The organism is Neobacillus drentensis (assembly GCF_036965245.1).
GTDB classification, from domain to species: domain Bacteria; phylum Bacillota; class Bacilli; order Bacillales; family Cytobacillaceae; genus Neobacillus; species Neobacillus drentensis_G.
Map to the genome: position 1 here is coordinate 1 of NZ_JBALPG010000044.1, position 102,725 is coordinate 102,725.

A 102,725-nucleotide genomic window follows, 5' to 3' on the forward strand; every position below is an offset into this window, starting at 1 on the left:
GTATTACAACTAGCTAAAGATAAGCTGCTGTATAATAAAAGTTGTTAGTGATTTTCTTGAATATAAAGCCTACAAATAAAAGCTTAACTTTTTTTGATCCTCAACAATTATTGTTTAAAAATGTTACAAATTGAGAATCCCAATTATACAAGTTCCTATTCGAACTTGTATAATTGGGGTTTTCTTCATGTAAATATTATACATCCGTAGGGTTCTTGCACAATCGTAAAACTCATAGTGAATTAATTATCAATTTCCACAACTTTAGATTTATTTTTACCTTTCAAGCACTTATAAGTCCAAAATTTGTTAACTTGCTAATGAATTGTTGCTCAATTGGAGTTAAAATTTTTATAATTCCATCTTTGTCTAACAGGAAAAAGACTGGTAAAAAGTCAACTTCTAATTCTCTTATGAAGTTATCTTTATAAAATAATATTTGAAAATCTTGTTGAATTAAAGAAAGATATTCTTTTGCTTCATGATCATCTTCGTGTAAAAATACATAATAGTCTTTAGGTGAAATTAATTGTGAACTAATATTTAAAAAATTTTCAAAATGTGGCATACAAGCTGGACATGAACTACTAATAATAATTCCTAATAAGTTACTGCTCGTGATAGTTTTAATATCCAAATTGCCTTCTCCATTATATACTTCTACCGAATTAACTTTTTTACTAATAGTACTGGTTTGAATACTCTCCTTTTTTTTCTTTAAAAATGCTTTGTCAATATTGTTTATATCTTTAATTACTAACAATAGAAATAATAAAACTATTAGAATAAGAATTAAATTTATATCAGTTATCATCTTTTTCCCCTTTTTCCAGAAAACTTAGAAATGTTCTCACGTAACGATTGTGCATATGGACGATTTTTATTTTCCTTCGGACCAAATTATCCATGCACCACCAACACAAAAACCCGTAGGTGCAGATTGTGATTGGAAACGGGTATTAAATCAGGTGGTTGATCCAATTAGTCAAGATCAAAAGGGGTATTATCAACGTTACGATTGGGAAACCGATCAGCTGGCAGAATGGCACACAGTTCCATTAGAAGGCATTGTCATTGTTGAAGGTGTGTATTCTACACGGAACGAATTATCAAACCTTTACGATTTTACTATTTGGGTCGATTGCCCGAGAGAGACAAGGCTAATAAGAGGCATTGAAAGAGACGGAGAAGAAGCATGTACATGAAAAAACACAGACCCCACAAACGTTCAGACCTCGTAGTTGGATAATGGACGTTTAAAAAAATTTCCCTTTTAAACGTCCATACAAAGCAATGAGCTTGCGTTTATTTCAACGTTTCCTTGAAAGTAACTTTAATGACCTTTTCAGTTTTATTGTTAAATTCAATATTTACGAAAACACCGAATTCTCTACTGTTATCTTTTAACCAAAGTTTGAATTTTTCAGTTGTGGAATGTGGGCCGCTTATTCTCCCGATATGCAGATAATCAATAATTTTAGCATTCGGATACTTTTCATGTGTTTTCTCCATTGCAAGGGTTCCCCACTTCGCATACGGAGGAATCGGTTTCTGTTGTGCAATAGCTGTATTCAAGAATTTCAGCGGAATTACACACGCAGAGAAAAAAACAATTGTTGCAAGCAAACCAGTCAGCAGTTTTCTCACGTCATTACCTTCTTTGCTTTTATTTTTATCATGTCATTTTTGGACTTAATATATGAAACCTAAATTTAAAAAGGTCTGTAAAGCTTAACTTGAGGAGGTTTTATTAATGGGGTCCAATGAGAACGGATTACCCTTTCGTAAACTACAGTGGTTCGGGAAGGAAGCTCCTTATATCAATCAAATAAAAATAGATTTATGTGATCAAATGATTATTGGGAGATATGGAGGGAATCGACAAGCAGGGGCTTATAAAAATGAAGATGGAGCAATGGTGGTAAAGGGGGCGGATTGGGAATTTGCCATGGTTCTAGATGGACATAACAGTGCTGAAAGTGTCGATTTGGTGCTTAAAACCTTAGAAAATGAGTGGAAAAAACTAGCCGCTTTTTTAGAAGAACCTGTAGAAAGCGCCTTTCAATTATTTGAGAACCATATCCTCTCTGTTTTTCAATCCCCGGCTTTTCTGGAAGCCTGTAAACAAATTCAAGGTGAAACAGCCTGCCTTCTATGTGTAAGAAAAGAAAATTACTTATGGTGGCTGTCAGTGGGTGATTGCGTGCTCTATCTCCTTCATGAAGACTTACATAAATTAGGACAATACGCCCTAAACCAGCGTCAATTTTTTGAATGGATTGGACAAATCAACACATTTTCATTACCAGTTCCTTGTTATTCATTTGGCATCCGTGAACTAAGAACCGGCCTAAATCGAATTGTCTTGATAACAGATGGAGTTTTAGAATGTGCTGGTCGATATTATGAAACTCCTTCGCGATTTTACACAGATTGTTATGAAGGAGAAGTCCAAACAAATGTAGAGCATATTTTGCAACATGTTCATGAAAACTCTGGCCAGGATAGTGCGACAATTATCTGCTGGGATTATCACAATCCGCTTCCCGCAACTTATCCTAGTAATCAACCAATGAGGTGAATAGAATGTATAAAATTTTAGAAAATCAAGTGGTAAGAAATGAGTATTCGACCATCCCCTATACGTGGATTCGAAGTGACCAACCGAATCAAGCAATCTGTATCATGCTGCCTGGTCTTGGATATAGTACTCAGCGGCCGCTGTTTCATTATGCGACAGGTATGTGTTTGAACCATAATATCGATGTTCTTCATATTAATTATCAATTTGCAAAAAATGAACAGTTTAAAAAGCTTAGCAAAACAGATCAAGACCACTGGATGTATGAAGATGCGAAGGCAGTGATTGAAAGGGTTCTAAAAGAGAACGTATATGAACAGTGTATCCTGATGAGTAAATCGATTGGAACAATTCCGATGGCAATGGAATGGACTGAAAAAAATTTCATCAAGAATACGATTGGTGTTTGGTTAACACCACTAATGAAAGATGACAATGTGTACCAGGCACTTTTAAATACCGATTTGCCTTCACTTTGTGTGATTGGGGATCATGATCATCATTTTATCAAAGAGAGAATTTCTTCCTTGAAAAATAATGAGTTTGTTAGCACCGTTGTGATTCCGAATGCAGACCATAGTTTAGAGATAAAAGGTGATATATTAGCATCGATTGAAGCCATTAAAGGAATTATCGAACGAGTCCAAGAATTTATGATTAAATTTAGTAAAGGATGATGACCGCGAAACCTTTTTTTGAATACTTCGTCTCTTCTTTTAAAAGGAGTGAATGACCATGTTCAAAAGGACGTTCTTCTTCGTTTTTATTACAGTACTATTTGCTCTTATCACGGGCTGCCAATTAGATAAAGCCAATTCAGATGACCACACTAAAAGCGAAGAAATTGAAAAACCTACTAAAAACGAAGTGATAGAAAGTCATGGAGGGCTAGAAAACCTAGAACGATTAGATCTTTTTGTGAAAAATACACAAAGTGGAAACAAGGATAAGGTTCGACTAACTCGATATACGATTGAGGGGGATCCTATTTTTCAAGATTTAGAATATGATGGATCCCAATTAGCGATTAAAATAGATACTACGAAAGATAAATTTGGCCAGGGGGAAATAAGAACCTACGTCTGTAAAGGGATTCAAAAACAGGAATCCAATACTGAAACAAAATATATAATTGAAGAATGTCCAGATCTAAGTGATTTATTAACCATTTCCCACGATGTCGATCAACAAGATTATTTTGCTTTTAAGTTAAAGTATGGTGTAGGTTTGAAAAACAAAATCGATACCAAAAACCAAGAAATAATAAAGGATTTGAAAAACGGAAATACCACTGTCATAGGGGATTTTCAGTTTTCAAAAGAGGAAATGAACAAAATCTACAAACTGATGATTCTATCCAATTACCTTGGTGAAAAGAATCTTTCAAAAAAATGTAATAAGCAGACATATGAAAGCTATGAATTGAACGTATGGATTAATGGAGGCGAACGCCACTTTGAGTGGTCGGAATGTGATAAGAGTGCGGACGGCAAGGAAATGACTCAGTTAGTCCATGACATACTTGAAATCTTAAAGAATAACTCGACCTATCAAACACTCGAAAAGTAGTTTTTAATACGTAAAAAACAAGGGGGATTTTTGTGTCAAAACAAAAAATAAAAGAATTAACTACTGTATCATCCTTACTAATAGGCGGTGGTCTTCTGCTGATGTTTTTAAGCTATTACTGGGGTACTTCTTTTGGCGAAATATGGCTTGAAAGTAATTTATCATCGGAAATAAATGATTATAATTTATTAGTTACCACTTTCGTGCGAAATTTTGTCATTATCGGCTCCATCCTATTTGGCTCAGGCGTATTAATGGGGGTTCTATCCTACCTTCACTTCGTGTATTCTATGGAAAAAGTGCATCCGACAAACATGGAAGCAGGTGCAATTGAAGTGAAGCAATAGGATAGGAGGCGTGTTTTACAATGATTGCACCAAAAAATATTCTGACTACATGGAAGAAATTTGATGATTTTCCGATGGAAACATTAACGAAAGCATGGTTTCATAAGAAAAGTAAAAATAAGAAACAAAGGGATGTTTCTCTAATGAAGGAGCATTGGGAGCAGTTTGGCATTACTGGTAATTGCTTTGATCTAGCGATATGGCTGCTGGATGAATTTCAAAAAGACGGGATTACCGCCTATCCCATCGGTCATCACCTAAACACCAGCCGGGCACATGTGGCAGTTGTTGCATTAGATGAAGCTGGCAATCGGTTTTTATGTGATTTGGGTGACCAATGGTTAACGCCAATTCTAATCGATGAAGATAACGAAGATTTTACTGAAAAGAGACTTTCTGGCTTTTTTCCGGGATCACAGGTTCAAGTGAAGCCTTTAAAGAAAACGGTAGAGGTTTTTTATCATAGACCCAATGGTAAACAGTCCAAACAGATTTATGATACTCACCCAATAGAAATGGGTGACTTTTTACAAGCAGCTGAGTATTCTCAGAATATCATTTATCCAAAACCATTATTGGAGCGTCGAATCCCCTATAAATCTGAAATCGCTCATTGGGAATTTTATAACTGGGAGAGTTTTTTTAGTACCAGTGAAGGTTTATTTCGTGAACATAAGCTTACTAGTATAGAAGATTGGGCATATAGAATTAATGAAAGAACAGGTTATGACATGCAATTTTTAATGGAAACTTTAGAGTTATATAAAGGTAAGGATTCGGAGGTTTTGGGATGAAGATTAGAAAAGCAGTGTTAGCTGATGCTAAAGGAATTGCAAAAGTCCATGTCGATAGTTGGAAAACTACATATGACAATATTGTTCCGGTCGAATACTTAAACAAGCTTTCCTATGAAAGCAGAGAGCAATTGTGGAAAAATAGTATCCCGAATGGCGGAGTTTATGTTGCGGAAACCTCAGAAGGGGAAGTTGTCGGCTTTGCATCGGGCGGGAAAGAAAGAACGGGGAAATACACTGGTTATGCTGGTGAGCTTTATGCAATATATATTCTTAAAGAATACCAAGGAAATGGACTTGGAAGTTTACTAGTGAAGCCATTGATAGATGAACTGCAACTTCAAAATATTTCGACTATGTTGGTTTTAGTGCTTGAGGATAATAGTTCCCGCCTTTTTTACGAGGCACTTGGAGCTGAAAAAATAGATACCATAGAAGTCGAGTTTTCGGGGCAAAGAGTGCAGGAACTTGTGTATGGGTGGAGTGATATAAGAAATATATTTAAAAAGTAGGATGTTGCTTATTAAACTGGCAGGCTTCTATGAAAAAAAGACAGAACATATTGTTTTAAGGGGTAAATTTAATGATTATTAGAGAAATAAAAGTTTCCGATGCGGAAAGCTTAGTACGCCTTATTCGGCAGGTAGAAGAAGAGTCAGAGTTCATGCTGATGGAAGCAGGTGAACGGCAGTTTACAACTGAACAGCAGAGAACAAGAATTGAGAATATGAAAAAAAGTGGCAGCTCAACAATATTCGTTGCAGAGAAAGATAATAATCTAACTGGATATTTGTTTGCTATTGGCGGCACTGCAAGAAGAACAAAGCATTCTGTCTATATTGTGATTGGAATTTTAAAGGACTATCGAGGGCAAGGGATTGGAACAAAATTATTTGCAAGACTTGAAGAGTGGGCAAGGGAGCAGAGGTTTCGCCGACTAGAGTTAACAACAGTAACTAGGAACGAGCCCGGAGTGGCATTGTATAAGAAAATGGGATTTGAAATTGAAGGAACAAAAAAGGATTCTCTGTTCATCGATGGTGAATTTATGGATGAATACTATATGTCGAAACTTTTATAAGTAGTCTTAAAATCTAGATTCGTTATCAGGAGTTTTACATTTAGTATCCAATAGGGTGTATTGAAACCCGTTCCGCCGAAAAAAGAGAGAGAAAGGTATCCAATAGAATGATTTGGAGCCCGCTCAACCGAAAAAAGCGAGAGGAGAGCTAAATGGTTTAGTGTATAATATTGTTATTACTTCACAATTATGGGGGTGTTGATTTGATGGACAGTATGGGAATGTTTGGCTTTTTTGCCATAATACCTATTTTGTTTTATTTGTTAATTCTCGGATTTGGTATTTATTTTATTATTAGAATAATAAGATTTATGAATGAAAAAACAAAATTAGATCAAGAAAGAAATGAGAAGCTGGATCTTCTGATAAAAGTCAGTCGTCATGGTAAGGATTCTATTGATTAATTACTGAAAACCAAGATGATCTCTTGGATTTTCCAGTATTCATAGTAATAAGGGAGAAATTGATAGAACAAAGGGGAGCATGATTATGGAAATTAGATTGCTAAATCCATCAGACGCTGAAAGTTATTGGGCATTACGATTAGAAGCACTGGAGCAAAATCCAGAGGCTTTTTTATCAAGCTATGAAGAATCCGTAAAAAGGGAAAACCCTGTTGAACAGGTTGCCCGTACCTTTACCGCAGAAGGAAACTACACCTTTGGAGCGTTTGACAATGAAGAACTAATTGGAGTTGTCACACTGCTTCAGGAGGATCGAGTGAAAATCCGGCACCGGGCAAACATTTTTGCAATGTATGTCACGCCAAAGAAGCAAGGATTAGGCGTTGGGAAAGCATTGCTGACAGAAGCAATCAACAAAGCCAAAGATATCGATACTATTGAAAAAATTAATTTAGGCGTAACTGCAAGTAATCAAAAAGCGAAACAGCTTTATCATAAACTAGGCTTTAAAACGTACGGAATAGAAGAAAAGGCACTAATTGTAGATGGTGTTTATTATGACGATGAATACATGGTTCTGCATTTAAAAAGGGAAAGGAAGATTACATGATTAAAGGAACAAACATTTATATAAGACCAGTTTTAACAAAAGATGCTGAATCCCTGCTTGATTTATTTATGGAGAATCGCGATTTCTTTGAAAAGTTTTCGATGGAGCGGAATGAGACTTTTTATACGATTGAATTCCAGCTTGAGAAAATCAAGCAATATGAAGAAGACAGTCGAACCGATCAAGCATATAATTTTGGAATTTTTAAACATGATGGAACATTGATTGGTACTATTAATCTATTTCAAGTCCTAAGAGGCGCGCTTCAAGGTGCGTTCATTGGATATTTTTTAGATAAGAAGCATAACGGAAAAGGCTATACAACAGAAGCAGTTAAGCTTTTGGTGGGATATGCGTTTAATGAACTGAAATTGCATAGAATTGAAGCTGGCGTCATGCCTCACAATATCGGATCGATTCGAGTGTTGGAGAAATCAGGTTTTCATAAAGAAGGAATCGCATTGAAAAATGTGAAGATTAATGGGAAATGGGAAGACCATCAGATGTTGGCGATAATTAATCCGGAAGATGAAAGTTAATAATCTTTTAATTTTCTAAATGGCACCACCCAATATTTTGGGTGGTGCGATTTGCATTTTGTGTTATTTAGGTTCCGCTTTTACAACCTGGATCGTCTTTATTTTGTAGATGAAATAATAGTATTTATACAAAACGATTAAGAGCAGCATGATCCTTAAAATGATATTGTCGAGGAAGAAGAAGGCGATGGCAATCATTGCGTCAGCAAATAACAAGATGGTAAGTTTCTGTTGTAAGGTCATAGCCCTCTCATTAACGAAGTTCTCCAAATAACGTTTGTAGAGTGCTGTTTCTTTGAACCAGTGCTCAAACCGTTCTGATCCCTTTACAAAGCAGAAGGACGCTAAAAGTAATAGCGGAGTGGTTGGTAATAAGGGTAAAATTATCCCCAAAATGCCGAGACCCAGAGATAAAAATCCTATTAATATAAAGATGAATTTAACGAAACTATTTATGGTAGCAAGCCCCCTTTCATGTGTATGGCTACTCCTGTCTTTCTTACATTATATCATTATAAATATTAGAAATTAATGGCTGGAACTCTTTAAAACTATGTAAGACTGCAAGAGATTACATTGAAGTCACATTGTTTATGGTAAAATGGGAGCATGTAAATAATGGAGGTTGGCACCAGTGATTACTTTCTACAAGGTTGTTGTATTCATTCATATTTTTTCAGCTATTTTGGGTATGGGGCCAGGCTTTATTTTAACGACAGTTGTTAAATCTGGGAATACAATGATCGAGTTAAGACATTCCTATAAAATTAGGCATAAATTACATATTTTTGTGATGATTGGCGGCGCCCTGTTACTGATTTCAGGTCTGACTATGGGATTATTAAATCCAAGCTTGTTTCGAATGGGGTGGTATGTAACAAGTCTTGTACTCTTTTTGGCAGCACTCGCCATTGGTCCGCTCGTCTTATCACCGAGGTCCAAACCTATTAAAGCTTTATTAGAATCTCATAAAGGCGATGAGATTCCTGAAGAGTATTGGCGATTATCAAAAATTCTGTTTCAATATGAACACCTTGAAAATGTGATTTTTTTAATCATCATCGCCCTCATGATCTTAAAACCATTTTAAAAATAGGGTGTCAGGCACCATGTGAAAAAATCACATGGTGCCTGACACCCTTTTGATTTTATTACTCTGTTATTTCTTGGTGAATAAGGATTGGTGCTTCTACTTTAGAGGCTGAGGTCTTGATATTTTGATAAAGTTTTTCTTTTACTTCTTCGATATTTTCAAAGTTGCTGTAAATCGTTACTAATGATTCGCCTTTTTTCACTTGGTCACCGATTTTCTTTCTTAATACAAGGCCAACAGCAAGGTCAATAACTGATTCTTTCGTTGCTCTTCCGGCTCCTAATTGCATCGCTGCAGTTCCAACCTCATCAGCAACAATTTCAGCTACATAGCCATCTTCCTTTGCTTCAAGCTCGAAGGTGTATTTTGCTTGCGGCATTTTGGAAGGTTCATCGACAATGGAAGCATCCCCGCCTTGTGAACTTAAAAATACTTTTAATTTTTCAAGTGCAGAACCATCTTTAATGACGTTTTCAAGCAAGGTACGTGCTTCTGATAATGAGCTCGCCTTTTCAGCTAAATAAACCATGTGGCTTCCGAGCGTTAAACAAAGCTCTGTTAAATCCTCAGGGCCTTCACCTTTTAGAGTATCAATCGCTTCCTTCACTTCAAGAGCATTTCCGATAGCGTATCCTAGTGGCTGGCTCATATCAGAAATGACAGCCATTGTTCTTCTGCCAACATTGTTCCCTATCCGAACCATTGCCTTAGCTAATTCACGTGAGTCATCTAGTGTCTTCATAAAGGCACCAGCACCTGTTTTAACATCAAGAACAATTGCATCCGCACCTGCAGCAATCTTTTTACTCATAATAGAGCTTGCAATAAGCGGAATGCTATCAACGGTAGCCGTTACATCTCTTAGTGCATAAAGCTTTTTGTCAGCAGGTGTTAAGTTACCGCTTTGCCCAATTACTGCAATTTTATTTTTATTAACTAGGTCAATAAACTCATTATTTTCAATTTCCACGTGGAAGCCTTTAACAGCCTCTAATTTATCAATTGTTCCGCCCGTATGACCTAAACCACGACCGGACATTTTGGCAACCGGGACACCTAATGCAGCAACAAGAGGTCCGAGAACGAGGGTGGTGGTGTCTCCCACTCCACCTGTTGAATGTTTATCAACTTTAATCCCTTCGATTTGCGATAAATCAATTTGGTCCCCAGATTCAACCATTGCCATCGTTAAATCTGCTCTTTCCTTTTCGGTCATTCCCTTAAAATAAATGGCCATTGTTAAGGCACTTACTTGATAATCTGGTATCGATCCGTCTGTGTAACCATTTATAATAAATTTGATTTCTTCTGTTGATAATGCCTGCCCATCTCGTTTTTTCTCAATTAGGTCAACCATTCTCATTTTTATCACCACTTCCTTTAATTAATTGCCAAATTATTTTGCAATATTTTTTACAATTTCTTTTACATAAGAAAGGAAATCAGCTTTTACTTTTTCAGTCGTTTCGATTACCTCATCATGGGTTAACGGCTGATCAAGGATTCCGGCTGCCATATTAGAGATACAGGAAATACCCAGTACCTTCATTCCACTGTGGCTGGCAACAATTACCTCAGGTACAGTGGACATACCAACCGCATCACCGCCCAGAACACGTACCATTCGAATTTCTGCCGGGGTCTCATATACTGGTCCTGAATTTCCGAAATAGACACCTTCTTTAACATTGATGTTTAAGCGGTCTGCAATTTCTTTTGCCATGGCTCGCAGTTCTTTAGAATATGCCTCAGACATATCTGGAAAGCGAGCACCTAGCTTGGAATCATTCGGTCCGATTAACGGATTTGTCCCCATATTATTAATATGATCTGTAATAATCATTAAATCTCCAGCGGAGAAACTTTCATTTACACCGCCAGCTGCATTTGTGACGATTAACATTTCAACCCCTAGTTCTTTCATAACACGAACTGGGAATGTCACTTTATCCATGCTGTATCCTTCATAGAAATGAAAACGACCTTGCATGGCGACAACTTCTACGCTATTTAGCAGCCCAAATACGAGTTGTCCGGCATGACCTTCTACTGTAGAAACAGGAAAATCAGGGATTTCATTATAAGGTATTTTGACCGGATTCGTAATTTCATCCGCTAATACTCCTAAGCCAGAACCTAATATTAGACCTATTTTTGGCGTATTTGGATATTTTTCTTTTAAAAAGCAAGCAGCATTTTGAATATTTTCAAAGTTCATTTTTATTCCCCTTCCTTATTTCAATTCATTTAAAAAGCTTTTACCATACTGCGGCATTTTCACCTTAAAGTTTTCAGCAACGGTTGCTCCGAGGTCAGCAAATGTTTCCCGTAAAGGTAGTTCCTTTCCTTCGGCAATTCTCTTTGAGTAAACAAGTAATGGTACATATTCACGTGTATGGTCTGTACCTGGAGCAACAGGATCATTTCCGTGGTCTGCTGTTATCATTAACAGATCATCTTCATTCATTTTTGCAAATACTTCCGGCAGGCGGGCATCATATTCCTCAAGTGCCTTTCCGTAGCCTTCAGGGTCCCGGCGGTGTCCATATAATGCATCAAAATCTACCAAATTTACAAAGCTGATTCCTTTGAAATCCATATCAAAAGTTTCGACAAGTTTATCCATACCATCCATATTCGAAACCGTTCTAAGTGATTGAGTAACGCCTTCTCCATCATAAATATCAGAAATTTTCCCGATTGCAATCACATCAAAGCCAGCATCTTTTAATTCACTCATTACTGTGCGGTCAAATGGCTTTAGAGCATAATCGTGACGGTTCGGTGTCCGTTTAAAGTTCCCTGGTTCACCTAAGAATGGACGAGCAATGACGCGTCCCACCATGTACTTTTCATCAAGCGTTAATTCACGAGCAATTTTACAAATGTTATAAAGCTCTTCAAGCGGGACTATTTCTTCATGAGCAGCAATTTGAAGTACTGAATCTGCCGAAGTATAAACGATTAATGCCCCCGTTTTCATATGCTCTTCCCCTAGTTCATCTAGAATGGCTGTTCCGCTTGCAGGCTTATTGCCAATCACTTTTCGGCCAGTACGTTTTTCTAATTCAGAAACAAGTTCATCTGGAAAACCTTCCGGAAATACTTGAAATGGCGTTTGGATATTCAACCCCATGATTTCCCAGTGTCCTGTCATCGTGTCTTTTCCGTTTGAAGCTTCCTGCATTTTTGTATAAAATGCTAACGGCTTCTCCGCTTTTTCAATCCCTTTAATTTCACGAATATTACTTAATCCTAATTTCCCCATATGCGGCATGTTAAGGCCATTCATTCTTTCGGCAATATGACCATAAGTATCTGCACCCTTGTCACCAAATTTCTCCGCATCAGGCGCTTCTCCAATACCGACTGAATCCATTACGATAATAAAAATACGTTTATATGTAGTTGACTCCATATGACTCTTCCTCCTTTTTACCTAGAAAACGTTTGCAAATAATATGTTACCCTTAGTAAATTAGGATTATGAAATCCAAATTCAAACCCATTTGTCAGAAGTCTGACATCTATATTGTACTAAATGTTTACGAAAATACAAGAAAAAACCGCCAAAATTTTATGGCAGTTCTTTGACATTTTTCTGAAACTATCATTCTATCAAGCACGCGGATGAAATTTACTATATACATCCTTTAGTCTTGTTTTCGTAACATTTGTATATATTTGTGTAGTTGAAATATCTGCATGCCCTAACATCTCTTGGACCGCCCTTAAGTCTGCACCATTTTCCAATAAATGGGTAGCGAAAGAATGGCGAAGGGTATGGGGGGTAAGCTCTTTATCTATACCAGCTTCTTTAGCTAATTTTTTTAATATTTTCCAAAACCCTTGTCTTGTTAACCGATGACCTTGATGGTTTAAAAACAAGGCGTCATCACGATGTTTCCCTGTAGTAAAATGGGGTCTGCCATAATCTAAATAATGCTTGATTGCTTCCGATGCAGTCTTCCCAATTGGAATAATTCGCTCTTTATTTCCACTTCCATTACAACGAACGAACCCCATAGTTAGATGAATATTTTCAATATCTAGTCCAATTAGCTCACTAACACGGATACCCGTAGCGTAGAGGAGCTCCAGCATGGCCTTGTCCCTTTTACCAAAGTGGTCAGAAAGGTTTGGTGAATCTAACAAAATCTCTACTTCCTGTAAACTTAATACCTTAGGCATCGCTCTTTCCAGCTTGGGTGTTTCAATAAGAACAGATGGGTCTTGGTCTGTTTCCTTTTTCCGTAATAAAAATTGATGAAATGCTCTTACTGAAGCAATATGTCTTGCCAATGTTTTTGCTGACTTCCCTTGATCCTTTAAAAAACTTAAAAAATGGATGATATGAACACGCTGAACATCATTTAAAGATTGGATGGATTCTACATTTTTTAAATAATGAAGATAGCTTTTTAAATCACGCTCATATGAAACAATTGTATTCTTAGCCAGCCCTTTTTCAATTATCAAGTAATCCATAAAATCTTTTATTTGATCTTCCATCACTTTTACTCCCCATTTAAATAGAACAACATCAGCCGATCTAACCAGGAAGAACTTTCTTCATTCACTGCGTTCGAAACCTTAAGCGCAGCTCCTTCCGGTTCATCATAGCGATGATAATTTTGGTATTCTTCAGATACCCACATGATACCATAATAAAAGAGAATAGTGCACCCTGTGAATAAGATAAAAACCTTTAAGGTTTGCAATGCTATTTTAATAATAGAAATCATCTTACTTCCCCCATTTTACGATTATCTAGTAAAAGGTATGCCATAATATACAAGTTTTATACCTAGTAATCGGATATAGAAGGAATATATTAATAATAAGCACCCACGTCAATCATGGGATAGAAATGAAAAAAGCCCTTTTGGTTAAAAGGACCTTATGTTTTTTATTCAGCTTTTTCTTATTCTTTTCCTTTATCCTGGCAGCGGTAACAGATTCCATGAAATGTAAGGCGATGGTCTTTTATTTTAAAATTCCATCTGCGCTCTACAACTGCTTCCACATCTTCAAGTAAATCTTCTTGAATTTCATCAACGGCACCACATTCAATACAAACAAGATGATGGTGAAAATGGGCAGCACCTTCTTGGCGAAGATCGTAACGGGAAACACCATCACCAAAATTAATTTTATCAACGATTTTTAATTCCGTTAACAATTCTAACGTTCGATAAACAGTTGCTAATCCAATCTCAGGCGATTTTTCTTTTACGAGGAGGTACACATCTTCTGCACTTAAATGATCCTCTTCATTTTCCAGCAAAACTCGAACGGTTGCTTCACGCTGAGGTGTTAATTTATAGCTTGCTGAATGCAACTGTTTCTTAATTCTTTCAATTCTTGTTTCCATTCTGAAGGCCCTCCCTCGCCACTGTTAATTCTCATTATAACAGATGACAAAAGAGATTCAAAATAAAATTATTATAAACAAGAATTTATATTATTTATTATTTAATAATTATCTTAAACTAGTAGAACTAATGATAGTTTTCATCAACCATGGTGATAAATAGGCCTCAATACCTGATGCTGCGGAAATAAAAATCACCGCTGCTAGTATGGCAAAAATATATCTTTTGAAAAAAGGCATAATGGGTTGTGCATATTTTTTAATAAACTGCCTTTTTATCATTCGGATTGAGAAGATCACTGATATTGCGGCCATCATAATAAACACAGGAATGATAATCAAGTTTTGCGGCAGTATCGAAACAAAGGCTAACATAAAACCTTTCCAGCCCATTTGACTGACAAGAAAGCCGACTGTAAACCCAACAACCATTCCCTTAATAAATAATAGAATGAGAATGACAGGCAGACCGATAATCGATATTCCCAGGATCCACATGAGGCCTATAAACTTACTATTGTGGAAAAAACTTTGTAAAAATAAATCGTTGTCTTCTGCCACTTTACCGTCAGAGACTTGGCCAAAAAATTGTGATAAATAGTAGAATAAATCTTCCTTCTGCGTAATGCTCATGCTATTAACCACTATCGCTCCAAAGATTACCCCCATTAAAAATAAAACGATAATAAATAAAAAAATCGAGGAATGTTCACGGAAATAACTAGCGGCATCTGACTGGTACAATCGTTTTTTCATCTACTTTTTCCTCCTATTTTTCTCCATTCAGTTATTACATTCTATGCCAGACTAGTTTTTCTATGACTAAATTATAGTAGATTTCAGATTAAGAAATAATAGAAGATTTACAAAAAATGGATTCATAAAGTAAAATACCCGACAGCCTGGGCTATCGGGTAAGATTTATAAGTTATTGATCAGCGATTTTTCCGTATTTTCCGCCCCCACCGGCTGCAAGGTTAACTTTACCTTCTCTCGCTTTCAAAATAAGGTCAGCAATTTTCTCTGGAACGACTTCCTTTAATGCCTCAAATGGCACTTCGTGGAGAATCGCCATTTCACTGCCAAAATGATTGACAAGTTTCTCTAGTAATTTTGGCCCTAAACCGGGGATGAACTCAAGCGGCACTTGATGAACATAGGGCGGTCTTCCTTCTGGACTTGTCTCTGCCGTCTTCAGTTCAATAATTCGGTCAGCTACCCCTTTAATGATTTTTTTATGACCGCAAAGAGTACATATTTGGTCATCATCGGTTGCAGGATTTAAACATTCTGCACAAACCGTTTTGTGATATTTACCCAGCAGGGGATCAAGTCCATAGTTGGCAATGATTTTTCGGCCATCTATCCCTTTTAAAGCTTTATGCAATTCTAGAAACGTCGGTTCCTTCATTGCTATCACCTGATATTCACGGGCAATTTTTGCAAGCGAGTGAGCATCCGAATTTGTTACAAACGTATAGTTGTGTAACTCTCCTAATTGATCCGCCATATTTGTATCTGAGCTTAATCCCAGTTCAATCGCATCAATCAAATCGGGGTCTAACACCTCTGTTAGGGACTTATTAACTCCTTTGCCATATAAACTTTTAAACGGCGTGAACACGTGGGCGGGGATAAAAATACCACCTAAATCCTTTACCTTTTTTTGCAAATCAAGACCAGTACTGTAAATCCTTTGTGAACTTAATTGAATATTCTTCAAATGACCCGACAGCCACGAGGAGAACTCTCGCATCACGAAAAGATTCGGAAAGTAACAAAGCAGGTGGATCGGGCCGTTACATTGTTCATCGTAAATCTCCAATTCCGACCCAGGGATAACGGTCAAATCACCAAAAATCAACCCTCCGTCTGGATGTTCAACGATTTCTCCACTTTCGATCAGGCTTTCTATTTCGAGAATCACTTCAGGAGAATGGCTGTCAATGATTCCAACCATATTGAGCCCTTTTTCATGCCGGGCATGTTCAATGATATTCGTAAACGTCAGTGACTTGGCTCCAGTGATTTTTACTGGCTTTCCTGTCCATGTTCGTCCGATGTGAATATGTAAATCTACATAGTAGTGATTCATTTATTTTTCAACGCCTCTTGTAATTGTAAATATTGAACGGCAAAAATGGTTTTCGCGTCATAAATCTTTTGTTCCTTTACATATTGCTCAACCTCTTCAAGGGTTAATTCCTCAAGATTAACAAACTCGTCTTCGTCAAGGGCAGCAGCATTTTCTTTTTTCGTCAATCCTTTTGCTAAAAATACATGAATGATTTCATCAGCAAATCCAGGGGAGGTGTAAAAGGATGTGAGCAATTCAAGGTGTTCACATTCATAGCCTGTCTCTTCCTCTAGTTCTCTGCGTGCACAAACAGCTGGCTCTTCCCCTTTTTCCAGCTTACCCGCAGGGATCTCAACAATCGTTCTTTCCAGTGCTTTGCGGTATTGTTCGACCATTACCACTTTGTTGTCATTGGTAATGGCCAAAATAGCGACAGCCCCTGGATGTTTAATAATTTCTCGTTTCGCTTGTTTACCGTTTGGCAGCTCAACATCCTGTAAATGAAGACTGATTACTTTTCCTGAAAAAATTTCTTCGCTTTGGAGCGTTTTTTCCTCAAGTTTAGTCATAACTGTCTCTCCTGTTCTTTCCAATTATATTTCGTCATACATTTTACCATACTTTAATTGGAGGGATATGGGATGAAGGTAGTAGTGCATGAAAAGGGCATCATCCTTGTGGGTAAAGGATGGGAAATACTGCAAAAACTGAAGGAGTATAACAAGGAATATGTTTCTGTGTCTGATTGGGTTCAAAATGTGACACAAAAATAAGACCTCTTGTTTGAAAGTCTGCCCCTAACTTTAATAAAATTGTAGAAAAAGGACGGGGTGATTTTTTGAGAAAAAGAAGACTGGGTAATTCAGATTTATACGTAACCGAGTTAGGACTTGGCTGTATGTCTGTTGGTACTGAAGAGAAGGCTGCACGAAGAATCATTGAAGCAGCCCTTGAAGAGGGCATCAATTATTTTGATACGGCCGATCTATATGATTTTGGTGAAAATGAAAAAATTGTCGGGCAGGCGTTAAAGGATGTCCGGGAACAGGTCATTATTGCAACAAAGGTCGGCAACCGCTGTCATTCCGATCATTCCAGCTGGACATGGGACCCATCGAAGGCATATATAAAGGAAGAAGTGAAGAATAGCTTAAAACGGCTTGGGACTGACTATATTGACCTTTATCAATTACATGGCGGTACGATTGAAGATCCGATTGATGACACAATTGAAGCGTTTGAAGAATTGAAGGCAGAAGGTTTTATTCGCTATTATGGTATTTCGTCGATTCGACCGAATATGATTAGGAAATATGTAGAGAAATCTAATATCGTGTCCGTGATGATGCAATATAGCATCCTAGACCGACGCCCTGAGGAAAAAGCATTACCATTTCTTCATGAACATGGTATTAGCGTTGTTGCCCGTGGTCCCCTTGCCAAGGGTCTATTAAGTGATAAGCTGTTAGAAAAGGTTTCTGAAAAGGGCTACCTGGATTACAATTATGATGAGTTACGTGCGATTTTACCCTTGTTAAAAGAAAAAGTGGCTGCATCCCGTTCGTTTACGGAAGTTGCTCTTCAGTATAATCTTGCAAACCCTGCTGTGGCATCCGTTGTTGCCGGCGCTAGCAGCCCGGAACAGATTAGGAGTAATGCCAATGCTCTTAGAAGCCAGCCGCTGTCCAGTGAAGAGGTTGCCGTAATTAAAGAGATAACGAAGGCAAGTATTTATAAAGAACATCGTTAAAAAAGGGGAGCCTTAGCTCTCCTTTTCTATTTAAACATTATTTAAATTCTTTCCAATTCATCCCGCTCTCGTTTAATAGTTCTTCAAACGATTTGTTTTTTTCCTTTAATCTGCGTTCCTCTCTCTTTCGCGCTTCTTCCGCTTCTTTTCTTCTCTCTTCCTCAGCTTTAAGCTGATCCTGCTGCTCTTTTAATTGTTTCATTAAGTTTGGATCAATCAAATCTTTAAGCGTTACCGCTGTATCTTCCTTTTTTAGTTTAGATTGATTATTTTGTCTCTTTTGTTTTTTCATTCTAAACTCCTCCATTATTAAAATCCACATTACTATTATACCATTTCAATTAATCGTCATTACATTAAAAAGGCAGACTGTCCTTGTTCAGTCTGCCTTCACTATTAAAAAGCTTCTAATTTAACGTTCTCATCCACATACAATGCTGCTTCTGTTGAATTTACGACGTCCTCAACTGTATATCCACTAGCTACTTCAACAAGCCTTAATCCGGAATCAGTAACATCCATGACCGCGCGCTCAGTGATAATCCGATTAACTACCCCTTTTCCTGTCAAGGGCAAAGTACATTGTTTTAATATTTTTGATTCGCCTTTTTTATTTACATGCTCCATAATGACAATGATTTTCTGGGCTCCATGGACAAGATCCATCGCTCCGCCCATACCTTTTATCATCTTTCCCGGAATCATCCAATTCGCCAGGTCCCCGGTTTCGGATACTTCCATCCCACCTAGAATCGCCAAATTGACATGTCCGCCACGAATCATCGCAAACGATTCAGCACTGTCGAAATAGGCTGCACCGCTTATTGCAGTCACCGTTTCCTTCCCGGCATTAATTAAATCAGGATCGACCTCATCTTCGTGAGGATACGGACCGATACCGAGGAGTCCATTTTCCGATTGCAGGACAACTTGCTTATTTTCAGTTATATAGTTGGCAACGAGGGTTGGAATACCGATCCCTAGATTTACATAAAAGCTGTTCTCTATTTCTTTTTCTGCTCTAATTGCAATTCTTTCTCTAACAGAGGCCTTATCATTTGCCATAGATTTTTCTCCTTCCCCCACTCTAATTTTTTACGGTTAATCTCTCAATTCGTTTTTCCTGCGTTCCTTTTATAATTGCCTGAACATAAATGCTCGGGGTATGAATAAAATTAGCATCCAAGTCGCCGATTTCATAAAGTGTTTCCACTTCGGCAATCGTCACTTTTCCCGCGGCAGCAATCATCGGATTGAAATTTCGAGCTGTTTTGTGATAAACGAGATTTCCCATTTTGTCGCCTTTCCATGCCCTTACCAAACTAAAATCAGCCGTCAGGGCTTCTTCTAAAAGATATTCTCGTCCGTTAAAAATTTTCGTTTCTTTTCCTTCGGCAATCGGGGTTCCTACCCCTGCAGGCGTATAAAATGCCGGAATACCCGCTCCACCTGCCCGAATTTTTTCAGCTAATGTGCCTTGCGGCGTTAATTCTACTTCAAGTTCTCCTGTTAAAACCTGTCTCTCAAACTCTTTATTTTCACCCACATACGAGCCAATCATTTTTTTGATTTGTTTATTATTTAATAAGAGCCCTAATCCCCACTCATCAATTCCGCAGTTATTGGAAATTACCGTTAAATCCTTCACACCTTTTTCCGCTAATGCTAAAATCAAGTTTTCTGGAATCCCGCACAAACCAAATCCTCCGACCATTAATGTTGCCCCATCTTGAATATCGGCAACTGCATCCTGGAAGGATGTACAAATTTTTTTCATTTTGCTCTCTCCCTCAAATTAAAGGTTTTATGCTAGCTCAACAATCGTGGCGACCCCTTGACCTCCGCCAATACAAAGAGTAGCCAATCCTGTGTGTGCATTTCTTCGCTTCATTTCATGAATTAAGGTTACTAGAATTCTTGCACCGCTTGCCCCGATCGGATGGCCTAGCGCGATGGCGCCGCCATTTACGTTTAGGATTTTTTTATTAAAATGAAGCTCACGGTCTACCGCCAGCGATTGTGCAGCGAAAGCCTCATTAGCTTCAATTAAGTTAATGTCTTCCATTGAAACAGATGCCTTTTCCAGTACCTTTCTCACCGCCGGAACCGGCCCAATCCCCATGATGCTAGGGTCTACACCGGCACTGGCATTTGCTTTAATTGTGACTAATGGCTTTAGCCCTAACTCATCTGCTTTTTTCTTGCTCATCACCACGACAGCTGCAGCACCGTCGTTAACTCCTGACGCATTTCCTGCCGTTACAGTACCATCCTTTTTAAAGGCAGGACGCAATCCAGCTAACTTTTCTCCTGTAGTACCTTTTTTCGGATATTCGTCCGTATCAAAGATGATCGGCTCTCCTTTACGCTGCGGAATCACAACCGGAACTATTTCATCATTAAATTTACCCGCTTCAATTGCCTTGACTGCCTTCTCCTGACTCCATGCCGAAAATTCATCCTGTTCTTCTCTAGAAATTGAATATTTATTTGCAAGATTTTCAGCGGTAATCCCCATATGATAGTCGTTAAAAACACATGTTAGTCCGTCTGAAGTTAACGTGTCGACTAATTTTTGGTCACCCATTTTAAAGCCGTCACGGGCATTTTTCAACAGATATGGTGCCTGGCTCATATTTTCCATCCCGCCAGCCACGACGACCTCGGCATCTCCTGCTAAAATGGCTTGTGTAGCAAGGTGCACAGCCTTTAAGCCGGAACCACAAACTTTATTAATCGTCATTGAGGAAACGCTTTCAGGAATCCCCGCTTTAATAGCTGCCTGTCTTGCAGGGTTTTGTCCAATCCCTGCTTGGAGAACATTTCCCATAATCACTTCATCGACTTGATCCGGCATTACCCCGGCCTGATCAAGAGCTCCTTTGATCACTGCCCCACCTAATTCAGGTGCAGATACATTTTTTAAGCTGCCGTTAAAATTTCCAAGAGCAGTTCGAACGGCACTGACAATAACTACCTCTATTTGACTCATTTCGTCTCTCCCCTTCTACCATTTTTAGCTGATAAGAAAGTATAACTTTCTTATCAGGTATTAGGGCGACTCCCCCTCTGTCTTCGCCCTTCCGGACTCGCCAATCGGCGAGTCTTCTTTACCTCTACTACTTCTAGTAAAAATTAAAAATTCCTCTAATTTTGTCAAAATTTCATTATTTCTTGATTTTTTGAATTTAATCCCACTACAATGAAACTATGAACATTGGAGGGAGAAAATGATGTTTAATTTACCTAAAAAAGTGACGATTATCGAGGTTGGTCCTCGTGATGGGCTGCAAAATGAGAAGTTATTTGTTCCGACTGAGATAAAAAAACAATTTATCGCTGGTTTAAGAACCGCCGGGCTGCAGGAAATGGAGCTGACTTCGTTCGTTTCACCAAAATGGGTGCCGCAAATGGGGGATGCTGCAGAAATTGTGGCTGACTGCCTTGATAAGGATACAAGAGACATTGTCTTAGCCCCAAACCGTAAAGGGATTGACAGGGTCTATTCCACTAATTGTAAAGCCATTGCCGTGTTTGTTGGAGTTAGTAACAGCTTTAATCTAAAAAATATTAACAAGACAACACAGGACAGTATGGCGGAACTGAAGCCGATTATCCACGAACTTAAAGAAAAAAAATATTTTGTCCGTGCCTGCATTTCAACTGCGTTTTATTGCCCCTATGAGGGGAAAATCGATGAAAGTGATACATTAGCGCTTTGCCGCGAATTTGTCGAAGCGGGTGTTGATGAATTAAGCGTGGCCGATACGATCGGAATGGCGGCACCAAATGAAGCCTATTCTTTGTTTTCCACATTAAACAAGGAATTTACTGGGACGCTTTTAACAGCCCATTTTCATGATACACGCAAGCTTGCCCTTGCAAATATTTTGGCCTCTCTTCAGGCTGGAATCGACCGGTTTGATACGTCTGCCGGTGGGCTTGGCGGCTGTCCATTTGCGCCCGGTGCCAGCGGAAATGCCGCTACCGAGGATGTTGTTTACATGCTTGAACGGATGGGTATTGATACCGGCGTGGATCTTAAATTGCTAATGGAGGCCATCGAAATCGTCCGCCCCCATCTTTCACGGCAGATCGAAACCGGCTATTTTCGACTTCATGTCCAAACAGTTTAAATTAAGTTTTCATGAATAATCAGTCTTTTAGTAATCCATCTTATTAAGTGAGATCACCAAGAAGGGAGACTAAGACTATGAGCCAGAAACGTGAAAAAGGAAACAGTCAAAGTGGGAAAAACTATGCCGACACAGCAGGTGGAGGCAAGCGAATAATTGCAGCTGAGGAACTCGAAAAGGCACTCCATCCAACGAAACGACAAAACGCAGAGCAATAATTACTAATCAAAGCCGCCCATTGGTTTCCGCGGCTTTTTTTGTGTTAAAATAAAAATTATTACCACGGGCGTAAAGGACTTGTTTTTCATATTTTTATATTAGTCGATGTAGATGGTTCTACGTTGGGATTTCCCCAAAAATATTTAGCAAACATCGATGTAGACGACTTCTACGTTGGATTTTCTACAAAAATATTTAGCAAACATCGATGTAGACGACTTCTACGTTGGATTTTCTACAAAAGTATTTAGCAAACATCGATGTAGACGACTTCTACGTTGGATTTTCTACAAAAATTTTTGGTAAACATCGCTGTAGACGGTCTCTACGTTGGGATTGCCTCAAAATATTTACCAAACATCAATGTAGACGACTTCTACGTAGGGGTTTTCTTCGAAATATTTGGCAAACATTAATGTAGAGGCTGGTCCATAAGACTTCCTCTTAAAATAAAGGCAAAAATTACTCTTGGAGGTGCCATTTTTTGAAAAAGGCATTTCGTGCTCTGTTTATGATATTATTTTTCTGGCTATTACTTGCTTTGTACTTTACAAACCGTCTCATGTATATGAAAAAGAAGGATGAAGAATTGATTTTAAAGCGGGAAAAGAACGCTGGCAGGTACAATCCCGATGAATTTGAGTCACTGCCACAGCGCGATGTTAATATTCCTTCACCATTTGGTTATATGATAAAAGCCGTTCTTGTGGAGCCGCATAAGACCAACCGCTATATCATTATTTCTCATGGGGTGACGGAAACGAAAATTAATTCGATTAAATATGCGAATCTTTTCTTAGAGCGCGGGTTTAATGCCTTGATTTATGACCATCGCCGCCACGGGGAATCTGGCGGAAAAACGACCAGCTTCGGTCACTATGAAAAATTCGATTTAAAAACGGTCGTTGACTGGCTCAAAAAAGAACAAGGCCCTGAACTGAAACTGGGAATACACGGTGAATCGATGGGGGCAGCTACAATGCTGTTATATGCAGGTCTCCTTGAGGACGGGGCAGATTTTTATATTGCCGATTGTCCATTCTCTGATTTTAAGGAACAGCTTGCTTATCTGATAAAAAAAGACTTCAAGCTCATTCCTGGGCTGTTACTTCCGGTTGGAGATGCCCTTTTACGCCTGCGGGACAAATATTCGATTCGAAATGTCTCACCGATTTCGGTCATTGAAAATATCAAACATCCAGTCCTTTTTATCCATAGTCGGAAAGATGATTTTATTTTGCCTTCGATGTCGAAGGATTTATTTGAACAAAAAAAGGGTCCAAAAATGCTTTATATTGCCGAAAATGGCCGGCATGCCCAGTCATTTAACGAAAATCGTGCCGATTATGAACGGGTTATTGATGAATTTTTACAGAAATATGTTGATCATGCTTTACCGAGCTAAAAACAGACTGTCCATTAGGATAACGGGTTCACTTCAGGGGTGCAAACAGTTAAATCACAAAGGGAAACACACTCGATTTCACATATGATTTCGTAGTGTGTTTTTTTATTGCAATATAAAGGATTATCCGTGTTTTCTCCATTTTTTTACATATGAATTTACAAGGGTATTCTCAAGGGTGGAAATAATTATTGGAGTGAGTGTGAATTATGGTGTGAATTCAAGTGTGAAATTCAATATATTGGTGTTATCTGAAAAGGTGATATGTTAAAATAAATATGAAGATTGTGAAATCTTTCACTTAACCAACGGGGCAGTTTACTTCAATTTGAAACTTCATCTATTGGGGAGGTTAAAGAAAAGTAAAACTTAAATAATGTTGAGATTGTTAATTTATAAATTTGAAGGGGGAAAAGAGCAATATGTTACAACTATCAGTAGGTATGGGAGTGGCTATTGGTGCAGGTGTTGGAATTATCATTGGATTGATATTTAATTTAAATATTGTATTTACAATAAGTATTGGAGCAGGATTAGGTCTCATAGGAGGTTCTGTGATAAAAATGTTATTTCGTTAAATTTATTGATTCCAAGACGGATTCGAGAAGTTTTTACTTGGGGATGGATAGCGTTATTTTAGATTTAGCTATTAAACATTTCTCGATAGTTCCATTTTGAGGAAAATTTCTTTAGTAATTAGTAATGTGAACTTTTTCACTTAAACAAACTGGGTGCTTTAGTTGAACAATAAATACTTAAAATAGCTCGGAAAATTTCCAAGCCATTTTTTTGTGTGAATTATATTATGAATTGATTAGTGAATTTATTGTGATTTGATGTGTGTTTTACGTTTTTGCACCTCACAAGTGAACCCGTTACCATTAGGATCAGTCTGTTTTTTCTTTGATGATGAGGCTCATGTGTCCATTTAACATTTGCTGCGGACTTTTTAATTGAAAACAATTTGTTACTTCGGAAAAATCGATCTTCATTTGCTCATCAAAGAAAATGATTTTTGATTTTTCTAGATAAACTGTTCTGTCATTTGTTTCAATGGCGATATCGGTATTATCCAGCTCAGGAACAAACCACAAGGCCACTACCCCGTTTACGGCGCAGCCACAGCCATCGGTATCGTATTTTAGTTTTAGATAGCCTTCTCGGCCACCGGTTCTCGCATTTATTTTTTTAGCTGCCGCTTCTGTAATAATTATTTCCATGTTTAAAGCCCCCCTCATTCAGCATATGATGATTCTATCACATTTTTTTTGGGCCGCTTATTTTTATGCTTATAGCCTTTTGTTTGCATTTTCCTCTTATACCAGTTAATCTCAAAGTTAATACCAACATTTTAAAAGGGGTGCTCTTTATGTCAAAAGTTCAAATTAAAGTAAATGATAATGGTTCACTTCGAATTACCGGTGATGTTGAATTGCTCGATGGTGAAGGCAATGTATACACAACTAAACCATCCTTTTCTCTTTGCCGCTGCGGTTTGTCAAAAAATAAACCGTTTTGTGATGGCTCGCATAAAGGGAATTTTGAATCCCAAGTTCGCGTTCTAAAAGAGGATTAAATTCAGTAGAGCGGCTTTCCGATTGGGAGCCGCTCTTTTTTTAAAGATAAGACAGTATAAATTTCGACTTTGAGAAATGTCCAGCTCCATAAGAATAAGCTTCGGAAGCGATACCTCGCACGAAGGAAAAGCGTTAGCTTTTTCGAGGAGTGCCCAGCGGCTAGTAGACTTCGCTCTTCTCCCTACGATAAGTCAACATCTGATCGCTTGCGCTTTTTTTATAAATTAGTCATCCTAATGTCAGTAATTGCATCAATCGGAATCCGGTGCACCTCTTCAAAGCGGTCTACAACATGAAGCTTTTGCGCTAGTTCATCCCAGTAATGAATTTTACCAATCACGATTTCATAGTTTCGATTCCGATAATGGGTAATCGTGACGAACTGATCGAACTCAATTGCCTCAGATAAGGTCTCGTTCATGAGTTCCAGCTGCTGCTCATCCATTTCTCTTTTGTGTTCGTATCCATCTTCTTTTACCCAATCCCTGAGCAGTTTCACATGCTCAGGAAGCATCATTGACGTCCACTTGATTCTCCCGCGATCACGAATCATATGTTCTTACCTCCCTACCTTTTATGCCCGCCAACAAGTGTTGCCCGGTGCTTAGCGGTTCCTGCAGCTGTATAAGAAACAGCGCGCAGCAGGGAACCTGAGCCGAAGCGCTTACGGACAGAGTCCACTACATAACCAAGCTCCCGCCTCTTATAAGCACCCATATCAAAAAGATCGAGCTGAAGCTCGCGGTCGTCGACAATATTACTGATTGCAATCGAAATCTGCCGCACCGTCTTTCCAGTGTAATGCTCATGAAATAATTCAAGGCAGACGCGGTAAAGTTCCATCGTCACATTGGTTGGATGCTGGATCGTTCTGGAACGGTGAAAGCCGCCACCAAATTCATCTTGACTATAGCCGACTCCAAGACTAATCGTTCTTCCCGCCTTACGATGCGTCCGTGCTCTTCGGGCGACTTCTTCACACATTTCTAAAATAACAGCCTTAATTTCTGTTTCCTCTTTATAGTCCCTTAAAAGAATTTGGCTTTTTCCAAAGCTAATCTGCCCTTGAATGATTGGTGCCCCTAAATCAGAAAGATCAACTCCCCAAGCATGATAATAAAGCTGGTTTCCCATAATGCCGAATTTCTTTTCCAGCTTTTCTAAATCATAACGAGCCAGCTGACCGACCGTGAAAATGCCCATGCTATTTAATGTTTTTTCGACACGTCTGCCAATTCCCCACATTTCCCGAAGTGGTGACACATTCCAAAGCTTTGTTTGAACATCTTCATACGTCCACTCGACCACTCCTTTTTTCTTGGCATCAAGATCGAGGCAAAGCTTCGAAAGTAACATATTGGGGCCAATTCCAACTGAACATGGAAGCTGAAACTCCCGTTCAATGTCATCCCTTATTTTTTGGGCAATGGTATGAGCATCGCCCCACAAATGAAAGGCCCCATCCACTTTAATAAAACTCTCATCGACACTGTATGTGTGAATCGCTTCCTTCGGCACATAGCGGTTAAAAACACGGGAAATTTCTGTAGAAATACGCAAATATGTCGCCATTTTCGGCTCCTCTATTTGAATACGCGGATCTTCGGGAATCTCAAACAATCGGGAGCCCGTTTTGATGCCAAATTCTTTTTTTAGCCGCGGTGAAGCGGCAAGAACAACACTTCCCTGCCGCTCCTTGTTACCAGCCACTGCTAAATAGCAATTCAAAGGGTCAATTCCGAGTATGACAGCGGCACAGCTTGCATAGAAGCTCTTCATGTCCACGCATAAAATTTTATTTTTCGGTAATGCGCTGTAATCGACCATGACTTTTCCCCCATAGTTAAATTATCGAACGTTAGTTCTTTATTATCATATTCACATTTTATGCGAATATACGTTCGTATTCAATAGGAATTTTTTTACAGTGTTATAATGTGGTGATTGACTGAAAAAACGGTATAATAGTTTTTGAGGTGCATCCCTATGGAGAAAAAGCTGGTTAACAAAATGATCATAAACTGTTTTAAACAGTATTATGAGGCTGATTCCACGCCTCTTGGCGATAAGGATTTGGAGGATCTGACAAATCGAATTTTTCGAATAAAAGAAGAAGAACCGACTGCCGATTTATTTGAGTTAGTAAATGATGCGGTCTATGAGTTTTTAACAAATTAAATCTTTAAAACCCAGAAAAGTGTCCCTATGAAGGGACCATGATAACAATTCTAGAGGTTCCCGAGAATTCCATTATAAAAAACTCATGAGGACAAAACGGTAATAAAACCAAAAATTCTGTCCTCATGAGTAATTTTATTTTTAAGATAATATTTCTCGAATATCCTCTTCAGTTAAAGCAGAGGTCCCCCTCTCCTCAGAATAAATGATCTCTTCAATCAAATGTCTCTTTTTATCCTGCAATTCGCTGATTTTCTCTTCAATGGTACCGCGGGAAATAAGCTTGATAACTTGGACGACGTTTTTCTGGCCGATACGGTGCGCCCGGTCAGCGGCCTGCTCCTCAACCGCAGGATTCCACCATATGTCGTACAAGATAACCGTATCCGCTCCCGTCAAATTAAGACCTGTTCCTCCAGCCTTCAACGAGATTAAGAAGAAGTCACGTTCCCCCTCATTAAAGCGCTGGCAGAGTTCCAATCGTTTTTCAGACGGGGTCCCGCCATTCAAGTAGAAATAAGGAAGTCCCTTCAACGCTAAATTTCTCCCAATCAGCTCAAGCATTTTCGTAAACTGCGAGAAAATCAGCACTTTTCGTCCAGAAAGCCTTGATTCCTCTACGATTCTCAGCAACATTTCAAATTTTGCTGAACTGCCTTGATACCCTTCCACAAATAATGACGGATGACAACAAATCTGCCGCAATCGCGTTAAACCAGCAAGAATTTTTATCCGGTTCTTCCGAATCGTCTCCTTATCAAGACGCTTCAGCGTATCTTCCCGGAGCTTCGCTAAATATGCAGCATACAGTTTCTTTTGTTCCGGAAGCATCTCTGTTGATTCGATGAACTCCAATTTTTCCGGAAGCTCGGAAGCCACATCCTCCTTCATTCTGCGGAGCAAAAAAGGACGGACTCTTCGTGCGATTTTCTTTCTTGTTAGATTGCTGTATTCTTTTAATCCCTTAAATAATTCAGGAAACACTACGTGAAAAATGGACCATAGTTCTTCCGGCGAATTCTCCACCGGTGTACCCGTAAGCGCAAAACGATAATCAGCCTTAAGTCTCTTTACCGCCCGTGCAGTTTGGGTCACCGGGTTCTTAAAGGCTTGGGCCTCATCAAAAAAGACCGAATGAAAAGTTTGTTTCTCATACCATTTGATATCCCGCCGCAGTAATGGATAGGAGGTAATAATCACATCCATTTCCATGACCTCCTTTTGGACACGATATCGTTCTGCCCGATTACCATCCACAACAACAGCCTGAATTTCCGGGGAAAATTTCATCAGTTCGCTTAGCCAGTTATACGATAAAGAGGCAGGACAGACAATCAGAGCCGGCTGCTTCTTTTCGCGAATATCGGATAGCTCAGATAAAATAAAGGTAATGCTTTGCAGTGTTTTACCAAGCCCCATATCATCGGCAAGAATGCCTCCAAACCCGTAATGGGCCAGTGACTTCATCCATTGGTAACCGCGTTTTTGATAGTCACGCAGTACTGGCTCCAGACTTACTGGCACCTTGAACATCAAATTCTCTGGATTACGAAGAGTTTCAAGGAATTGACGAAATGAGTCCTCCACTATGAACACCTGGCTGTCATCAACAGAATCTAGGAGTGGTAGCCCCTGCATGATTGATACGGCGAACCCGTTTTCTAGATTTTTATTCTCCACCGAAATCCCATTTAGGAAACGTTGAATTTCTTCAAACTCCCTTGTCTCCAATGAGAGGAACGATCCGTTCCGCAGACGATAATATTTTCGTTTTTCTTCAAGAGCTATTAAAACCTCTTTGATTTGCTGCTCCGGGATTCCAGCCAATTCAAACTTAAATTCCAGCCAATTCGTCCGTTCTTTTTTCAGCCTCACTCTCAATGCCGGAGGGGTATTTCCTCGAAAAATTCGATTACGTACCGCAGTCGTTGCATAAATTTGCACCAGCTTTTGAAGCTTAGGAACAACATGGTAAAGAAATTCATATTCTAATTCCTCATTATGCAAAAAATAACCGCCATCCGTTTTGGTAAACGAACTTTCCTCGATCAACTGTAGAATTTCCTTCTCCTTCTCTTCATCCCTGATCAACCTAGAGCCTGCGAAATTACTCCGGTCCTCTAAAGGATTGACAACAATATTTTCATAATGAAACTCCAGCCCGGCAAGCAGCCGATTTTTCACCCGATCTAAGTAAAGTTTAGCAATCAGCGGTGTTTTCATAAATTCTCTTGCAAGGGCACCAGATAATTGGACATGACCCAATTTTTTTAAACCCGGAATTACTTTTTCGAAAAAGTGCTGGATTTGCCCTTGAGGAATGAGAATTTGGTTCGTTCCTGAGGTATCCAGCATTTGTTTAAGATCAGCCAAGCGCTGACAATCCTCATTTTTCATTCTGATTATTTTTCCTGCTGATAAAACAGAACCATATAAATCTAAAATAACCATACGAGATAACCCTTTTACCTTTAAACAATAGCTTTTGCCGTCAGCTTCAATAAAATCAAACTGTAAAGGGGGCAGCTCGTCCGTTATGGTTAAACCATCAAATTTATGACCATTAAACTCTAGTTTCACCGATGGTGCCTTGGTTAGCAGAGCTTGCAGCTGTTTCCAAGAAGATGGCGGAATCAGCAGCAATTCCATACTGGTATAATCCGATATATCTGATAGAGTGCTCTGATCATCTTGAACTACCTGAATGAGATGTTGAATCACAGGATCAGTCTCTTTTTGGAAGCAGTGAAGGCTTGGATTGTACAGCAATGAGCTTGAATGACCATGTTTCACGGCCTCTAGAAAACGCCTGATATTTTCTACTTTCATTTGTCCTATGAACAGCTCAATTCCGATCATGCAGGATCCTGTTCCGATCATGACAGGTTTACAGATAAACTCCACATCAAGTACTTTCCTGTTTTCAAAATGAAGCTGATGCCCGCTTGACCGTTTTGACTGATTATTAAAGATGTTCAGCAAACCTACGGCCAGGTTCGACTCGTCGGTTATAGTGTCTGTGTAGAAACCCAGCGGCGTAGTCCCCTTGCGTTGATAGTCGTCAATTGCTAACAAAACCGCAGCAATATGCTGACAATCTTTTTGAAATGAAGCAAGCTGAGGACAACTGCACTTGGATCGAAAGCCATCATGACCTTTCCTTTCAATGACCACATGGAAATCCTCTGCACCCGATACTATTGCTTCACATAGGTCGGAATCATAATGCTCGAATGTCACTTTATTCGTACGGTAAAAAGCCTCCCCTCTTTTGAAGGAGACAGTCCCGCACAATTCTTTAATCATTTTTTGATTTAATCTGATATTCAAATAACTGACTCCTTTCCGAGGACACAATCTACCGTGAAGAATAAATTTTACCCAGGGCGGACGTTATAATCCTTCTCACCCATTCATGCCACTTATTTTGGATTAACCCATTATACCATTTTCAATAGAATAATCTGGCATTCCCATACAAAAAGCTGCCTTGACCAGGCAGCTTTTCCATCTACTTAGAATTAAGTACTCGTTTGCCAATCCGTTCAAATAGCCGTGGAAAAAGAACGTAAACAACGCTCCCCATGCTCATCCAGCGCGGCAGATTAATCTCCCTAGTTTTAGTCAGCATGCTATCTACGACCTTACGGGCAACAAATTCAGGCTGAAGTATGAACCGCTGTACATTTTTTACATATGTGCCTTGTTCATCAGCAATGTTAAAAAAGTTGGTGGCAATTGGCCCAGGGTTCACTGATGTCACTTGCACATTATAATCAGCAAGTTCCATCCTTAGTGAATTCGTGTAACCAAGAACGGCATGCTTCGTAGCAGAATAAACACTTGATTTTGGCGTCGCAATTTTCCCCGCCTGTGAAGCAATATTAATAATATGACCAAAACGCCGGGCACGCATTTTTGGCAAGACCATGCTAGTACAAGCCATCAGTCCTACCACATTCACTTCAAACATCCCTTTAATTTCGTCGATCGAAGCTTCATGGGCCTCACGAAATACCCCAAAACCGGCATTATTCACTAGGATATCAATATCCCCAATTGTTTCAAATATCTGCCGAAAAACTGCCTGCACCTGATCTGTGTTTGACACATCGAGCTTGAAAACATCCACTTTCACCTTATGCTTTTGCTGCAGTTCGGATTGCAGCTGTTCGAGCTTATCGAGACTTCGGGCCAGCAGAATAAGATTCGCACCACTTGCCGCACAAAGCTTGGCGATTTCCGCGCCAATTCCACCGGATGCCCCAGTAATTACAATATTTTTGGCTATTAATTGTTCCCTAATCATTTTAACACCTCATCAGAGTTAAACCCGTTCAACTTAAAGCTTTGCTTGATAGAGAACAGGCTGACTATTACTACTTCTAATTTCCCCGATTGAGGCTAAATAGTCAAGCTGGGCAACTGTTTCTGAGATTGTCAACATCGGCTCACGCTTATAGACAGATGGAAAAAGGCGTTGGCAAATTTCAAACACAGTAAGCTGCTCATCTTTAAGCCAGTTATTGACCATCATTGCCCGTTCATGCTGGCGCGAAAGTCTTCTTTCAATCAGTTCCTCCAACTGATAAACCTCCTCGCCATGCCCCGTGTAAACACATTGAATCGGATAAGCCAACAACTTCCTCATCGAGTCGTTATGCTGCAACTGAGGCTTCGGTCTTTCTTTTTCACCAGGTGCAGGGGGCTCAAGCAATGGATTTGGTGAAATATGAGCGAGAATGAGGTCGCCGCCAATTAAGATTCCGTCCTTTTCCCGGAAAAGCACAATATGACTTTGGGCATGACCTGGTGTTTCAATTACTTGCCAGTCACTCAACCCAGGAGGTCTCATCCCCTCAACGAGTTGTCCAGTCAAGGAGCGATTACACGATGACTTCAGTGTTTTTATTAACTTAGAGATTAATGGGATATATTCCGCAGGCAGTCCGAACTCCCGAAAATTCACTTTAAAAAATTCTTCTTGTTCTTGGAAAAATTCTTTTGTTGGATGAATCCATCGTTCGTTTAGCGGATGACCATATACCTCTACCGAGTCTGGAAAAAAGTCGAGCATCCCCACGTGGTCGGGATGATGATGAGTAAGAACCACCTGTTCAATATCGTTAGGAGTTAAATGTAATTCAGCCATCTGCTCAGTGAGTGAATTCCAGCATTCTTCCGTTTTCACTCCTGCATCAACAAGCGTTAACCGCTCCCCTTTAATCAAATAAGTGTTTACATTACCAACATCAAAAGGCGTTGGCAAAGTAATCTTGGCAATTCCATCTTTCCATTCTGTCATATCAAAAACTCCTTATTATAGCTATATATTAAATCCAAGTAAACATTGACTTATAAATTAAAGTGTAGCGATTTTTCCCTTAATTGTCATTATTTTCGCATAATTTTTTAGAAGTAATAAAAAAACATAATATTTACCTCTTGACAGACAAGCTGTTTTTCAAGGATAATCACTATTAAAATTTAATTCGTTAAAAGCAATGAGTAAGGCTAGTAAATGAGAAATGGCGAAAGAGAGTGAAGTTCGACGGCTGAAAGACTTCACCGCCCTCTTGATCATTGAACCTACCTTATGAGCACTTAGGAAAACCTAACGTAATCCCACGTTATCGGGAGTCGAGTGAACCCTTGTTGCAAGCATTCAGCTAGGGTAAATGAAGGTGGTACCGCGGAAGCTAGACCTTTCGTCCTTTATGGATGAAGGGTCTTTTTGTATTTTTTCGAAAAAAAGGAGGAATATCAATGAGAAAAATCGCAATTATTGGTGCTGGTTCGATGGCTGAAGCGTTTATTTCAGGTATTCTTGAAAATGGTTTAATTGATAGACAAAATGTTTGGGTGACAAATAATTCAAATGAAAAAAGGCTAGAGTGTCTTAAAGAGCGTTATGGCATTCGCAATACCTATGATTTAAATACGCTTTTTGAAGGTACAGATATTGTCATGTTAGCAATGAAACCAAAGGATGCGGACTTAGCAATCGATACTATTCGCGAACACCTGAGCGAGCAGATGCTTGTGGTTTCAGTTTTAGCAGGTGTTTCGATGAATACCATCGAAACATTAGCAAGAAAATCGCTTTCAATTGCAAGGGCGATGCCTAATACCTCTGCTGCGGTCGGAAAATCGGCGACTGCCATTGCAGTAAATGGCCGCGTCTCCGATGATCAACTGGAAACAACAAAGAAACTATTTAGAACCGTGGGTTTAGCCAGGTTTGTCGAGGAAGAACAGCTTGACGCCGTAACAGGACTGTCTGGAAGCGGCCCCGCCTATATTTATTATCTTATCGAGGCAATGGAAAATAGTGCAGTCGAGATTGGCCTCGAAAAGGAAATGGCTAAGGAACTTATTGTGCAAACACTTATCGGTGCAGCAGAAATGGTAAGAAACTCCTCCAAATCATCTGAGCAATTACGTCGGGATGTAACAAGCCCTGGCGGGACAACTGAGGCTGGGATTCGTATTCTGGAGGAAAATGGGGTCCAGCAAGCATTCATTTCTTGTATTCAAGCAGCCACAGCCCAATCGAAAAAGATGGGAAACACCTTATGCTCGCAGCTTACGGTTGGGAAGCCCTCTTAAAGTGAAACTTCCATCAGCGAGGGTTTTGCCTCTACTCCGCTGAAGGCTGGTTAAGCTAATCGGGTTTTTACGGGCAGTTGCTCCCCCCACTTATCCTATCTGTCCCTAGGTCTTGAAGTGGGGATTCTACTGCCATTAATGCGGGATAAAAGTGGTATGTTTGTCCCCCTTTACCTTAAACTAAACATAAGTGGTTAATTTCGATAAAAAGGGCTGGGGAAATGGAAAGCATTCTATTCGTTTTATTCACATTGGGTATTCTTGTTTGGCTTGTTTTTCTTTTAGATGCACTGATTGGTTTACGGAATTTAGACTCCCTTGAAAAAGAACCAGAACTCAATACTGGGCCATTACTGTCTGTAATCGTGGCAGCGCGTAATGAAGAAAAACAAATCAAAACAAGTATCCTAAGTCAGTTAAAGCAAACCTATAAACATGTCGAATGGATCCTCGTCAATGACCGTTCCACAGATGGCACCGGCATAATCATGAACGAATTACTAAAGGAAGACCCAAGAATACAGGTTATTCACATAAATGAATTACCTAAAGGCTGGCTTGGTAAGAATCACGCCCTGTATAAGGGAGCACTTCAAGCTTCAGGGAAATGGATATTGTTTACAGATGCCGATGTAAAATATAAGAAAGAGGCATTCGCTAAAGCTCTGTATTACTTTGAAAAACATCAACTCGACCATTTAACGGCAGCACCCAATTTACACGCAAAACGTTTTTGGCTGAAGTCATTCGTTGCCTTTTTCCTTTTTGGATTTTCCTATTTTAAACGTCCATGGATGGCAAACAATCCAAAATCCAAGATTGGAACCGGAATTGGGGCGTTCAATCTTGTTTCCCAGGAGGCTTATAAAGCTTTTGGCACGCATGAAAAAATTAAAATGAGACCCGATGACGACTTACAGCTGGGGATGAAAATGAAAAGGGCAGGCTTCCGTCAAAGAATTGTCACTGCACTCCACCTAATCGAAGTTGAATGGTATGGAAGCCTGAAAGAGGCGTTTATCGGGCTTGAAAAAAATACATTTGCTGGGTTAAATTATCGTATCAGTATGGTATTCTTTTCAATTTTCGGTGTATTTGTCACGAATGTCCTTCCATTCCTGACCATTTTTTCCGCAAACAAAACGATTGTCCTTCTTAGCTTAGGGAATATTGTGATCAGCGGAATTCTTTACATCGTCATCATTAGGAAAATGACAGTTTTCCCACCGGCCATGTTTCTTGTTTTACCGATTACAGCTTTACTATTTATCTATTCCATTATCCGGGCAAGCTTTCTGACCTTTAAACGCGGAGGGATTGTCTGGCGAGGAACAACCTATCGGTTAAGTGAGCTCCGAGAGAAAGACTAAAAAGCAGAATTTTACATTATTTTTTGGTCATTTGCTATACTAAAAGTGGTTTATTAACGTACAGGAGGGATAGCAAAATGGCAGCAAAATTATTCTCACCCCTTACAATTAAGGGGGTTACGCTAAAAAACAGAATTGTGATGTCACCAATGTGCATGTATTCCAGCCACAACAAAGATGGGCACGTACAGAACTGGCATCGCACTCATTACACAGCAAGAGCAGTTGGTCAGGTCGGTCTTATTATTGTGGAAGCAACTGCGGTAACACCTCTAGGGCGGATCTTACCACAGGATTTAGGAATCTGGAGTGATGAGCATGTTAAAGGCTTTCAGGAGCTTGTTAGTCTAATGAAAGAGCATGGAGCGAAAACGGGGATTCAACTTGCCCATGCCGGCAGGAAAGCCGTTTTAGAAGGCGAAATTGTCGCTCCATCTGCAATCGCCTTTAATGAAAAATCAAAAACACCTAAGGAAATGACAAAATCAGATATTGAAGAAACAGTCGAAGCCTTTAAAAAGGGGGCAGAACGAGCCGCAAAAGCAGGCTTCGATGTCATTGAGCTTCACGGTGCACACGGATATTTGCTTAACGAATTCCTCTCACCCCTTTCTAATAAGAGAAGCGATGAATACGGTGGTTCCGTTGAAAACCGTTATCGGATCCTGCGTGAGGTAATAGATGCCGTTAAAACTGTTTGGAACGGTCCATTATTTGTCAGAATATCTGCCCATGATTACCATGAAGCAGGCTTAACCGCAGAAGATTACATAACATTCGCTGAGTGGATGAAAGAGCAAGGCGTCGATTTAATTGATGTAAGCTCAGGAGCTGTTGTCCCTGCAAATATTAACGTCTATCCAGGCTATCAGGTAAAATATTCGGAAACGATAAAGAATGGCGTTGATATTTTAACAGGTACTGTAGGTTTAATCACTTCTCCGATACAGGCTGAGGAAATTTTACAAAATGATCGAGCGGACTTAGTCTTTTTAGCCCGCGAATTACTGCGCAATCCCTATTGGCCAAGAACAGCTGCCAAAGAACTCGGTGTAAGCATTGAAGCACCAAAACAATACGAGCGCGGCTGGGTATAAAATGACAAAAACGAAAGCACTTGCCATGTTTGTGGTAAGTGCTTTTTATATTACTTGAGTGGGATATTTATTTCTTTAAAATCCTCCGCGATTTCCGTATTCAGAAAAATTTCCTTCGCCTCATCTACTAATTCACACCAAGTATTTCGGTCATAACGAGAACTAATATGGGTCAGACACAACTGCTTACACTCAGCCTGTAAAGCAATATCTGCAGCCTGATGGGTTGTTGAATGGAAATAATCGAACGCAAGCTTTTCTTCCCCTTTTGAGAAGGTTGCTTCATGGATCAAAAGATCGGCATTTTTTGCTAACAACAGTGCGTTTTTACAATATCTGGTATCACCAAGAATTGTGACTATCCGACCTTTTTGGGAAGGCCCGAGAAACTCACCTGGCTCAATTACCCGGCCATCATCAAGATTGACGGTTTCACCATTTTTGATTTTCCGAAAAATGGGCCCTGGCTGTACTCCTGCCTCCTTCAGCTTATCGGCAAGCAATGTACCTGGCCGGTCCTTTTCTATAATTCGATAGCCGTAAGAAGGAATCCCGTGTTCAAGTATGCGTGCTTCGACTGTAAACTGTTCATCTTCAAAAATAATGCCCTCAGTAATTTCGATCACCGTTAACGGATATTTTAAATAAGTCTGGCTTAGGGAAAGACTTACTTGAATATATTCTTTAATCCCTTTGGGCCCGTACACTGTTACCTCTGATTCCCCGCCTTGAAAAGAACGGCTCGATAACAAACCAGGCAGACCATAAATATGATCACCGTGAAGGTGGGTTATGAAAATTTTTTCAATCCTACGCGGTTTGATTGATGTATGTAAAATTTGATGCTGGGTAGCCTCACCGGCATCAAATAACCAAACAGCCCCCCGCTCTTCCAGTAATTTAAGTGCAATCGATGTCACATTGCGAAGCTTGGCTGGCATTCCTGCTCCTGTGCCTAAGAAAAAAACATCCACAATCAAAGCTCCTCTCTTTTCCGTACCATTATTCAATAGTGATAATATATCACAAACTCCCTAAAAATGCTCTTCGATCTAAATCTAGAAAAAAGAATCACCTATAAATGTTTACATGCAAAACAATATATTTGCGAAACCTAAACGAAACAGCTAAATTTAATAATTGATAAAACTATTACATAAGCATCAGGCTTTTAGAAGAGAGGGTTCAAAACGTGGAGCAAAACATGACTTCATTAATTATGATTTTTGGAGCAACAGGTGATTTAGCAAAACGGAAGTTATTTCCTTCCCTTTACCGATTATTTTCGCGAAATAAATTAGATAAGTTTGCGGTAATTGGTGTTGCAAGAAGAACTTTAACGAATGAAGAGTTCCAACAATCAGTAAAAGAATCGGTCGAATCCGCTTTAGGGAAGAAGGATAATCTTGATGAATTTATCTCCCATTTTTACTATCAATCACATGATGTGGCGGATTCAAACTCATATGTACAATTAAGAACATTTGCCGATCAGATTGATGAAAATTATCACCTTGAGGGGAACCGCATCTTTTATCTCGCAATGGCACCGGAATTTTTCGGCCCGATCGCCTTACATCTAAAATCTGATGGGTTAACAGATGTGAAAGGCTATAAGAGGCTTGTGATTGAAAAACCATTCGGACACGACCTAGAATCTGCCAAAGAATTAAACAAGCAAATTAGAAGTGCTTTTTCCGAAAAAGAGATCTACAGGATTGATCACTATTTAGGAAAAGAAATGGTTCGAAACATTGAAGTCATCCGTTTTGCCAATGCTATTTTTGAACCGCTTTGGAACAACCGGTATATCTCTAATATCCAAATTACCTCGAGTGAAACCCTAGGTGTTGAAGAACGAGGACGATATTACGAAACAAGCGGGGCACTAAGGGATATGCTGCAAAACCATATGCTGCAAATGGTAGCATTGCTGGCAATGGAGCCGCCAATTAACCTAACAACGGATGAAATCCGTTCCGAGAAGGTAAGAGTATTTAGAGCGCTTCGAACTATCGAAGGTGATAAAGTGAATGACTATTTTGTCCGGGGACAGTATGCTGAGGGCACAATTGAGGATAAGCAGGTTCCAAAATACCGTGATGAAGCAATGGTGGACAACGAGTCGAATACCGAAACCTTTGTTGCCGGCAAAATCATGATTGATAATTTCCGCTGGGCCGGTGTTCCTTTTTATATTCGTACTGGCAAAAGAATGTCCGCGAAATCAACGAAAATTGTGATTCAGTTTAAGGATATTCCAATGAATTTATATTATCAGCCTGAAAAGATGCTGAATCCAAACCTACTCGTGATCCATATCCAACCCGAGGAAGGGATTACCCTCCATCTTAATGCTAAGAAAGCAGGCGGGCACTTGGATGCTCAAGAGGTGAAACTTAGCTTCGCCAATACGGGGGTTCATGCCATGAATACTCCCGAAGGCTATGAGAAACTTCTTTACGATTGCATGCGCGGTGATGCCACCAATTTCACTCATTGGGATGAAGTGGCCTATTCCTGGGCTTTTGTTGATAAAATCTCGGCTGTTTGGGAAAAAACAAAAGCAGAATTTCCTAATTACGAGTCCGGATCAATGGGTCCTAAGGAAGCGGATGAACTCTTAGAAAAAGACGGCCGCTTTTGGTGGCCTGTATCAGATTTAGAAGTAGATATTTGTAAGTAAGCAGCAAAAGCTCCACTTTGTTAAGCTGGCAAAGTGGAGCTTTTTAGTCCTTATCTTTCTTTTTATCAGGGTAAGAGCGCAAAAAATCTTTATTAAAGCTCGTCCCGGTTCCTATTTTATGAGCGGGATCTACATTATGTGATCCTGCATTTTCAATAATATTTTTTCCATACTTATCACGTAGACTGGAAAGGGTTTTAAACAGCGGTTCTTTTTTGGCATCCTTTTCATAAGAAAACAAATCTAACTGTTTGTAAGCATGATCATGGTCAACTAATTCATTCCCGGTAATCCCCAACAACCGAACGGAATCCCCATTCCAGGATTTAAGAAAAAGCTGTTTAGCAAACTCCGAAATGTCCTCTTTTTGATGAATAGGATTCGAAAGTTTCTTGCTTCTAGTAATTGTCCTCCGATCTTTATATCGAATTGTTATAGACAATGCAGATGCAAGGACATTTTTTCGCTTCAATCTGACAGAAACGGTTTCCGCCAAGGACTCCAGTACATGAAAAAGCTCTTGTTGATTACTAATGTCTCTAGGCAAGGTTGTGGAATTGCCAATACTTTTAAACTCTTCAATTGATTCCGGGTCAACTGGACGGTGATCGATGCCATTTGCCCTCTCTTTTATCCGAAGCCCATTAATACCAAGAAGTGATTTAAGTTGAATTTCATTACCTTTTGCTAAATCGCCTATCGTGTAAATGCCAATCGTTGTCAGCTTTTCAGCTGTCTTTTTTCCAACCCCATGCATTTCATTCGTATTCAATGGCCAAAGAACCTTAGGTATTTCGCGCTTACGAAGGATCGTAATCCCCATTGGCTTCTTCATATCAGAAGCCATTTTTGCTAAAAATTTATTTGGGGCAATGCCAATGCTGCAAGGTAAGTCGAGCTGTTCAAATACTCGTTTTTGAATACTTTCAGCGATTTCGATAGGGCTGCCAAATTCAAAACTTTCCGTAATATCCATATAGCCCTCATCAATCGAAACAGGTTCAACGAGAGTAGTATATTGCCTAAGAATATCGAACATTCCCATCGATGCGGCCCGGTAACGGTCAAAATTTGGTGTCCTAATAATTAGTTGTGGACAAAGCCTTTTCGCTTCCCACAGCGGCATTGTTGTTTTGACGCCAAACTTCCTTGCTTCATAGCTGCAAGTAACAATAATCCCTCTCCGCTCCTCAACGTTCCCGGCAATCGCCAGCGGTTTGCCCTTAAGTGTCGGATCATAGGCCATTTCAACCGAGGCATAAAAGCTATTCATATCCACATGTAAAATGACCCGTCCGTTCTTAGGATACATTTCCTTCACACCGAACACACCCTTAAAACATTTATTCCCCTTAAGTATAAAGAATACTTGCCGATTGGCAAGCCGTTAGGCGCAGACAGAGGCATAGTTGCACTTATACCTGAAAGGAAAGTTATACTTTCCTTTCGGTAAAGAAAACTCGCCGATTGGCGAGCCCCTAAGGGCGAAGACAGAGGCGTAGTTGCACTTATACTTTCTTATTAGCCTAGCAAAAAGGAGAACCAATGGCTCTCCTTCGCTTTGATACAATTATTAATTTGTCACTTCGTCGATAATCGCAATCGTCATTTCTGCGAGTTTATATAATTCTTCAATCGGCATACGCTCGTTAGTGGTATGGATTTCTTCATAGCCAACTGCAAGGTTTACAGTTGGTATGTTAAAACCATTAAATACGTTGGCGTCACTGCCGCCGCCGCTATGCTGCAGTTCACAGCTGCGTCCAATTTTAGCAGCTGCTTTGCGGGCAATTTCAACTACCTGGTCGCCCTCGCCAAATTTAAAGCCTGGATACATAATTTCTATATCAACTTCTGCACTGCCACCCATTTCTGAAGCAACTGTTTCAAATGCTTCTTTCATTTTGCTTACCTGTGCTTCCATTTTTTCAGGAATAAGCGAACGCGCTTCTGCTAAAATATCAACGCGGTCGCAAACGATATTCGTTGCTTGCCCACCTTCAAAACGACCAATATTTGCAGTCGTTTCATGGTCAATTCTTCCGAGCGGCATCCTTGCAATCGATTTTGCTGCAATCGTAATCGCAGACACTCCTTTTTCTGGAGCGACACCAGCATGAGCAGTTTTGCCGTAAATAACAGCTTTTACTTTTGCTTGCGTTGGGGCTGCGACAACCACGTTCCCAACTAATCCATCACTGTCAAGGGCATAACCATATTTCGCTTTAAGCAATGATGGATCTATCGCTTTCGCACCATGTAGACCGGATTCTTCGCCGACTGAAATCACAAATTGAATTAAGCCATGCGGCAGATTTTGTTCTTTCAAGATACGGATCGTTTCAAGCATAACGGAAATACCTGTTTTATCATCGGCACCTAAGATGGTGGTGCCATCGGTAACGACGTAACCATCTTTAATTGATGGCTTTACACCTTTCGCCGGTGTCACGGTATCCATGTGGCAGGAAAAATAAATTGGGTCGACGCCCTCTTTTGTTGCTGCAAGCGTGCAAAATAGGTTTCCTGCACCATGTCCTGTTACAGCGGTTGTATCATCTTCAAAAACATCAAGACCTAAATCAGTAAATTTTTGTTTTAATACCTTGGCAATCTCAGTCTCATATTTCGTTTCTGAGTCAATTTGCACAAGTTCTAAAAATTCATTCAAAAGACGTTCTTGATTCACCATTATTATTGATCCTCCAATTTATGTACTCACTTTTGTCCAGCTCCAGCACCCAGCGGCGTGAGATCGGCCCTCTCCTCATTCCGATAAGTCAACAACGACTAGCTTACTTTCATCTTGTTTACTTTATCTCATATGGAGCGGTCCAATCCATATGTCGCTAAACAGTTGCTTACACTTTTCTTATATCAGTATACCTCTTTCATATTCATATCATCAAATGAAAGAAATAGTGAATCAAATTAAAGTGGAATATTACCATGTTTTTTATATGGTCTCGATTCTTTTTTATTCCGCAGCATTTCCAACGCTTGAATAATTTTTATTCTTGTTTCCCGAGGATCGATGACATCATCGACCATCCCTCTGCTTGCTGCTACATACGGATTAGCAAACTTTTGCCGGTATTCATCAATTTTTTGTTGTCTTATCATTTCAGGATTTTCGCTATTAGTAATCTCTTTGGCAAAAATTATATTGGCAGCCCCTTGCGGCCCCATGACGGCAATTTCCGCATTTGGCCAGGCAAATACCAAATCAGCACCAATGGACTTACTATTTAACGCCACATAGGCACCTCCATAAGCCTTTCTTAAAATCACCGTCAGCTTCGGTACTGTTGCTTCTGAATAAGCAAATAAAATCTTCGCCCCATGGCGGATGATTCCCCCATGCTCCTGCTTAACCCCCGGGAAGAAACCGGTTACATCTTCAAACGTAATGATTGGGATATTAAAAGAATCGCAGGTGCGGATAAATCGAGCCGCTTTATCTGATGAATCAATATCCAAGCCTCCAGCCATCACCTTCGGCTGATTGCAGACTAATCCAACTGTTTCACCTTTAATTCTCGCAAATCCGACAACAATATTTTTAGCAAAATTCTTTTGAATTTCCATAAAGGAGTCGGCATCTGTAACTTGTTCAATCACTTTACGGACATCATAAGGCCTTACAGCATCAAAAGGGATCACATCCGTTAAATCAGGACGATAATCGTAATCGTCCTCCACCTCAACTGTAGGTGGCTTTTCTTCATTATTTTGCGGAAGATAGCTTAAAAGCCTGCGGACATTTTCTAGAACCTCAGCTTCAGATTCAGCTTGAAAATGGGCATTTCCACTGATGGAGTTATGAACATTCGCACCGCCAAGGTCTTCTGCAGAAATTTTTTCCCCGGTTACCGTTTCAATAACTTTCGGGCCGGTAATAAACATTTGGCTCGTTTTTTCAACCATGAATACAAAATCGGTAATTGCCGGTGAATAGACGGCGCCGCCGGCACAGGGCCCCATAATGACAGAGATTTGTGGAATTACACCAGAATAAATGGCGTTCCGATAAAAAATATGCCCATAGCCATCAAGCGAAACAACCCCTTCTTGAATCCGTGCTCCGCCGGAGTCATTTAGACCAACAAATGGCGTACCATTTTTAGCTGCTAAATCCATGACATTCGCTATTTTTTTCGCATGCATTTCCCCTAGTGCACCACCAAAAACAGTAAAGTCTTGTGAGAATAGATAAATGGGCCTTCCATTTACTTTTCCGAATCCTGTCACAACCCCGTCGCCAGGTCCTTTTTGTCCATCAAGACCAAAATCATTCGTGCGGTGTTCAATGAACGGATTCAATTCGACAAACGTGCCCTTATCTACTAACATTTCAATTCTTTCTCTTGCTGTCAATTTTCCTTTATCATGCTGTTTCTCGATTCGCTCGTCACCGCCACCAAGCTCGACTTCTCTGCGCTTATCATATAATTCATTTATTTTTTCATAGATATCTAGCATGTTACCCCTTCATCCCTTTCTTTTCACAAAGCTCGAATAATACCCCTGATGCTGATTTTGGATGCATGAAGGCAATATTTGCTCCTCCTGCACCGGGTCTAGGCGCCTCATCAATCATGCGAATCCCTTTTTCTTTTATTTCGGTAATCCTTTCTTTAATTGATGTAACACCAAGTGCCACATGATGGATCCCCTCACCACGCTTTTCGATAAAAGTAGCAATTGAACTTTCCACTGATGTCGGCTCAAGCAGCTCAAGTTTCGTTTCACCTGCTTGCAAAAATGCGACCTTGACCTTTTGACTTTCAACCTCTTCAATGCCTAACAAAGACAACTTCAACACCTCAGTATAAAAAGGTAATGTTTCATCAAGAGACTTCACAGCAATTCCGATATGATCGACCTTTTTAATCATGTTTACCCCTCTGTTTCACTATTAAAATTAATTCGACAATTATTGTATTCGGTAAAAAATTCATAAATCCTTCCCAAATTGCTAAGTAGTTCCGTTGTCCATTTGGACTTTTCCCTGTACAATATAAATAAAACCTAAATGTTTGGGAGGTTCTATATTTGAAAAATAAGAAAACAAGAAAATTTATTGTTTATTTAATGCTTTTCGCCATGCTTGCCTCAACTCTCCTAATTGGAATTGGTTCATTTCTTTCCTAAACATATATGAAGGGACTGTTCGTATCGAACAGCCCCTTTCCTTTTTTTTAGAATTTATTTTACTGGACTTTGAGAAATTTGCATCAAACAAATAAAGACTATTCCTCGAGTTAATGAAAAAAGATGATCATCAAGACCATCTTTTAGAAATTTTATAGCATTTTTTGTAAGAAATCCTGGGCACGCTGGCTCTTTGGATTAGCAAAGAATTCTTTTGGTGATGCATCTTCAACGAGCACCCCTCCATCAAGGAACAAAACCCTGTCAGCTACTTCTCTTGCAAAACCCATTTCATGTGTCACGATTGCCATCGTCATCCCTGTATGGGCCAGTGATTTCATTACCTCTAAAACCTCTTTTACCATTTCCGGATCAAGAGCGGACGTTGGTTCATCGAAAAGCATAACCTCCGGCTCCATCGCTAATGCTCGGGCAATAGCCACCCGCTGTTTTTGTCCACCAGACAATCTTGTTGGGTATTCATTCGCTTTTTCAGATAGCCCTACTTTTTCTAATAATTCGTAGGCAATCTTTTCAGCTTGATCCTTTGACAACCCTTTTACCTTCATAGGTGCATAAGTAAGGTTTTGCAAAACGGTTTTATGCGGAAACAAATGAAAGTGTTGAAAAACCATGCCGACATTTTGCCGTACCTTCATGATATTTGTTGTTTTATCAGTTACATCTTGATTGCCAATCCAAATTTTCCCGTTTGATGGTTCTTCGAGTAGGTTCATACAGCGGAGGAAAGTAGATTTCCCTGAGCCTGAAGGGCCAATTATTGCTACGACTTCACCCGTATTGATAGAGGTTGATATTCCCTTTAAAACTTCAAGTTTTCCATAGCTTTTATACAAATTCTCGATCTTAATCACTGCGTCTCATCCTCCCCTCAAGCGCTTTTCCTAAGAAGGTCAAGGTAATCACCATTAAATAATAGATTAAGCCGGCAATTAATAATGGTTCAAAAAACGAGTAATTTTCCGCTCCCACTTGATATGACCGGCGCATAATGTCCATAACCCCAATCGTTGTAACAATTGCTGATTCTTTTGTTAAGGAAATGAATTCATTCATCAAGGCTGGGAGAATATTTTTAAGTGCCTGCGGCAGGATGATATCCCACATCATTTTTCCATAGGGCACCCCTAACGCCATTGCTGCTTCTTGCTGTCCTTTATCAACGGCAAGAATTCCTGCACGAATAATTTCGGAAATATAGGCCCCAGAATTAAGTGCAAACGATAATATGGCTGCTGTATATGGTTCAATTTGATAGCCAATAACCTGCGGCGATCCATAATAAATTAACATTAATTGCAAAACTAACGGTGTCCCGCGAAAAATCGAGGTATACACATTTGCAACCCAGTTAAGAATTTTTATTGAGCTAATTTTAAATAATGATAAAATAATTCCAAGTACAAACCCCAATACCCCGGCTAAAAGCACAATTTGAAGGGTTACTAAAATCCCTTTTAAAATATATGGCATGGAGGGAATGAATGGAGTAAAATCTAAGTTCATTCATCATCCGTCCTCTCTTAATAAAAATGGTAAAGACGTTCAGAATCGAACGTCTTTAATGAATCAAGGATTATTGTTCCCCGCCGAACCACTTTACAACCAATTTTTGCAGTTCGCCGTTTTCTTTCATTTTCTTTAATTCTTTGTTAAACTTCGCTGTTAAATCACTATTTTTCGGAAACGCAATCGCAGAACCAGCTTCTTTTGGATCATCACTAATAGTAAAGCCCGCAAAATCTTTTTCTTTTTCAAGATAGCCCTTTGCAACAGTGTCCTCAATGATAGCAGCATCCAAACGGCCTGATTTAATTTCTTGGATTAGATCCGGAATACGGTTACGGTTTTCAATTTTAATTGGAACTTGTTTATTGATTTCCTCTGCTTTTCCTTCTTGAATTGAACCAAGCTGTACTCCAACTGTTTTACCTTTTAAATCCTCAATTGTTTCAATACCACTGTCTTTTTTAGAAATAACCAAGTGCTGGGCTGTATAATAAATGTCACTGAAATCAACGTTTTTCTTTCTTTTTTCTGTTGGTGTCATTCCCGCTAAGACAATATCTGCTTGTCCTGATTTAAGCGATTGAACTAAACCGCTAAAGTCCATATCTTTGACTTTTACTTCATAACCAAGATTTTTCGCAATTGCTTTTGCCAGGTCAACATCAAAACCAACGATTTCATCACTTTTTCCAGTTTCAACATATTCAAATGGAGGATAGTCGGCAGACGTTGCCATCACTAATTCCTTCTTATCTCCGCTTTTCTTACTTGCTTTCTCACTTGTTCCACAAGCTGCAAGTAAACCTACTGACATCATCATGGTTAATAATAAAATAATTGCCTTTTTCATATGTTTTCCCCCTATAATTTATCTGAAAATTAAAACATTATTATTTACCTTAGATATTATAATTTTCAAGATTAATAGTTTGTTTTATTAATAATTATTCAATGTAATGTATTTTAACACAAAGTAATAATTATGCAAATATATTTTTAAAAATTCGTTTATGCTTTTTACAGTAACTTTTTTCCATTAAAAAAAGGACCAATCTCCATTTAGGAAATTGGTCCTTTCGATGTCATGTTAAAATTCTTCACAGTATTCATCAAATTCTTTTTGTAATCTTGAAACGACTGTTGCAGGATCGAAGCCTTCGATTTGATGTCTTTCGACCATTGAGCAGATCTTTCCGTCCTTCAATAGTGCAAAAGACGGAGAGGATGGCGGATAGCCGGTGAAATAGCTCCGTGCTGTTTCAGTTGCTTCTTTATCCTGCCCGGCAAAAACGGTAACCAAGTGATCAGGACGTTTATCATAATGAACTGCATGTGCTGCTGCAGGTCTTGCCACACCACCAGCGCATCCACAAACGGAATTGATCATGACTAAAGTTGTTCCCTTTTGTGATAACGCCTCTTCAACATCCTTAGTTGTTTTAAGTTCTTTATACCCAGCTGCCACGATTTCTTGACGTGCCTGGTTAACCACATCATTCATGAAAAGGTTAAAATCCATGCTCATAAAAAAATCACTCCTTTACATTATGTCCATAACTACATCATAACAGTTAAAATGTGTTTTTTCCAAATGAAAATAATTATTTACGAAGGGAATAAGAAAACAGCCCTAAACGTCAGCTCATTCTTTTATTGCTAAAAAGGTATTGAATAAAGTTTCAACAGCAGAAGCAACAGTTGTTTCCCCTGCAATCACTTTATTTTCTAATTTTGGCAGCTCACTTTTTACACCCTTGTGATGATAAAAATGGAATTGAAGCTGGTCGGTTATCATCGAAAAGAGCCATTCCCGTGCTTGGTTTTTTCTTCTATTATCAAATACTCCGGACGTTTTCCCTATTTGTTCAAATGATTGGATGACGTTCCAGATTTCACTGATCCCCTCATGGGTTAAAGATGAACATGTATAAGCCTTTGTTGTCCAGCCTTTTGTTGCAGGCTGCAGGAAGTGGAGGATTCGATTATACTCATTTCTTGTTTGCTCTGCTTTCGGTTTATTCGCTCCGTCTGCTTTATGAACGAGAATCGCATCAGCCAGTTCCATAATCCCTTTTTTCATCCCCTGAAGCTCGTCGCCTGCACCCGTCAGCACGAGCAGCATGAAAAAATCGACCATATCCCGAATAATGACCTCACTTTGGCCCACTCCAACCGTTTCGATTAAGATGACATCAAAACCGGCAGCCTCACATAGTAACATCGCTTCCCTCGTTTTTCGATGAACCCCGCCAAGCTTTCCCACCGTTGGTGAAGGGCGAATAAAGGCTCTTGGATTTCTTGACAATTGTTCCATTCTTGTTTTATCCCCAAGAATGCTGCCTCCGCTAATACTTGAGCTTGGATCAATGGCTAACACGGCTACTTGATGTCCTAAGCTGCAAAGGTAGGTGCCAAACGACTCGATAAAAGTGCTTTTACCAGCACCAGGAACTCCGGTGATGCCAATCCGAATCGATTTCCCGCTTTTATGCAGCAGTTTTTGCAGCAGCTGCTGTGCCTTTTTAAAATGCTGCTCGGCATTGCTCTCCACAAGCGTGATCGCCCTTGCGAGAATACTTCTATCACCTTTAATGACCCCTTCATAGAGCTCCTCAACCGTAGGCTCAGAAGAAATGAGTTTTTGAAAGCGGATATTTTTTTTAATGATAGCAGCTTGACTCTCAAGCTCCTCTCCCTTTCTGACAATGCTTGAACAGCTTTCAGGGTTATTTGGGTCGCTCCATTCCGGTTTATGATCCGTACCCATTTATTGTGCCACTTCCTCATAACCGAGTTGTCTATATATCTCCTTGATTACCTTTTGCGCCGCAACAGGGATAATGGTTCCCGGACCAAAGATGGCCGATGCACCGTGCTCAAATAAAAATTGATAATCCTGCGCTGGGATGACACCCCCAATGACGATTAAAATATCTTCCCTTCTTACATTTTTTAATTCTTCGACAAGCTGCGGTAATAATGTTTTATGTCCTGCAGCAAGCGAACTGATCCCTATTACATGGACATCGTTTTCAACAGCCTGCATTGCTGTTTCTTCTGGTGTCTGGAACAATGGGCCAATATCTACATCAAACCCAAGGTCAGCGAAGGCGGTGGCAATCACCTTTGCCCCGCGGTCATGTCCGTCCTGTCCCATTTTTGCAATTAGAATCCTCGGCCTTCTTCCTTCATTCTCAAGAAATTCATCGGTCATTTTTTTCACTTCTAAAATCTCTTCTTCATTACTAAATGCGGTACTATAAACACCACTAATCGAACGGATTACAGCTTTATGTCTACTGGCAACACGCTCAATCGCATCGGAAATTTCTCCTAGTGTTGCTCTCACTCTTGCCGCTTGAACCGCAAGCTCTAATAAATTTTGCTCTCCTGTTTCCGCTGCTTTTATTAATGCGCTAAGCGCCTCTTCAACCTTTTGGTCATCACGGCCTGCCTTTAATGCATGTAATTTTTCGATTTGCTTTAACCGGACAGCAGTATTATCAATATCTAAAATATCAATTGCTTCTTCTTTTTCAAGGCGATAACGATTAACACCGATAATTGTTTCAGTCCCGGAATCGATTTGGGCTTGTCTTCTCGCTGCTGCCTCTTCGATTCTCATCTTAGGAAGGCCTGTTTCAATTGCTTTCGCCATACCCCCAAGACCTTCAATTTCTTCAATATGTGTCCAAGCTCTATTAACTAATTCATCGGTCAGCTTTTCTACATAATAAGATCCTGCCCAAGGGTCGATTACGTTTGTAATTCCAGTTTCTTCTTGTAAAAACAACTGAGTGTTACGGGCAATTCGGGCTGAGAAATCTGTTGGTAAAGCTATTGCTTCATCCAAGGCATTCGTATGCAGTGATTGTGTATGACCCATTGCTGCCGCATGTGCCTCGATTAATGTTCTTGTAACATTGTTAAAAGGATCCTGCTCAGTCAAGCTCCAGCCAGATGTTTGCGTGTGGGTACGAAGTGCTAATGATTTCTCATTTTTAGGGTGGAAGGATTTCATCATTTTTGCCCAAATCAATCGTGCCGCCTTCATTTTGGCGACTTCCATGAAATAATTCATTCCGATTGCCCAGAAAAACGACAGCCTTGGGGCAAATAAATCGATTTCAATCCCAGCTTTTAGACCAGTCCTAACATATTCCAGTCCATCAGCTAATGTATAAGCCAATTCCAAGTCCGCTGGTGCACCTGCTTCTTGCATGTGGTAGCCTGAAATACTGATACTATTAAACTTCGGCATGTATTTGGACGTATATTCAAAGATATCCGCAATGATTTTCATTGACATTTCTGGCGGGTAAATATACGTGTTACGAACCATATATTCTTTTAAAATGTCATTTTGGATCGTTCCCGAAAGTTTTTCTTGACTTACACCTTGTTCTTCAGCTGTCACGATGAAGAATGCTAGGATTGGCAAAACGGCTCCGTTCATGGTCATCGAAACGGACATTTGATCTAACGGTATCCCTTCAAAGAGTGTCTTCATATCAAGTATAGAATCTATCGCTACACCCGCTTTACCAACATCTCCCACTACACGTGGATGATCAGAATCATAGCCCCGGTGGGTAGCTAAATCAAAGGCGACCGACAATCCCTTTTGTCCCATTGCAAGATTGCGGCGGTAAAAGGCATTGCTTTCCTCAGCAGTTGAAAACCCTGCATACTGTCTGACCGTCCATGGACGGTTCACATACATCGTCGGATAAGGCCCTCTAGTATATGGCGGCAGTCCTGGAAGATCATCAATATGTTCTAACCCTTCCCGATCCTCTTTTGTATAAAGCGATTTAATGGCAATTTGCTCATTTGTTTCAAATAGTAAATCGTCAATGGAAGTTTCAATTTCCTGTTTTATTTTTTCATGCCATTCCTCTTTTGTTATGAGTTTCTGCTTATCAAACAAAGATATATTTTGAAAATCAGGCTTTTGTTTCTTCAATTGTCTTCACCTCCATATCATTAAGGATTACCGATAGGGTTTCGTAACAGTTGCTTTTTGTGTGAATAAATTGGGTTATTCCATCATCCATCCACCGGGATTGGTTTTCTCTTTCAGGAAGTCCCGCTAAATAAAATTTTCGCTCAGGGAATTCAGATATTAATAAGGTTAGAATTTCGTGCCCTATCATTTCATACTGATCATTTGTGCCACAAAGGCAAAAGCAGTTAACAGATTGTTCTGAAATAAACTGTCTGGCATTCTCAATTGATAAAATAGGTTTACTCTCTACTGCTTTTATACCACCAGCTGCAAGAAATCCCTTCATGAAATCAAGCCTGGCTTTATGCTGTTTTAATTCACCAAGACAAAGCATGCCAACAGATGGGGTAGTACCTATTTTTTCTTTAAGACTCTTTGCCTTACTTCGTAATTCTTCAAATGGTTCGGCTAATCTCCTTCCGTAAATAGCCTCAATTTTTATTAACGAATGATCTCCGCCTGCAAAATGGGAATTTTCCTTTAAAAGTGGTTTTTTAGCTACATTTTCATCTAAATTAGCATAGACATTTGTTCCGACAATACTTTGCTTTCTTGTTTGAGTATCCATATTCATTTTTTCATAAACAGCAGCAATTTCCTGCTGCAGCCAATTGGATTTTAAAACTTCAAATATACCCCCGTGAGCTTCGATTTGCTGGAAAAATTGCCACGCTTTTTCAGCCAGCTGATTTGTTAATTCCTCCACATACCAAGAACCCCCAGCAGGATCAATCACTTTTTTCAGATGTGCTTCATCTTTTAAGAGAAGTTGGATATTTCTAGCTATTCTCTCGGAAAACGGAGTTGCTCCAGTATATTCATCGTAAGGACTTACATGTAAATATTGTACGCCCCCAATTACAGCTGCAAAGGCTTGATTCCCAGCCCGAAGTAGGTTTACATGCGGGTCATGAATGGTTTTAGTAAAAGAAGAAGTTTCAGCTGCAATGATCATTCCACGGACGTCATCTTTCGCACCATAAAGTTCAGTAATTCGATTCCACAGTACTCTTGCTGCCCGTAGTTTGGCAATCTCCATGAAATAGTTACTGCTAATAGAGAATTGGAAAATCATTTTCGTTAGAATTTCTTCCAGATCCATTCCGGTTTCCTGCAGCTTTTCGAGATAATATACCCCTTCTGCAAGAGCAATCCCAAGTTCTTGAACGGCATTTCCCCCTCCATTATGATAGGGAACAGTATCAATTAAAATCGTGCGTAAGTTAGGGAATTTTCTCATTGAGATCTGAATGTCCTTTACCCATTCAGTGAAAAATTTTTCAGAAATAAGACCTTCTTCAACAAATAACGCAATTGGATCGGAACCGATATATCCGTTAATTTGATCGAGCTTATCCAATCTAGCTGCCACGGCAAGAAATGAAGTTTGTAAATCTCTAGCGTTAATAGCAAATGGGTAGTGTTGATAAGATTCCACTATAATGTTTACCAGGCTTTCTTCCGACTCAAACAATACCTTTTTTACTTCAAAAGAAATAGCAGATTGCCCTTTTTCAAATGATTTATGAAGTTTCTCCTGCAATTCTCCCAGTGTTTGATAGGAAATACGCTGTGCTGCCTTCCATTCATTTGTTATATATCCAAGTGGGTAAATTCCTCTTCTGAAATCTGAACCACCTGGAAACTCTCCAACGGGCTGCTCATCCTGTTTGGTGTAAAGCGGTTTCAAAATTATATTTTCATATGTAGTTGTTTGTAAGGATTCAACCGTTTTTCCCTTTAGAGATGCCTCCGCTTTTTCTTTCCATTCATACTTTGTCTTTAGAGCAAAAGACTGACTTTTTATTTTCTCCAAAATTCTCTCCTCCTTCCGCTTAGCTAATTAAATTAAAATTCAATTAATTCTACTAAATACTATTTTATGGTACAAACACAATTCAGGCAATGAAAACCGTCATTAGTTAAGAGTTACAAACATTTAAAAGTAGTGACTGGGTTCAGTGATTGTTCTCTATTTTGGTAGACAATAACTCCAATTGGGTACATTTCACCCGCTATTTCCTCCGATTTGGCCTCCAAATTACCTGATTGGATACAGCACTTCTTTAATTTTCACCATTATGGGCGACTATAAAAAAATCACCGCTGCATCTGTTGCAGCGGTGATTTTTTAGTAAATCGAAGTTGTTGATTTTGAAGTATTTTCCAGAATTTCCTTTACACGTTGTAAGAATCGGCCGCAAACAAGTCCATCTAATACTCTGTGATCAAGAGACATACATAGGTTCACCATATCACGGGCTGCAATCATGCCATTATTCATAATCACCGGACGCTTGACAATGGACTCCACCTGCAGAATCGCAGCCTGTGGGTAATTAATAATCCCCATTGATTGAACAGAGCCAAAAGAACCTGTATTGTTCACTGTGAATGTTCCACCCTGCATATCGTCAGACTTCAATTTCCCCGTTCTAACCTTTACAGCAAGCTCTGAAATTTCACGGGCAATTCCTTTAATTGTTTTCTCATCTGCATTCTTAATAACAGGTACAAATAAAGCATCATCTGTAGCAACCGCAATTGAAATATTAATATCCTTCTTTTGGATGATTTTTTCTCCGGCCCACATCGAATTAATCTGCGGGAATTCTTTTAAGGCTTGCGCAACTGCCTTCACAAAGAAAGCGAAGAAAGTTAAATTAAAGCCTTCTTTTTTCTTGAACTCGTCCTTGAGAGAGTTTCGATATTCAACCAAATTCGTTGCATCGACTTCAACCATTGTCCAAGCATGCGGTGCTTCATGCTTGCTGCGCAGCATATTTGCAGCAATTGCTTTTCGAACCCCTGTAACTGGAATTTCAATGTCCCCAGCGGCAACTGGAATATTCACTGCAGGTGCAGCTGGCGTTGAAGCCGGCTGAATGGAAGCAGACTTTGTCACTTCTAGTTTGGAAGCCGAGACAGCTACTGGCTCTTTCTGCTGTTCTATCTTTTGTCCGGCTGATGGAATATTTCCTGACTCAATTAATTTCAGCAGGTCTTTTCTTGTAATGCGTCCACCTGCACCGGTACCTGACACTTGTGTTAAATCCATGCCATGTTCTTGAGAAATTTTAAGCACTGCTGGTGAATAACGGGCCTTGTTACCTTGCTCTTCTTGAGCCAGCACTACAGCATCGTCAGTCGATTCCTTTTGTTCGATGCTCGCTGCTGGAGTCTCCTCAATGTTGCCGCCATCCACTTCAATCGTACAAATAATTTCTCCCACCGCTAAGGTATCGCCTTCACCTGCAATTAGTTCTTTAATCACACCTGTAAAGGAGGATGGGACTTCTGCGTTCACTTTATCTGTCATTACCTCTGCAAGGGGGTCGTATTTATTGACTTTGTCGCCGACAGATACTAACCACTTACTGATTGTACCTTCGGTTACACTTTCCCCTAATTGAGGCATTTTGATTTGTTCTATTGCCACTTTTTCCAAACCTCCTTAGTACTCAGCAAGCTCGCGCATTGCTTTTTCCACTTTATCAGGATTTACCATAAAGAATTTTTCCATTGTTGGTGCATATGGCATTGCCGGTACTTCCGGTCCAGCAAGACGCATAATTGGAGCATCTAACTCAAATAAGCAATTTTCAGCAATAATCGCAGACACTTCACTCATAATGCTGCCTTCTTTTGTATCCTCGGTAACAAGGAGAACTTTACCTGTTTTTGATGCCGCTTCAATAATCGCTTCCTTATCAAGTGGATAGACGGTACGCAAATCTAGAATATGTGCAGAGATTCCATCCTTTGCTAGTTTCTCTGCGGCTTGGAGAGCAAAATGAACACATAGTCCATACGTAATAATGGTGATGTCTTCTCCCTCACGCTTGACATCGGCTTTTCCGATTGGCAGCGTATAATCTTCTGTCGGTACCTCACCTTTAATTAAACGATAGGCACGTTTATGCTCGAAAAATAACACTGGATCATTATCACGAATTGCTGCTTTCAATAGCCCTTTTACATCATAAGGTGTGGAAGGCATAACAATTTTCAATCCAGGCTGGTTGGCAAATACTGCTTCAACTGATTGGGAATGATAAAGTGCTCCATGAACTCCGCCACCGTATGGTGCCCGTATGACCATTGGACAATTCCAATCATTATTCGAGCGGTAGCGGATTTTTGCTGCTTCCGAAATAATTTGATTGACTGCTGGCATGATAAAATCAGCAAATTGCATTTCAGCAATCGGACGCATGCCATACATAGCCGCACCGATTCCTACCCCCGCAATTGCGGATTCGGCGAGTGGTGTATCAATCACTCTTTCTTCGCCAAATTGCTCATACAAACCTTGAGTAGCTTTAAAAACGCCACCTTTTACTCCAACATCTTCACCAAGGACAAAAACCTTTGGATCTCGTTCCATTTCTTCACGAATAGCCATTGTTACTGCATCAATATAAGAAATTACTGCCATGTTCCGTCCCCCTTACATATCCCCATAAACATATTTCAATGCATCCTCAGGTGCAGCATACGGAGCATTTTCAGCATAATCAGTGGCCTCATTTACCAATTTCATGACGCGATCATTGATTTCTTTTTCTGACTCATCATTCATGACACCGGCTTCTTTTAAATATGCACCAAATGTGATGATTGGATCTTGTGTTTTTGCTTTGGCAACTTCATCAGGAGCCCGGTATGAACGGTCATCATCATCAGAAGAGTGCGGTGTCAAACGATAGGAAACTGTTTCAATTAAAGTAGGACCTTCGCCGCGGCGTCCACGGTCTGCAGCTTCTTTCACAGCTTTATATACCTCGAGTGGATCGTTCCCATCAACTGTAAACCCTGGCATTCCATAACCAATTGCCCGATCAGATACCTTTTCACAACCTAATTGTTTTTCAATTGGAACGGAAATCGCGTATTTATTATTTTCACACATGAAAATGACCGGAAGTTTATGCACACCGGCAAAATTCGCACCCTCATGGAAATCGCCTTGGTTAGAAGAACCTTCACCAAAGGTAACAAAGGTAACAAGGTCTTTTCTTTCCATTTTACCGGCAAGTGCAACCCCTACTGCATGCGGAACTTGAGTGGTAACCGGAGATGAACCTGTGACAATCCGATTTTTCTTTTGACCAAAGTGTCCTGGCATTTGCCGCCCGCCTGAGTTTGGATCTTCTGCCTTGGCAAACCCTGAAAGCATTAGTTCCTTCGGAGTCATCCCAAAAGTTAACACAACACCCATATCACGATAATATGGAAGGACATAATCTTTTTCCTTATCTAACGCAAAAGCTGCTCCTACTTGAGCTGCTTCCTGACCTTGACATGAAATAACGAATGGTATTTTCCCAGCACGGTTCAATAACCACATCCGCTCATCAATTCGGCGGGCCAAAAGCATCGTTTCATATATTTCCAACACTTTTTCGTCGCTTAAACCTAAAGCTTCATGACGCTTTTCTATCATATAATTCTTACCTCCCATTTGTTCAGAAAACATTATTTAGGAATGAATCGCTTTCCCATCGACGGCCAGTGCAGCTTCACCAATTGCTTCTGACAAAGTTGGGTGTGGATGGATCGTATGAGCGATTTCCCATGGTGTTGCATCTAATACCATAGCGAGACCAGCTTCAGTTATCATATCAGTAACATGTGGACCAATCATATGCACCCCTAGAATATCATTGGTTTCCTCATCTGCAACAATTTTAACAAATCCATCTGATTCTCCAAAAACTAGTGCCTTTCCAATAGCCCTGAAAGAGAACTTACCAACCTTCACCTTATGGCCTTTTTCTTTTGCCTGATCCTCTGTTATTCCTACACTTGACACCTCTGGATTACTATAAATACATCTAGAAACTAAATTATAATCAAATGGAATCGGGTCCTTTCCAGCAATATGCTCGACAGCTACAACCCCCTCATGTGAGGCCACATGTGCCAACTGCAATCCACCTATTACATCGCCAATCGCATAAATATGTGATTCCTTTGTTTGGAAAAATTCATTTGTGGCAATAAAGCCTTTTTCTACTTGAATTTCTGTATTTTCAAGTCCAATTCCTTCTATATTTGCCTGACGACCAACAGAAACTAGGAGTTTTTCAGCTTTAAATTCTTTCACTCCACCTTTTACCTCTGCAGAAATGACAACCCCGTTATCCTTAACAAGCGTTTCAGGGAGAACCTTAGCACTTGTTACGAGTTTAATCCCTTTTTTCTTCATCAATCGTTGCATTTCCTTTGAAATTTCCTTATCTTCTGTAGGAATAATGCGATCGGCATACTCTATAACCGTGACCTCCACTCCAAAATCAGATAGCATGGATGCCCATTCAATGCCAATTACACCGCCGCCAACAATGATAATTGAACTTGGAAGTGCTTCTAGCTGCAATGCTTCGTCAGAAGACATCACATAATCTCCGTCGATTTCAAGTCCTGGAAGCGTCCTTGGCCTTGAACCAGTAGCAACAATTACATTATTAGGTATCAGCATTTCGTTTTCATCGCCATTGTTCATTTCAACCGAAATTGTTCCCGGCATTGGTGAAAAAATCGATGGGCCAAGAATCCGGCCAAGTCCTTCATACACATCAATCTTCCCTTGCTTCATTAAATGTTGGACACCTTTATGTAGTTGGTCGATAATTTTATTTTTTCTTTCTTGTACTTTACCAAAATCCAAAGATACTTCGCTAGTAATAACCCCAAAGTCGTCACTATGTTTCGACGTAGCAAAAACCTCTGCACTTCGTAGAAGTGCCTTACTTGGGATACAGCCTTTATGAAGACATGTGCCTCCTAGTTTTCCTTTTTCAACAATAGCAGTTTTTAAGCCAAGTTGTGAGGCGCGAATGGCAGCTACATAACCGCCTGTTCCACCGCCAAGAATGACCAAATCGTATTCTTGTGCCACTTATGTTACCTCCCCTATTTCCTCAAATTTTTGCAGTTTTAAAATTTCTTGGATATACTTTTACTTCTTCTTCACCACGCAAGACACGAAGTGCTCCTTCAGCTAATGCTTGGAGTTCATTTTCACCCGGATGAACAATAACATCCGCAATCCAATTAATTCGATCGGTGATCGATTTCACAAAGCCTTTTCCATATGCAAGACCGCCTGTTAAGACAATAGCATCCACTTTGCCTGAAAGGACAGCACTTGCCGCCCCAATTTCCTTGGCAACCTGATATGCCATAGCATCATAAACATGCTTTGCTTCTTGATCTCCAGCTTCAATTCTCTGTTCCACTTTTACTGCATCATTTGTGCCTAGGTAGCCAACAAGCCCCCCTTGGCCAACTAGTCTTTTCATGATTTCTTCCCGATAATGTTCACCTGAAAAACAGAGCGCTACTAAATCACCTGCAGGAACAGTTCCAGCGCGCTCAGGGCTAAAAGGCCCGTCACCATGTAAACCATTGTTGACATCCACAACTTTACCCTTTTTATGAACACCAACGGTAATTCCGCCACCCATATGGGTCATTATCAAATTTAATTCGTTGTATTTTTTTCCTAATTCCTTTGCGACTCTCCTTGCGACAGCTTTTTGGTTTAACGCATGGAAGATACTCTTCCGTTCAATTAAGGAGAAGCCCGATATCCTTGCAATCGGGTCAAGTTCATCTACAACAACCGGATCGACAATAAAGGACGGAATATTAAGGGCTGAGGCAATTTCGTAGGCTATTATACCTCCGAGATTCGATGCATGCTGACCGGAAAAACCAGAACGTAAATCATTTAACATCGAATCATTAACTGCATATGTTCCTCCCTCAATCGGACGCAGCAATCCACCGCGTCCACAAACAGCCGATAATTTAGAAATATTAATTCCTTCATTATCCAGTGTTTCCAAAATGGTATTTTTTCTAAATTCATATTGATCAATTATATTTGCATAGGAATTTATTTTTTCAGACTCATGGCGGATGGTTTTTTCAAAAATGGAAATTTCATTATCGAAGACTCCGATCTTGGTAGATGTTGAGCCTGGGTTGATGATGAGAATCCGATACTCTTTATCTGGCAACGTAGTGACCTCCATTTAACAAAAACATCTAATTTAAAGGCAAACGCGCTGAATCTCTATTCAGCGCTCTGCCATTTTTTTTATGCTTATCTTGAGATTCTATGACTTAGAATGTGATGGCCATTTTGCAGGAATTGGCTTCTAGAATTACGGATTCTTTCAATCCTTTCTTCCGCCATCCGGTCAGCGGCAGCGTATGTTGGAATACCATCACGTTTTGAAATTTCGATAACTTTTTCTATCGTTGCATAAAGCTGTTCCACTTTTTTCATTGCCCGTTCTTGGTTGTAGCCATAAAGCTCATCGGCAACATTGATGACACCACCGGCATTAATTACGTAATCCGGAGCATATACAATACCCATTTCATGGATAATATCGCCGTGACGAGTATCTTTTAATTGATTGTTAGCCGAGCCTGCAATTACTTTTGCTTTTAATTGAGGGATTGTTTCATCATTTATTGTTGCCCCTAAAGCACATGGAGCGTAAATATCACATTCAACACCATAAATTTCATCCGGATCTACAGCACGTGCACCAAATGCTTCTACCGCTCGATTAACAGCCTCTTTATTAATGTCCGTTACAATCAACTGTGCGCCTTCTTCATGTAAATATTGGCAAAGAGTATAAGCTACATTCCCAACACCTTGAACTGCAACTATTTTTCCTTCAAGTGAATCAGATCCGAAGGCTTCTTTCGCTGCAGCTTTCATTCCACGGTAAACACCGAATGCTGTTACTGGGGAAGGGTTGCCTGATGATCCAAATGCCGGAGATATTCCCGTAACATAATCTGTTTCTTCGTGTATTAAATCCATATCAGCAACAGTTGTACCCACATCTTCTGCTGTAATGTATCTACCATTTAGCCCTTGGATGTAACGGCCAAATGCGCGAAACATCTCTTCATTTTTATCTTTGCGAGGGTCGCCAATGATAACTGTTTTACCACCGCCAAGATTTAAACCTGCTGCTGCATTTTTATACGTCATTCCTTTCGCAAGGCGAAGGGCATCTTCAATGGCTGCTTCTTCTGATGCATATGTCCACATACGGGTACCGCCTAATGCAGGACCGAGTGTTGTATCATGAATTGCGATAATTGCTTTTAATCCTGATTGCTTATCTTGACAGAATACCACTTGTTCATAATCATATTTTTCTAAGTACTTGAAGATTTCCATGAATATTTCCTCCTCGAATGTTGAATATCTATTTTTTTATACAGCATAACGCTAACGCAAGAGAATAGAGCTTACTTTCAGCAGAATCAGCTCTAGATGTTAACACAATCGGTGCTTTAGCTCCAGCAATCACGGCACCCACCTTTGCCTTGGCAAAATAAATTAATGATTTATATAATACATTGCCAACCTCAATAGTAGGTACCAATAAAATATCAGCTTTTCCGGCGACTTCACTCGATATCCCTTTGTGTTCAGCTGCCAGTGCTGAAACTGCATTGTCAAGGCCAAGAGGGCCATCCACTATGCAGCCTGGTATTTGCCCTCGTTTATTCATCATTGTTAATGCAGCCGCATCCACAGTTGCCTGCATTGCAGGATTTACTACCTCAACAGCAGCGATAGGCGCCACTTTTGGAGTATCGATTCCAACGGACTTGGCTAATGAAACAGCATTTTTAATTATTTGTGCTTTTTGTTCTAAGTCAGGGGCAATATTCATAGCAGCGTCCGTTACAATGGTAAAATGATTGTAACCAGGAATTTCAAAAAAAGCAGCATGCGATAAAACATTTCCTGTTCTAAGTCCATATTCCTTATTCAGGACAGCTTTTAAAAGGATATTAGTTGGAATGTTGCCTTTCATTAAAACATTTGCCTCTTTGTTAGAAACAGCCTTAACAGCTAATTCAGCGGCAGCGGCAATAGAACCGGCTTCAACAATTTTTATAGTATTACTGTTAATTAGTTTGTGCTTTTTCATTTCGATGAGGGAAATAATTTTTTCTTTATCACCGAACAGGATAAAATGAGCAAGATTTCGGTCTAATGCATCGAGCACAGCTTCGATGACTTCAGTATCTTCAGCCGCGGCCACTGCAACCGTATTTATGCCCTCCTGGGTTGCTTTCTCTATAAGTGAATCCAACAACAAGTTGTCATCAACCCTTTCTCCTCTTACTACAACTCCGATATATTAATATGCAAGAACTGTGCCAAAACTTTTTTATGAAAACGTTTTATTTCACTTGATGATACATTGAAAAAAATTTCATACCATGAAATTTATTGCGTGCTATTTTTTTCAAGATTATATTTTTCGAGTTTATAATACAAATTTCTCACAGACAAGCCAAGTGTTTTGGCTGTTAAAGTTTTATTACCGTTTAAACGTAAAAGTGTTTGCTGAATAATTTTTGCTTCGTACTCATCCAGCATTTCTGATAATGATTGGTCTAATCCGAAGGAATCACTTGAATTTGTTATGGAAGGTTCACTACCAATTTTTTTATTTTTTATCTCTGGTAAATGATGGACATCGATGAATGTCTCATAATAATTCATAAAAATTATTGCCCTGCCTAGAATATTTTCTAATTCTCGTACGTTTCCCGGCCAGTCATACCCAAATAATTGAAGTAATGCGGCTTGCGTAATCCCTTCAACATTCCGGCCATAATCTCGATTTATTTTTTGAATAAGCCTATCACATAAAACAGGAATCTCTTCTTTTCGTTTTCTAAGCGGTGGAATTTGAATAGGCATGCGATTTAAACGATAATATAAGTCTTCCCTAAAGGAACCTTTGGCAATACCCTTTTCTAAATTAACATTGGTTGCTGCAATGACCCTGACATTAATTGTGACAGGCTTTGTGCCACCGACACGGGTGATTTCATTTTCCTGCAGGACCCTTAGCAGCTTTGCCTGAGTATTCGCAGAAAGTTCCCCGATTTCATCTAGAAAGATACTGCCATTATTCGCTTCTTCAAAAAGACCCCGTTTGCCTCCACGGATGGCCCCCGAAAAGGCTCCTTCCTCATAACCAAATAATTCACTTTCTAATAATGTTTCTGAAATAGCAGCACAATTGACGCGAATAAATTTGTTGTATTTCCGATCACTTGCATTATGTATCGCATGGGCAAATAACTCTTTACCTGTTCCCGATTCTCCTCGGAGAAGGACGGTTGCAGGTGTTTTTGCTCCTAGCTTTGCCTGCTCAATCGCAAGCATCATTTCCTCAGATTGACCGATTATATCCTCAAAGGTGTATTTAGCCTCAAGAGTACGGATAATTTGCCTGGCTCGGTTTAATTCTCTGCTTAATGATTTCATCTCTGACATATCATGAATGACACCAACACTGCCCTTTAATTTCCCTTTGACGATGATCGGTGCGACATTTACAATTACCTCCTTTTTATTTAACCCTACTCTCATCGGCACGCCACGTACAGCTCTCCTGGTTTGCAGCACCTTCATATGCATACTTTCACCCTCAGAGATATCTGCTGTTGCATGTTGCCCAATTACTTGTTCTTGAGAAAGACCTGTAATACGGGTATATGCAGGATTAATAAGGATTCCCCTCCCATTCTCATCGACAACGGAAATGGCATCATCACTTGAATGGATGATCGCTTGCAGCATGGTTTGGATTTCCTTTAAATCGGTGATTTCTTCTGCTAAATTCACAACTTCTGTAATATCCTTAAAGACTGCGAAAGCCCCCATTAATGTTCCATTTTCTTCAATAATTGGAATCCGGGTTGTAATGATTTTTCGATCATTACTCAATACCATTTCTTGGTTTGCTTCAACTCTCCTTGTTTCAAGAATAATTGGAAGCCTGCTTGTTGGAATGACTTCTAAGACAGCTTTTCCAATTGCCTGCTCTTTTTTTACCCCCATAATTTCTTCTGCTCGTTTGTTAAACAAAATCACCTTTCCATGATTATCAATCACCAACATTCCATCATTGGTGGCATTGAAAATCAGTTCCTGCTGATAAGATTCATTTTTGTGCTTAGCGACGAGTTCTTCTTTTTCCTCCATTAATTTTGAAACAAGGAAGGCAACACTACCTGGAATTAAAATTGTCTTCTTATTTTTAGCATCTCGCAATTCTTGAAAAACGGTGTCATTCCCAGTTACCTCGATAATAATATCAATGTCTTCAGTAAGAAAGGGTCTCCAGTTTGTTCCTGTTTTAATTCCTTCTTCTTGAGCCAATAAAACACCTGGCGCATCCAGGTTCCGGTCAATGACTACATCGACCTTTAGAACTTCTGATTCTTTCAAAATTTTTAAGATTGCCGTTCCACCTTTTCCGGCGCCAACAATCATAATGTTTTGCATCTTTTCTACCCCTTTTTTAAGTCGAGAAATTTTTTTCATCCCATCTTAGATAAAACATGCAATTTTCTTCATAACTATTTTATATCTAAAAACAAACCTTGACAATTTTCATCTATGTAATAATATTTTCATGAGTTATAATTGAAATATGCTGCTATATGAAAACTGATATCGGAAGGATTTATTTATGATACGTATTATTGCCCTCATAATATTAGTGATTCCAGGTGCATTAGCTGCTTTTGGAATAAAATTAATGCGCGATATGACTTTTGGAATTCTTCAAGCACCCTTTCCAAATCTCTGGCTGCAATTCCTGGTCGGTTTACTCTTATTTATTGGCGGTCTTGGGTTTGTAGCAGGATTTATTTTTCGCCGGGACCGTAAAAGAAATAAGGTTCAAGAAAGGTTTAAAAAGTAAAGAAAACTCGCCGTTTGGCGAGCCCTAAGGGCGAAGACAGAGGCGTAGTTGCACTTATGCCTGAAAGGAAAGTTTACTTTCCTTTCGGCGAAAAAAGAGGCCGTTATGGTCTCTTTTCATATTGTTTTCTTATTCGAAGTGCCTTAACTGGATCGTCTGTTATAATTGCTGTGCAATTAATATTAAAGAGCCGGTGCATATCGAAATCTTTATTAACGGTATAGGGACGAACAGCAATCCCATTTTCCATTGTATTAATAAAAATATTATCTGAGATTGCCGAATGCTTTGGATGAATCCCCTTCGCTCTTATTGACTGTGCATAAATCCACGGCATATAAATTCCTTCAATAAAAAGTGGAGCCGTTTCAATTTCCGGTGCAATCCTATAGCAATGGACGATACTATAGTGATTAAAAGAGGAAATAATAATTCTGTCCATTAGACCATATTTACGAACAAGCTGGAGGACCTTTTCTTCCATGCCTTCATATGGAATCAGGCCATTTTTTAGTTCGATATTACAAATCAGCTTATTTGTTTTCATCCATTCAAAAACTTCAGCTAAAGAAGGGATCACTTCCTTTTTAACACCTTTTTTATTAGCATTTAATTTTCTAATTTCCTTATATAAAAAATCTTTAACAAATCCGGTCCCACTTGTAGTTCGATCCACTTTTTCATCATGGATTACAACGATTTCACCATCTTTTGTCAATTGGACATCGAGTTCTAATCCATCTGCACCTGCCTTTTCAGCTTCTATAAAAGCACCCATAGTATTTTCAGCAAAAGAAGTCGAGTAACCACGATGTGCGAAAATTTGTGTCATCATTTCACTTCCCAACTTTAAATATGGAGGAATATCAAATGAAACCTTTACAATTATCACCCGAAACAGCTCTAAAACTATCTCAGAAACTAAATTTACCGATAGAACAGCTTATGCATATGCCACAACACATTCTCATTCAAAAACTAATGGAATTGGAGAAGGAAAACAAAAATTGATTTCTACCTCATATAAGTAATATAAAGAAAAAGCCCTCATTCATTGAAATGAAGGCTTTTATATATTTACTGTTCATTTCAAGAGGCCTTATGTTCAAGTCGTAATTTATCTGCAACCATCGCGATAAATTCGGAATTTGTTGGCTTTGCTTTTGACATACTAACGGTATAACCAAAAAGGCTGGAAATAGAATCGATATTTCCGCGACTCCATGCCACTTCGATGGCATGACGAATGGCCCGTTCTACACGGCTTGCTGTCGTATTATATTTTTTGGCAATATCCGGGTACAACACTTTTGTGATTGAACCTAAAAGCTCGATATCGTTGTAAACCATAGAAATGGCTTCACGTAAATATAAATAGCCTTTAATATGCGCCGGAACTCCAATTTCATGAATAATGCTTGTAATACTTGCATCTAAATTTTTCGGTTTTTGTTCTGATTGAGACCTGTAACTTGTTGTAGGTGCCTTTCGAGAAAATGTATTAGTATTTCCGCTAACTTGTCTTATGTGACTACCAAGATTCTCCATATCAAATGGTTTTAGGATAAAATAAGAAGCACCAAGTTCAACAGCTTTTTTTGTTACATCTTCTTGGCCAAAAGCTGTTAGCATAATGACATTTGGAAGTGTGCCTTTTTTTATCTCGCGTAAGCGCTCAAGCACAGCCAAACCGTCAAGATGCGGCATGATAATATCTAATACAAGTACATCAGGGTCGGTTGTTGCTAACATATCTAGGCATTCCTGACCATTATGAGCAATTCCTACAACTTCCATATCATCCTGGGACGAAATATAGTCCTCTAATAATCCAACTAGTTCCCTATTATCATCCACCACACAAACCCTTATCTTCTTCAATTCCAGTTCCTCCTCATTCAGATCAGATCTCTATTTTCATTTACGCTCTAATCATATGTCATCTCTTAATTCTATTCTAAATTAGAAATTCGACAATGCAACAAAAATTCCTCTCATTTTTTTAATATTTCTTAAAATAGTGATAAAATCTTATCTTTTCTTTGTTTTCCTTCTCTTTTCGACTAATTTCGCACTATTTCCAAAATGTAACTGAATTTTGTCGAATTATTTTTAGAAAAAAAAGAAGCAAAATAGGGGAAATATACCTATTTTGCTTAAAAGGCTTACTAGGTCAGCACCCATCGGCTAGTGCAATTCGCTAAAACTGTGCTACCCTTTTCAATTTTAACTCGCTTTATTTTTTGGTGTTTCGTATATATTAATTCCAGCTTCATTTAGCATCCACTCGATATGCACCCCATATCCTGAGGTAGGATCATTGACAAAAACATGTGTAACGGCTCCAATCAGCTTTCCATCTTGAATGATCGGACTTCCACTCATGCCTTGAACAATTCCACCTGTCTTTTCGAGGAGCTTAGGATCAGTTACTTTTATAACCATACCCTTTGTAGCTGGAAATTTTTGCGGAATTGTGCTAACAATTTCGATATTAAATTCTTCAACTTGGTCATTATTCACCACTGTTAAAATTTTCGCTGGTCCTTCTTTTACTTGATGGGATAAAGCTATTGGCAGTGGTTTATCCATGACACCATTTTTTAACTCTTTATTTAATTCACCAAAAATACCGAACGGACTATTTTTTTGAATATTACCAACAACTTCACGATCTGTAGAAAAATGGGCAAGCTTTTCACCTGGATCTCCATGACTTCCCTTTTCTATGGATGTTACCGTAGAACGAACTATCTGGCCATCTTCAACCACAATTGGTTGTTTTGTATCCATGTCTGAAATTACATGTCCAAGGGCACCATATTTTTTAGATTGAGGATGAACAAAGGTCATTGTCCCAATTCCAGCTGCTGAATCTCTAATATATAAACCAAGTTTATAGGTGTTTTCCTCTTTATCTTTTAATGGAGTAAGTTTAGTGATAAATTTGCCGCTTTCTCGACTTATTACCATATCGAGGGCTTTACCATCTTGTCCTGCTGTTTGCACAAATGGTGCAACATCAGTCATTTTTTCAATTTTGTTTCCATTAATTTCTGTGATAATATCTCCAATTTTTATTCCTGCAAGTTCACCTGGAGACTTTTTCCCATTAACGGTGTTAATTAAATGGTGGCCAACAACCAAAACGCCTACAGTATTTAACTTAACACCGATTGATTGACCGCCAGGTATAACTCTAAAATCATTTAAGACATGTACATCGACCTTTTTAATAGGGATACCTGCATATTCTAAAAGCACTTCATTTTTGCCTTTTTCAGTTGCTATCACTGATACCGAATGTTTATCCTGATCAAGTGTGATATTCGATTTATGAGAATTGAATTTTAGAGCGGCTGATACCGGAGCAGCCTTTTGGAATGTGTAATCCTGTCCTTTAAATACTGTAATGTTTTTTGGTATTGCTAGGTATTGCTGTAAAGGCTGAAAAAAAATAAGGCTAATTAATGAAACAAGGAGAATTCCACCAATAATCTTTCTAATTATTTCTAACTTCAAACTTTTCACTCTCCTCGCTTCTTTTCACTACATTTAAATGGCTACATCTATAATTTTGCCTCCTTGACAATCATTTATAACTGGTATAAACATAAAAAAAGCTACCCTTATTGGATAGCTTTTCAAATTTTCCCGCTTTTACGAGCAGTAAGACCCCTACTAAAGACTTTCAAGGCACTAAAAAAGAAATATTTAGTATAAACTGCCCGTAAAAATCCGATTGGTGAGATACAGTGAAAATTGCCGCTGAGGTCTTTTTAGCGGCTTAGTAGAACCAATCGGGTTCGTACTGTCTCTTTATTAAGGGCATTAGCCTTGATATTAGATACAGTAGAACGGGACGGGACTAACAATCAGTGGGATAAATTAACCACTGAGTAAAGGTTCACCTTATTTTATTTTCTTCTGCTAAATACAGTAATTCCTCTGCATGTTTTTTCGTTAAATCAGTGATTTCTGCACCAGAAATCATCCGGCCAATTTCTTTAATTTTTTCTTCAACACCTAAAGGAGTGACAGATGTTTTTGTTCTTCCCCCTTTAATAATCTTGGCAATAAATAAATGTGTATCAGCCATAGCTGCCACTTGTGGTAAATGGGATATACACAAAACCTGTGAACCTGACGCAACTTTATAAATTTTTTCTGCAATAGATTGAGCAACCCTCCCACTAACACCAGTATCCACTTCGTCGAAAATAATGGAAGTAACTCCTTGATGCTTGGAAAAAATACTCTTTAGAGCCAGCATGATTCGTGATAATTCTCCTCCAGATGCAACTTTTGATAATGGCTTCAATGGTTCTCCTGGATTCGTTGAAATATAAAATTCGACATGGTCGACTCCATTTTTTGAAAAATGCTGAAGATTGGATTCAAAACGAATTTCAAAAACCGTTTTCGCCATATACAATTCTTTTAGTTCTTTATGGATTAATTTTGTTAGCTTTTCAGCCCATTTATGACGGAGTTCGGTTAATTGCTTAGCTTCAAGAACTAAGTCTTTTCGAATGGAAGTTAGTTCTTTTTCCAATTCTCCAATATGTGTTTCTTTATTTTGAAGTGTTTCAATTTCTTCTTCAATTTTTATCGCATACTCAACTATTTCATCAATTGTTTTGCCATATTTGCGTTTTAGTTGGTTAATTTCATTTAATCGGTCTTCAATTTCATTTAACCGCCCAGGATCGTACTCTAATACATCTAATTCATTTCTTAAAGAACGAGCTGTATCCTCCAATTGATAAAAGCTGTTTGATATGGATTCAAATATTTCTTTATAGGCCGAATCCAGTGTGGCAGCATCTTCAAGGTAGCCCATGACCATCCCAATCCAATCAAGCCCCTTCTGTTCACCATGTAAGGCTGTATAGCCTGATTGGATCGCTTCAAATACACGTTCGAAATTGCCCAGTTTTCTTTTTTCCTCGGAAAGTTCCTCATCTTCACGGGGTTTTAAATCGGCCTTTTGAATTTCATCTAATTGAAATTGAATTAAATCCAGACGATGTGCTGTTTGCTGATCATTTTCACTCAAATGTTTAAGCTTATGTAATGTATGCTCATATCGTCGAAATACCTGTATGTATTCGCCCAGTGAATCTTGTATTTCTTCAGATCCGAATTGATCAAGCAATGGCAAATGTCTTGTCTCATCCATCAATTCCTGATGCTCATGCTGGCCATGGATATCAACAAGGGTGCCGCCAATTTCTCGAAGCGTTGATATTGTAACCAATTTTCCGTTTACACGACAAACACTTTTTCCTGTTCTGGAAATATCTCGACGTAAAACTACCATTCCTTCTTCAATGTCAATCCCAAATTCGAGTGCTCTAATCATAACTGGATGGTTTGGGTCATCAAGTTGGAATAAACCTTCTATTTCTGCCTTTTCTTCTCCGTGACGGACGAAATCGGCTGATCCCCTTCCGCCTACTAGTAAATGAATCGCATCAATTATAATGGACTTTCCGGCGCCTGTTTCACCGGTTAAAACGGTTAATCCTTTTTCAAAAGAGATGGATAGGGCTTCGATAATGGCGAAATTTTTTATTGATAATTCTGCTAACAAGAAACTCTCCCCCAAATTAAAGCATGTCAAGGAATCGATTTGTGATGACTTCTGTATCTTCCGGTGTTCGGCAAATAATTAACATCGTATCATCACCACAGATCGTTCCTAATATTTCTTCCCAATCAAGGTTGTCGATTAATGCACCAATTGCCATTGCATTACCAGGCAGGCATTTCAAAACGAGCAAATGACCAGCTGAATCAATTCTAACAAAGGCATCGATTAATGATCTTTTTAATTTTTGTAATGGATTAAATCTTTGGTCTGCAGGCAAGCTGTACTTATAACGGCCATCAATTAAAGGAACTTTAACAAGATGCAGTTCTTTAATATCTCGTGACACTGTGGCCTGCGTTATATTATAGCCTGCATTTTTAAGCTCATCTACTAACTCGTCCTGTGTTTCAATATCATTGCTGACAATAATTTCTCTAATTTTTATATGGCGTTGACCTTTATTCATTTTTTCACCTCATAGTTATAGGAACATTAGAGTATTTTGTACTATAATGTTGTATCTACCCATATGTTAGCCGATATTTCCAAACTTGTACATTTATTCTTAATAAAAATACATGAACATGCAATAAAAGGATAGGCATTGCCTATCCTTTTTAGTTTTGTTTCGTATGAAATTCTTTATGTGATTCATTTACAACATCAGATGGACTGACTGGTAATTGAAAAACCCCTGCTTCCCGGTCACCTTCCCATTTAAGATGAAGTAAAAACTCAATATTTCCATCACCGCCGGTAATAGGTGAATAAGACAAGTTTGTCACAGTGAATCCTTGTTCAATAGAAAAATTAATTATTTTTTCTATTACTTGTAAATGTACCTTTTCATCCCGAACGATCCCTTTTTTACCCACCTGTTCACGTCCTGCCTCGAATTGCGGCTTTACAAGGGCAATAATATCACTTCCAGGTATTAGAAGTGTTTTTAACACAGGCAATATTAAGGTTAAGGAGATAAATGATACATCAATCGTCGCAAAGTTCGGCATTTCCCCGCCTAAGTCTGCAGGTGTTACGTAGCGGAAATTTGTTCTTTCCATCACCACTACGCGTTCATCCTGTCTTAGCTTCCAAGCAAGCTGATTGTATCCTACATCTAAGGCATATGACATTTTCGCTCCATTTTGCAGTGCACAATCGGTAAACCCTCCAGTTGAAGCACCAATGTCTAATAAAACTTTTCCTTCGACATTTACTGCAAAAACCTTTAGTGCCTTTTCAAGCTTTAATCCTCCACGGCTGACATAAGGGAGCGTATTCCCCTTTATATTTAGCGGAATATCAACCTTTACCTTTTCACCAGGTTTATCTAACCGCTCTTCATTTGAATATACTTGCCCTGCCATAATAGCTCTTTTTGCCTTTTCCCTCGTCTCAATTAAACCTCTTTCCACGAGTAACACGTCTAATCTTTCTTTATTTTTCATTTTTTAAGCCCTTTGCTGTTTTTTCCTTGCCAGAATGGAAATCCTTTTGATTACTTCTTCCGTCGTTAAGCCAATCTCTGCAAGAAGGGAGTCTACATCACCATGTTCAATAAATTGGTCTGGGATTCCGATTCGGTCTATTTGTGTGTGATAAAATCCTTGGGACTGGGCGTATTCAAGGACGGCACTTCCAAAACCTCCTTGTAAAACGGCCTCCTCAATTGTGAGAAGCGGGATATTTTTTTCTAATAGGCTGGTCAACATTTTTTCATCTAGCGGCTTTATAAACCGTGCATTTACAACCCTTATAGAAATCCCTTGCTTTTCAAGAGCCAAAGCTGCTTCCATGGCCATAGGAATCGTTGTACCAAAGGTTAAAATAGCCGCATCATCGCCGTCTTTTAAAACCTCCCAGGTACCAATAGGTATCTTTCGGAATTCCTCGTCCATTGGGACACCAACTCCATTGCCGCGCGGGAATCTCATCGCAATTGGGCCATCATTATATTTCATGGCAGTATACACCATATGCTGTCCTTCATTTTCGTCTTTTGGCATCATAAGGACGATATTGGGTACATGCCTTAAAAAGGCAATATCGAATACACCTTGGTGTGTTTCACCATCAGCACCAACCAAACCCGCACGGTCAATTCCAATAAAAACATTTAAATTTTGGCGGCAAATATCATGGACAACCTGGTCATAGGCTCTTTGTAAAAATGTAGAGTAAATCGCTAAAAATGGCTTCATGTTTTGCGTTGCTAATCCTGCCGCGACTGTTGCTGCATGTTGTTCGGCGATCCCAACATCATACATTCGGTCAGGGAACTCGCTTGCAAACCCTTCGAGCTTTGAACCAACCGGCATCGCTGGAGTAATCGCCACAATTCGTTCGTCGCTGCGTGCTATCTTTCGGACTGTTTCACTTACTAAACTGCTCCATGCAGGCGGCTGCTTTTTAGCTGGTTTAACAAAAACACCAGTATCCATCTTATATGGACCTGTTCCGTGCCACGTACCTGTTTTATCGCTTTCTGCCGGTTGAAACCCTTTTCCCTTCTTTGTAATTACATGAAGGAGAACAGGGCCTTTCGTCTTTTTAGCGAAGCTTAAGTTCTCAAATAAATTGTCAAAGTTATGACCATCAATCGGGCCTAAGTAGGTAAACCCTAGCTCTTCAAAAAACATACCCGAAACCACTAAATACTTAAGGCTATCCTTAATCCGTTCTGCAGTTGCTGCCAATTTACCTCCGACAGCAGGTACTTTTTTCAATAATATTTCTAGTTCATCTTTAACCCATTGATATTTTCCTGCAGTGCGCAATTGGCCTAGAATATTATGAAGGGCACCCACATTAGGAGCAATTGACATTTCATTATCGTTTAATATAACGATCATATCTTTCTTCTCATGACCAATATGATTTAATGCTTCTAATGCCATTCCTCCTGTTAAAGCACCATCACCAATTACCGGTACGACAAAGGATTTTTCTTTTTTTAGGTCCCTGGCTATTGCCATTCCCATTGCCGCTGAAAGTGACGTAGAACTGTGGCCTGTTTCCCATACATCATGCTCACTTTCAATCCGTTTTGGGAAACCACACAGTCCTTTAAACTGTCTCAAGGTATCAAAATCACGTGCCCTGCCAGTTAAAATTTTATGCACATAGGATTGATGGCCAACATCCCAAATAATTTTATCCTTTGGGCTGTCAAAACATTTATGTAAAGCAATGGTTAATTCTACTACACCGAGATTCGGTCCAATATGGCCTCCTGTGACAGATAGCTTTTCCACTAGGAATTGGCGAATATCCTGACTTAAAGCCTCCAACTCTTTATTCGACATCCTTTTTAAAAAGGATGGGTCCTTTATTGATAATAAATCCATTTTGGGACCACTCACTTTCATACATTTTCTTTCTAAAACTTTTTTTAAATATATTCTTACTATTGCTAGGATTTCACTATTTCTGAAAAAATAGCCGCTAACACAAAATGTGATAACGGCATTAACAACGTTCTCTACATTGAAAACGATTATAACACACTAAATTGATTGCCTCAAACACCCATTATTAGTGATCTCTTGTAGCAACTAAATCCGTTATTTCTCTTAACAAATTTGTATTTAAGCCTGTCTTTTTCAGATATTCCTTTGACATGTTTATTTGATTACGTAAAGCATCTTTTGCACCTTCCAAAGTTAACAATTGGGGATAAGTACTCTTAAGGTTTGCGGTATCACTTCCAACAGGCTTCCCAATAATTAGCTGATTGCCGACCAAATCTAGAATATCATCTTGTATTTGAAATGCAAGACCTAGGTGATGGGAAAAAAGAGAGAGATGATCAAATTTGCTTTGACTTGACTTCGCCATAATAGCACCCGCTACCACACTAAACCTGAGCAGCTTACCCGTTTTATGGATATGTATATAATCAAGTTCCTCAAGAGAGAGTTTCTTTCCTTCTCCTTCCATATCCGCAACTTGACCGCCTACCATTCCTTCTGTCCCCGCCGCTTTTGCCATTTCAATCACTAGCTTTAGCTTTGTATCGGCCGAGGCAAATTCATTTGCAAGCTTACTAATTACTTCGAAACTATAGGTTAATAAGGCATCACCAGCTAAAATTGCAATTGCATCACCAAATACCTTATGATTGGTCGGTTTTCCTCTCCTTAAATCGTCATTGTCCATACTCGGCAAGTCATCATGGATTAAGGAGTAGGTATGAATCATTTCAATCGCAGCCGCAACTGGCACTCCTTTTTTAGGGTCTATTCCAAACGCGTCCAAGGTTGCAAATAGCAATAGGGGACGGATTCTTTTGCCGCCTGCTTCAAGGGAATAAATCATGGATTCCTTGATAACAGAAGGAGCATCAAGCTTTTCAACCAGTGCACGAAGCTCCATATCAAGCAGCTGCTTATATTCTTGTGCAAATGCGTCTAGTAACCCGGTTTCCAAGTCTTATTCCTCCTCGTCAATAGAAAAACTTTCCGTACGTCCATCCTCCGTTATGATTTGCGTAAGTTGTTCTTCCACACTTTTCAATTTATCATGACATAGTTTTGAAAGTTCCATACCGTCTTTATAGAAAAGAATCGCCTCTTCTAATGGCACATCACCTTCTTCAAGCTTATCCACAATTTGTTCCAGTTTCGTCATTGCCTCTTCAAAGGTTAATGTTTTTTCATTGGTCACAATTTTCTCTCTCCTTTATATTCTCCACATTACAGAAAAGACTCCCATCCGTTAATTGAATCTGCACACGCTCATTTACTTTTACTTGTTCTACACTTTTCACAAGAATGTTTTCTTCTGAATAAGCCAAACTATAACCGCGCTCCATTATTTTCAATGGACTCAATGCTTGTAAAGTTGAAAGAATTCGATCAAAATTAGTTTGTTTTTTTGAGAGTATTTGAAGCATAGAGCGGTTCATGGCTTTTTGTATACGATCAAAACTTGTTTTTGCTTCTCTCATTGCTTCGTTAGGATGGTTCCGTTGCAACCGTTTATGCAGAATCTCATGCTGACCTTTTTTCAAGATAGTTAATCTGGAAGTTCCGCGAACAAGCATTTCTGTTAATTTGTCAAGCTGTTCAAGTTTTTGTTCATAAAGGCGGTGTGGATAACGAAAGGCATATGATTTTTGAACACGGTATAAGCGTTCTTTTTCAAACTTGAATTTTCCATTCATCGCACGGAGCAAGCGTGTTTGCCGCTGCAAAATCCTGTCCATTAACTCTTCCAAATGTGGAACAGCTAATTCTGCAGCACCAGTTGGCGTAGGAGCACGTAAATCCGCAACAAAATCGGCAATCGTAAAGTCTGTTTCATGACCAACAGCTGAAATAATAGGGATCTTAGATGCAAAAATAGCACGAGCGGTTAGTTCCTCATTAAAGGCCCACAGTTCCTCAATCGACCCGCCACCACGTCCTACAATCAAAACATCAATTTCCTTCATGTTATTTGCTTGTTCAATTGCCTTTACAATGGAGGGGGCAGCCTGATCACCTTGTACAAGTGCCGGGAATACAAGAATATTAGCTATTGGATAACGTCTTTTAATTGTTGTTATGACATCCCTTATTGCAGCGCCTGTAGGAGAAGTAATGACGCCAACGGTTCTTGGATACAATGGAATGGCTTTTTTCGTTTCAGATGCGAATAATCCTTCTGCCTCAAGCCTTTGTTTTAACTGCTCATAGGCCAGAAACAATTCACCGATGCCATCTGGCTGCATTTCTTTTATATAAATTTGGTATTGGCCGCTAGGCTCGTATACAGTGATATCACCTTTTGCAATCACCTTCATACCGTTTTCAGGCGAAAACTTCATAAAGCGGGACTGACTGGAAAACATTACGGCAAGAATTCGGGCTTTTTCATCTTTTAATGTAAAATACATATGTCCGCTCGAATGCTGTTTAAAATTTGAAATTTCCCCTCTTATATGAACATCGCTCAAATGAGGATCGGCATCAAATTTCCTTTTTATGTATTTGGTTAAAGCATTTACAGATAGATATCTTTGCTCCTGCATAACAAGTTCCTCTTTTCACCAATTAACAAAACTGTCCTTATCTATTATAAAGTGAAAATTCAACCATAAAAGATAAGGACAAGAGTCTGCTTAATTTATGTCTAAACTTTCAGCTGCGGATTTAAGTGTATTGTACATAAGCATCGTAATGGTCATAGGACCGACTCCTTTTGGAACTGGAGTGATATATCCTGCTTTCATGGAGACCTCATCAAAAGCTACATCACCACAAAGCTTTCCAGATTCATTACGGTTAATGCCTACATCAATTACGACTGCGCCATCTTTAACATGTTCAGCCTTAATAAAGTTTGGAACTCCAACAGCGGCAACAAGGATATCCGCATGTTTTGTATGGAACTTTAAATCTTTCGTTTTTGAATGACAATAGGTTACGGTTGCATGTTGATTAAGGAATAATTGACCTACAGGCTTGCCGACAATATTGCTTCTTCCAACCACAACAACATGCTTCCCTGAAATGGAAATACCTGTTTCTTCAAGTAACACCATAATTCCGTAAGGTGTACATGGCAAGAAAGCATTTTGCCCAGTCATCATCCTGCCAATATTAATCGGATGGAAACCATCGACATCCTTTAATGGAGAGATAGATTCAATAACCTTTTTTTCATCAATATGTTTTGGAAGTGGGAGCTGGACCAAAATACCATGAATCTCAGAGTCTGCGTTTAATTCTGCTATTTTTGCAAGTAGTTCTTCCTCGGATACCTCTTCTTGCATTTCTATTAATAAAGAGTACATACCAAGTTCTTTACATGCTTTTTCTTTACTTGTTACATATGTCCGAGATGCATGGTTATTTCCTACGAGAATAACAGCTAATCCAGGTGTAACACCCTGGCTTTTAAGTTTTTCAACCTCTTCAGCAATTTCTAATCTTTTTTTTGCAGCTATTTCTTTTCCATTAATAATTTGTGCAGTCATTGTCATTTCTCCCCTTATCCCAAGAGACCCAATCAATTAATTGTTGAGAAGCTTTTGTTTCACCTTCGAAAGAACACCATTTATAAACTTACTTGATTGGTCATCCCCATAAATTTTAGCTATCTCTATGGCTTCATCTAAAATTACATTTTCCGGAACTTCATTTCTGAAATATTTCAATTCATATGTAGCAATTCTTAATAAATTTCGATCAACCGTTGCTAATCGATCGAGTGACCATTTTTCAAGGCTTTGAGTGATTAATTCATCAATTTCAGCTTTCTGCTCGATAACCCCTAAAACCAGTTTTGATAGATACTCATCACCTGCCACCCCTTCCAAAACATGTTCAATTGCTAATGATGGTTCGGTGTTACTTACATCGATTTGAAAAAGAGCCTGTAGTGCTTTTTCCCTTGCTGTTCTTCTTTTCATTATACCGTTAACTCCTTTAGTTATATTAAATTATTTTTGTCGATATTTCATACATGAATTGTTATAAAAGCAAATAAACTAGCTTGTACATAAAAAGATAATAGCATAACTAAAAGAGAATCGCACACTAAGGTAAATTTTTTATTATTTAGAATCATTTAATAAAAAAAACCAAAGGAATTATTCCCTTGGTTCAACATGTTAAAGTTCTGAATCAATCTCAAGTTCGTTTTTTTGCGCTTCAAATTGAATTCCTACAACGTGAATGTTTACTTCCTCTGCATCTAATGCCGTCATATTTAGCAGTGCTTGACGAATATTATCTTGTATTTTGCCTGCAACATTCGGAATAGAAATGCCAAACTTCATTAAACAATACACATCAACTTTTATTCCTGATTCAGTTAGTTCCACTTTTACGCCTTTACCGTGGTTTTTTTTCCCTAAGCGTTCTACAACACCTGTAGCAAAATTACCGCGCATTCCTGCTACACCTTCAACCTCGGAAGCAGCAATCCCTGCAATAACTTCAATTACCTCAGGGGCAATTTCAATTTTCCCATGTCCATTATTTCCTTGATCCATTTCCAAGACACTAAATTCGCTCATTTAGTACACCTCCAGATATTAGATAGACCTCATCACATCATGTAATTCCAGAAATTTTGTATTAAAGCTGCCTTCTACAAATTTTTCATGTTCGAGCAATTTTAAATGAAACGGTATCGTGGTATGGATGCCTTCAACAACAAACTCACTTAGGGCACGTTTCATTCTTGATATTGCTTCATCCCTGGTGCTGCCATATGTGATAACTTTCGCAATCATAGAATCGTAGTAAGGCGGAATCGTGTATCCTGGATAAGCTGCTGAATCAATACGAACACCTAATCCACCAGGCGGTAAATACATATTAATTTTCCCAGCAGAAGGGAGAAATTTCTTCTCCGGATTTTCTGCATTTATCCGGCATTCGATTGCCCATCCTGTAAAAGTGACATCCTGCTGATTAATCGTTAGTTTTTCGCCGCTTGCCACTCGAATCTGTTCTTTTATCAAGTCTATTCCAGTGACCATTTCTGTTACGGGATGCTCCACCTGAATCCTTGTGTTCATTTCCATAAAATAATATTTACGATTGCGGTAGTCATATATAAATTCTACCGTGCCAGCACCAGAATAATCAACTGCTTTTGCAGCTTTTACTGCTGCTTCACCCATTTCAGAGCGAATTTCTCCGTCTAATGCAGGTGAAGGCGTTTCTTCAAGAAGCTTTTGCAGCCTGCGTTGGATGGAGCAATCTCTTTCTCCTAAATGAATGGTGTTACCGTAAGTATCACCCAGGACCTGAATTTCGACATGGCGGAAATCCTCAATATATTTTTCTATGTATACGCCTGGGTTTCCAAATGCCGTCAAGGCTTCTTGTTGGGTAATATTGATGCCTTTAATTAATTCCTGTTCATTCTTAGCTACGCGGATACCTTTACCGCCGCCGCCTGCAGTCGCTTTTATTATTACCGGGTATTCAATCTTCTTAACAAGTTCAAGAGCTTCATCGATATCATTAATGATTCCAGTTGAACCAGGTACGATTGGAACGCCGGCTTCACGCATTGTTTCTCTGGCGATATCCTTAGTACCCATTTTTGTGATGGCCTCAGGACTTGGGCCGATAAATGTAATATTACATTCGCGGCAAAGTTCTGCGAAATCTGCATTTTCAGCCAGGAAACCATAGCCCGGATGAATGGCATCACAGGCAGTCAGCTTTGCGACACTAATAATATTTGTTACGTTTAAATAACTGTCTTTTGATGGTGTGGGTCCAATACAATAAGCTTCATCTGCCAATTGGACATGCAATGCCTCACGATCTGCTTCGGAGTAAACAGCTACGGATTCGATGCCCATTTCTCGACAGGCACGAATAATCCTCACCGCAATTTCTCCTCTGTTTGCAATTAACAGTTTTTTTATCATCCTGTTACCGCTCCTTACTCAGGCTTTACTAAAAATAAAGGCTGTCCGTATTCTACTAATTGGCCATTTTTAACAAGTACTTCAACAATTTCACCGTTTACCTCTGCTTCAATCTCATTGAATAGTTTCATCGCTTCTACAATACAAACGATGGAATCCTTTGAGACCTTTGATCCCGCTTTTACATATACGTCTGCTTCTGGGGTTGGCGAGGAATAGAAAGTTCCTACCATAGGCGAGGTTATTTTGTGTAAATTTGCAGTATCTGCCGGCTTTGCCGATTCTTCCTTAGGAGTCTCCAGTATAACTTCTTGAACTGGGGCAGAAGTTGCTGCAGTAGCGACAGGCGCTGGTTGGACAACCGGTGCTATTTCAGCTACAGGTACTGCCGGACTCACTTGTGAGACAATTGTGGTTGAGGTATTTTTCTTCATTTTAATTTTTGAACCGTCATATTCATATTCAAATTCATCAATACTAGACTGGCCAACTAATTTAATTAATTCGCGAATTTCTTGTACTTTTAACATTGAGTTACACTCCTTGTACAACATTAATTAGGACTTACTACTAATACTATACGATAATATTTAGTAATAGTTCAATATTTTAAATCCAAAGTGTAAGAACATTTCACTATTTTCCCCTTCTATCATCATAATCTTTTTATTATTAAAAAGGAATTTTGAATGTTCTAATCACCTCAAATGATTATTTTTCCCTATGAATTATATTATTAATCAATGGAAAAAAGGAAAGCCTTAGACTTTCCTTTTAATGAATTAATTCATGGGACTTTGAGAATTGTCTAGCTTCAGCGCCTAGGGGCTTCCGGGTTTCTTAGTTATTTTGACGGCTGGTATTCAACTGTTACATAATTGGTTTCGTCAATTTCTTTTTTCACTTCTAGCATAATCTTGTTGGCCTCTGAGGCGGAAGGCTTTTTCTTGGATTTAACCGTTACAATTACTTTCGCTCCGTCGGCTCTAACAAGGACATCATCAAAACCCATTGTTTTAATAAAAGATTCAAGCAATTCTTCACTTCGGGCTGTTTTATTCAATTTATCCATTTGGTCTTTCACTTTGCTTTTTTCATCTGGTGAAAGATCAGTGGAGGCTATCTCGTCTGTAAAATCTTGTTGCTGCTTGCTGCGCTGGTCCTCGAGCTTCATTCGGAGTTCTTCAAATGCGGCATCACCTGCTACAGAAGTTACAACTGTTTTTCCGTCTTTGGTTTCTGTTTTTGTTTTACCTTGATTTTGATCTTTAGGCTTTTGTTGTACAGCAGCAATGTCTTTGTTCTTTTGCTCAGGAGACGTAATGTAATAAACCGATAACACCACTACTAAACTCAACATTGTTAATAACCAAACAGTTTGTTTTTTCAAAAGCATATAGGAAATCCCCCTTTTATTTTTTAGGCATGACAGCAACTCGATGGCTTGGCACTCCTAAAGCCCGAGTGACTGCTTCCCTAATCCATTTTTTTACCTCGATATTATCTGCTCCCTTTGCAACCACCAGTACACCGCGAATCTCAGGCTTTTTGGTTTCTACAATAATTGGAACCTCTTTTTCTCCTTCACGGATAATGACCAGTTGTTCATCTGTTGAAGAATCTACAACCTTACGCTGCCCGCCTTCACGATCCGTTTCATCTGTTGTTTGTGATTTGGTCACCCTATTTTTCTCAAGTACTTTTTTATCAGTTGAATCTATTGTCACCAAAACGGTAACATCCTCATCCCCCAGCATTTCCTGTAAGGCTTTCTTCATCTGATTTTCATATTTTTCCTCATATTCAGCGATCGCCTTATTGCCGGAACTCTTTTTAATGCCGAATGCCGGAACATCTTCAGAACCTGCTTTTTCATTCGTTGCCGTGGGTACCGAAGCAGGATTTGTGTCCTTTTTAAATAAAATATTCCCTGCAAGCATAAACGCGGCACCAATACATAGGACAAGGAGCATATATTGGTACTTACCGAGTTTCTTATCGCCCTTATCATCCTGTTTGAATATATTTTTGAGCCACGATAATGGTCCTTTGTTGTTATCCATTCTTCTTTTTAATCCCCCCTTCAATCAAAACTTCCACTGCTTCCTCTGTTACGTTCCATTTCTGTGAAAGAAATGCGGCGATTTTTTCTGTTTCTTCTGTTGATCCTTTGGTTGGAAGAGGTTTTTCTGTGTTTATTTCGATTTGCTTAATTGCTTCGACTGTCTTCACGCCATGTTCTGGCTGTTTTAGGTGAACCATAACCTTTTGGAGGTTTTCAGGGAATGTTTGGTCGCTTTTTTCATTTATGGCTAGATCAATTTTTTCAATCTCCAATCCGTATTGTTCCATCAACTCCTCCTTAACGCCTTTTTTTAGCTGGACAGCCAATTCTTCTAAAATATATGCATGTTGTGAGGCTTGTATTTCTTTTTTCTTTAAATCTATTAAATTTTTCATATTTTTTTCTCCCGGAGCCTGAAATGAAGGAATAGAACCAAGTGCTGATTCAAAGTCCTTGGAGATCAATTTAAAGATAGGGGCAAGAATAATCGCAATTAAGAGCAGACCTGTAACCATCTTGGAATATTTTTGCATGCTAGAATTTGGCAGCAGCATATCTATGACAGTAGCTAACAGGATAAAAAGAATAATATTCGTTACCCACTCTCTCAAAAACTCCATTCTAATTTCCCCCCTATCTCATCATCATCGTTAAATTTCCAGCCGCCACAATGACTGTAATACTTAAAAAGAACATCAGTGACACAATCCCCAGGGCAGCAAAGACGTAAATGACGCTTTTACTGATAATATCAAGACATTTAATCACCGGACCTCCGCCTAGAGGCTGAAGGAGGGCTGCGGCAAATTTATAAATAAAAGCAATCATTAATATTTTAATAGCTGGAAAGGCGACAATAATGAGCAGGATGGCAACACCTGCAATACCAACTGTATTTTTTAAAAGCACCGATGCACTTACGACTGTATCAGTGGCATCGGTAAACATTCTCCCAATGACAGGAATGAAGTTTCCGGTTACGAATTTTGCAGTTCTTATGGCTACACCATCTGTTACAGCTGCTGATGCCCCCTGTACAGAAATAACCCCAAGAAAAATCGTTAAGAAAAGCCCCATTAACCCGATGCTCCAGTTTCTTAAAAGAGCAGCTAATTGTGACACTTTATATTGTTCAGACATCGTGCTGACAATACTGAGCAAGGTGGCTAAAAAGAGGATCGGCAGGATCACATATTGCATAAACATTCCACTTATATTCATTAAAAATAAAATGACTGGATGAAAGAATGCCGCAGATACAAGCCCTCCAGAAGCGGCTATTAGTGCAAGCAGGAGAGGAACAAGTGCAAGGACAAAGGAAGTCATCGTCCCAATTGCTTCATTTGTATACCTGATCGAGATATGAAAACTATTAAGAGCTAGGATGACCAGAACCATATACACAATGGAATAGGCAACCTTACTAATAGCGCTCTTCTCGAAGGCGTTTTGCATGGATTGAAGAAACATGCTAAAAATTGTTAACATAACTAATGATCCAAGTAATTTTCCATTCGCAACAAACTCATGAAAGACAAACTTTAATGCTGCCAGCCCCCATTGTTTAAATGAGAATTTTTTATCGCCTTTTACGAAATCATACAAGCTGCCTTTTTGGCTTTCCGGAAGGAAACCACCATATTTATTGGTAATATCCTCCCAAAATTGTTTTAGTTCGGTTAAGTCCAAAGTTTTAAGCTGTTCATCTACCAATTCCTGTGGAGAAAGAGGATTAGAGGTGTCTTTATATTCTTCGGCAGCTTGTACATTTGGAATGAACACAAAATAGAAAAGAAGAATGATAATAGGAATAATCTGCAGCCTCTGCTTCAATTTTTACACCTCTTTAGAAAAGCGTAAGCGCCCGCTTAGCGACTTATGGACTGGAGCACTCCGTATGAGATAAAGGAAAATCGAAAAGTGGAAGCGCCTCGAACAAGGGCTTATGACCCCGAGCCCCTTGGCGCTGGAGCTAGACAATAAGAAAAGCGTAAGCGCCTTGAACAGGGGCGACAGGCATAAGACGAGCCGGCGAGAAGGCAGCTTTTTAGCCTTCTTGACGGATTGGCTTATGACCCCGAGCCCCTTGGCGCTGGAGCTAGACAATAATCTTAGCTCGGAATTAGTTTGATAATGGTCTCAATCAAAACAGTTAATATTGGTATCGCCATGGCGAGAATAATGATTTTTCCTGCTAATTCAATTTTAGAGGCAATTGCTCCCTGGCCTGCATCCTTGGTGATTTGGGTGGCAAATTCGGCAATATAGGCAATTCCAATGATTTTAAGGATCGTTTCAACATAAACCATATTTACCTTTGCGTTCACTGCCAGCTTTTCAAGCATATGAATAATTTCAAAAATCTTATCTACTAAAAAAAGAAAAATAGCACAGCCGACAAAAACGACTAAAAGGAAGGCAAAATTAGGTTTTTGCTCTTTAATGATTAAAGCAAGAAAGGTTGCGATGAGAGCGACTCCAACAATTTTTATGATTTCAATCGCAAAGCCCCCCTTTCTATTGAAACAAGAATACTGATTTTATTTTCTGGAAAAGATCATCCACTATCGAGGCGACCTGAAATAAAATATAGATAAACCCGAACAGGGTGACCCACTGTGCATATTCCTTTTTGCCAACCTGGTCAAGTACGGTATGCAAAAAGGCCACAACAATTCCGACACCGGCGATTTTAAAAATAATATCTACTTCTAAACCCATTGCTTTTCCCCCTAAAATAATAAAATAATCAGTAATAATCCTGATAAGAATCCTAGACTCTTTACCATTTTTTCATATTTTGCCTGCCGGTCGATGGCGTCCGCTTCTTCTCTTTCAAGATGGGAAAGAGTTAGCATAATATGTTTTTGCTGGGAAAAGCGATCATGGCGGCCAAGGGTTTCCCCAAATTGCTTCATAATTTCAAATTCTCCCTGTTTTAACGCCGTTGATTTCCATACCTCTTTTAAACTAGTCTCCCATGCTTCCTTTACCGTTGTTTCAGTGTCTGTTAGTTTTTTTGCAAAGGAATCAAAAAATGTAGAGAGCGGCTTGGAAAGCTGGCCTGCTAATCTTCTAGCTGCTTCATGCAATGGTGTATGGCTATACATGATTTCAGCCTCAAGTGATTGCAATGCCGATCTTAACGCCCTTAGCTGCTTAGGGCGTTCACTAAAATTCCGCGAAGCCTCAAATCCTGTCCAAGTGGTCGCAACTATAATGATGATGGCACCAATTAACTTAATCATTTATGTCACTCTCACTTTTTGATTCATTTCTTGCCCATTTGCATTAAAAATATGTGTTATGGTTCCCGGTCCGGATACCCTGCTAAGGATGACAAACCGTTCAAAAATTCTTTGGTCTAAAATATTTCTTAGAGATGGCCTGTTTCGTATTTCTTCCAAGCTTGTCCCGTGTGTGGTCATAACAAGTTTAATACCCGCATGTACAGCCTCTTGAATGGCCTCCGCATCTTCCTTGCGTCCTATTTCATCAACAATCAAGACATCGGGACTCATCGAGCGAATCAGCATCATCATTCCTTCTGCCTTTGGACAAGCATCTAAGACATCCAGGCGGTGACCAAACGTCAATTGCGGAACCCCATTAACACATCCCGCAATTTCACTCCGTTCATCAACAATCCCCACTTTACTAGCCTCATAACCTTTTTCCCTGTTCCCTGAAGAAATGATTCTGGCGATATCACGCAACAGCGTCGTTTTTCCCGTTTGCGGCGGTCCAATAATCATTGTATGCATCCAATTACCTTTAAAAATAAAAGGAATAATAGGTTCTGCTATTCCTACCTTTTCCCTGGCAATTCGTATGTTAAAAGAGGAGATATCCCTAATCGCCTTAACCTTTCCCTCCTCAAGAATGACTTTTCCAGCAAGCCCTATCCGATGTCCTCCAGAAACAGTTATATATCCGCGTTTAAGTTCTTCTTCAAGCGTATAAATAGAGAAATGGCTTATTTTATTCATAAGATGAAAAGCATCTTCAGGCTGAATGATATACGATAAAAACCGTGGTGCTCCCTTTAGTGTCATTTCAATAGGACGGTTAATACGAATACGGATTTCCTCTAATTCTTCTTTTTGGTTAGGAGGGATTTTACTGATTAGGTCGGCAATATTTTTTGGTAAAAAGCTAAGGATCGTTTCCACGTATGCTTCCTCCTTGTAGAATTCTTGTACTAATTAAAATGTATGCCTGCTGGGACACATTATGACTTTCTAATCTGTTAATTCATTTCTATTTTTTTGATAAGATTGATAGAACAACATGCTAAAGATAAAAGAATAGATATTAAAATAGGAACATTTCCTGAAGGGCATCAGTATTTTAAAGGAGAAAAACAAATGAAGGAGGAGAAATAAATTTGTATAATAACTTACCGCCCAATCGAAATGGATCACATCATAAAGGAAATTTAATAAAAGTAAGAGGCGAAGGTGAACTTGCAATTCAGCCTGATTCGGCCTCAGTAAACTTAGGGGTCATCACTGAAAAGAAGGAATTGTTAACTGCTCAGGAGCAGAACTCTGTTGATGTGACAAAAGTAATTAACGCTCTGCTCGGACTAGGAATTCCGCAAAATCAAATTCAAACATTCAACTATCGTATTGAATCAGATTATGATTACGAGCAAGGGAAACAAATATTTCGCGGCTATAAAGTAACTCATCTATTGCAAGTGAAAATAGAAGATTTATCATTGGTAGGGAAAGTAGTGGATACTGCCGTTCAAAACGGGGTTAACTATGTCTCCAATATTCAATTTACAGCTAAGAATAAAGAGATTTTTTATCAGCAAGCCTTGGTCATTGCTCTAAACAATGCAATTGAAAAAGCCAAAACAATAGCGAAAACGTTAAATGTAACATTAATACCCACTCCAAGTTTAGTTGTGGAAGGCGGAAATACGGTTCAGCCCTTTTACCATCCATCGGAAACATTTGTGAAAGGAGTCAGTTCAACGCAACTTGAACCGGGACAAATAAAAGTAACTGCCAATATTTCTGCAGAATTTCATTATCGAACAGTATATTAAAAAAAAGCGCGTACATTGGAGCTGGACAATTCTCCAAGTCCAATGTATTAATTGTGATAATATTAATAAAAGAGCAGGCACATGAAATTATTCACGTGCCTGCTCTGTTTAGATTAATGATTAGTTATCATATTTCTTTGCCCAATTATACAGCTGCATTTCAGTAACTGGACCGTTATAGTGCTCCCTTATTATTCCCTTCTTATCGATGACAAAGGTTTCAGGCTGGCCTGTTACGTTAAACCGTTTTGCAACTTTGGCATTGTAATCAAATAAATAAATCATTCCTTCTTTATTATTGTCGGTAATTTTTTTTACCCGATCAATTGTTTCTCCACGGTTGATCATTAGAAGGGGATATTTATTTCCATAATCCTTTTGAAATGCTGCTAATTCAGGAAACTCTTCTTTACAAGGTGCACACCAGCTGGCAAAATAATTTAATATTACCACTTTCCCTTTATAATCAGATAGCTTGGTGGTACTTCCTTCATAATTTGGCAGCTCGAAATTATAAGCTTGATCGCCAACATCCGTGTTTTTTCCCTTTGTAACCAAGCTATATCCAAAAAAACCAAACATACCAATAATTAGAATCAATACGAGTAATTTGATGACTCGCTTGTTCATCGTATTTCCTCCTGACACCTAGACTTACAGTCTATTTATCGAGCTGTTTTAAAAATTCAATTTCCTTTTTAAGCTTTTCATGTCTTTTACCGATAATAAACATATAAGCAAAAATAACAACCCAAGCAACGGAATAAGCACCTAACATATATTCATAATTCATGGTTAGATTCCTCCTATTTTTCTAATTCTTCTCTTAATTTTTCTTTATATCTTTCTACTTTGATTCTCATATTTTCAAAAGAAACTCCCTTTTGAAGAAGATAGGAATATAGAATGGTAAAAGCGGTAATCGTGATGAGCAATGCTACTAACATCGTATCCTCAATACCGCCACCTTTTTGGGAAGGTCCCTCACCAAAAACAATTGGATGGAACTTTGTTTGCCACCAACGAATGGCGAAAAATACTATTGGAACGTCGGCAAACCCGATGATGCCAAAGACAGCTGCAAGCCGAGCCTTTTTATCCCAAACTCCGTCCATTTGACGAATCATAATGTAGGCAATATAGATAAAAAATAGAATTAAAGTCGTGATTAGACGTGGTTCCCATACCCACCATGTATTCCAAGCCGATTTTGCCCAAATTGGACCGGTTGTTAACACAATGATGGTAAATACAACACCGATTTCAGCCGAAACATATGCATAAGTATCAAAAATTCTTTTCCGCTTGATTAAGAACAAAATACTAAAGACAAATGTAACAAAGAACGCCATAAAGGCAAGCCATGCAGAGCTCACATGAAAGTAAAAGATTTTTTGTGCTGCATGCATGGTTGTTTCTTCTTCAGCAAAGATAAAGATAAAATATAGGGACAATAACATGGAAATGACAGTAGCACTAAACAGCAATTTTGATAAATTTAGGCTCTTTGTATCAGTTATTTGAGATCCGGGAAGCACCGCTTTCTCTCGTTCGAGATTCATACTCATCACTTAAACCTCCAGCACATAATCAATTAATAAGAAGCAAACAACAAAGAAAATAACATCATACGCCGTGACCAATTGGATCCAGGCAATTGCGCTTGAAAGTTTTTCCACATTCGTTAAAATAATTTTCGTTGCCTGAACAACTCCGATTAAGATAGGTGTTGTAATCGGAAAAAGTAAAAGCGGCAGCAGCATTTCACTGCTTTTAGAATTAGCAGCAAGGGCAGCTAAGAATGTTCCAATAGCAATAAATCCAAAGCTTCCTAAGAAAATAACTAAAATAAAATATGGAAAACTACCAAGAAATTTAAAATCAAAAAGTAGGAATAAAAACGGGATAGAGACTATTTCCACTACAAGCATCATCGCGAAATTCGCGAGGAACTTTCCTAAATAAATGCTTGCAGCCTCCATAGGCGCTACCAATAAACCTTGCATCGTATCATTTCGCTGCTCCGAAATAAACGATCGATTAAGTCCTAAAATACCGGCAAACACGATAATGACCCAAATGACACCAGGAATAACTGCTTTTGTTGTGTTATTGGCAGGGTCAAACGCAAAACTGAAAACAACAATAACAAGACCGGCGAAAATGATTTGCGTTGTTAGAATTTGTTTTGTTTTTAGCTCTGAATATAAATCCTTTTTAGCTAAAAAGAGGGCCGTTCGGAAAAGGTTCATGATACACCCTCCACTTGAAGCTCGTATTTTTCAGACACAAACCCTAAGTTTCGATTTTCAATCTTAAAGTCATCAACAATCTTTCCATTCTTCACAATTATGACTCGGTCACAGATTTCTGCTGCTTGTTTGAAGTCATGGGTAACCATCAATGTTGTCGCACCTTTTTCTTTCATCGACACAATTACATTATTTAAAATTGAAATAGCTCCTTGATCTAATCCTGTGTGCGGTTCGTCTAAAAGGAGAACCTCGGGATCATGAACAATTGCCCGTGCGATGGCAATCCTCTGGATCATACCGCGTGAAAAATTCTTGACTGGTTCATTCAAAAAGAAGGACAAACCTACTTCTTTTACAAGCTTAATTGCTTTTTGTTCGACATCTTTAACCCCGTATATATTCCCAAAGAATACGAGATTTTCTAACGGAGAGTAATGATCGTAAAGCAAGCTGGAATGGGGTAAATAACCTAATAATTTTTTTATTTCAATTTGGTTCTTTTTCAAATCCAGACCATTAACCAACACATGCCCTGATGTGGGTTTAATTAAGGTTGCCAGCACTTTTAAAAGCGTACTTTTACCTGCACCATTTGGTCCGAGGATAGCTACCGTTTCTCCTTTTTTTATAGAGAGGTCTACACTACGCAAGATCAGCTTGTTATCAGCTTGCTTTGTCAGCTTTTTTATTTCTATCATCTGCCGTCCCTCCCCACAAGCTGTTACTCAACAAAATTACGTAAATTTAATTTAACCTGGACTAAATGCTGTTTATATGCAGCAAGTTTTGCCTGATATTCATCCTCCGAGAGCTTTCCATCCCCAAAGGTTTCTTCCAATTCAATAATCTTATCCATAATCGCTTTTTGCTTCGCCATTAAGAGCTTAAAGGCTTTCTCTTCCTTATCTGCTCCTAGTCTTTCCTCTTCTAAGCTTGCTTTCCTTCTAAAATAGGCATAATAGGAAATTCCCGCTATCAAAATAGCACCGATAATAATTAATAAGACGTGCGGGTTAAAGCGATGTAATGGTGATTGTGCCCACATTCTTAAGTGTCCTGGATTATGGAAAGCAGGTGAGTTATGGGTAACAGAACTATTTTTTCCACTTTCATTCTTTGTCGCAGCAGCATTTGTCTCATCCGCTGCAGGCTGTTTGTCTTTGTTATAAACAAGCGTAAATGGTTGATTTTCCTTAATATTTTCAATACTGTATCCGTAATAATTTTGGTCATCAAATTTGAAAAGCCCTTGGCTAGTCGCTTCAGCACCTTTCACTTCGATACTGCCCCTGCCTTCAGGAACGAGAATTTGAATCATTTGGGCTGGAAAATCAACCGTTAGATTAATATCTTTACCTTTAGGCATTCTATAACTATATGGCAGCACCAATGTTTGATTTGCCGGGATTGCAGTGGTAGTAATAAAGCCATTATCTACTTGTTTAAATGCAATTTTATTATCTAAAAAATTTAGGTCCTTTGCTCCCTCAGGAAGTGTTACGGTTAAAACTGCCTCACTTCTTCCATCACCATTAAAATCCTCAGCAGTGGTATTAGTATAGTTCACCATATTCATTAAATTTGTTGATCCATCTTCAGCAGGGCTGACAACGATGTAATACATATCAACCGTAATCTTTGATTCTGATGCTGCTAATCCATGGAATGGGATTAACAACATCAGTCCAAGGAAGAAGACTGTGATTTTCTTGATCACTTTCCTTCCCCCTTTTTATTCTTATAGATTTTCATTTGCGCTTCAATTTCTTTTTCCACTTCTGCCATTAAATCCTCATCAACACTTGCTTCCACCATTTGTTCTTCTTCCTTCATAATATTGGCCACTTCTGTTTCGTATTGTTTCTTTAAGTTTTTATAATCAGCATGTGAGATTTTATCCATTTTGTACTCAAACTCTATCTCGTTAAGAGTTGTCAAAAGTGCTTCTTTCGTTGTTGCCAAATCCTGCCCGTTTGTACTTACATGTAAATAAGAATCCCACTTAAATAACGGCGATATTATTAGAAATAGACAAACTAGCGCCAATGAAGCAGTGAAAATCATCGAAATGATTGAGATATCGTGCATTTTGTTCACATCCTAAAGATACTTTTTGCGTTCTTCATCGATCATGGAAGAGAGGATTTCATCTTCTACTTCATTCTCAGTGTTCTCGAATTCATTGACTATTTCTTCCGGTCCTTTTTTCTTCACCCATTTACGGATAATGATGAACACAGCTATTCCTGCTGCTCCTAGTACAACAAATGGGAGAACCCAAGCTGTTAGGCTAAAACCGCTTTTCTCAGGAGAAGTTAATATTTCTTCACCGTAAATATTGACGTAGTATTCACGGATTTTATCCTTATCCCAGCCTTTGTTCATCATTTCAACTAAATCTTTTTTAAACTCAGTTGTAAGATTGCACGTATTGGGATCACATTCATAATGATCCTGTCCGCAGCCGCAAGTACATGCAAATTGCTGGGCAACCGCTTTAAACTCTGCAGATTTATAGTCAATCTGTTTTGCCTCCACTCGGAAGAACGTGCCCTGAAAGATAAACGCAATGATGAGGAAACCTAGACAAATTTTATTTCTCATTTTTAGGACACCTCTTTGCGTATTCCAGTGTATCTCGGAGTGACATTACCATATTTTCCGTTCCAAACGGCGAACAAAGCACCTATTACAATCATGAAGGAACCAAACCATAACCAGTTCATCATTGGATTAATTTTCACAACAAACGTTGCCTTTCCATCGTCTTCCCAAGCACTTAAAACGATATATAAGTCCTCCTTCAGTGAAGAAATAATGGCTACTTCAGAAGAAGGCTGATCCCAGTTACCATAAAATACTTTTTCCGGTTGGTAGGTACCGAGTTTTTTACCATTTCTAAAAACGGTAATATCGGCATAGACAATATCGTTAATTCCCTCTCTTTTTTGGTCAAGCCGTTCATAATTGAGTCGGTAATCTTTAAGTTCAATCGATTGTCCTAAAGAAACTGTTTTCATCGTCTCTAAATCATAGTTTTGTGAGCCGATAATCCCCATTGTAATGAATGCGATGCCAAGGTGAACGATATATCCTCCATAGCGGCGGCGATTACGGATCATTAAGCGGTACAAGGCAACAAGTGGTGTTTCTTTTGTCATTTTTCTTCTTGCTTTTACCCCTCTATAGAACTCTAAGTAATGGGTGATTAATAATAGAATAATAACCCCATAGCCAATGACTGCCCATGCTTTTTGAATCCCTAGCACAACCATTAGTACCATGCCAATAACAGCAAGGATAGCTGGAATCATAAAGTTTTTCTTAAGATTTTTTACTGTTGACTTCTGCCAGGCCAAGAGTGGACAGACTGCCATGACAAACATCATCGATAATAGAATTGGTGCTTCAACCTTATTAAAGAATGGCAGCCCAACTGTTACTTTCGTACCGCGAACAGCTTCAGATACGAGCGGGAAAATAGTACCCCAGAAAACGGCAAATGCTGCTCCAACTAATAATAGATTGTTAACCAAGAAACTGCTTTCTTTGGAAACAAAGGAATTAAATTCTCCAGCACTGCGTTTAAGCAGATTGTAGCGGCTCATTAATACATATAATGATAGAATGACAGCAACGCCCATGAAGATTAAGAAGTATAAACCTAAATTTGAATTTGAGAATGCATGAACAGATGTCAGTACTCCACTTCGTACAAGGAACGTTCCGAAAAGCGTTAGTGCATATGAAACAATGATTAAGCTGATATTCCAAACTTTCAGCATATTTTTTCGCTCTTGGATCATGACGGAATGCAGGAAGGCAGTGGCTGTTAACCACGGCATAAAGGAAGCGTTTTCTACAGGATCCCATGCCCAGTAACCGCCCCATCCAAGTTCCACATATGCCCATTGACCACCAAAAATATTTCCCAAACTTAAAAATAACCAGGCAATAATCGTCCATCGTCTCGTCATTTTAATCCAGAAATCATCGACATTTTTCAAAATCAATGCTGCCATGGCAAAGGCAAATGGAACTGCAAGACCAACATAACCAAGGTAAAGTGTAACTGGATGTATGATCATTCCAGGATTCTGAAGCATTGGGTTTAACCCTTTTCCTTCAATTGGGACAGTATCTAATAACATGAATGGCTTTGCGACAAATCCAAGAATAAAGAAGAAGAAAACCGCGTTGGCCAAAAGGATGGCTGAAATGTATGGAACCATTGGATTTCCTTTCAACTTTCTTGAAAAAGCAATCATAATCATGTATAGCGTTAAGAAGAATGTCCACAGTAACAAGGAACCAGCATTACCAGCCCACAAGGCGGTAAGTTTATAAATGACTGGAAGTTCACTGCTCGTATAATCGTGAACGTATTCGTATTGAAATTGAGATGTTGCTAAAAGGTAGAACAAGGAAAGCATAGTAAGTGATGCACATACAAATAATGCAATCATTCCACCTTTTCCACTATTAACGAGCTTTTGATTTTTTGTACTGATCCCCAAAGTGATAATGAGGAGCGAATAGATAGCAATAGCTAATCCGATATAAATTGTTGCGTTGGCAAATAAAAACATTTCGTCACCTTCTTAACTGAACCTGTTATTTTTCATTCGGTGGTTGATTTAACTTTTCTTTATGTGTTTCAGGATCATAGTCTTTCATGTCTTTTCCTTCATATTTTGAAGGACATCTTGTTTTCACAGATTCGGCTTCAAATGTATCTTTTTTTGTAGGAGATCCTTGAAGAATTGTAATAACCCCTTCGGAAAAGTTGTCAGGTTTTGTTCCATTATTAATGACGTGCATAATATTGCCATCATTATCTTTTACATCAAATTTCAATTCAATTTTGTCAGGATTCCATTTAATCGACTCTTCAATTAATAAACCTTCTACCGTAACAAAGTCGTCTTTATGCTGTTCTTGTGTTGCCAATAATTCTTTCAACGTTAATTCAACACCGCTAGAACCCGGCGTTGCTGCCATAAGCAAGAAAACAATAGCACCAGCAATAATAAAACCACCAAGCATAACTAACGTATTTTTTTTCAATCTTCTCACCCCATTAGAGTAATTTTTTCATTTCTTCTTCATACATTTCCTGGTCAATTTTTCCTGTTAAAAGCTTTTTACGCAGTTCCTTCTTTTCTTCGGCATTAACAGACTTATTGTCTTTTTTGACCGTAGTTTGCTTTTGCTGCGTTTTATGTTTTTTTCCCTTAGCTGTCATGCGATCTGTTTGGAACTTACCTTTCAATCCTAGGTAAACAAAGAGTCCTGCGATAATGATTGCAATTCCTATTATCGATGCTCCACCCACTCCGATGATCGGACTTTTTGAGTTGCCTGAGCTCCCTTTATTAATTTGGTCTGTTGCGGTTACACCGTTATGGTTTTCGTCCTTTGGAGGCTGCTGCTTGTTGATAGCTTCCATTGTAGATTCTGTTCCGTCTTTCTTATAGGAGAAGGAATATTTTAAGTTATCTCCCGCTTTTACATTTTTATATTGGTAGTAATATAGCTCTTCTCCATATTCACTTTTTGTATTATTTTCTGCCTTTGGCTCAAGCTTGATTTCCTTTGCATCCATTGGTGCATAAAAGACAACATCTAATTTTTCGATTTCAGCATTATTAGTCAGTTCATATGTAAAATTTTTATTATCTTTAACATCGATTGATTTTGTATAGTACTCGATAACAAATTTATATGTTTCATTATTTTTGATTGCTTTAGACGGCTTCCAGGTTACAATCCCTTTTTCTTTGTCTATGTCATATGGCCGCTGAACTTCTGGCTTATTTTCTTCCGGAAATTCTGCTACTAAGTAGGCTTCAAATCCCTTTTCCATAGCAGGAACAGGAATTTCTATTTTCCCATCATAGTCTTGGCCACTCTTGTTCGTAATCGTTCCGTATTGGCCTATTAGTAATGACGGAACATCTCTCGATCCCCAATCCTCAGGGTAATCAAACTCTGGCATTACCTGTACTTGCATTTCCTTAAAAGGAAACTTATCTGCCGGAAATACTGTTTCAGCACTGGCTTTTGAACTGATAAAGCCAGTTAAGAATGAAGTAATGACGAATAATGCCAACCACTTTTTCTTAAGCATATTAATCCTCCTTGACCTTCAATAACTCATTAGTTGAAGGTCCCATTTTTCACTATAGCCCTCTTTGAAATAAATATAATCTTTATCTACATTAAGTTGTTGATTCACTCTTGAACATTTTGTTAAGTAATAAAAAAAGTTACGATTTTGTCAAAAAAACACCATAAAATTGTCACAATTGTAAGAAATGCGGAAGTTCAGGTTAGATTTGTAATCGGTATTTATTTAATAGATAGGCTCTGTTAAACTTGTCTGTTGACTACCGCTCCAATCAACAGAGTGGCAAAATCAACAATGAGCTTTAACATAGCCAATAGATAAAAAAAACCTGAACCTACTTATTAGGTTCAAGGTTCAAGATAATCATTAGGTGTTTCAGTTTTGGGCTTAAGCGTGCGGATATAGCTGACGATGTCTGTTATTTCCTCTTTACTCAACTGCCGAGCTCCATCAAGCCCTTTTAATGACGGCCCCATGCGTGTTTCTTCACGACCATAAGCAGTGGAAAGCCAAATCTGCTTATCGGTAGTATATTTTAAGTACTGAGGATTAGCGAGAACGGTCCCCATTTTTAGTTTACCAGCACCAGCTTCACCATGACAGTTAAGGCAATACAAATTATATTGCTTTTCCCCACGTTCAGGATTACCAGAAATCGTTTTTGGAACAGCATAATCTTTTTCCTCTGTTTGCCAATCCCTCATAAAGGCAACAAGATTATTTATATCTTTTTCTGATAATCTTGGCCCATAAGCAGGCATACCTGTACCTTCCCTGCCATATTTTACGTAATTGAACAGGTCTTTATCGGAGACAGTGTTTAAAAAGTTCTGACTATTAAGTGCTGTCCCTGCATTTAAGCCCTCACCTTTTCCTGTTTCTCCGTGACAAACTAAGCAATTTTTGTTATATACCTTTTCTCCTGCTGCAATAGCTTTGGAATTCTTATTATCAAAAATATCACTATTACTAATGCAAACAATAATTCCAATAATTATCAAAATGTAGAATCCGATTAATATTTTTTTCATGGGTTCCCCTACTTTGGTCAAGATGCCATAATATATGTTTCTTGAATTATTTCTGATGAATTTAATACATAATCAGGCAATGGCTGGTGTTTTTTATCAAGCTTCCAACTTTCATCATCAAGTTTGGAGCTGCAGCCCACTGCTGCTATTGCGATTAAAATGAAGAGGAAAAAGAAAGCAGTTATTCGCTTCATATTCTGATCCACCTCTTAACTTTCTATTATTTTTCAAGTTCATTTTAGCAAATAGTAGTAAGTAAACTTGCTTTTATTTCTTACTATTTGGTGAAGTTTTCAAGCTAGCAAAAGGAAAAATATTAAGACCACTAGAAACCCAGATGTAAAAAAAAGCCTTAGTCCGATTTTTTCGGACTAAGGCTTTTAAATGATAAACAAATTATGCACGTGATACATAAGAGGCTTCTGTTGTATTGATGATTAATTTATCACCTTGGTTGATAAAGAATGGAACTTGAACAATAAGGCCTGTTTCAAGGGTTGCAGGCTTTGTACCGCCAGAAGCTGTATCGCCTTTAATTCCTGGCTCTGTTTCCGTTACTTCTAATTCAACTGTGTTCGGTAATTCCACACCAAGAGTTTCATAATTAAACATCATGATGTGAACTTCCATATTTTCTTTTAAAAACTTTAATTCATATTCAATGTTGCTAGCTGGGAGTTCCACTTGTTCGTAGGATTCCATATCCATAAACACGTGAGAATCACCGCTTGCATAAAGATATTGCATTTTACGATTATCGATTTGAGCTTTTTCCACTTTCTCACCGGCACGGAACGTTTTTTCTTGAATCGCTCCATTACGAAGGTTACGCAGTTTTGAACGAACAAACGCTGCTCCTTTCCCTGGCTTTACATGTTGGAAATCCATAACACGCCATATGCCGCCATCCACTTCAATTGTTAATCCTGTTTTAAAATCGTTTACAGATATCATGATTAAATCCTCCTAAATTCATTACAGTATAATAAGTTCTTTTGTTGAATGAGTGAGAGCTTGGTTGTGATCCTTCGTAATCAATGTATCATCTTCTATCCGAACGCCGCCAAGGCCTGGGATATAGATACCAGGTTCACATGTTACAACCATTCCAGTTTCTAAAATGGTGTCAGATTTAATTGACAAGCTAGGACCTTCGTGAACCTCAAGCCCAATACCATGACCTGTTGAATGACCAAAGTATTCCCCATAACCCTTTTCTGTTATGTAGTTTCGCGTTAACGCATCTGCTTCCTTACCTGTTATACCTGGCTTTATACCGTCCATACCTCGTAATTGTGCTTCAAGAACAATATTGTAAATTTCTTTCAGTTTCACATCAGGCTCGCCGACAGCAACTGTCCTCGTAATATCAGAGACATACCCATTGTAGTAAGCACCAAAGTCCAATGTCACCAAATCTCCAGCCTCGATTTTTTTATCACTTGCAACTCCATGTGGCAGGGCAGAGCGGTAACCAGAAGCAACAATTGTATTAAAAGAGGAAGAAGTCGCACCGGCCCTTCTCATAAAGAACTCTAATTCATTCGATACCTCTAATTCCGTTTTTCCAGGACGAATGAAGTCTAAAATGTATTTAAATGCAGCATCAGCAATATCTGCTGCTACCTTTAATATATTAATCTCTGCATCAGTCTTAATCAAGCGTAACTTTTCAACGACACCGGAAATTGGCACAAGTTCAGCTTCAATTTCTTTCTCATATATTTTAAAGGAAGAGTATGTTAAATAATCTTCTTCAAATCCCAATTTTTGAATTCCCAATTCTTTAGCAAGACGTGCTACTTCTTCGGGAATGGAACTAGAAAATTTAACAATTTCGAATCCTTGACACTGGCTAGATGCTTGTTCTATATAACGGAAATCTGTTATAAACAGCGCCTTGTCATGACTAATTAAAACAACACCGGCAGTGCCAGTAAAATTAGATATGTAGCGGCGATTAAATGGGCTTGTTATCAGAATCCCATCAATTCCATGGTGTGAAAAATCCGATCTTAGTCTTTCTATTTTTTCCATTTGTCTCCACTCTCCTTTTCGAATTTACATTGGACAAAAATATTTTATCACAACCTATCAAATCCGACTAATAGCAACTTAAGTAGAGGCCTCTTTCTCTTGTACTTTATTAAGTTCAAACACATAATTAATGGAATAACCAATGAAGGTTCCATATACGATATATAAACAAATGGAAGTAATGATGGTATCCCTGCTTAAATCAGAAAACGATTTTATTCCGGGAAATAGTGGATTCAGAATAAAGAACACAAGTAAGAATATAACAAGCCCATAACCAAGCCCAAACCATATACCTTTGAATTTTCTTAGAAGGGCATAATAAATAAAAGCGGCAAAAATTGATAATACACCCATTAACATGATGGATACTACCGTTCCAATCCAGCCATTTTTCCAATCCCCAAGAGACCAGGGTCCTAATATGACATTTGGGCCAACTTCTGTAAAATTAAGAAAGGATGCGATATACCCAATTGTTCCCCAAAAAATTCCACCAAATAAACCTGTCCAAAAAACCATTGTCAAAAAGGACATAGGTTTTGGATAATTTTCTATTTTATGATCATTTGCCATTGAAACAACCCCTTTTTTCAGTGTAAAAAAAATTAGCTTNNATTATTATCGAATAGTAAATTTGATGATAAATTCCATCCATATTATGCCCTTAGAAATACAATCCTTTCATAAAAAAAATTTTTTGCTAAATTTAGTTGGAAATATTCTGTCTTCCTAGAGGTTTTTTCATTTTTTTAGTAGAATACATTTAAGTACAAACAGATTTATCATTTCTGCTATTGTGCAACTTTGTTATAGGTTGGTGTTAATGACCATGTCCAATTCTAAAAAACCCGTATATGGCGGCCAAGCGGTCGTTGAAGGAGTTATGTTTGGCGGAAAACATCATTATGTTACCGCAATTCGCAGAAAAGACCGTTCTGTTGAATACTTTCATTTGCCGCGGAAAGCGAATCCTACTTTAACTAGCTTAAAAAAAATCCCGTTTCTTCGCGGAATCATTGCCATTATTGAATCTAGTGCGAATGGTTCAAAACACTTAAACTTCTCTACTGAACGATTTGATGTGGATCCAAAAGACGATTCCACAATTAACGAAAAAGAAGTCTCAAAATTGACGATGTATCTTGGAGTAGCAGTTATCGGGGTCATTTCATTTTTATTTGGAAAATTTGCTTTTACGTTGATTCCTGTATTCTTAGCAGTACTAACGAAACCAATTTTTCCATCCGATTTTGCTCAAGTCTTGGTGGAAGGCTTCTTTAAGCTACTGCTGCTCCTTACTTATATATATTTTGTCTCACTTACCCCGCTAATCAAAAGAGTGTTTCAATATCATGGTGCTGAGCATAAAGTAATTAACACCTTTGAAGCAGGGGTAGAACTGACCGTTGAAAATGTTCAGGCCCATTCCCGCCTGCATTACCGCTGCGGCAGCAGTTTCATCTTATTTACCGTTATTGTCGGTGTATTTGTTTATATGTTAGTTCCGACATCACCGCTATGGTTACGAGTTGTCGACCGTCTTCTCTTAATACCGGTAGTATTAGGTATTTCCTTTGAAGTCTTACAAGTCACGAACAAGCTTCGTGATTTTCCAGTCTTAAGATATTTAGGTCTTCCGGGACTTTGGCTTCAATTGTTAACGACAAAGGAGCCCAGTAATGACCAGGTCGAAGTGGCGATTCTTTCCTTTAACGAATTGCTTAAAAAGGAAAAGGAAACGGCGTACGACATGGAAAGTGAAGAAATTGTCTAAATCTTTGTTTTGTAGTGTTTAAAAGACTAAAAAAATGCTTAAGATGCTCTTAGGGAGGTGGCATTCTTGAAAAATCGGACACCTGTAATTATTGTTGGAGTACTTATCGTTCTTGCTCTAGTGGGCCTTATTGGTTCATTTACAGCTAATCCAGCCGGTTTCATTCAGAGAATAGCTGTCATCGCATTGATCGGTTTGGTGATTTATTTCCTTGTTCGAAAGTTTTCAAATTCGAGTCCTCAGAAAAAAGAGCAGCAGGCATTTCTTAAAGCAGCAAAAAGGTCAAAAAAACGATTACAGCAAAAGAGTGGAGATACAAATGTAAAAACCTCTTCTCTTGGAACGTTAACAACATTAAAGAAAACCAGCAAGACAAAAAAGAAATCTCCTGCTCACCTGACCGTAATTGACGGCAAAAAAGGAAAAAAGAAAAATCGAGCGTCCTTTTAGACACTCGATTTTTCTTTTTAATAAGGTTCCACTTTTGATTAATACCCCCAACTGTTCAAAAACTTTTTCGCATGTTCTCTCCCTATATTAAATAATTTCCGCTTTTTTTCTTCGGATAAATGGAATTCAGTTAACGATACTCCTTCAGCAGTAATAAAAATAATATTTTCGACATGCTTTTTGGAAATATATCGTTGGTCATGCGCGTCCTTCATAGTCTCAAATAATGCCCCAAATAATTGAATGCCGTTTTTTATTTTATGTTTTTCATGTTCATATTCACTGGGGCTAAGTTTAATCCCAAGCACAGGTCTGACTTTTTTTACATTATCCTTATCAAAAAGCCACATTGGAAAATTACTGAGTACCCCGCCGTCCACCAAAATATTCACGCCATCCATTGAACGCAATTTAACAGGTTCAAAAAAGTAAGGGATACTGCAGCTCATTCTAATTGCTTTAGCAATAGAGAAAGAACCTGGTGAAATCCCGTACTTTTCTAAATCATCAGGCAAAACGACCATTTGTCCATTCGACAGGTCTGAAGCAATCACTCTAAGTGTATTAGGAGGCAAATCAGAAAAAGTTCTTAACCCTTTTGCTTCGAGCGTCTCTTTCATCCATTTTTCTAGTTCATTTCCTTTATAAAGTCCAAGCTTCCAATACACGAGCAGCCATTTAGCAATGGAAAATGGGATGATGGTTTTACGAGCATCAAGCATTTTAGGCAGATTGAACTCATCCACCAATTGATAAATTTCTTTACTCGTATAGCCTGCGGCAATTAAGGCGGCAACAATTGAGCCTGCACTCGTTCCTGCGACCCTTACAAACTGAAAGCCCCTGTTTTCAATTTCTTCATAGGCCCCAATGAGTGAAAATCCTTTAATTCCCCCTCCAGAAAAAACGCCGTCTATTTTCATGGCAGCCACTCCTAAAGATGAACTCATTGTTACATCTTTAATCCGCCCATCACAAAAATAGTACCAAGGACATGCGTAAAATTTCAAAAAAATGAATGGACATTCTTTGGACCTATTTTGTCTACAAAATGTTCACCGGTGCCCCTTCTTTCTTCATATCACCAACATATCTTTTTCATAAACTTTACCTATCATTTTATAATTCTCATTAATTGATAAAGGCAGGGAATTTTATGAGTATTAGAAACCAAAGGGTTAAGGTGTACGATATGACCTGTACATCTTGCGAAAAGCGGATTGAAAGAACTGTAAAAAAATTAGATGGTGTTATCGATGTAAAAGCAAATTTTAGCGGCCAATATGCAGATATTGAATTTAATGATGAGATATGCAGTATAAATGAGATAAAGGCTGCGATTAATCGTGTCGGCTACAATACAGAAAATGCAAGGGATTATAAGTTTATTGGAATCATCATTGTTGTTGCTGCTATTCTGTTGCTTGGAATAAATACAGGCAGCTTTAATATGGAAGATAAACTCAAAAATGCCTCCTATGCTCTGTTATTTTTTGTTGGATTGATTACTTCCATTCATTGTGTAGGAATGTGCGGTGGTATTATGCTTTCCCAAACCATCGGAAAGGAAAGTCAAAGTAAATTTGATGCAATGAAACCAGCTATTTTATATAACCTTGGAAGAGTTGTATCCTATACCATTATAGGCGGAATCGTTGGTGCCATTGGTTCCGTTTTTGCTCTTTCCCTAACGACAAAGGCTGCAATGCAAATTTTGGCCGGAGTATTCATGATTGTAATGGGCTTTAATATGGCTGGCTTTAAAGCTTTTAGAAAGCTTCAACTCAAACTACCAACCTCTGTTTTGAAATTGTTAGGTAAACCTAAACCTAAAACACCGTTTTTTGTAGGAATATTTAATGGATTAATGCCATGCGGTCCATTGCAAACAATGCAGCTATATGCTTTAGGAACAGGCAGTGCAATTAGCGGTGCTTTATCCATGTTCATGTTTGCCATAGGAACCGTTCCACTAATGCTGACATTCGGGGCATTATCAAGTCTTTTAAGTAAAGGTTATACAAAAAAAATCCTTAAATTTAGTGGAATTCTTATTGTCGTTCTTGGACTTGTTATGAGTAATAGGGGCTTGGCTCTTGCTGGAATGAATTTAAGCCCGGCCTCTATATTCGCTAACATTAGCGCCTTTGGTGACAATCCCGCTGCCCCTGCGAATGCGACAAAAGCAACAATTAAGGATGGTGTGCAGGTTCTAAATATGACTGCAAACGTATACGGCTATACTCCAAATACTCTTTATGTTCAAAAGGGAATGCCTGTTAAGTGGGTCATAGATGGTGAGCAGCTTACCGGCTGCAACAATACGATTGTAATGCCTGATATGAATTTAGAACAGAAACTTCAAAGTGGGAAAAACATCATTGAATTCACTCCAGGTAATGAAGATATTCCTTTTAGCTGTTGGATGGGAATGAAACGTGGAACGATTAAGGTGGTAGATAATCTTAAGACTATATCTGTATCCAGCAGTGATGCAACTGGTATTGATTCATCGACCAAATCTACTGCTTCAGCTTCCAATCAACAACAACCAAGTATCTATGGTACTGACATCAGCAAGGTGCCTACTAATAGACTAGTCAATAAAGCACAGTTAACAAATAATGAGCAAACATTAGCAATTAAAGGAATCGGTTATGAATTAGAACCATTGATCATGGTGATTAATAAAGGGATAAAGACGAAAATGTCAATTGATTTAACATCATTTGATACTCCAGATGGGTACTTCTTGATTTTGAAATCAAATACAAAAGAAATTGTTACTGATTTTACCGGTGTAAATGGTTCCGTTAATGTTGAATTTAACATCGAAAAAGCAGGTTCCTACGGAATTTATTTAAATGAAGAGGAATTAATCGGTGTTATAGATGTTGTCGATGATATTAATTCCGTTAACCTAGAGGAAATTAGAAGTAAATATCTTCAATAAAAAATTTAAAGGCTCTTTTCGCA

112 protein-coding genes and 1 pseudogene are annotated in these 102,725 nt (G+C 38.9%); 31 read left to right on the forward strand and 82 right to left on the reverse strand.

Annotated elements, in window-relative coordinates; all coding sequences use genetic code 11:
- Positions 1-283: 283 nt before the first annotated feature.
- Positions 284-814, reverse strand: coding sequence for a TlpA family protein disulfide reductase (locus V7150_RS10870; RefSeq protein ID WP_335517520.1), 531 nt, complete (start codon positions 812-814; stop codon positions 284-286).
- A 55-nt stretch (positions 815-869) separates the two neighbouring features.
- Between V7150_RS10870 and V7150_RS10875 the strand changes: the two genes are divergently transcribed.
- Complete coding sequence (locus V7150_RS10875) at positions 870-1,205, forward strand: uridine kinase family protein (RefSeq protein ID WP_335517523.1); 336 nt, start codon at positions 870-872, stop codon at positions 1,203-1,205.
- 100 nt (positions 1,206-1,305) lie between these two features.
- Here V7150_RS10875 and V7150_RS10880 read toward each other — a convergent pair whose 3' ends face one another.
- Positions 1,306-1,647, reverse strand: a complete 342-nt coding sequence (locus V7150_RS10880) for a YqzG/YhdC family protein (protein WP_420490275.1) — start codon at positions 1,645-1,647, stop codon at positions 1,306-1,308.
- A gap of 106 nt (positions 1,648-1,753) precedes the next feature.
- Between V7150_RS10880 and V7150_RS10885 the strand changes: the two genes are divergently transcribed.
- The 10 genes from V7150_RS10885 (at position 1,754) to V7150_RS10930 (ending at position 7,925) form a co-directional block, all read left to right on the forward strand.
- Entirely contained in the window at positions 1,754-2,581 is an 828-nt protein-coding gene (locus V7150_RS10885) for a protein phosphatase 2C domain-containing protein (RefSeq protein ID WP_420490276.1), read from the forward strand.
- Between the two features lie 5 nt (positions 2,582-2,586).
- Entirely contained in the window at positions 2,587-3,258 is a 672-nt protein-coding gene (locus V7150_RS10890) for an alpha/beta family hydrolase (protein ID WP_335517524.1), read from the forward strand.
- Between the two features lie 58 nt (positions 3,259-3,316).
- Positions 3,317-4,150, forward strand: a complete 834-nt coding sequence (locus tag V7150_RS10895; RefSeq protein WP_335517527.1) for a DUF4362 domain-containing protein — start codon at positions 3,317-3,319, stop codon at positions 4,148-4,150.
- Positions 4,151-4,182: 32 nt separating this feature from the next.
- Entirely contained in the window at positions 4,183-4,497 is a 315-nt protein-coding gene (locus V7150_RS10900) for a hypothetical protein (protein WP_335517530.1), read from the forward strand.
- Positions 4,498-4,517: 20 nt separating this feature from the next.
- On the forward strand, positions 4,518-5,291 hold the full coding sequence (locus V7150_RS10905; protein WP_335517531.1) for a hypothetical protein: 774 nt from the start codon (positions 4,518-4,520) through the stop codon (positions 5,289-5,291).
- On the forward strand, positions 5,288-5,803 hold the full coding sequence (locus V7150_RS10910; protein ID WP_335517534.1) for a GNAT family N-acetyltransferase: 516 nt from the start codon (positions 5,288-5,290) through the stop codon (positions 5,801-5,803). Before V7150_RS10905 ends, V7150_RS10910 begins: the two co-directional genes overlap by 4 nt.
- A gap of 71 nt (positions 5,804-5,874) precedes the next feature.
- On the forward strand, positions 5,875-6,372 hold the full coding sequence (locus tag V7150_RS10915; RefSeq protein WP_335517537.1) for a GNAT family N-acetyltransferase: 498 nt from the start codon (positions 5,875-5,877) through the stop codon (positions 6,370-6,372).
- A gap of 206 nt (positions 6,373-6,578) precedes the next feature.
- The gene (locus V7150_RS10920; RefSeq protein ID WP_335517819.1) at positions 6,579-6,776 is read left to right on the forward strand and encodes a hypothetical protein; all 198 of its coding nucleotides are present in this window, start codon (positions 6,579-6,581) and stop codon (positions 6,774-6,776) included.
- An 85-nt stretch (positions 6,777-6,861) separates the two neighbouring features.
- The gene (locus V7150_RS10925) at positions 6,862-7,386 is read left to right on the forward strand and encodes a GNAT family N-acetyltransferase (protein WP_335517540.1); all 525 of its coding nucleotides are present in this window, start codon (positions 6,862-6,864) and stop codon (positions 7,384-7,386) included.
- Positions 7,383-7,925, forward strand: coding sequence for a GNAT family N-acetyltransferase (locus V7150_RS10930; protein ID WP_335517543.1), 543 nt, complete (start codon positions 7,383-7,385; stop codon positions 7,923-7,925). Before V7150_RS10925 ends, V7150_RS10930 begins: the two co-directional genes overlap by 4 nt.
- Before the next feature lie 63 nt (positions 7,926-7,988).
- Here V7150_RS10930 and V7150_RS10935 read toward each other — a convergent pair whose 3' ends face one another.
- The gene (locus V7150_RS10935) at positions 7,989-8,381 is read right to left on the reverse strand and encodes a DUF454 family protein (RefSeq protein WP_335517822.1); all 393 of its coding nucleotides are present in this window, start codon (positions 8,379-8,381) and stop codon (positions 7,989-7,991) included.
- 178 nt (positions 8,382-8,559) lie between these two features.
- Between V7150_RS10935 and V7150_RS10940 the strand changes: the two genes are divergently transcribed.
- Complete coding sequence (locus V7150_RS10940) at positions 8,560-9,015, forward strand: DUF2269 family protein (RefSeq protein WP_335517546.1); 456 nt, start codon at positions 8,560-8,562, stop codon at positions 9,013-9,015.
- A 61-nt stretch (positions 9,016-9,076) separates the two neighbouring features.
- On the opposite strand, the gene V7150_RS10945 is transcribed toward V7150_RS10940, so the two are convergent.
- The 9 genes from V7150_RS10945 to V7150_RS10985 form a co-directional block, all read right to left on the reverse strand.
- Positions 9,077-10,381: a pyrimidine-nucleoside phosphorylase gene (locus tag V7150_RS10945; protein WP_335517549.1), complete on the reverse strand. Its 1,305-nt coding sequence runs from the start codon at positions 10,379-10,381 to the stop codon at positions 9,077-9,079.
- Positions 10,382-10,414: 33 nt separating this feature from the next.
- Complete coding sequence (locus tag V7150_RS10950) at positions 10,415-11,236, reverse strand: purine-nucleoside phosphorylase (RefSeq protein ID WP_335517551.1); 822 nt, start codon at positions 11,234-11,236, stop codon at positions 10,415-10,417.
- A 15-nt stretch (positions 11,237-11,251) separates the two neighbouring features.
- Positions 11,252-12,436, reverse strand: a complete 1,185-nt coding sequence (deoB, locus tag V7150_RS10955) for a phosphopentomutase (protein ID WP_335517555.1) — start codon at positions 12,434-12,436, stop codon at positions 11,252-11,254.
- Between the two features lie 200 nt (positions 12,437-12,636).
- A complete protein-coding gene (gene xerD / locus V7150_RS10960) occupies positions 12,637-13,530 on the reverse strand; it encodes a site-specific tyrosine recombinase XerD (RefSeq protein ID WP_335517557.1) in 894 nt (297 codons plus the stop codon).
- A gap of 5 nt (positions 13,531-13,535) precedes the next feature.
- On the reverse strand, positions 13,536-13,763 hold the full coding sequence (locus V7150_RS10965) for a YqzK family protein (RefSeq protein WP_335517559.1): 228 nt from the start codon (positions 13,761-13,763) through the stop codon (positions 13,536-13,538).
- 179 nt (positions 13,764-13,942) lie between these two features.
- Complete coding sequence (gene fur / locus V7150_RS10970; RefSeq protein ID WP_335517561.1) at positions 13,943-14,392, reverse strand: ferric iron uptake transcriptional regulator; 450 nt, start codon at positions 14,390-14,392, stop codon at positions 13,943-13,945.
- 108 nt (positions 14,393-14,500) lie between these two features.
- Entirely contained in the window at positions 14,501-15,148 is a 648-nt protein-coding gene (gene spoIIM / locus V7150_RS10975) for a stage II sporulation protein M (protein ID WP_335517564.1), read from the reverse strand.
- Between the two features lie 172 nt (positions 15,149-15,320).
- The gene (locus V7150_RS10980) at positions 15,321-16,487 is read right to left on the reverse strand and encodes an endonuclease Q family protein (protein ID WP_335517566.1); all 1,167 of its coding nucleotides are present in this window, start codon (positions 16,485-16,487) and stop codon (positions 15,321-15,323) included.
- Positions 16,484-17,038: an NUDIX hydrolase gene (locus V7150_RS10985; protein WP_335517570.1), complete on the reverse strand. Its 555-nt coding sequence runs from the start codon at positions 17,036-17,038 to the stop codon at positions 16,484-16,486. Before V7150_RS10985 ends, V7150_RS10980 begins: the two co-directional genes overlap by 4 nt.
- Positions 17,039-17,110: 72 nt before the next feature.
- Here V7150_RS10985 and mciZ point away from each other — a divergent pair, with 72 nt between their 5' ends.
- Together mciZ and V7150_RS10995 are read left to right on the forward strand one after the other, a co-directional pair.
- Positions 17,111-17,242 carry a Z-ring formation inhibitor MciZ gene (mciZ, locus tag V7150_RS10990; RefSeq protein ID WP_283919300.1) on the forward strand — a complete coding sequence of 44 codons (132 nt, stop codon included), beginning with the start codon at positions 17,111-17,113 and terminating at the stop codon, positions 17,240-17,242.
- Between the two features lie 65 nt (positions 17,243-17,307).
- The gene (locus V7150_RS10995) at positions 17,308-18,219 is read left to right on the forward strand and encodes an aldo/keto reductase (RefSeq protein WP_335517573.1); all 912 of its coding nucleotides are present in this window, start codon (positions 17,308-17,310) and stop codon (positions 18,217-18,219) included.
- Positions 18,220-18,256: 37 nt separating this feature from the next.
- Here V7150_RS10995 and V7150_RS11000 read toward each other — a convergent pair whose 3' ends face one another.
- The 4 genes from V7150_RS11000 to V7150_RS11015 form a co-directional block, all read right to left on the reverse strand.
- Positions 18,257-18,511 (reverse strand): YqkE family protein, encoded by a 255-nt coding sequence (locus V7150_RS11000; RefSeq protein WP_335517575.1) that lies wholly within the window; start codon positions 18,509-18,511, stop codon positions 18,257-18,259.
- A gap of 104 nt (positions 18,512-18,615) precedes the next feature.
- On the reverse strand, positions 18,616-19,284 hold the full coding sequence (locus V7150_RS11005) for a CoA transferase subunit B (RefSeq protein WP_335517577.1): 669 nt from the start codon (positions 19,282-19,284) through the stop codon (positions 18,616-18,618).
- 22 nt (positions 19,285-19,306) lie between these two features.
- The gene (locus V7150_RS11010) at positions 19,307-19,996 is read right to left on the reverse strand and encodes a CoA transferase subunit A (protein WP_335517579.1); all 690 of its coding nucleotides are present in this window, start codon (positions 19,994-19,996) and stop codon (positions 19,307-19,309) included.
- A 27-nt stretch (positions 19,997-20,023) separates the two neighbouring features.
- A complete protein-coding gene (locus V7150_RS11015) occupies positions 20,024-21,211 on the reverse strand; it encodes an acetyl-CoA C-acetyltransferase (protein ID WP_335517582.1) in 1,188 nt (395 codons plus the stop codon).
- Between the two features lie 241 nt (positions 21,212-21,452).
- Here V7150_RS11015 and V7150_RS11020 point away from each other — a divergent pair, with 241 nt between their 5' ends.
- The 4 genes from V7150_RS11020 to V7150_RS11035 all read left to right on the forward strand — a co-directional run bounded on the left by V7150_RS11020 (position 21,453) and on the right by V7150_RS11035 (position 24,557).
- Entirely contained in the window at positions 21,453-22,355 is a 903-nt protein-coding gene (locus V7150_RS11020; protein WP_420490279.1) for a hydroxymethylglutaryl-CoA lyase, read from the forward strand.
- A 77-nt stretch (positions 22,356-22,432) separates the two neighbouring features.
- Positions 22,433-22,573, forward strand: coding sequence for a hypothetical protein (locus V7150_RS11025; RefSeq protein WP_335517588.1), 141 nt, complete (start codon positions 22,433-22,435; stop codon positions 22,571-22,573).
- 485 nt (positions 22,574-23,058) lie between these two features.
- Positions 23,059-23,979, forward strand: coding sequence for an alpha/beta hydrolase (locus V7150_RS11030; protein ID WP_335517590.1), 921 nt, complete (start codon positions 23,059-23,061; stop codon positions 23,977-23,979).
- A gap of 422 nt (positions 23,980-24,401) precedes the next feature.
- A complete protein-coding gene (locus tag V7150_RS11035; protein ID WP_335517593.1) occupies positions 24,402-24,557 on the forward strand; it encodes a hypothetical protein in 156 nt (51 codons plus the stop codon).
- Between the two features lie 309 nt (positions 24,558-24,866).
- Here the strand turns inward: V7150_RS11035 and V7150_RS11040 are convergent, their stop codons facing one another.
- Positions 24,867-25,199: an iron-sulfur cluster biosynthesis family protein gene (locus tag V7150_RS11040; RefSeq protein ID WP_335517596.1), complete on the reverse strand. Its 333-nt coding sequence runs from the start codon at positions 25,197-25,199 to the stop codon at positions 24,867-24,869.
- Between the two features lie 149 nt (positions 25,200-25,348).
- On the opposite strand from V7150_RS11040, the gene V7150_RS11045 reads away from it, so the two are divergent.
- Positions 25,349-25,555, forward strand: coding sequence for a CDGSH iron-sulfur domain-containing protein (locus V7150_RS11045; RefSeq protein ID WP_283919310.1), 207 nt, complete (start codon positions 25,349-25,351; stop codon positions 25,553-25,555).
- 218 nt (positions 25,556-25,773) lie between these two features.
- On the opposite strand, the gene V7150_RS11050 is transcribed toward V7150_RS11045, so the two are convergent.
- Entirely contained in the window at positions 25,774-26,109 is a 336-nt protein-coding gene (locus V7150_RS11050; RefSeq protein WP_335517601.1) for a YolD-like family protein, read from the reverse strand.
- A 14-nt stretch (positions 26,110-26,123) separates the two neighbouring features.
- Entirely contained in the window at positions 26,124-27,383 is a 1,260-nt protein-coding gene (locus V7150_RS11055; protein WP_335517603.1) for a DinB/UmuC family translesion DNA polymerase, read from the reverse strand.
- Positions 27,384-27,542: 159 nt separating this feature from the next.
- Here V7150_RS11055 and V7150_RS11060 point away from each other — a divergent pair, with 159 nt between their 5' ends.
- Entirely contained in the window at positions 27,543-27,734 is a 192-nt protein-coding gene (locus tag V7150_RS11060; RefSeq protein WP_335517606.1) for a YqzH family protein, read from the forward strand.
- A gap of 141 nt (positions 27,735-27,875) precedes the next feature.
- On the opposite strand, the gene V7150_RS11065 is transcribed toward V7150_RS11060, so the two are convergent.
- From V7150_RS11065 to V7150_RS11075, 3 genes are all read right to left on the reverse strand, one after another.
- Complete coding sequence (locus V7150_RS11065; protein ID WP_335517609.1) at positions 27,876-31,064, reverse strand: DEAD/DEAH box helicase; 3,189 nt, start codon at positions 31,062-31,064, stop codon at positions 27,876-27,878.
- A 181-nt stretch (positions 31,065-31,245) separates the two neighbouring features.
- Positions 31,246-32,043 (reverse strand): SDR family NAD(P)-dependent oxidoreductase, encoded by a 798-nt coding sequence (locus V7150_RS11070; RefSeq protein ID WP_335517611.1) that lies wholly within the window; start codon positions 32,041-32,043, stop codon positions 31,246-31,248.
- A 33-nt stretch (positions 32,044-32,076) separates the two neighbouring features.
- Positions 32,077-33,039 carry an MBL fold metallo-hydrolase gene (locus tag V7150_RS11075; RefSeq protein WP_335517614.1) on the reverse strand — a complete coding sequence of 321 codons (963 nt, stop codon included), beginning with the start codon at positions 33,037-33,039 and terminating at the stop codon, positions 32,077-32,079.
- A 461-nt stretch (positions 33,040-33,500) separates the two neighbouring features.
- Between V7150_RS11075 and proC the strand changes: the two genes are divergently transcribed.
- From proC to namA, 3 genes are all read left to right on the forward strand, one after another.
- The gene (proC, locus tag V7150_RS11080) at positions 33,501-34,343 is read left to right on the forward strand and encodes a pyrroline-5-carboxylate reductase (RefSeq protein WP_335517617.1); all 843 of its coding nucleotides are present in this window, start codon (positions 33,501-33,503) and stop codon (positions 34,341-34,343) included.
- A 221-nt stretch (positions 34,344-34,564) separates the two neighbouring features.
- Positions 34,565-35,713 carry a glycosyltransferase gene (locus tag V7150_RS11085; protein ID WP_335517619.1) on the forward strand — a complete coding sequence of 383 codons (1,149 nt, stop codon included), beginning with the start codon at positions 34,565-34,567 and terminating at the stop codon, positions 35,711-35,713.
- A 77-nt stretch (positions 35,714-35,790) separates the two neighbouring features.
- Positions 35,791-36,810 (forward strand): NADPH dehydrogenase NamA, encoded by a 1,020-nt coding sequence (namA, locus tag V7150_RS11090; RefSeq protein ID WP_335517622.1) that lies wholly within the window; start codon positions 35,791-35,793, stop codon positions 36,808-36,810.
- Between the two features lie 50 nt (positions 36,811-36,860).
- Here the strand turns inward: namA and rnz are convergent, their stop codons facing one another.
- Positions 36,861-37,784, reverse strand: a complete 924-nt coding sequence (gene rnz / locus V7150_RS11095) for a ribonuclease Z (RefSeq protein WP_335517825.1) — start codon at positions 37,782-37,784, stop codon at positions 36,861-36,863.
- 230 nt (positions 37,785-38,014) lie between these two features.
- Between rnz and zwf the strand changes: the two genes are divergently transcribed.
- Positions 38,015-39,496, forward strand: a complete 1,482-nt coding sequence (gene zwf, locus V7150_RS11100; RefSeq protein ID WP_335517625.1) for a glucose-6-phosphate dehydrogenase — start codon at positions 38,015-38,017, stop codon at positions 39,494-39,496.
- A gap of 43 nt (positions 39,497-39,539) precedes the next feature.
- On the opposite strand, the gene V7150_RS11105 is transcribed toward zwf, so the two are convergent.
- The 4 genes from V7150_RS11105 to mce all read right to left on the reverse strand — a co-directional run bounded on the left by V7150_RS11105 (position 39,540) and on the right by mce (position 44,393).
- Entirely contained in the window at positions 39,540-40,817 is a 1,278-nt protein-coding gene (locus V7150_RS11105; protein WP_335517627.1) for a DNA polymerase IV, read from the reverse strand.
- A gap of 252 nt (positions 40,818-41,069) precedes the next feature.
- Positions 41,070-42,188 (reverse strand): tripeptidase T, encoded by a 1,119-nt coding sequence (locus V7150_RS11110; protein ID WP_335517629.1) that lies wholly within the window; start codon positions 42,186-42,188, stop codon positions 41,070-41,072.
- A gap of 239 nt (positions 42,189-42,427) precedes the next feature.
- Positions 42,428-43,978, reverse strand: a complete 1,551-nt coding sequence (locus V7150_RS11115) for an acyl-CoA carboxylase subunit beta (protein ID WP_335517632.1) — start codon at positions 43,976-43,978, stop codon at positions 42,428-42,430.
- Position 43,979: 1 nt separating this feature from the next.
- Positions 43,980-44,393, reverse strand: coding sequence for a methylmalonyl-CoA epimerase (gene mce, locus V7150_RS11120; protein WP_335517635.1), 414 nt, complete (start codon positions 44,391-44,393; stop codon positions 43,980-43,982).
- Between the two features lie 158 nt (positions 44,394-44,551).
- Between mce and prli42 the strand changes: the two genes are divergently transcribed.
- Positions 44,552-44,650 carry a stressosome-associated protein Prli42 gene (prli42, locus tag V7150_RS11125; protein WP_283919326.1) on the forward strand — a complete coding sequence of 33 codons (99 nt, stop codon included), beginning with the start codon at positions 44,552-44,554 and terminating at the stop codon, positions 44,648-44,650.
- 152 nt (positions 44,651-44,802) lie between these two features.
- On the opposite strand, the gene V7150_RS11130 is transcribed toward prli42, so the two are convergent.
- The 15 genes from V7150_RS11130 to V7150_RS11200 form a co-directional block, all read right to left on the reverse strand.
- A complete protein-coding gene (locus tag V7150_RS11130; RefSeq protein WP_335517638.1) occupies positions 44,803-45,525 on the reverse strand; it encodes an amino acid ABC transporter ATP-binding protein in 723 nt (240 codons plus the stop codon).
- The gene (locus V7150_RS11135) at positions 45,518-46,177 is read right to left on the reverse strand and encodes an amino acid ABC transporter permease (RefSeq protein ID WP_335517642.1); all 660 of its coding nucleotides are present in this window, start codon (positions 46,175-46,177) and stop codon (positions 45,518-45,520) included. The genes V7150_RS11130 and V7150_RS11135 overlap by 8 nt, the downstream gene beginning before the upstream one ends.
- Positions 46,178-46,247: 70 nt before the next feature.
- A complete protein-coding gene (locus V7150_RS11140; protein WP_335517645.1) occupies positions 46,248-47,030 on the reverse strand; it encodes a transporter substrate-binding domain-containing protein in 783 nt (260 codons plus the stop codon).
- Positions 47,031-47,267: 237 nt separating this feature from the next.
- The gene (locus tag V7150_RS11145; protein WP_283919330.1) at positions 47,268-47,705 is read right to left on the reverse strand and encodes a BrxA/BrxB family bacilliredoxin; all 438 of its coding nucleotides are present in this window, start codon (positions 47,703-47,705) and stop codon (positions 47,268-47,270) included.
- 117 nt (positions 47,706-47,822) lie between these two features.
- Positions 47,823-48,947 (reverse strand): methylmalonyl Co-A mutase-associated GTPase MeaB, encoded by a 1,125-nt coding sequence (gene meaB, locus V7150_RS11150; protein WP_335517648.1) that lies wholly within the window; start codon positions 48,945-48,947, stop codon positions 47,823-47,825.
- A complete protein-coding gene (gene scpA, locus V7150_RS11155; protein WP_335517651.1) occupies positions 48,948-51,146 on the reverse strand; it encodes a methylmalonyl-CoA mutase in 2,199 nt (732 codons plus the stop codon).
- Positions 51,127-53,004, reverse strand: coding sequence for a methylmalonyl-CoA mutase subunit beta (locus V7150_RS11160; protein WP_335517654.1), 1,878 nt, complete (start codon positions 53,002-53,004; stop codon positions 51,127-51,129). Before V7150_RS11160 ends, scpA begins: the two co-directional genes overlap by 20 nt.
- Before the next feature lie 315 nt (positions 53,005-53,319).
- Positions 53,320-54,627 carry a dihydrolipoamide acetyltransferase family protein gene (locus V7150_RS11165; RefSeq protein WP_335517657.1) on the reverse strand — a complete coding sequence of 436 codons (1,308 nt, stop codon included), beginning with the start codon at positions 54,625-54,627 and terminating at the stop codon, positions 53,320-53,322.
- A 15-nt stretch (positions 54,628-54,642) separates the two neighbouring features.
- Positions 54,643-55,626: an alpha-ketoacid dehydrogenase subunit beta gene (locus V7150_RS11170; RefSeq protein ID WP_335517660.1), complete on the reverse strand. Its 984-nt coding sequence runs from the start codon at positions 55,624-55,626 to the stop codon at positions 54,643-54,645.
- 12 nt (positions 55,627-55,638) lie between these two features.
- A complete protein-coding gene (locus tag V7150_RS11175; protein ID WP_335517663.1) occupies positions 55,639-56,634 on the reverse strand; it encodes a thiamine pyrophosphate-dependent dehydrogenase E1 component subunit alpha in 996 nt (331 codons plus the stop codon).
- Between the two features lie 36 nt (positions 56,635-56,670).
- On the reverse strand, positions 56,671-58,092 hold the full coding sequence (gene lpdA / locus V7150_RS11180) for a dihydrolipoyl dehydrogenase (RefSeq protein ID WP_335517666.1): 1,422 nt from the start codon (positions 58,090-58,092) through the stop codon (positions 56,671-56,673).
- A 22-nt stretch (positions 58,093-58,114) separates the two neighbouring features.
- Positions 58,115-59,233 carry a butyrate kinase gene (buk, locus tag V7150_RS11185; protein WP_420490277.1) on the reverse strand — a complete coding sequence of 373 codons (1,119 nt, stop codon included), beginning with the start codon at positions 59,231-59,233 and terminating at the stop codon, positions 58,115-58,117.
- Positions 59,234-59,304: 71 nt separating this feature from the next.
- Positions 59,305-60,408, reverse strand: a complete 1,104-nt coding sequence (gene bcd, locus V7150_RS11190) for a branched-chain amino acid dehydrogenase (RefSeq protein ID WP_335517671.1) — start codon at positions 60,406-60,408, stop codon at positions 59,305-59,307.
- A gap of 28 nt (positions 60,409-60,436) precedes the next feature.
- Positions 60,437-61,342 (reverse strand): phosphate butyryltransferase, encoded by a 906-nt coding sequence (gene yqiS / locus V7150_RS11195; protein WP_335517675.1) that lies wholly within the window; start codon positions 61,340-61,342, stop codon positions 60,437-60,439.
- Positions 61,343-61,473: 131 nt separating this feature from the next.
- Entirely contained in the window at positions 61,474-63,549 is a 2,076-nt protein-coding gene (locus V7150_RS11200; protein ID WP_335517829.1) for a sigma-54 interaction domain-containing protein, read from the reverse strand.
- A gap of 187 nt (positions 63,550-63,736) precedes the next feature.
- Between V7150_RS11200 and V7150_RS11205 the strand changes: the two genes are divergently transcribed.
- On the forward strand, positions 63,737-63,970 hold the full coding sequence (locus tag V7150_RS11205) for a DUF2627 domain-containing protein (RefSeq protein ID WP_335517678.1): 234 nt from the start codon (positions 63,737-63,739) through the stop codon (positions 63,968-63,970).
- 103 nt (positions 63,971-64,073) lie between these two features.
- Here the strand turns inward: V7150_RS11205 and V7150_RS11210 are convergent, their stop codons facing one another.
- Positions 64,074-64,802 carry a glycerophosphodiester phosphodiesterase gene (locus tag V7150_RS11210; protein ID WP_335517681.1) on the reverse strand — a complete coding sequence of 243 codons (729 nt, stop codon included), beginning with the start codon at positions 64,800-64,802 and terminating at the stop codon, positions 64,074-64,076.
- A 38-nt stretch (positions 64,803-64,840) separates the two neighbouring features.
- Here V7150_RS11210 and V7150_RS11215 point away from each other — a divergent pair, with 38 nt between their 5' ends.
- Complete coding sequence (locus V7150_RS11215) at positions 64,841-64,981, forward strand: YycC family protein (protein ID WP_283919343.1); 141 nt, start codon at positions 64,841-64,843, stop codon at positions 64,979-64,981.
- Positions 64,982-65,059: 78 nt separating this feature from the next.
- On the opposite strand, the gene spo0A is transcribed toward V7150_RS11215, so the two are convergent.
- The 22 genes from spo0A to spoIIIAA all read right to left on the reverse strand — a co-directional run bounded on the left by spo0A (position 65,060) and on the right by spoIIIAA (position 85,182).
- Entirely contained in the window at positions 65,060-65,851 is a 792-nt protein-coding gene (spo0A, locus tag V7150_RS11220; RefSeq protein WP_283919344.1) for a sporulation transcription factor Spo0A, read from the reverse strand.
- 345 nt (positions 65,852-66,196) lie between these two features.
- A complete protein-coding gene (spoIVB, locus tag V7150_RS11225; protein ID WP_335517688.1) occupies positions 66,197-67,492 on the reverse strand; it encodes a SpoIVB peptidase in 1,296 nt (431 codons plus the stop codon).
- Positions 67,493-67,877: 385 nt separating this feature from the next.
- Positions 67,878-69,566 carry a DNA repair protein RecN gene (recN, locus tag V7150_RS11230; protein WP_335517690.1) on the reverse strand — a complete coding sequence of 563 codons (1,689 nt, stop codon included), beginning with the start codon at positions 69,564-69,566 and terminating at the stop codon, positions 67,878-67,880.
- A gap of 16 nt (positions 69,567-69,582) precedes the next feature.
- Positions 69,583-70,032, reverse strand: a complete 450-nt coding sequence (ahrC, locus tag V7150_RS11235) for a transcriptional regulator AhrC/ArgR (RefSeq protein WP_335517693.1) — start codon at positions 70,030-70,032, stop codon at positions 69,583-69,585.
- A gap of 151 nt (positions 70,033-70,183) precedes the next feature.
- The gene (locus tag V7150_RS11240; protein ID WP_335517696.1) at positions 70,184-71,014 is read right to left on the reverse strand and encodes a TlyA family RNA methyltransferase; all 831 of its coding nucleotides are present in this window, start codon (positions 71,012-71,014) and stop codon (positions 70,184-70,186) included.
- Between the two features lie 3 nt (positions 71,015-71,017).
- A complete protein-coding gene (dxs, locus tag V7150_RS11245; RefSeq protein WP_335517700.1) occupies positions 71,018-72,913 on the reverse strand; it encodes a 1-deoxy-D-xylulose-5-phosphate synthase in 1,896 nt (631 codons plus the stop codon).
- A gap of 187 nt (positions 72,914-73,100) precedes the next feature.
- Positions 73,101-73,994 carry a polyprenyl synthetase family protein gene (locus V7150_RS11250; protein WP_335517703.1) on the reverse strand — a complete coding sequence of 298 codons (894 nt, stop codon included), beginning with the start codon at positions 73,992-73,994 and terminating at the stop codon, positions 73,101-73,103.
- Between the two features lie 3 nt (positions 73,995-73,997).
- The gene (locus V7150_RS11255; RefSeq protein WP_335517706.1) at positions 73,998-74,231 is read right to left on the reverse strand and encodes an exodeoxyribonuclease VII small subunit; all 234 of its coding nucleotides are present in this window, start codon (positions 74,229-74,231) and stop codon (positions 73,998-74,000) included.
- Positions 74,221-75,579 carry an exodeoxyribonuclease VII large subunit gene (xseA, locus tag V7150_RS11260; RefSeq protein ID WP_335517709.1) on the reverse strand — a complete coding sequence of 453 codons (1,359 nt, stop codon included), beginning with the start codon at positions 75,577-75,579 and terminating at the stop codon, positions 74,221-74,223. The genes V7150_RS11255 and xseA overlap by 11 nt, the downstream gene beginning before the upstream one ends.
- Before the next feature lie 90 nt (positions 75,580-75,669).
- Complete coding sequence (folD, locus tag V7150_RS11265; RefSeq protein ID WP_335517712.1) at positions 75,670-76,527, reverse strand: bifunctional methylenetetrahydrofolate dehydrogenase/methenyltetrahydrofolate cyclohydrolase FolD; 858 nt, start codon at positions 76,525-76,527, stop codon at positions 75,670-75,672.
- A gap of 36 nt (positions 76,528-76,563) precedes the next feature.
- Complete coding sequence (gene nusB / locus V7150_RS11270) at positions 76,564-76,962, reverse strand: transcription antitermination factor NusB (RefSeq protein WP_335517715.1); 399 nt, start codon at positions 76,960-76,962, stop codon at positions 76,564-76,566.
- A 201-nt stretch (positions 76,963-77,163) separates the two neighbouring features.
- Positions 77,164-77,571: an Asp23/Gls24 family envelope stress response protein gene (locus tag V7150_RS11275; RefSeq protein WP_335517718.1), complete on the reverse strand. Its 408-nt coding sequence runs from the start codon at positions 77,569-77,571 to the stop codon at positions 77,164-77,166.
- 18 nt (positions 77,572-77,589) lie between these two features.
- Positions 77,590-78,945: an acetyl-CoA carboxylase biotin carboxylase subunit gene (gene accC, locus V7150_RS11280; protein WP_335517722.1), complete on the reverse strand. Its 1,356-nt coding sequence runs from the start codon at positions 78,943-78,945 to the stop codon at positions 77,590-77,592.
- Positions 78,946-78,959: 14 nt separating this feature from the next.
- Positions 78,960-79,475 carry an acetyl-CoA carboxylase biotin carboxyl carrier protein gene (gene accB / locus V7150_RS11285; RefSeq protein WP_335517725.1) on the reverse strand — a complete coding sequence of 172 codons (516 nt, stop codon included), beginning with the start codon at positions 79,473-79,475 and terminating at the stop codon, positions 78,960-78,962.
- 314 nt (positions 79,476-79,789) lie between these two features.
- Entirely contained in the window at positions 79,790-80,341 is a 552-nt protein-coding gene (locus V7150_RS11290; protein WP_335517728.1) for a SpoIIIAH-like family protein, read from the reverse strand.
- Between the two features lie 16 nt (positions 80,342-80,357).
- Entirely contained in the window at positions 80,358-81,008 is a 651-nt protein-coding gene (gene spoIIIAG, locus V7150_RS11295; protein ID WP_335517731.1) for a stage III sporulation protein AG, read from the reverse strand.
- The gene (gene spoIIIAF / locus V7150_RS11300) at positions 81,001-81,630 is read right to left on the reverse strand and encodes a stage III sporulation protein AF (protein ID WP_335517734.1); all 630 of its coding nucleotides are present in this window, start codon (positions 81,628-81,630) and stop codon (positions 81,001-81,003) included. The genes spoIIIAG and spoIIIAF overlap by 8 nt, the downstream gene beginning before the upstream one ends.
- A gap of 13 nt (positions 81,631-81,643) precedes the next feature.
- Complete coding sequence (spoIIIAE, locus tag V7150_RS11305) at positions 81,644-82,843, reverse strand: stage III sporulation protein AE (protein ID WP_335517737.1); 1,200 nt, start codon at positions 82,841-82,843, stop codon at positions 81,644-81,646.
- 278 nt (positions 82,844-83,121) lie between these two features.
- The gene (gene spoIIIAD / locus V7150_RS11310; RefSeq protein ID WP_283923444.1) at positions 83,122-83,511 is read right to left on the reverse strand and encodes a stage III sporulation protein AD; all 390 of its coding nucleotides are present in this window, start codon (positions 83,509-83,511) and stop codon (positions 83,122-83,124) included.
- A 16-nt stretch (positions 83,512-83,527) separates the two neighbouring features.
- Positions 83,528-83,731, reverse strand: a complete 204-nt coding sequence (gene spoIIIAC, locus V7150_RS11315; protein ID WP_007084610.1) for a stage III sporulation protein AC — start codon at positions 83,729-83,731, stop codon at positions 83,528-83,530.
- A gap of 11 nt (positions 83,732-83,742) precedes the next feature.
- Positions 83,743-84,258, reverse strand: a complete 516-nt coding sequence (gene spoIIIAB, locus V7150_RS11320; protein WP_335517739.1) for a stage III sporulation protein SpoIIIAB — start codon at positions 84,256-84,258, stop codon at positions 83,743-83,745.
- On the reverse strand, positions 84,259-85,182 hold the full coding sequence (gene spoIIIAA, locus V7150_RS11325; RefSeq protein ID WP_335517743.1) for a stage III sporulation protein AA: 924 nt from the start codon (positions 85,180-85,182) through the stop codon (positions 84,259-84,261).
- Positions 85,183-85,397: 215 nt separating this feature from the next.
- Between spoIIIAA and V7150_RS11330 the strand changes: the two genes are divergently transcribed.
- Complete coding sequence (locus V7150_RS11330; RefSeq protein WP_335517746.1) at positions 85,398-86,069, forward strand: SIMPL domain-containing protein; 672 nt, start codon at positions 85,398-85,400, stop codon at positions 86,067-86,069.
- 120 nt (positions 86,070-86,189) lie between these two features.
- Here the strand turns inward: V7150_RS11330 and V7150_RS11335 are convergent, their stop codons facing one another.
- The 16 genes and pseudogenes from V7150_RS11335 to V7150_RS11410 all read right to left on the reverse strand — a co-directional run bounded on the left by V7150_RS11335 (position 86,190) and on the right by V7150_RS11410 (position 98,098).
- A complete protein-coding gene (locus V7150_RS11335; RefSeq protein ID WP_335517750.1) occupies positions 86,190-86,699 on the reverse strand; it encodes a TlpA family protein disulfide reductase in 510 nt (169 codons plus the stop codon).
- A gap of 31 nt (positions 86,700-86,730) precedes the next feature.
- The gene (locus V7150_RS11340) at positions 86,731-86,862 is read right to left on the reverse strand and encodes a CcmD family protein (protein ID WP_335517753.1); all 132 of its coding nucleotides are present in this window, start codon (positions 86,860-86,862) and stop codon (positions 86,731-86,733) included.
- Between the two features lie 13 nt (positions 86,863-86,875).
- The gene (locus V7150_RS11345) at positions 86,876-87,637 is read right to left on the reverse strand and encodes a cytochrome c biogenesis protein (RefSeq protein ID WP_335517756.1); all 762 of its coding nucleotides are present in this window, start codon (positions 87,635-87,637) and stop codon (positions 86,876-86,878) included.
- 3 nt (positions 87,638-87,640) lie between these two features.
- Positions 87,641-88,321, reverse strand: coding sequence for a heme exporter protein CcmB (locus V7150_RS11350; RefSeq protein ID WP_335517759.1), 681 nt, complete (start codon positions 88,319-88,321; stop codon positions 87,641-87,643).
- Positions 88,318-89,022 (reverse strand): heme ABC exporter ATP-binding protein CcmA, encoded by a 705-nt coding sequence (gene ccmA, locus V7150_RS11355; protein ID WP_335517762.1) that lies wholly within the window; start codon positions 89,020-89,022, stop codon positions 88,318-88,320. The genes V7150_RS11350 and ccmA overlap by 4 nt, the downstream gene beginning before the upstream one ends.
- Positions 89,023-89,045: 23 nt before the next feature.
- Positions 89,046-90,041, reverse strand: coding sequence for a hypothetical protein (locus V7150_RS11360; RefSeq protein ID WP_335517765.1), 996 nt, complete (start codon positions 90,039-90,041; stop codon positions 89,046-89,048).
- The gene (locus V7150_RS11365; protein ID WP_335517769.1) at positions 90,038-90,412 is read right to left on the reverse strand and encodes a hypothetical protein; all 375 of its coding nucleotides are present in this window, start codon (positions 90,410-90,412) and stop codon (positions 90,038-90,040) included. The genes V7150_RS11360 and V7150_RS11365 overlap by 4 nt, the downstream gene beginning before the upstream one ends.
- 12 nt (positions 90,413-90,424) lie before the next feature.
- On the reverse strand, positions 90,425-90,928 hold the full coding sequence (locus V7150_RS11370; protein ID WP_335517772.1) for a cytochrome c-type biogenesis protein: 504 nt from the start codon (positions 90,926-90,928) through the stop codon (positions 90,425-90,427).
- 2 nt (positions 90,929-90,930) lie between these two features.
- Positions 90,931-92,913, reverse strand: coding sequence for a heme lyase CcmF/NrfE family subunit (locus V7150_RS11375; RefSeq protein ID WP_335517775.1), 1,983 nt, complete (start codon positions 92,911-92,913; stop codon positions 90,931-90,933).
- Positions 92,914-92,938: 25 nt separating this feature from the next.
- Positions 92,939-93,400, reverse strand: a complete 462-nt coding sequence (locus V7150_RS11380) for a cytochrome c maturation protein CcmE (RefSeq protein ID WP_420490278.1) — start codon at positions 93,398-93,400, stop codon at positions 92,939-92,941.
- 4 nt (positions 93,401-93,404) lie between these two features.
- Entirely contained in the window at positions 93,405-94,454 is a 1,050-nt protein-coding gene (locus V7150_RS11385) for a hypothetical protein (RefSeq protein WP_335517781.1), read from the reverse strand.
- A gap of 347 nt (positions 94,455-94,801) precedes the next feature.
- Complete coding sequence (locus V7150_RS11390) at positions 94,802-95,485, reverse strand: c-type cytochrome (protein ID WP_335517784.1); 684 nt, start codon at positions 95,483-95,485, stop codon at positions 94,802-94,804.
- 20 nt (positions 95,486-95,505) lie between these two features.
- Positions 95,506-95,679: pseudogene (locus V7150_RS11395) on the reverse strand (PCYCGC motif-containing (lipo)protein); the annotation flags it as partial.
- Positions 95,680-95,881: 202 nt separating this feature from the next.
- Positions 95,882-96,439 (reverse strand): elongation factor P, encoded by a 558-nt coding sequence (efp, locus tag V7150_RS11400; protein ID WP_335517789.1) that lies wholly within the window; start codon positions 96,437-96,439, stop codon positions 95,882-95,884.
- 21 nt (positions 96,440-96,460) lie between these two features.
- On the reverse strand, positions 96,461-97,522 hold the full coding sequence (locus V7150_RS11405) for a M24 family metallopeptidase (protein WP_335517791.1): 1,062 nt from the start codon (positions 97,520-97,522) through the stop codon (positions 96,461-96,463).
- Positions 97,523-97,600: 78 nt separating this feature from the next.
- Positions 97,601-98,098, reverse strand: a complete 498-nt coding sequence (locus V7150_RS11410) for a YqhR family membrane protein (protein WP_335517794.1) — start codon at positions 98,096-98,098, stop codon at positions 97,601-97,603.
- A gap of 256 nt (positions 98,099-98,354) precedes the next feature.
- On the opposite strand from V7150_RS11410, the gene V7150_RS11415 reads away from it, so the two are divergent.
- Together V7150_RS11415 and V7150_RS11420 are read left to right on the forward strand one after the other, a co-directional pair.
- Positions 98,355-99,299 carry a DUF1385 domain-containing protein gene (locus V7150_RS11415; RefSeq protein ID WP_335517797.1) on the forward strand — a complete coding sequence of 315 codons (945 nt, stop codon included), beginning with the start codon at positions 98,355-98,357 and terminating at the stop codon, positions 99,297-99,299.
- A 57-nt stretch (positions 99,300-99,356) separates the two neighbouring features.
- Positions 99,357-99,749, forward strand: a complete 393-nt coding sequence (locus V7150_RS11420; RefSeq protein ID WP_335517799.1) for an SA1362 family protein — start codon at positions 99,357-99,359, stop codon at positions 99,747-99,749.
- A gap of 38 nt (positions 99,750-99,787) precedes the next feature.
- Here V7150_RS11420 and V7150_RS11425 read toward each other — a convergent pair whose 3' ends face one another.
- Entirely contained in the window at positions 99,788-100,672 is an 885-nt protein-coding gene (locus V7150_RS11425) for a patatin-like phospholipase family protein (RefSeq protein ID WP_335517805.1), read from the reverse strand.
- A 233-nt stretch (positions 100,673-100,905) separates the two neighbouring features.
- Here V7150_RS11425 and V7150_RS11430 point away from each other — a divergent pair, with 233 nt between their 5' ends.
- A complete protein-coding gene (locus V7150_RS11430) occupies positions 100,906-102,702 on the forward strand; it encodes an urease accessory protein UreH domain-containing protein (protein WP_335517808.1) in 1,797 nt (598 codons plus the stop codon).
- Positions 102,703-102,725: the final 23 nt, after the last annotated feature.

Bases quoted from the DNA above. Each gene is read 5' to 3' on its own strand.
- V7150_RS10870 (WP_335517520.1), bottom strand. From the start codon at position 814: ATGATAACTGATATAAATTTAATTCTTATTCTAATAGTTTTATTATTT.
- V7150_RS10875 (WP_335517523.1), top strand. From the start codon at position 870: ATGGACGATTTTTATTTTCCTTCGGACCAAATTATCCATGCACCACCA.
- V7150_RS10885 (WP_420490276.1), top strand. From the start codon at position 1,754: ATGGGGTCCAATGAGAACGGATTACCCTTTCGTAAACTACAGTGGTTC.
- V7150_RS10890 (WP_335517524.1), top strand. From the start codon at position 2,587: ATGTATAAAATTTTAGAAAATCAAGTGGTAAGAAATGAGTATTCGACC.
- V7150_RS10895 (WP_335517527.1), top strand. From the start codon at position 3,317: ATGTTCAAAAGGACGTTCTTCTTCGTTTTTATTACAGTACTATTTGCT.
- V7150_RS10905 (WP_335517531.1), top strand. From the start codon at position 4,518: ATGATTGCACCAAAAAATATTCTGACTACATGGAAGAAATTTGATGAT.
- V7150_RS10910 (WP_335517534.1), top strand. From the start codon at position 5,288: ATGAAGATTAGAAAAGCAGTGTTAGCTGATGCTAAAGGAATTGCAAAA.
- V7150_RS10915 (WP_335517537.1), top strand. From the start codon at position 5,875: ATGATTATTAGAGAAATAAAAGTTTCCGATGCGGAAAGCTTAGTACGC.
- V7150_RS10920 (WP_335517819.1), top strand. From the start codon at position 6,579: ATGGACAGTATGGGAATGTTTGGCTTTTTTGCCATAATACCTATTTTG.
- V7150_RS10925 (WP_335517540.1), top strand. From the start codon at position 6,862: ATGGAAATTAGATTGCTAAATCCATCAGACGCTGAAAGTTATTGGGCA.
- V7150_RS10930 (WP_335517543.1), top strand. From the start codon at position 7,383: ATGATTAAAGGAACAAACATTTATATAAGACCAGTTTTAACAAAAGAT.
- V7150_RS10945 (WP_335517549.1), bottom strand. From the start codon at position 10,381: ATGAGAATGGTTGACCTAATTGAGAAAAAACGAGATGGGCAGGCATTA.
- V7150_RS10950 (WP_335517551.1), bottom strand. From the start codon at position 11,236: ATGAACTTTGAAAATATTCAAAATGCTGCTTGCTTTTTAAAAGAAAAA.
- deoB (WP_335517555.1), bottom strand. From the start codon at position 12,436: ATGGAGTCAACTACATATAAACGTATTTTTATTATCGTAATGGATTCA.
- xerD (WP_335517557.1), bottom strand. From the start codon at position 13,530: ATGGAAGATCAAATAAAAGATTTTATGGATTACTTGATAATTGAAAAA.
- V7150_RS10965 (WP_335517559.1), bottom strand. From the start codon at position 13,763: ATGATTTCTATTATTAAAATAGCATTGCAAACCTTAAAGGTTTTTATC.
- fur (WP_335517561.1), bottom strand. From the start codon at position 14,392: ATGGAAACAAGAATTGAAAGAATTAAGAAACAGTTGCATTCAGCAAGC.
- spoIIM (WP_335517564.1), bottom strand. From the start codon at position 15,148: ATGAAAAAACGATTGTACCAGTCAGATGCCGCTAGTTATTTCCGTGAA.
- V7150_RS10980 (WP_335517566.1), bottom strand. From the start codon at position 16,487: ATGAATCACTACTATGTAGATTTACATATTCACATCGGACGAACATGG.
- V7150_RS10985 (WP_335517570.1), bottom strand. From the start codon at position 17,038: ATGACTAAACTTGAGGAAAAAACGCTCCAAAGCGAAGAAATTTTTTCA.
- mciZ (WP_283919300.1), top strand. From the start codon at position 17,111: ATGAAGGTAGTAGTGCATGAAAAGGGCATCATCCTTGTGGGTAAAGGA.
- V7150_RS11000 (WP_335517575.1), bottom strand. From the start codon at position 18,511: ATGAAAAAACAAAAGAGACAAAATAATCAATCTAAACTAAAAAAGGAA.
- V7150_RS11005 (WP_335517577.1), bottom strand. From the start codon at position 19,284: ATGGCAAATGATAAGGCCTCTGTTAGAGAAAGAATTGCAATTAGAGCA.
- V7150_RS11010 (WP_335517579.1), bottom strand. From the start codon at position 19,996: ATGAAAAAAATTTGTACATCCTTCCAGGATGCAGTTGCCGATATTCAA.
- V7150_RS11015 (WP_335517582.1), bottom strand. From the start codon at position 21,211: ATGAGTCAAATAGAGGTAGTTATTGTCAGTGCCGTTCGAACTGCTCTT.
- V7150_RS11020 (WP_420490279.1), top strand. From the start codon at position 21,453: ATGTTTAATTTACCTAAAAAAGTGACGATTATCGAGGTTGGTCCTCGT.
- V7150_RS11025 (WP_335517588.1), top strand. From the start codon at position 22,433: ATGAGCCAGAAACGTGAAAAAGGAAACAGTCAAAGTGGGAAAAACTAT.
- V7150_RS11035 (WP_335517593.1), top strand. From the start codon at position 24,402: ATGTTACAACTATCAGTAGGTATGGGAGTGGCTATTGGTGCAGGTGTT.
- V7150_RS11040 (WP_335517596.1), bottom strand. From the start codon at position 25,199: ATGGAAATAATTATTACAGAAGCGGCAGCTAAAAAAATAAATGCGAGA.
- V7150_RS11045 (WP_283919310.1), top strand. From the start codon at position 25,349: ATGTCAAAAGTTCAAATTAAAGTAAATGATAATGGTTCACTTCGAATT.
- V7150_RS11050 (WP_335517601.1), bottom strand. From the start codon at position 26,109: ATGATTCGTGATCGCGGGAGAATCAAGTGGACGTCAATGATGCTTCCT.
- V7150_RS11055 (WP_335517603.1), bottom strand. From the start codon at position 27,383: ATGGTCGATTACAGCGCATTACCGAAAAATAAAATTTTATGCGTGGAC.
- V7150_RS11060 (WP_335517606.1), top strand. From the start codon at position 27,543: ATGGAGAAAAAGCTGGTTAACAAAATGATCATAAACTGTTTTAAACAG.
- V7150_RS11070 (WP_335517611.1), bottom strand. From the start codon at position 32,043: ATGATTAGGGAACAATTAATAGCCAAAAATATTGTAATTACTGGGGCA.
- V7150_RS11075 (WP_335517614.1), bottom strand. From the start codon at position 33,039: ATGACAGAATGGAAAGATGGAATTGCCAAGATTACTTTGCCAACGCCT.
- proC (WP_335517617.1), top strand. From the start codon at position 33,501: ATGAGAAAAATCGCAATTATTGGTGCTGGTTCGATGGCTGAAGCGTTT.
- V7150_RS11085 (WP_335517619.1), top strand. From the start codon at position 34,565: ATGGAAAGCATTCTATTCGTTTTATTCACATTGGGTATTCTTGTTTGG.
- namA (WP_335517622.1), top strand. From the start codon at position 35,791: ATGGCAGCAAAATTATTCTCACCCCTTACAATTAAGGGGGTTACGCTA.
- zwf (WP_335517625.1), top strand. From the start codon at position 38,015: ATGACTTCATTAATTATGATTTTTGGAGCAACAGGTGATTTAGCAAAA.
- V7150_RS11110 (WP_335517629.1), bottom strand. From the start codon at position 42,188: ATGGTGAATCAAGAACGTCTTTTGAATGAATTTTTAGAACTTGTGCAA.
- V7150_RS11115 (WP_335517632.1), bottom strand. From the start codon at position 43,978: ATGCTAGATATCTATGAAAAAATAAATGAATTATATGATAAGCGCAGA.
- mce (WP_335517635.1), bottom strand. From the start codon at position 44,393: ATGATTAAAAAGGTCGATCATATCGGAATTGCTGTGAAGTCTCTTGAT.
- V7150_RS11135 (WP_335517642.1), bottom strand. From the start codon at position 46,177: ATGAACTTAGATTTTACTCCATTCATTCCCTCCATGCCATATATTTTA.
- V7150_RS11140 (WP_335517645.1), bottom strand. From the start codon at position 47,030: ATGAAAAAGGCAATTATTTTATTATTAACCATGATGATGTCAGTAGGT.
- V7150_RS11145 (WP_283919330.1), bottom strand. From the start codon at position 47,705: ATGAGCATGGATTTTAACCTTTTCATGAATGATGTGGTTAACCAGGCA.
- meaB (WP_335517648.1), bottom strand. From the start codon at position 48,947: ATGGGTACGGATCATAAACCGGAATGGAGCGACCCAAATAACCCTGAA.
- V7150_RS11170 (WP_335517660.1), bottom strand. From the start codon at position 55,626: ATGGCAGTAATTTCTTATATTGATGCAGTAACAATGGCTATTCGTGAA.
- V7150_RS11175 (WP_335517663.1), bottom strand. From the start codon at position 56,634: ATGATAGAAAAGCGTCATGAAGCTTTAGGTTTAAGCGACGAAAAAGTG.
- buk (WP_420490277.1), bottom strand. From the start codon at position 59,233: ATGGAGGTCACTACGTTGCCAGATAAAGAGTATCGGATTCTCATCATC.
- bcd (WP_335517671.1), bottom strand. From the start codon at position 60,408: ATGGAAATCTTCAAGTACTTAGAAAAATATGATTATGAACAAGTGGTA.
- V7150_RS11200 (WP_335517829.1), bottom strand. From the start codon at position 63,549: ATGCAAAACATTATGATTGTTGGCGCCGGAAAAGGTGGAACGGCAATC.
- V7150_RS11205 (WP_335517678.1), top strand. From the start codon at position 63,737: ATGATACGTATTATTGCCCTCATAATATTAGTGATTCCAGGTGCATTA.
- V7150_RS11210 (WP_335517681.1), bottom strand. From the start codon at position 64,802: ATGACACAAATTTTCGCACATCGTGGTTACTCGACTTCTTTTGCTGAA.
- V7150_RS11215 (WP_283919343.1), top strand. From the start codon at position 64,841: ATGAAACCTTTACAATTATCACCCGAAACAGCTCTAAAACTATCTCAG.
- ahrC (WP_335517693.1), bottom strand. From the start codon at position 70,032: ATGAATAAAGGTCAACGCCATATAAAAATTAGAGAAATTATTGTCAGC.
- V7150_RS11240 (WP_335517696.1), bottom strand. From the start codon at position 71,014: ATGAAAAATAAAGAAAGATTAGACGTGTTACTCGTGGAAAGAGGTTTA.
- dxs (WP_335517700.1), bottom strand. From the start codon at position 72,913: ATGGATTTATTATCAATAAAGGACCCATCCTTTTTAAAAAGGATGTCG.
- xseA (WP_335517709.1), bottom strand. From the start codon at position 75,579: ATGCAGGAGCAAAGATATCTATCTGTAAATGCTTTAACCAAATACATA.
- folD (WP_335517712.1), bottom strand. From the start codon at position 76,527: ATGACTGCACAAATTATTAATGGAAAAGAAATAGCTGCAAAAAAAAGA.
- nusB (WP_335517715.1), bottom strand. From the start codon at position 76,962: ATGAAAAGAAGAACAGCAAGGGAAAAAGCACTACAGGCTCTTTTTCAA.
- V7150_RS11275 (WP_335517718.1), bottom strand. From the start codon at position 77,571: ATGAGCGAATTTAGTGTCTTGGAAATGGATCAAGGAAATAATGGACAT.
- accC (WP_335517722.1), bottom strand. From the start codon at position 78,945: ATGATAAAAAAACTGTTAATTGCAAACAGAGGAGAAATTGCGGTGAGG.
- accB (WP_335517725.1), bottom strand. From the start codon at position 79,475: ATGTTAAAAGTACAAGAAATTCGCGAATTAATTAAATTAGTTGGCCAG.
- V7150_RS11290 (WP_335517728.1), bottom strand. From the start codon at position 80,341: ATGCTTTTGAAAAAACAAACTGTTTGGTTATTAACAATGTTGAGTTTA.
- spoIIIAG (WP_335517731.1), bottom strand. From the start codon at position 81,008: ATGGATAACAACAAAGGACCATTATCGTGGCTCAAAAATATATTCAAA.
- spoIIIAF (WP_335517734.1), bottom strand. From the start codon at position 81,630: ATGGAGTTTTTGAGAGAGTGGGTAACGAATATTATTCTTTTTATCCTG.
- spoIIIAC (WP_007084610.1), bottom strand. From the start codon at position 83,731: ATGGGTTTAGAAGTAGATATTATTTTTAAAATCGCCGGTGTCGGAATT.
- spoIIIAB (WP_335517739.1), bottom strand. From the start codon at position 84,258: ATGATTAAGTTAATTGGTGCCATCATCATTATAGTTGCGACCACTTGG.
- V7150_RS11335 (WP_335517750.1), bottom strand. From the start codon at position 86,699: ATGAACAAGCGAGTCATCAAATTACTCGTATTGATTCTAATTATTGGT.
- V7150_RS11340 (WP_335517753.1), bottom strand. From the start codon at position 86,862: ATGAATTATGAATATATGTTAGGTGCTTATTCCGTTGCTTGGGTTGTT.
- V7150_RS11345 (WP_335517756.1), bottom strand. From the start codon at position 87,637: ATGAGTATGAATCTCGAACGAGAGAAAGCGGTGCTTCCCGGATCTCAA.
- V7150_RS11350 (WP_335517759.1), bottom strand. From the start codon at position 88,321: ATGAACCTTTTCCGAACGGCCCTCTTTTTAGCTAAAAAGGATTTATAT.
- ccmA (WP_335517762.1), bottom strand. From the start codon at position 89,022: ATGATAGAAATAAAAAAGCTGACAAAGCAAGCTGATAACAAGCTGATC.
- V7150_RS11365 (WP_335517769.1), bottom strand. From the start codon at position 90,412: ATGCACGATATCTCAATCATTTCGATGATTTTCACTGCTTCATTGGCG.
- V7150_RS11370 (WP_335517772.1), bottom strand. From the start codon at position 90,928: ATGAGAAATAAAATTTGTCTAGGTTTCCTCATCATTGCGTTTATCTTT.
- V7150_RS11375 (WP_335517775.1), bottom strand. From the start codon at position 92,913: ATGTTTTTATTTGCCAACGCAACAATTTATATCGGATTAGCTATTGCT.
- V7150_RS11385 (WP_335517781.1), bottom strand. From the start codon at position 94,454: ATGCTTAAGAAAAAGTGGTTGGCATTATTCGTCATTACTTCATTCTTA.
- V7150_RS11390 (WP_335517784.1), bottom strand. From the start codon at position 95,485: ATGAAAAAAATATTAATCGGATTCTACATTTTGATAATTATTGGAATT.
- efp (WP_335517789.1), bottom strand. From the start codon at position 96,439: ATGATATCTGTAAACGATTTTAAAACAGGATTAACAATTGAAGTGGAT.
- V7150_RS11405 (WP_335517791.1), bottom strand. From the start codon at position 97,522: ATGGAAAAAATAGAAAGACTAAGATCGGATTTTTCACACCATGGAATT.
- V7150_RS11410 (WP_335517794.1), bottom strand. From the start codon at position 98,098: ATGGCAAATGATCATAAAATAGAAAATTATCCAAAACCTATGTCCTTT.
- V7150_RS11415 (WP_335517797.1), top strand. From the start codon at position 98,355: ATGTCCAATTCTAAAAAACCCGTATATGGCGGCCAAGCGGTCGTTGAA.
- V7150_RS11425 (WP_335517805.1), bottom strand. From the start codon at position 100,672: ATGAAAATAGACGGCGTTTTTTCTGGAGGGGGAATTAAAGGATTTTCA.
- V7150_RS11430 (WP_335517808.1), top strand. From the start codon at position 100,906: ATGAGTATTAGAAACCAAAGGGTTAAGGTGTACGATATGACCTGTACA.